Origin of the sequence: Nocardia vermiculata NBRC 100427 (genome assembly GCF_001613265.1) — a bacterium.
Lineage (GTDB): Bacteria > Actinomycetota > Actinomycetes > Mycobacteriales > Mycobacteriaceae > Nocardia > Nocardia vermiculata.
This window is the reverse complement of sequence record NZ_BDCA01000013.1, coordinates 1-112,533: the sequence shown is the minus strand read 5'-3', so window position 1 is coordinate 112,533 and position 112,533 is coordinate 1. Positions and strand designations below refer to the sequence as shown.

The following is a 112,533-nucleotide window of genomic DNA, read 5'->3' as shown; positions in this document are numbered from 1 at the left end:
CTGCATGCCGACGACGAAACCCAGGCCGCGTTCTGCCGCACCCTCGGGGAGCTGGTGCAGTTTCCCCTGTACCCGAATCCGGACGTGATGGAGATCAGCTTCGACCCGGACAACCCGAATGTCGAGTACTTCGCCAGTAACGACTACTGGCATCTGGACGGATTCATGGACGAGACGCCGGCCAAGGCGTCGATCATGAGCGCACACGTCGTCACCGACGAGGGCGGCGAAACGGCCTTTGCCAGCACATATCTCGCCTACGACGAACTGTCCGAGCAGGAGCAGCGGCGATTCGAGGCACTGCGCGTATGGCATAGTTTCGAGCGGATCCAACGGCTGACATACGCGAACCCGACCGCGGAGCAACTCGACGAGTGGGCACGGCGCGGTGGTCGTGAGCATCCGCTGGTCTGGACACACGAATCCGGCCGGAAGTCACTGGTTTTCGGTGCCTCCGCCGATCATGTCGTGGGTATGGACCGCGCGCAGGGGCGGGCGCTGCTGCGAGATCTGCTCGATCGCGCGACGGCACCGGACAAGGTACTCACCCACCGTTGGACGGTGGGTGACATGGTGATCTGGGACAACACCGGTCTCGTGCACCGGGCCTGTCCGTTCGATCGCGCCCAACCGCGCCGGATGCATCGCTCCACGCTGGTCGGACAGGAGTCGATCAAATGAGCGGGCGGGTCGCGGTGGTCACCGGCGGCGCCTCCGGTATCGGCGGGGCGATCGCCGCCCGGCTGGCCTCCGACGGGCATGCCGTTGCGGTATTCGATCTGGACAAGAGGGCCGCGGAACAGGGCGCTGATGCGATCGTGGCATCGGGCGGCACCGCAATCGGTGTCGCGGTGGATGTGTCCGACCGGGCGGCGATCGATGCAGGCGCGGACCGGGTGCGCAGGGAGCTGGGCGCACCATCGATTCTGGTGAACAGCGCCGGAATGACCACCTCCGGACCGTTTCTCGATATTTCCGCCGGCGAGTGGGCGCGGGTGCTGGCAGTGAACCTCACCGGAACCTTCGACTGCTGCCAGGCGATCCTGCCGGATATGGTCGAGCAGGGGTGGGGCCGGATCGTGAACATCTCCTCGTCGAGTATTCACAGCGGTGCCGCGGGCATGGCCGCCTATGTGTCGTCCAAGTCCGGGGTTCTCGGGCTGACGAAGGTGCTGGCACTCGAGTTCGCGCGCCGCGGCATCACCGTCAATACCATCCCGCCGGGCTTCATCGATACGCCGATGATGCGCGCGACCGCGGACCGCGGTTTCATCGACGTGCAGAAGGCCATCGACGCGACCCCGGTCGGGCGGGTCGGATTGCCCGAGGACATAGCCGCGGCCTGCGCATTTCTGGTGAGCGAGGAGGCCGGCTACATCACCGGTCAGGTGATCGGCGTGAACGGTGGACGCAACACCTGACCGGCGTGCCGGGGTCCGCCGATCGGGCCCCGGCCGGCGTCCTCAGCCGCGCTGCGGGAGATAGGGCTCGAGATCGGGTTCGGGTTCCACCCCGAACGAGCGCAGTGCCATCGCGAGCATGTCGTAGGTGCCGACGGTGAAAACAATATCCATCAATGTGTTCTCATCGAATTCGACGGCCAATGTTTTCCAGGTTTCCGGAGCCACACAACCATCGGACAACAATTCGTCGGTGGCTGCCAGCAGCGCCCGCTCTGCCGTGGTCCAACCCGAATAGTCTCCGAGATCGGAAATCTTGGAAATCTGCTCTTCGGACATGCCGGCGATATCTGCAAGAATCGCATGCTGGGCCCATTCGTAATCGCATTCACGCACCGCCGCGACCCGTAGCACGATCAGCTCGCGGGACCGGTCACTCAGCCCGGAGCCGTACAGCAGATGACCGTTGAAGGTGAGAAATGCCTTGGCCAGGGCCGGATAACGCGCCAGGGTACCCAACAGGTTGGCGCCGGCGGGATGAGTGTCCGCCGGAGTGTCACCGAGCACCGAACTCCGGAACGCACCCACGAATTCGGCAAATTCAGGGGCCCATTCCGACTTGTCCGCGGGCGATATTCGAGCCATATCCGACTCCCCTCCGGCCGGATCTTCCACTCCGACCTCGAGCGATGCAGGCGAGCAATCAAACCGCCCCTGCGTAAAACGGTATTCGTTTCGATACCGACCCGGAAATATTATCAAAAACACCATTCACTCGCGACGAACTCCGCACGGGACGAGTCGCGGCCGAGGCCCGCGACGTCGGTGCCGCCGCCGACCGTGCCGCCGCCGCGCCCACCGCCACCGATCGCCGCACACTTCGGTTTCGGCAACCCCGCCGGTGCGCGGCCGGGCGAACCCATTCGAGGTCGCCGGCTCCCCTGCCGCGCCGATCCAGCCGCTGTTCTCCGTGGAGGCGACTCTCACCATGCTCACTGGCACCGGATTCGCCCTCACCGCGGTGCGTGAACCCCGTCCCGTCGCTCATGGGAAACTCGACAGTTCCTGGTGGGCCGAACATTTCACCCGCCCACTGTTCCTACTTCTGGAATGCACGCCACTGCCCCGGTGATCGAGCACGTGAGCGTCTCGCGCACCGACCGCGCCGGCGGATCGAGACGCCGCGCCCGGCGATTACCCGAGTATTGCCGCCCGCCGGGCCGCGTACGAACCACTCGGTAGAACTCGTTGTACTGCAACATGTTCCGCTACTGTGCGAACCCATGCCGAAGCTACGACTGCCGGACGAACCCGCAGCGCGACGCCATCCGACCCGAGTACCGACCCGGCCGAACGGGAGAAGCCTCCGGTGAGCGCGACGGAGCCGGGACCACAGCGCGGCCCCACCGCGCCCCGCTTTCCGGAACCTCCTACCGGAGAGCGCATCTCCCTCGATTCCCCGGAGTTCGCGGCCGATCCACACGGTGTGTACGCACAGATGCGCAGCCGCGGCCGCCTGATTCCGATCGAACTGGATCCCCAGGTCCCGGCCACCCTGGTGATCGGCTACCGGGAGGCGGTGCAGATCCTCAACGACGAGCACCACTTCCCCGCCGATCCGCGCCGATGGGAGCAGCACATCGCGCCGGACTGTCCCATGGTGCCGATGCTCGGTTACCGCCAGAACGCCTTGCGCACCGCCGGACCCGAACACGAGCGCTATCGTCGCACCATCACCGCCGCGCTCGACACCGTCGATCTGCACCAGGTGCACTCCGCGGTCGCTCGCGCCGCGGATACTCTGATCAACGCATTCTGCGAAAGCGGCAACGCGGACTTGCGGATGGATTACGCCTTCCCGCTGACCTTCCGGGTGCTGAGCGAACTGATGGGCTTCCCCGCCGACGCTGCCGCACAGGCGTACGAGGGCATGGCGGCCATGCTCGAGGGACAGAACCCGGAAGCCGGCCAGCAGCGTTTCATCGAGGCGCTCCTGGCCGTCGTCGAGCAGAAGCGGACCGAGCCGGGTACGGATCTCACCTCCCGGTTACTCGGCCATCCCGACGCGCTCGACCCGATGGAGCTGGTGAACCAGGCGGCACTGCTGTTCTCCGCCGGCACCGAACCCACCTGCAATCTGATCCTCAATGCCCTGCTGCTGATGATGACCGACGACCAGTACGGCGGCGAAGTACTCAGCGGCGCCATCTCCACCCGGGACGCCATCGACGAAGTCCTGTTCGCCGACCCCCCGCTGGCGAACTTCTGCATGAGTTATCCCCGTCAGCCGCAACTGGTCCGGGACGTGTGGCTCCCCGCCGACCAGCCGGTCGTCATCAGCCTCGCGGCGTGTAACAACGATCCGGCGGTGACCGGTGGGGATCGGCACGGCAACCGGTCACATCTGGCATGGGGCGCGGGCCCGCATTCGTGCCCCGCCCAGTCCCTGGCGTCGACCATCGCCCGGCAGGCCGTCGATCTGCTCCTCGACGCTCTACCCGATATCACTCCGGGAATTGCTGTGCAGCAACTACGTTGGAGGCCGGGGCCGTTCCATCGCGCACTGGCAGCACTGCCGGTCGTGTTTCCCGCGTGCCCGCCGATGCGTTTGATCTGATGGAGGTTCGAATGTCCGACACGCAGCCGCTGGTGCTCGATCCCGGCGCCACCGATATCCAGGGCGAGCTGGGCCGTATTCGCAGCCTCGGTCCGATCGCCCGGGTCGTGCTGCCCGGTGGCGTGCCTGCGTGGTCGGTCACCGACCTCGAGTTGCTGCGGTCGCTGCTCACCGATCCGCGGGTCTCCAAGGACGCTCACCTGCATTGGCCACGACTGCAAGCGGGTGAGATCGGCCCGGACTGGGTGATGTATCCCTGGGTGGCCGCCACCAATATGCTCACCACCTACGGGGCCGACCATCAGCGTCTGCGTAAGCTGGTGGCACCGGCTTTCACCAACAAGCGCACCCGGGCACTGCGTCCCCGTATCGAGGCGATCGTCGCGGAATTGCTGGCCGGGCTCGCGGCGGCACCCGCCGATGACATCGTCGATCTGCGTGCAGATTTCGCCGACCGGCTACCCATCCGGGTGATCGGGGAATTGATGGGCGTGCCGGCCGACATCGAAGCGCAATTGGGCGTACATGCCGATGGGATCCTCGACACCAGCCTGCCGCCGACCGAGGTCGGGGCCCACTTCGGTGCGTTGTTCGTACTGATGGAACAGCTGCTCCAGCACAAGCGCGACCACCCGGCGGACGACCTGACCACCGTGCTGATGAACACCCACGAGGACGACGGATCACAGCTGAGCCAGGAGGAGCTGCGCGACACCCTGCTCCTCATCATCACCGCCGGACACGAAACCACGGCCAATCTGCTCGATCACAGCATCACGGGCCTGCTCACCCACCCCGAGCAGCGTAAGGCCGCGATTGCGGGCGATGTGTCGTGGCCCGAGGTCGCCGAGGAGGCGCTGCGCTGGAACGCACCACTGGCACATATGCCGCTGCGCTTCGCGGTCGAGGACATCGAGATCGCGGGTGACGGGGAGTTCCCGGGCGTTCGTATCACCCGCGGTGACGTGCTGATCGCCTCGCTCGCGGGGGCGGGCCGGGACCCGAAACTGCACGGCAGCACCGCTTCCGCATTCGATGCCGCCCGCCCCGACAAGGATCATGTCGCATTCGGGTACGGCGTGCACCACTGTCTCGGCGCGCCGCTGGCGCGGCTGGAAGCATCCCTCGCCCTCCCCGCGTTGTTCGCCCGCTTCCCGGACATGGAACTCGCCGTCGCGCCTGCCGAACTGCGCCCGATCCCCAGTATCGTCACCAACGGCCATCGCGAGCTTCCGGTGCGGCGGCGCCCCAGGCCGTAACCGAGGCGCCTCGGACCACCGGCGTCGCATCGCCGGAGCCCGGCTACAACGCGTATCGCAGGATGGCCGCGGCGGCGGCCTCCTCCGGAATGTCGGGCTTGCGGATCGCCAGCACCCGCCCGCCCGACAGCAGCACACGACGGGCGATCTCATCGGCGATTCCCGGTGTGTCGGTGTCGGTTTCGGGCCCGAAGTCGATGGCTCCGGTGTCCGGTGCAATCGTGCCGGGCACCGCGGTGTCGATGTCGACGAGCAGAGTGTGCACGACACCGAAGGTGGCGGCGCGGGCGATATCGGCGAGGTCGGTGGTGGCGCGTCCCTCGCTGCGGCGACTGTCGAACAACTGACGCAGATCGGCGAGCTGGGCGGCATAGTGGCCGTCGAGGATGTGGCGGGCACGGTCGGCCAGTTCCTGATCGGTCAGATGTTCGGGATTACCCGGAATACCGTCGTCCAGGAGCTCACCGTAAGTGGAGACCGAACGGAAGATGGCATCGATCGGCTCGGGGGCGGCGAGGATGAGCGGTGTGTCACGCCCGGAGAGGATGTCACGCAGTGCACGGTCCACTCCGCGGGCGTATTGCCGGACCAGGACCTTCTTCCCCTCACTTCCGGTGAGCCGGCGTTTCGGCGATCGGTCACCGAGGGAGGACTTGTTCGCGAAATCCGCCGCGTCGCTGGGCATATCGGCCACCGGAACATCTTCGGCGGGGCGATCGGGGGTGATCTCCACCAGCCTGGCGGACCCTTCGGCGAGCGCGAGCACGAACGCGGTCTGCGGAAAAGTGGTCGCGCGCAGCAGGGGTTTCAGCAGGAAACGGTCCGACACCGTGACCGCAGCACCCAGCCGATTCGGGATGCGGAAGGTCCACATCCGCTGCGGCGCAACGTGTACGACGAGGGTGTGCGACTGATACCGCCAGAAGTCCTCGTCGTCGAGCAGATCCTCGAGTTGATCGTCGATCTCCGCTCGGCTCGCCGCGTCGGTGATCAGATCGCGTGCCTCGCGCACCTGATTTCCGAACGCGACCCGGTTGGCCTCGGGGTTTGCGGTGACCGCTTCGGTCGGCAGGTAGATCGACACCGACCAGTCGGCGGTCCATTCGGCGAGTGTCTCGATTTCGCGGCGGGTCGGGATATCGGTGTGCAGCACTTCGATCCTCCTTCGTTGTCCGGACGACCGGGACAGCTCACCACCTGTGATCGTGACACCGCCCCTGCGCAACCGGATACGACCGAGCATTTGCCGACTCGTAACCATCCAGACGGTACTGGATAAAACACACCGTGTGTCGACGCACAAGCATCGGATGCCAAACCGTTGCTGTGCATTTCTGTGCATGTCAAGTGACCCCGCAGTCTCACATCCGAAACCACGCTCAGCGGGTCGGTGCCGTGGATCCGGCGGGCGCGGTGCCCGGATCGTAGAGCCGCTCGATGATCTGTTTGGCGATCTCACTCGCGGCCGCGTGCCCGTCGGCGGTGGGTTCCAGATTCGCCCACACCACCACGGTGACCCGGTGAACGGGGTCGGCACCGGCGAAAACGTTGAACCCCGGCAGTTCACCGGTATGCCCGTACAGGGCCCCGAATTTCGCGATGGCAAGACCGTACTGCGGCGCCTCGGGCGGGTTGGCGGGGTCGGTCGGGCGCAGGCTCCGCATCCTGGTCTCCTGCATCTCGGGCCCGAGCACGGCGCCCTGCGCCAGCGCCTCGGCCCACGTCGCCAGATCGGCAACCGTGGAGATACCGGCCCCGGCCGCCCACCCCCACGAGGGATTGTCGGCGGTACGGTCGCCGGGCAGCAGCGTGCCGGCCTGCGCCCGGGCTTGCATATCGGGCGGGAGTGCCGGTGGCGACCCCATGGTCAGCACGTTGTTGCCGTACATGTACCCCTGCGGATGCGGATCGGGTATCGCCGCCGACGAACGCGGCGGAAACGAGGTCCGGGTGAGCCCCAGCGGGCCGAACAACCGGTCCCGGAATATTTCTTCCAGGGGTTTCCCGTCCACCTGCTCGGCGATGAGCCCGAGCAGCACCGTGTTGGTGTTGGAGTAGTGATACCCCTGCCCCGGCGGAAAGTACGGCGGATGCGCGTAGGCGAGGGCGAGTAGCTCGTCGGGCTGCCAGACGCGACCCGGATCGGCGTCCATCGCCTCGGCGAGTTCGCGGGTCTCGCTGTAGTTGTACAACCCGCTGCGCATATCGAGCAGGTCGGCGATCGTGATCGCCGGCCCGCCGGGCACGTCCGGGCGCAGTGCCGACACCGGATCCCCGAGGGCGAGTTTGCCCTCCTGCACCTGTTGCAGGATCACCGTGCCCGTCCAGGTCTTGGTGACCGATCCGACGCGGATGTGGTCGGCCGGGGTCACCGCCGGTCCACCCCCGAAGGTCCTGGTCCCGTATGCGGTCCCCACAGCACCGGAGGGCGTGCGCACCAGTGCGACCACCCCGGGGACCGACCACTGCCGCGCAGCACTCTGCACCAGGGCCTGCAACGACGACTCGTCCAACGGGTGTGGCGCCGTGCGCGGTGCCTGGCCCGGCGCCGGGGTTACGGGCTCCGCGGGCGTGGTCGCCGCACCGCAGCCGCACGCCAGCAGCGCGACGATCCCGAGCAGCGCGACCGCAGCCTGCCGAGTCCGTTCGGGCATTGATACCGCGGGCACTGCACGACCTCCGTGGCGGGGACGGTGGAGCCGGGACCGTGAAACTCTACTGCGCGGCAGGCTCGCGCGGATGCGGTTGGCGAATACTCGGCGAACATCACCCCGCCGGCACACCTCCGTCCTGCCACAGCCCGGCCAACTGCGGGTTTCCCACCGCAGACACAGCCGCGACGAGGTCTGTTTCCCCTCGTGCGGCGACCACCGGCGGTGCCGCGCGAATATTCAGACTTTCAAGATCAGAGAACCATATTTCCGAATGACGGCCCGAGCCGTTGACAACGCCCACCATCGAGGTGCTACCTTAGGCAAGGGTTACCTGCTTAGGCGAGGCTTACCTGCTCCTTCCATATCGTCGTTGTCGTCAGACCAACCGAGGCCGCCGTGTACATCTGCATCTGCAATGCCGTCACCGAAGCAGACGTGCACACCTGTGTCGCCGCCGGTGCGTGCTCCACCCGCCAGGTCAAGAATGCCTGCGGTTGGAAGCCGGGCTGCGGCTCGTGCACAGCACGGCTGGCCGAGTCCATCGGCCGAGCTCGCTTCGAGGGCTCGGCCGAATCGAGTGCTGCCTGACCCGACACACCCCCCGCCCATTCCGCTGATTTGTGATCTGTGCCACGATCACACCATGGAAGGCGACAAGGAAATCATCTCGCTGCTCAACGAGCAGTTGACAGCCGAACTCACGGCGATCAATCAGTACTTCCTGCACGCCAAGATGCAGGAGAACTGGGGATACACCAAGCTGGCCGGGCATACCCGCCACGAATCCATCGATGAGATGAAGCACGCGGAGATCCTCACCGATCGGATCCTGTTCCTCGACGGTCTGCCCAACTACCAGAAGCTCAACGCGCTGCGGATCGGCCAGACCGTGCCCGAGCAGTTGCAGGCCGACCTGCAGATCGAGATGGAGGCGGTGACCCGCCTGCGCGGCGGAATCGAATTGATGCGTTCGCGCGGAGACGTGACCTCCGCGCGGATCTTCGAAACGATCCTCGAGGACGAGGAAAGCCACGTCGACTACCTCGAAACCGAGCTCGGCCTGCTGACGGCACTGGGCGAGCAGCTGTACCTGCAGCGTTTCACCGACACCCCGGAGGACTGACGCACCGGACACACCCGGCCGCGCCGGCCCCGCGGCCGGGTTGTCTGCTGCCCTGATCCGCCTACAGTGACAGCGATTTGGCGATGATCGTCTTCATCACCTCACTGGTTCCGGCGTAGATGCGGGCCACCCGCGCATCGGTGTAGAGCCGGGCGATCGGATACTCCATCATGTAGCCGTACCCGCCGAACAGTTGCAGACAGCGGTCGACCACGCGGGCCTGCATCTCGGTGCAGAACAACTTCACCCGGGCCGCGTCGGCACCCGAGAGCACACCGTCGACAAGGTCTGCGACCGCGCGGTCGAGCATCGTCTGCGCTGCCTCGATCTCCGCCGACATGGCGGCGAGTTCGAATTTCGTGTTCTGGAACGAGGCAACCGGCGTGCCGAAAGCCTTGCGTTCCTTCACATAATCCACGGTGGCGGTGACCGCCGCCCGGGACTGGGCCACCGATCCGACCGCAACGGTCAGCCGCTCCTGGCTCAGGTTGTGCCCCAGATAGCCGAAGGCGACGCCCTCCTCCCCCAGCCGGTTCGCCACAGGAACCCGGACCTCGTCGAAGAACAGCTCCACGGTGTCCTGCACCTTGCAGCCCATCTTCTCCAGCACCCGCCCGCGCCGGAAACCCGGCATGCCGTCCTCGACGACCAGCAGGGTCAGTCCACTTCGCCGGTTGTCCGGATCGGTGGAGGTGCGACACAGCACGATGACCAGGTCGGCCAGCAGCCCGCCGGTGATGAAGGTTTTGGCCCCGCTGAGCACGTAGTGGTCGCCGTCGCGGACCGCGGTGGTGCGCACACCGGCCAGATCCGATCCGGTGCCGGGTTCGGTCATCGCGATCGCGGTCAGCAGCTGTCCCGAGGCCAGGCCGGGGAACCAGCGCTCGCGCTGTGCGGGATCGGCGTATTCGAGGAAGTACGGCAGGATCACATCGAGCTGGGTCCGCACGGTCGACAGCGTCACCATGGCTCGGGCCGCCTCTTCCTGCAGCACCACGTTGTAGCGGTAGTCGCGCTGTCCGGCTCCCCCGTACTGCTCGGGGATCGCGATCCCGAGCAGCCCCAATTCGCCGAGCCGCGTGAAGATCTCGTGCGGCATCTGCCCGGCACGTTCCCAGTCCGGATAGTTCTCGACCACGTACTTGTCGATGAACTCCCGGGCGAGCGCCCGGAAGGATTCGTGGTCGGCGGTGAACAGTTCTCGGCGCATGCCGGGCTCCTTACGATCGGCTCAGCAGTTCGACAACGGTCGCGTTGGCGGTACCGCCGCCCTCGCACATGGTTTGCAGGCCGTAGCGAATACCGTTGTCGCGCATGTGATGAATCATCCGGGTCAGCAGTACCGCACCGGAGGCACCGAGCGGATGTCCGAGCGCGATCGCACCGCCGAGCGGGTTGACCAGTGCCGGATCGGCACCGGTTTCGGCCAGCCAGGCCAGCGGTACCGGCGCGAAGGCTTCGTTCACTTCGAACACGCCGATATCGGAGAGCGCGAGACCGCTGGTGCGCAGCACCTTCTCCGTCGCCGGAATCGGCCCGGTGAGCATCAGTACCGGGTCCGCGCCGGTCACCGCGCCGCCGCGGTAGCGCACCAATGGGGTCAGGCCCAGCTCACGCGCCTTGTCCGCGGTGGTCACGACGACCGCGGCGGCGCCGTCGGAGATCTGAGACGAATTGCCGGCGTGGATTACCCCGTCCGTGCGGAAGGCGGGCTTCAGCCCGGCGAGGGTCTGCACCGTGGTGCCCCGGCGGATCCCCTCGTCCGCGGTGAACACGGTCGATTCGACCGGGACCTCGACGATCTGCTCGGCGAAGGCGCCGCGATCGACCGCCGCGGCGGCCAGCGCGTGTGACCGGGCCGAGTATTCGTCGAGCAGACCGCGCGAGAAGCCCCACTTCTCGGAAATCAGCTCCGCGGAGGTGCCCTGGTTGAACGAGAAATCCGCATAGCGGGCCAGGGCTTTCGGTCCGTAGGGCATGCCGGTCGTGCGGGCCGCGCCCAGCGGCACCCGGCTCATCACCTCGACCCCACCGGCGACGACGACATCCTGCAGTCCCGACCCCACCACCGCGGCAGCGAAGTCGACGGCCTGCTGACTGGATCCGCAGGCGCGGTTCACGGTGGTCCCGGGCACCGATTCCGGCCAACCGGCGGCCAGGACCGCATAGCGGGCGATATTGGACGACTGGTCGCCGACCTGGGACACGCATCCCCAGACCACATCGTCGACCACGGCCGGATCCAGTCCGGTCCGCTGTATCAGCGCGTCCAGAACCAGCGCGGACAGGTCCGCGGGGTGGGTGCCGGCGAGGCTGCCGTTACGTTTGCCGATCGGGGTCCGTATCGCGGCGGCGATCACTACTTCACGCATCTGTTCGACCTTCGTTGTCGGGTTGGTTCGCGGTGCGCAGCGGCGGCCGGATCACCGTCCAACGGCCGGTGAACCGTGGTCGGCGTTTCTCGGCGAAGGCGGCGAACGCTTCCGGCGCATCGGCGGTGGCGAAATTGATGCCCTGGGCCCGCGCCTCGCCGGCGAGCGCTTCGCGCAGAGTGCGATCGGCGCCTTCGTTGAGCAGCGCCTTGGTCTGCGCGAGCGCTACCGGTGGGCCCGCGGCCAGGCGTGCGGCCAGCTCCTCGACGAAGCTGTCGATCTCCGATTCCGCCGACAGCCAGGTGACCAGGTTGAGCTGCTGCGCTTGTTCACCGTCGAGGGTATCGCCCAGCAACGCCAGACGTTTGGCCTGTTGCAGACCCACGATCTTGGGCAGCAGCCACGTTCCCCCCAGATCCGGCGAGAGCCCGCGGCGAGTGAAGATCTGGGAGAATCGCGCCTGTGGGGTAGCGACCACGAAATCGCAGCCCAGTGCCAGGTTCCAGCCGGCGCCGACCGCCGCGCCCCGCACCTTGGCCACAGTCGGCATCGGCAACTCGTGCAGTGCCAAGGCGACCTCGGTCAGCGCCCGCATCCGATAGGTCGGATGCGTATTGTCCGGCACCGAGATATCGGCGCCGGAACAGAAATCACCGCTCGCGCCGGTGACGACCACGGCTCGGACGCTACGGTCGCATGCGGTGTCGCGCAGCACCTCTTGCAACCGGGCCCACAGCTCGGCATCGATCGCGTTCTTGTGATGGGGACGATTCAAGGTCAGCGTCCGCACACCGGCACGGTCGTCACACAGCAGCACGCGATGCTCGGCCGCGACCTCAGCCGACATGAGCATCCCTGACGGCGCTGTACCTGCCCCCGACTACGCCGTCCAGGCGCCACTGAGCGATTTCCGTTTCGGTGCAGCCGATTTCACCGAGAATCGCGTCGGTGTGTTCGCCCAGGCCGGGCACCGCACCCATCGGCGGGTGATAGCCCTCGATCACCGCGGGCGGCAGCAGCGACGGGATCGGGCCGGACGGCGTGTCGATGCCGCGCCACCGGTCCCGCTCGGCCAACTGCGGGTGGGCCAGCACCTCGCTGGGCCGGTTGTAGCGGGCGTTTCCGATCCCTGCGGCGTCGGCGGCAGTCTGGATCGCGGCGAGATCGTGTTGCGCACACCAGGTTCCGATGGCCGCGTCGAGTTCTGCCCGGTGCGCGACGCGGCCCGGGTTGCTGCGGAAGCGCTCGTTGCCGGCCAGATCGGGCCGGTCCAGGATCTCGAGCGCGAGTCGCTGCCATTCCCGGTCGTTGGTGGTGCCGAGCACGACGGTCTGCCCATCGGAGGTCGGGTAGGCCCCGTAGGGTGCGACCGCGGGTGAGCTCATTCCCAGCGGCAGCTGATCCACACCGCTGTGCCGGGCGTAGGTGAGGTGGTACCCCATCATTTCGGCCATGGTGTCGAACAGGCTCACCGCGATCGCCGTGCCGGGTCCCGGGCCGCGGCGCAGCCGTCCGCACAGGGTGGCCACGATCGACAGCGCCGAGTACAGCCCGGTCGTCACATCGGCGACCGGGGGGCCCGGTTTCGCGGGCGCGTCCGCGGTGCCGGTCACCGAGCACACCCCGGATTCGGCCTGGACGAGCAGATCGTAGGCACGCTTGTGCGACAACGGCCCGCCCGCGCCGAAGCCGTCGATGGACAGCGAGATCAGATCCGGATGCTGCCGCCCGAGTTCGGTCGCGGACAGTCCCAGCCGGTCGATCGCTCCCGGTGCCAGATTGGAGACCAGCACGTCGGCGCGATCGAGTAGGCGGTGCAGAAGTTCGGTGCCGGCACCGGTTTTCAGGTTCAGGGTGACCGATTCCTTCCCGCGGTTCACCCAGACGAAATGCGCCGCCTGGCCGTCGACCACATCGTCGTAGTAGCGGGCGAAGTCGCCGCCGTCGGGATTTTCGACCTTGATCACCCGCGCCCCGAAATCGGCGAGGGTGCGGGTGCACATCGGTGCGGATACCGCCTGCTCGAGGGCGACCACCGTCACCCCGGCGAGCGGCCCCGCGGTCCGGGGATCGATGATCATCACATCACCATGCCGCCGTCCACCGGCAGTACCTGACCGGTGACGAACGAGGCCGCATCCGAGGCGAGGAAGACGAACGCCCCCGCCACCTCGTCCGGTTCGGCCCAGCGGCGCAACGGGATCCGGTTGAGCATCTGCGCGGCGAACTTCTCGTCGGTGCGGATCGTGGTCGTCATGGGGGTGGCTGCCAGTGGAGCGAGCGCGTTGACCAGAATGTTCTTGCGCGCCAGCTCCCGCGCCAGCGATTTGGTGACACCGACGATCGCGGCCTTGGCGGCCGAATAGTTCACCTGCCCGAGAGTTCCGGTGAGCCCGGCCGAGGAGGTGACGTTGATGATGCGCCCGGTGCCGTCGGTCGGTAGGTACGACAGTGCCGCCTGGGCGCAATTGAACGTGCCGAGGGTGTGGATGTCGTAGAGGCGGCGCATCGACTCGACGGTGGTCTTGGAGAACATCGCGGGGTCGGTCACGCCGGCGTTGTTCACCACGATGTGCAAGGTGCCATCGGCCAGCGCCGCGGCCTGTGCTGCGGCGGAATCGGCTGCGGCCCGGTCGGATACGTCCAGACCGCAACTTTCCGCCCGACCGCCCGCACCGGCGATCTTGTCCGCGACGGCCTTCGCGGCGCCCGGATCGATATCGGTGACCAGAACCGCGGCGCCGGCGGTGGCCAGTGCCTGCGCGACCGCGGACCCGATACCGCCCGCGGCGCCGGTGACCATGGCCGCGCGGCCGGTCAGATCGAAAAGTGCCTGTTGCGGCATCAGTAGCTCCTCGGCAATCCCAGTGTGTGCGAACCCAGGTAGTTCAAGATCATTTCCTGGCTGACGGGCGCGATGCGCATGACGCGCGATTCACGGAAGTAGCGGGTGACGTGATATTCCTCGGCGTAGCCCATCCCGCCGTGGGTCTGCATGGCACGGTCCGCTGCGGTGAAACCGGCATCCGCGCACAAGTATTTGGCGGTGTTGGCCTCCCGTCCGCACGGCTTGCCGTGGTCGTAGAGCCACGTCGCCTTGCGCAGCACCAACTCGGCGGCGTCCAGATGGGCCAGCGAATCCGCGAGCGGGAACTGGATGCCCTGATTCATGCCGATCGGACGGTCGAACACCACCCGCTCATTGGCATATTTCACCGCCCGGTCCAGTGCCACCCGGCCCAGGCCCAGTGCTTCGGCGGCGATGAGCATCCGCTCGGGGTTCAGTCCGTCGAGCAGGTAGCGAAACCCCTGCCCCTCCTCGCCGACCCGGTCCTGCACCGGGATCCGTAGATCGTCGATGAAGACCTCGTTGGAGGTGACGGCATTGCGTCCCATCTTGGCGATCGGGCGGATATCGATGTGTGCGCGGTCGATATCGGTGAGGAACAGTGTCATCCCATCGGTCTTGCGGGTGACGTCGTCGTAGCTCTGTGTGCGGGTCAGCAGCAGAATCTTCTCCGACTCCAGGGCTTTGGAGATCCACACCTTGCGGCCGTTCACCACGTAGTCGTCACCGTCGCGCCGGGCGAAGGTGCTGATCCGGCTGGTGTCCAGGCCCGCGCCCGGTTCGGTTACTCCGAAGCAGACATGCAGGTCACCGGTGGCCACGCGGGGCAGGGTGCGCTGTTTGAGTTCCTCGGAGCCGTATTTCACCACCGGCTGCATGCCGAAGATCGACAGATGGATGGCGGTCGCGGCGTTCATCCCACCGCCCGAGCGCGCCACTTCTTCGGCGAGGATGGTGGCTTCGGTGAGTCCGAGGCCGTGTCCGCCGTACTGTTCCGGAATGGTGATGCCGAGCCACCCTCCGCCCGCGATCGCGGCATAGAACTCGGCGGGGAATTCGTGGGCCTGATCCTTCTCCATCCAGTAGCGATCGTCGAACTTGCGGCACAGTTCGGCCACCCCGGCGCGGATCAGTTGCTGATCCTCGGTCGGCTCGAACGACATTCCGGCGCTCACACTCACACCTGCTCTCCGCTCGTGGATTCGATTCAGTCCGAGGCCGGCAGCGCTTTGGCGGCCTTGATCGTCATCGGCGTGCCGTCGCAGCTCAGTTCTCCCGAACCGGAACTGGTGCAGAGCAGTTCGACGGTGTCGGCGGCGTCGACGTAACGCTTGCCGATGAGGGTGGCCGGCTCGCCACCGGCGGGGGCGACGGGAGTCGCCGTGGCAGCGGGCACCAGAGGGCTTCCACCGCAGGTCAATACGGGCGTGGCGGCAGCGGGCGCGCGCACCACCACCACCTTGGTTCCACAGACGGTGCTGGCGAGCTGTTCACCGGGACGCAGGGCTGTCATGGTCGGCTCCTCTGTCTGGACTGTGCGCAGTAGAAAACTATCTTCTCATATTTGGAGAATCAACCTTCTGATTCCGGCTCGCGCGCGGTACGCGACCGCGACACTCACCGGCACTGCAGCGGCCGACCACACTCCACCGCGCGCCGGCACCCCGATTCACCACACCGATCCGAGGCGCCTCGACCAGGGGTTTTACATCAGTTGGGCCGGAACGTTGACGAGCACACCCCTCTCGTGAAAATCTATTGACCCGTTGAGGAGAACGTCATTCTCCTGAATGAGAGGAGGAAGCGATGCGCCTGCCGCCACTGCCGGCCGATCAATGGAACGATCGGACCCGCGGCGCCCTGGCCGCGCTGCTGCCACGATGGCGGCGCAATCCCGAGCACGCGGGACCCGCGATGTCGGTTCTGGCCCGGCACCCGGATCTGGCCGAGGCATACCTCGGATTCGGCGTCTATCTGCTTTTCCGCTCCACGCTGCCGCCGCGCGTGCGCGAGATAACCATCCTGCGTATCGCCCACCGCCATCAATGCGCCTACGAATGGGCCCACCACGTGGCGATCACCGACTCCACCGGCCTCGGCGACGCAGGTATCACCGCCGCCGATATCGACGGCATCCGACGCGGTGAACTCACCGGGGACTTCGACCGCCTGCTGCTCGGCGCGGTCGACGAGCTCGACGAGAAGTCGCAGCTGTCCGACTCCACCTGGGAATCTCTCGCCGAATATCTCGACGAGCGTCAGCGTATGGATCTGGTCTTCACCATCGGCGGCTACGCCATGATCGCCAAGGCCTTCAACACTTTCGGCATCCAGCCCGATCACGAGAGGTAAAAACCTTGTCGCACTTCAATAAACCAGCAGCCGGCAGCTGGACCGAACACTACCCCGAATTGGGCACCGGCACCGTCGACTACACCGATTCCACCGATCCGCAGTTCTACGAGGACGAGCGCAACGCCATCTTCCGCACCAGCTGGTTGTGTGTCGGTCGCGACGGCCTGCTGCCGCGCAAGGGCAGCTATTTCACCAAGGAACTGGCGTGCGTCGGCACCTCGCTGATCATCGTCCGCGGTACCGACGACGTGATCCGCGCATTTCACAACATCTGCCGCCACCGCGGCAACAAACTGGTGTGGGACGATTTCCCGCAGGAGGAAACCTCCGGCACCTGCCGCCAATTCACCTGCAAATACCACGCCTGGCGCTACAGCCTCGACGGTGAATGCACCTTCGTGCAGCAGGAGAAGGAATTCTTCGGCCTCGACAAGAGCGAGTACGGCCTCGCCGGGGTGCGGTGCGAGATCTGGGAAGGGTTCATCTTCGTCAATCTCGATCCCGACGCGCAGCCGCTGAACGATTATCTCGGCCCGCTGGTCAAGGGCATGGAAGGCTACCCGTTCGACGAGTTCTCCGAGGTCTACACCTACAAGGCCGAGGTCGGCAGCAACTGGAAACTGTTCATCGACGCCTTCGCCGAGTTCTATCACGCGCCGATTCTGCACATGAAGCAGGCGGTCAAGGACGAGGCGAGCAAACTCGCCGACGTCGGATTCGAAGCCCTGCACTACGAGGTCGACACACCGCATTCGATGGTGTCGTCGTGGGGCGGGATGGCACCGCCGAAGGACCTCAATATGGTCAAGCCGATCGAGCGGGTGCTGCGCAGCGGCCTGTTCGGTCCCTGGGATCGGCCCGATATCGAGGGTCTGGACACCCTGCCGCCCGGCATCAACCCGTCGGGACACAAGGCATGGGGTGTGGACGAATTCGATGTGTTCCCGAATTTCGCGATCCTGATCTGGCAGCCGGGCTGGTACCTCACCTACACCTGGTGGCCGACCTCGGTGCGCACCCACATCTTCGAGGCGAATCTGTATCTGGCGCCTCCGAAAACCGCGCGGGATCGGCTGCGGCACGAGTTGCTGACGGTGACGTTCAAGGAGTACGCGCTGCAGGACGCCAACACCCTCGAAGCAACCCAGACGATGCTCGAAACGGGATTCGTCAAGGAATTCCCCCTCAACGATCAGGAAGTCCTGTTGCGCCACCTGCATCATGTGGCCCAGCACAAAGTCCAGGAGTACCGCAATGCCAACGCCTGATACCCAAGTCAAACAACTGCCGGCCGATTTCGCCGATCTCGCCACGTTTTCCGATTGGATTCTCGCGACCGAGCCGGAACGCTACAGCAAGCGACTCGCTTCCACCATGCCGGAAATGCAGGCCCTCTACGACGCCGCATTCCCCCGGCTCGAGGAAGCGATGACCTACCTCGACAAATTCCCCCTCGACGAGATGCCCGACGATGCCCGTCATCTCACGCACCTGATGCAATCCCTGATCATGGTGTCATTTCCCGTCGAGGTGTGGAAACAGCCGCGGGTGCCGGACTCCGGTGCCGCCTACCTCGATTGCGTCAAGGAAACGGTGGTGTAGACGATGCTGACACTGCGGGCTGCCGGAGTACTCGATGTCGACACCGGTGAGATCGTCCGGCCGGGAGTGGTACGCGTCGACGGGGACACGATCGTCGCCGTCGGCGGCGCGGTCCACGACGAGGACGAGATCGTCGATCTCGGTGATCTGGTGCTGCTGCCCGGCCTGATGGATATGGAGGTCAACCTCCTGATGGGCGGGCGCGGGGAAACCGGGCTGTCCTCCAGTGTCACCGACGATCCGGCGACACGGGTGCTGCGGGCGGTCGGTAATGCCCGCCGCACCCTGCGCGCTGGATTCACCACCGTGCGCAATCTGGGTCTGTTCGTGAAGACCGGCGGATACCTGCTCGACGTGGCGTTGGGTAAGGCGATCGATGCCAACTGGATCGACGGTCCGCGGATCGTGCCGGCCGGACACGCCATCACCCCCACCGGCGGCCATCTCGATCCGACCATGTTCTCCGCCTTCGCCCCCGATGTGCTGAAGCTGACGCTCGAGGAGGGCATCGCGAACGGGGTCGACGAGGTCCGTAAGGCGGTGCGGTACCAGATCAAGCACGGCGCTCAACTGATCAAGATCTGCGTCTCCGGCGGTGTCATGTCACTCACGGGAGCACCGGGCGCACAACATTATTCGGATGAGGAGCTGCGTGCGATCGTCGACGAGGCGCATCGGCGTGGTCTCAAGGTCGCCGCGCACACCCACGGCGCGGAGGCGGTACGCCACGCCATCGACGCCGGGATCGACTGCATCGAACACGGGTTCCTCATCGACGACGAGACCATCGCGAAGATGGTCGAAGCCCGCACCTGGATGGTGCCCACCACCCGCCTCGCCGACGCCATGGACATCTCCAAGGCTGACCCCGCATTGAAAGCCAAAGCGGCCGAGATGTTCCCGAAGGCACGCACCTCGGTGAAGGCGGCCTACGACGCCGGTGTGCGTATCGCGGTCGGCACCGACGCCCCCGCCATTCCGCACGGCCGCAACGCCGATGAACTGGTAGCACTGGTGGAGCGCGGGATCCCCGCGCTGGATGTGCTGCGCGCCGGCACCGTCAACGCGGCCGAGCTCATCGATGCCGACGATCGCGGCCGCATCGCCGAGGGCCTGCTCGCCGACATCATCGGGGTACCGGGCAATCCCGTCGACGACATCACCGTGACCCGGGACGTGCGCTTCGTGATGAAAGGCGGCAAGGTTTATGTCCAGAAATGACGACCTGCTCGATATCCAGCAACTACTGGCCCGTTACGCGGTCACCATCACCCAGGGCGATATCGACGGCCTGGTACAGGTGTTCACCCCCGACGGCACCTACAGCGCCTTCGGCGACACCTACACCCTCGATATCTTCCCGGAACTGGTCGCGGCTGCACCGAAGGGGCTGTTCCTCACCGGCACACCGGTTCTCGACATCGACGGCGATACTGCCACCGGCACCCAGCCGCTGTGTTTCGTCGAGCACAGCACCCACGATATGCGGATCGGCTACTACACCGACACCTATCTGCGCACCGACGACGGCTGGCGGCTGCGCACCCGGAAGATGACCTTCATCCGCCGCAGCGGAGACCACGATTCGGGGATCCCGCACGCCTTCGACCGCCCGGCGGCACGCTAGAACGGCCCAGGGCGCGGACCGAACGGCGGCAACGGATCGCCTGTGGTTCCGCACTCCGAGGAGAGCGGACACCGTCGTTCCGCCCGAGAGACCGCTGGGTTCGCAGGCCGGCGCGCCGTGTCGTCACACCTTCCAGGATGGGAACTGCAGTTATGGATATCGCGACGTTCCGGGACGGGGTGCGCGAGTGGTTCGGCGAGAACGACTTGTCGCCGAACGGCGCTCGCACGCTGGACGAGCAGGTAGCGCAGCTCGGCCGGGTGCGTCGCGCCCTCTACGACGCCGGCTGGATGCGGTACGGGTGGCCAGAAGAGGTCGGCGGCCTGGGCGGCCCGGCAGCGTTGCGGGCCGTGCTGGGTGAAGAAGTCGCCACCCGCGGGCTCGCCGAGCCGGGCATCTACTCGATGGTCGAGGTACTGGCGCCGACCATGATCTCCTATGCCCGCCCGGAGCTGGCCGCCGAGATGGTCCCGGCCCTGCTGTCCGGGCGCGAACAGTGGTGCCAGGGTTTCTCCGAGCCGGGCTCCGGCAGCGATCTGGCTTCGCTGAGCACCAAAGCCGTTGCCGACGGGGATAATTGGGTGATCAGCGGGCAGAAGGTGTGGACGAGCCTGGCCCAGTACTCGCAGCGATGTGTCCTGCTGACCCGCACCGCCCCCGGACACGACGGCATCACCGCGTTCTTCGTCGATATGAACTCCCCCGGCATCACCGTGCGGCCCCTGCGCACCATCCACGGCGTCGACGAATTCGCCGAGGTCTACTTCGACGACGTGGTGGTGCCGGACGCGCGGATGCTGGGCGCAACCGGCGACGGGTGGAGGGTTGCGATGGATCTGCTCCCGCACGAGCGTTCCACCTGCTTCTGGCACCGCATCGCCTATTTGTTCACCCGCCTCGACGCACTGACCGCCGAAACTCCGGTGCACGACGACGCCGCGCTGGGCGCCGCCTACCTCGCATTGCATACGGTGCGCTGCCGATCCCACCGCACCCAGCAGCGCCTTGCCGACGGTGAACGACTCGGCCCGGAGACCTCGATCGACAAGATCCTGCTGGCCACCGCCGAACAGCAATTGTTCGACACCGCACGGGATCTGCTGCCCGGAACCATGGAATTCGACGACGAGGAATGGCGCACCGAGTTCCTGTACTCCCGCGCCGCGACCATCTACGGTGGCACCGCCGAGATCCAGCGCAATATCGTCGCCCGCCGACTACTCGACCTGGGCAAGGAGTGAATGTGCCCGGATCGCCTCCGCACCGTGCCTGCTCAGGGCGGCCCGGCACCACCACCCGAACCCAACGCGCTATTCACCTGCCCGGCACCGGATTCGGAACGGATGACCATGGACGTCGATGAGACAGCTCTGCTGAGCGAAAGCCTGCGCGCCACCATGACAGCGTGCACCGGTACGACGCTGGACACCGCCCTGCGTGAATTCGGCTGGCTCGACCTGCTCACCGAATCGCCGGATCTCGCCGTCCCCCTGGTGTTCCGGCTCCTGGGTGAGACCGGCGCGCACGCACCGATCCTCAACGACGTCGTCGCCCACGCCGCGGGCCGGGAGCTGCCCGCCACGGTGGCCCTGCCCGCTGCGGGCGGGCGGTGGGTGCGCTGGGCACGAGCTGAGGACCTGTCCCCGACGGCTCCCGAAGACCACGACTCGGTGCGCGCGGATCAGCCGTCGTTCGAGGGCCGAACGACCGCGGACGCGCTCGACCCCGAACTGCCCCTGCACACGGTTCCCGCCGGTGAGACGCTCCCCCTTGCCGCAGGCCGACGCGCCCTGTCCTGGTGGCTGGTGGGCAGCAGTCGCACCATGCTCGCCCTGGCCCGCCGCCACGCTCTCGACCGCGTCCAGTTCGGCCGGCCACTCGCCGCCCATCAGGCCGTGCGCCACCGCCTGGCCGAAACGCTGGTGGCCATCGAGGGCGCCGAGGCCACCCTGTCGGTCGCCGACACCGATCTCGGCGCGTTGCTCGCCAAGGCGGCCGCCGGGCAGGCCGCCCGCATCACCGCACGCCACTGCCAGCAGATTCTGGGCGGTATCGGCTTCACCGCCGAACACGACTTCCACCGCCACGCCCGTCGTGTCCTGGTACTCGACGGGTTGCTGGGTAGCACCACCGAGCTCACTCGCGAAGCGGGGACGTGGGTGCGAACACACCACGGCGCGCCGCGCCTGGCCCAGCTCTGAGCCCTTCCAGTCGCGAAGCTGCGGCGTCCGAGCTCCGTCTGCACATGCCGCAGCACCGACCGGTGCGGCTTCGATCAGGATCCACAAACGCCCGGTTCGTCTGCTCATCGGCGAGCGTGCATAATGATTCGAAGTTTTGCTGACTTCCGAGTGGGAGAAGTCCGGTGCAATTCCGGCGCTGACCCGCAACGGTAAGCCGTCGACCGACGGCAAGCCCGATCACCTGCTCGGCTGTTCGCGACTACCCGTGCATCGCCGTGGACTGCGAGACGGAGTCCGGCAAGGCGGTGTGGGCGGTAGCTCCCCGCGGGCGGTCTGCGTGTTGCTCCACCCGAGTAGAACGTCGAGGTCGCCTCATGTCTCGCCGCCACCCCCGCTGCGCCGTCGGCGCGGTCGTCTTCGCCACCGTCGTGGCCGTGCTCGCGGGCTGTTCCCGCGGTGCCACGCTCGAGGATGCCGCCGCCGCAATCCCCTTCGACGCCCCCGTCACGATCACCAACTGCGACCGCACCGCGACCTACGATGCCCCGCCACAGCGCATCGTGTCGATGAACGATCACGTCACCGAGACCCTGATCCAGCTGGGCGCGGGCGATCGGATTGTCGGCATGGGCTACGGAGAGCAGGACGAGGTGCTGCCGGAGGTGGCGGCACAGTTCCGCAAGATCCCGTCACTGGCCGCCGAGTATCCCAGCGCCGAACACATCGTGGACCTGGAACCGGATCTGGTGGTGGGCGGCATGCGCAGCGCGTTCGAGAGCAAGGACGGTCGCAGTCGGGATGCACTCGAGCAGGCCGGCATCCACACCTTCCTGTTCTCCGAGTACTGCGGCGCCGGTTTCTCCGACATCGCAGTACTGGACAACGATTTCGCTCAGCTCGGGCAGATCCTGGGTGTCGAGGACCGAGCGGCCGCTCTCGCCGACCGCATCACCGGCGGACTGGACGCGGTGCGCGCCCGTCTCGCCGAGGCCGCACCGGTGCCGACCTTTTTCTACGACAGTGGGCAAGCGCAGCCGATGACCGTCGGTGGGGTCGGCGTGGGCCACCTGATCGCGCAGTACGCCGGGGCCGAGAACCTCACACCGGAGGGGCGCAAGCCGTACTTCGATACGAGTTGGGAAACGGTGGGCGAGCGTGCGCCGGAAGCGATCGTGGTGCTGGACTACGGCGAGACCAGCGTCGCGGACAAGATCGCGTACCTGAAGCACCAGCCGATCATGGCGACCACGCCGGCGGTGCGCGACAACCGGTTCGTCATCGTCCCGCTCTCCGACTTCTTCGAAAGCTCCCGGATGGTCTCCTCCGCCGAGACGATTGCTCGCGCACTGCATCCGCGCGCGTTCGAGGGATAGCCTCGTGAACGCCGTTGTGGACGAAGGTGCCGCCACTCCCGGCAGCACCGAAGCGGCTTCACGTGGGCGCCGCCCGTTGCTGCTGATCCTGGTGCCGCTGCTGGCTGCGCTGGCGATGGCGGTTGCCGCCGCCGTATCTGTGGGCACGGTATCGATTCCGCTCGGCGACGTCTGGGCGATCGTCGTGCACCGTGTCGTCCCGGAGCTGTTCGCGCCGTGGTGGAGTGAGGCGCGGGAAGCGATCGTCGTCGAGTCACGGTTGCCGCGGGCATTGACCGCCGCGGTGGTGGGAGCGTCACTGGCCGTGGCCGGAGGGGTGGCGCAGGCGGTCACCCGCAACCCGCTCGCCGACCCCTACCTGTTGGGAGTCTCCTCCGGTGCCGGGTTCGGTGTCGTGGTGGTGACGGTGTTCGGTGTAGGCGCCGGAATGTGGGGCGCGTTCACACTTCCGGTCGCGGCGTTCCTCGGTGCGCTGCTCCCGCTGGCGGGCACCATCGTCGTAGCACATCGCGCCCACGATGCAACGGCGGTAGTCCTGGTCGGAGCGGCGATGACCATGGCGTTCTCTGCCCTGGTCACCTTCGTCCTGCTGGTGCTCGGCGACGACCACGAGTTGGGCACGGTGATGCGCTGGCTGGCCGGCGGTTTCGGGGATGCCGGCTGGACCGTGCTGTGGGCACCGACCGTGGTGTTCGCCGGAGTCGGACTTGCCGTACTCGGCTGCCACCGACGCTTGGATCTGTTACTCACCGGCGACGACGGGGCTACCGCACTCGGAATGAACGTCCCCCGGTTTCGCGTGCTGCTGTTGCTCGCGGTCTCACTGCTGACCGCAGGCGCGGTGGCGGTATCGGGCGCGATCGGATTCGTCGGCCTGCTCATCCCGCATCTGGCCGGATATCTGGCCGGGCGCAGCTCCGTGCGGCTGCTGCCTACCTCGGCCGCACTCGGCGCGCTGTCGCTGGTTCTCGCGGATATGCTGGCCCGCTCGGTCAGCCACAGCACGGAGCTGCCGGTCGGGGTGGTTACCGGACTGCTCGGCGGGCCTGTCTTCCTCGTCATGCTCTGGCGCCGTTACGGGATGGTGCGCTGATGGCGAAAGTGACCGCCGCCGCGGTACAGGTGCGGCTCGGTGGCCGACTCGTGCTGCACGGCGCGGACCTGGAAGTAGCGCCCGGACAGGTGCTGGCACTGGTCGGCCCGAACGGCAGCGGTAAGACAACCCTGCTGCGTACCTGCTACCGCGCTCTACCCGCGAGTGCGGGCGTGATCGCACTGGACGGTGCAGATATCACCGGCCTGCGCAGGCGTCACCTGGCCCGCACGATCGGAGTGAGTGTTCAGGAGCCGGTCGCGCTCGCGGGCGTCACCGTCCGCGAATCGGTGCGGCTGGGTCGGACCGCGCGCCGTGGCTGGCTCCAACCGCTGAACTCCGACGACGCCGCCACGGTGGAGCGAGTAATGCGGCAAGTGGGACTCACCGCGCTCGCCGACCGCGACGTCGCGGCCCTGTCCGGCGGGGAGCGCCAGCGGGTCTCACTCGCGCGCGCCCTCGCACAGGAACCCGAGGTGCTGTTGCTCGACGAACCGACCAATCATCTGGATCTGCATCAGCAGTTGTCGATTCTCACCCTGCTGCGCACGTTCGCCGCCGACGGACTCGCCGTCCTGATCACCCTGCACGATCTACGCCTGGCCACCGAATACTGCGATGCCCTGGCCGTACTGCAGGACGGAGCTGTCGTCGCGGTGGGACCGCCCGAGCAAGTACTCGACCCCACGGTGCTGGAACAGATCTTCGGTGTACGTGGCGCAGTCCGGCCGGGCCACGGCACCACCCGTACCCTCGACATCTACGGACTCACCGATGACTGACACACTCACCGCCGCCTACACCGCCGCCGCTGCCGCGCTCGGCGATTTCGCGCCCACCGTCGCCCTGGAATCCACCGACATGCCGGGCGAACTGCTGACCGATCCTGTCTGGCTCGCCGACCGGGTCACCGATACCGGCGGGCGATGGGCATGCGGCGACGCACGCGTCAACGGCACACTGTGGTGGTACTCGGCCAGTTCCACGCTCGTCGCGGGCCCGCTGGCGATGCTGCTCGGATTCGGCCGCGCGCCCGATCCGGCTCCCGGACGGTTGCGAATCGGGCTGCGCGACTACGGGTATCTCGCTGCCGCTCGATCGGATAGGTTGCTGGCAGCAGACGCGGAATTCGCGCCGGCCCTGCGTGACGCCTGCGCGTCGATCATCGATCCGCTCGCGCGAGTCTGCGGCGCCACACCCCGTGCTCTGTGGGCGATCGCCTCGGATTCGATTGCCAACCGTGCGCTGGGTATCGGCCGCGAGCTGGGCCGACTCGAGCAAGGGTGCGCCCTCGCCGCCGCATTGTGCGCACCTCCCCTGCTGCCGCCGCGCTATATCGACGTCACCGGGGCCGCGGGGAGCCGGCGGTTCGTCCGGCGCAGCTCGTGTTGCCTGCTCTACGTCACCGGCAGGAGCAACAAATGCTCGAGTTGCCCCCGCCGCACCCCGGACGACCGGGAAAACGCTCTGCTCCAACATATTCCGGGCTGAATCCAACGGCTCGAGCTCCGCGCGTTCCGTGCCGGATCGGCCGCTGGGAATGCGGCCTGCGGTGCTGCCCGAAGTGCTCGGGGGGTCTCGCGCACCGTACGGCTGGTATTGACGAGCCGGCTCAGTTGCTCGGCTGCACTGGATGCCCGTGGGCCACACCGCTGTCCGGTAGCGGCGCCCGGGCGGCCACCGGGGACAGACCGTCGAGCAGCAGCTCGAGGTAGCGGGTCCAGCGCTCACCGGTGGTGCCCGCGACAGCCACGAGCATGGTGACCAGGCACGGGAGTTCGTCGAGCTGTAGGTCGGCACGCACCGCACCGACCTGCTGTGCGCGCGACAGCACCTCGCCGAACGACCGGAGGTACCGACCCGCGATCTCGCCGGCCCGCGCATTCCTGTTGACCAGTGCGAGGATTCCCGGGTACTCGGCGAATGCGCCGACGGCACTTGCCAGCACGGTTTCCAGCGCCCGCCGGGCATCGGTTTCCGCCTCGGCACGTCGGTGGATCTGCTCCACGTGCTCGGCGAAATAGTCCTCGAGGACCCCGGCGATCAGGTCGTCTTTGGTGGGGAAATGCCGGTAGAGCGTGCGCGCGCTCACCCCGGCGGATTGCGCGATCCGGTCGAGCCAGATCTCACCGTCACCACGAGCCGCCTCGCGCGCAGCGACGAGGATGGCACGACGGTTGTGCTGGGCGTCGGCTCGTGCACTTTCGATTCCGATTTCCGCCACTCCGTCACGCTATCACCCTGTGTGGCGGCATCGTCCAGATAAATGTCAGTCGACTGACATTTAGGTTACGGTGATGGCATGAACATCGGAATCGTCACCTTCCTGACCGATTACGGCATCGCACCGGTACCGCTCGGACAGGCCGTGGAAGAACGTGGCTTCGACGCGCTCTTCCTCACCGAACACACCCACATCCCGGTCAGCCGGCTCACCCCGTTTCCGGTCGGCGCGACCGAACCACTCCCGTTGCCGCGGCACTACTCACACACTCTCGACCCGTTCACCGCGCTGGCTGCGATCGCGACCGGCACGCACCGGATCACACTGGGTACCGCGGTGGCGCTGATCAACCAGCATCATCCGATCAACCTCGCCAAGCAGGCCGCCGGTGTGGACCTGTTGTCCGACGGCAGGTTCGAGCTGGGCGTCGGCCCGGGCTGGAACGCCGAGGAAATGGCCAATCACGGCGTCGACCCGACCCGCCCGCTGGCACGGATGCTCGAACATATCGACGCGGTGCGCACCATCTGGACCGAGGAGGAACCGGAGTTCCATGGCGAGTTCGTCGATTTCGATCCGATCTGGTGCCGGCCCAAGCCCGCCCGGCCACTCCCGATCCTGATCGGCGGGGTGGGACCGAAGGTGCTCGACAGGGTCCTCGACCACGGGGACGGCTGGATCCCCCTGCCGCTGTACCCGATCGACGTGTTGCACTCGCGGATCACGGAACTACGACAGCGTGCCGACCGCCCCGTGCCGGTCACGCTCTACGGCGCGGATCCGCACCAGCTGACCGAATACGAGGCGGCCGGGGTCGACCGGGTGCTGTTCGAGCTCACCGATCACGAGGATCCGGCGGACGTCATGCGACAACTCGACCACCTGGCCGGTTTCCTGCACTGACCCGGTTCAGACCTCGACCACCTGGGTGCCATCGGCGAATCGGTCGTGCCACCCCTGCTTCGTCGGGCTCGAACCGATCGTGACAGCGATCGCGATCGCGGCGATGAGCCAGAGCAAGCCGCCGATCCACGGAATCAGATTCAGCAGCATGTACGCATTCCGCAGCGCGGAGTCCTTGAGGTTCGGCTTATCCGAGTTCCCCGCACCCCGCACGTGCAAGCCGAGGATCTTCTTGCCCGGGGTGGATCCGGTGCTGACCTCGAAGCAGAGGAAGTACAGGAATGCGAATCCGGCGCCGGGCAGCACCGATACCCAATCGGGCGTACTCGCGGGCAACAGCCAGAACAGGATCGCGCCGACGATGCCCGCGATGATCCAGTCGATGAATCGCGCCAAGGCGCGTTTGGCCAGTCCGCCGGGGGCCACGCCCGCTGCCGCCCTGAACTGGGGTTCGTACCCACGTGTGGTCATGACGCTCCTCCTCGTTGGGATGATCACGTGCATTGCCTTGTCTGCCGGGTGTCCGGTTCCACGGTCGCACAAACAGAACACTGTCCGGCATTACTCGGCCGGATTGTGTCCATGCCGGTAGCCGTGGCGTGTGCACACAGAATCTCCACAACTGGCCCCGCTTCTCTCCACACGGGATGGTTAGGCTCCCGGACTATGGAAGACAACGCCCCGGTGGGCGCACCGGCCGCACGCCGGATCCTGGTGGTGGACGACGAGCCCACCATCGCGGACTCGGTGGCGGCACGCCTGCGAGCCGAGGGGTTCACGGTCGCCACCGCCCACGACGGACCGGCCGCGGTCACGGCGGCGGATACGTTCGAACCGGATCTGGTGGTCCTCGACATCATGTTGCCCGGCTTTGACGGGCTGGAGGTGTGCCGGCGGATCCAGGCCGGACAGGCGCTGCCCGTGCTGATGCTCACCGCCCGGACCGACGAAACAGACCAGCTGGTCGGCCTTGGTGTGGGTGCCGACGACTATCTGACGAAACCGTTCTCGATGCGGGTCCTCACCGCCCGCGTGCACGCGTTGCTGCGCCGGGTGGAGCGGGCCGGCGACCGGCACGGCACCGTCACGGTGGTGGGCGACCTGCGCATCGATGCCGATCAGCGCCGGGTGTGGCGCAGCGGGGTCGAAGCGCAGCTCACGCCGCTGGAATTCGATCTGCTGGCGCGGCTGGCCCGGCGTCCGCGGGCCGTACTCGCCCGGGAACGGCTTCTCGAGGAGGTCTGGGACTGGGCGGACGCGTCCGGGACCCGCGCGGTCGACAGTCACATCAAGGCGTTGCGCCGCAAGCTCGGCGCCGACCTGATCCGGACGGTCCACGGTGTGGGCTATGCGCTGGAGACGCGATGAGGACCCCGACCTCCCTGCAGCCCGGCACCGCATCGGGCGAGCACACCGGAATCGACACGGGCAGCCGCCCCGGCAGCAGAATTCCGGCCGCGCTGACGTGGGTGTCGGACCGGCTTCCGCGGCCACTGGACCGGATTCGGTTCATCAAACTCAAACTGGCCGTCCTGATGACCTTCTCGGGTGGTCTCGCCTTCCTCTGGTTCAGCCACCGCATCGGCTGGCTGCCGCCGATGACGACACTGACCGCGATACTGATCGCTCTGGTGTCGTCGCAATTCCTGGCGCACGGCATCACCCGGCCGCTGCGGGAGATGACGGCCGCGGCGACGCGGATGGCGCGCGGTGACTACACCAGCCGGGTCCGCGCCTCCTCCCACGACGAGGTCGGCCAGCTCGCCGAGGCATTCAACCGGATGGCGACCGACCTCGCCGCCGCCGACCGCCAGCGGCGCGAACTGATCGCCAATGTCTCCCACGAGTTGCGTACCCCGATCACCGCCCTGCATGCGGTGCTGGAGAACCTGGTCGACGGCGTGTCGCAGCCCGATCCGAAAACCCTGGAAACCGCACTCGCGCAGACCGAGCGACTCGGGCGCCTCGTCTCCGAACTACTCGAGCTGTCCAGTATCGAGGCCGGGGCGACTCCCTTGGACCGTGAAGAGTTCGATATCGCACCACTTTTCGAGACGGTGGTGGCCGAAGCCGAAGTGACGACAGCATCCCTCGGCCGCGGCATCCGCTTCCACAGCACCGTCGCCCCGGGCACCGCGACCGTGTTCGCCGACCGCGCCCGCCTGCACCAGGTACTGCTGAATCTGCTGGACAACGCCGCCCGGCACGGTCCCGCCGGCGGTGAAGTCCGCCTCCACGCCTGCATCACCGGCAGCGATCTCGTCATCGAGGTCGCCGACGACGGGCCCGGAATACCTCCGGCGCAACGCGAACGCATCTTCGACCGCTTCACCCGCGGCGGCGCCACATCCGGCGGCGGCACCGGCCTCGGACTGGCCATCGCCCGCTGGGTGATCGATCTGCACCGCGGCTCCATCGCGGTCACCGACCCGGGCTCCCGCATCCGCGTCGTTCTTCCCGCCACCGAACCACCCCGGCACTGACATCCCGAACTCGCCCGCCCGGACCACTCGGTCCCGGGCCGATCCCGCACACCCTCAGGAGCGATATCCCATGCCCGAAACAACTCCCCCGGACGACACCGCCGGCCCCTCGACATCGTCGAAATCGGTGGATTCGGCCGGGCGCGCGCTCCCGGCCGACTCGGTACCGGCAACCGCTGCGGTGGAACCCGTGGCGGCCTCGGACCGGGATGAACCCGTCGAGGTGCTGGTCGGTGCCTCGCCCGGTGCCGCACCCGCCGACGGTGCGGCCACGGCTGCGGGCAACGAAGCACCCGCCTCGCCCGGAAGCCGGAGTCCGGTCGGAGTTTCCGGCGCCGGCCGCGCGACCGGCGATCAGCTCTCGGCCGGCAGCGGGACTCCGCCATACGGTCCCGCCGGCCGAGCGCAGCATTTCACCGGACCACTCGCACCGGTTCCGAGCCCGCCGCCACGCTGGCGCCTGGTCGCCTATCCGGCGGGTGCGCTGCCCGCAGCAGGAATCTCCGGTGTGGTCGCCGCGGCGACCGTTCCCGTCGATCGACCCGGAATCGGCTGGCTGCTCGCGGGATTCGCCGTCACGGCTGCGGTCGCCACCGTTCATCGCCGCGCCGTGCGCCGCAACACCTCCGCTCCCGAACGCGCGGTCCACCGCGGTCGCTGGTGGGCGGCCGCCGCACTGGCACTGCTGGCGGTGGGCACCTTCCGGGCAGCGGGCTGGTTGTTCGTCCTCTGCCTGATCGCGGCCGCGGTGTGCGGCTCGCTCGCGGTGGTGAGCCGGCCGTCGGCGCGCGGGATCCTGCACGACGCGATCGCGGTCCCACTGGCGTCGGTCGGTGTCCCGGCCTGGGTGTTCGCGGCGCAGAGCAGAACACGCGGCGGCGCCGGCACACGCCAATGGCGGCTCGCTGTCTCCGTGGCCGCCACACTGGCACTGCTGGCGGTGTTCGTACCGCTGCTGGCCGGTGCCGACGCCACCTTCGCCGCAGTCGTCGACGAGTTGGTGCCGCCGATGGACAGCGGCACGGTGACCGGCTGGATCGTGGTGTTCGCGCTCGTCGGCATCGGAACCCTGGCCACCCTGTACGTTCTGGCGGGACCGCCGGCGCCGGCTGCCGACCGGGACGGCTCCGCGAAGCGCCCACTGGCCCGGCTGGAATGGGCGCTCCCGGTCGGCGCGTTGACATTGCTGTTCGCAGCATTCGTCGGCGCCCAGCTGGTGGCGCTGTTCGGTGGGGACGACTACGTGCAACGCACCGCCGGCCTCACCTACGCCGACTACGCGCGCAGCGGGTTCTGGCAACTGGCCGCGGTCACGCTGCTCACCCTCGCCGTCATCCTCCCCGTATTGCACCGGGCCGCCAGGGATACCGCCGCGGACCGTCTCTGGCTGCGCGTGCTGCTCTGCACGATCAGCGGGCTCACGCTGGTGATCATCGCCTCCGCGCTGGGCCGGATGTGGACCTACCAGCAGGCTTACGGATTCACCGTGCTGCGCCTGCTGGTCGGTACCTGCGAGCTCTGGCTGGGTGTCGTGTATCTGCTGGTGATCGCCGCCGTCCTCCGTCTGGACACAGCGTGGCTGCCGCGCACCACCATCGCCACCGCGGTGGCCGCTCTGCTCACCCTCGCCGCATCGAACCCCGAAGCCCTGGTCGCATCGAAGAACATCGACCGTCTGCAGCACGGCAAGGAACTCGACACCCGTTACCTGGCGGGACTCTCGGCCGACATCATCCCGGTCCTCGACCGGCTTCCGGAACCGATGCGTAGCGACCTCCGGCGGCGGATCGCGCAGGATCTCGACGGCGAAACCTGGAACGGCTGGAACCTGTCCCGGACGCGCGCCGGTGAGTGAGCGACGCTCGAAGGCGCGCGGGCCGCGACGCCGGCGACAGTTGCGGGATAAGCGGCTCGCGGGCTTCTAAGGTGGCGGCATGTCCGGCAGCGAGACCGAAGGGGCGCCCCGTACCGAGGGAACCGATGCCGATGATCGGTGGCGAGCGCGGTGGGATCGGTTCCGGCATTCGCCGTATCTGCCCGCGACGGTGCTGGTATTCATCCTGGCGACGGCAGCGGGCCTGTTCGCCGGTTCGTACACCTACATTCTCGCGAATCCGACGCCCCATCGGATCCCCGTTGCCGTACTCGGTGCAAGCCCGGCGGTGTCCGACACCGATCAGCAGTTCCTCGATCACATGGACGATGCGCTGGGCAGCTCGCTGCACCCGTCCTTCTACGCAACCTCCGATGCCGCGAATCAGGCGCTGCAGGCGCAACGGGCCTACGCAATTCTCGACATGCGCACGGCAGGGCAGGTCCGGGTCGAGGTATCCGGCGCCTCCGGTTCGTCGGTCGCCGAGGTGTTGTCGCGCGCCGCGACGCAGAGCGGGAGTGCGACGACGACACCCACCGTCGTGGCCGATGTCAATCCATTACAACCAGGAGATCCGCGCGGACTCGCGATCTTCTACATCACGCTGGCAGCGGTGATCATCGGTTTCGTGGGCGCGATCCAGCTCAACGTGCACGCGCGCCAACTCGGGCCGATACCGCGAATCGCGTACACCGTCTGCTACTCGCTCTGCGGCGGCTTCGCGATCGCGGCGGTCGTCGACTGGTGGCTGGGGGCGCTGTCGCTGCCGTTTCCGCAGTCCTGGGGCATTCTGGCGCTGACGATGTTCACCTCGGGAATGATCTTTTCCATGTTCGATGCGCTGTTCGGGCGGTGGGCGATGATCCCGACCTGGGGCGTGATGGTGCTGCTGGGGAACCCTTCCTCCGGGGGCGCGGTGTCCTGGCCGTTGTTACCGTCGGTGCTCGGCACGGTCGGCCGCTGGCTCCCACCGGGCGCCTCGGTCAATGCCCAGCACACGGCCGTGTACTTCTCCGGCCACCAGCATATTTTTCCCTATCTGGTACTGATCGCCTGGTCACTCGTCGCCACGGTCGTGTTCTGGCTGCGCAGGTATCCGCCGCACCGCCGAGTATCTTGACGACATGTCCTGCTGCCTCGGAAGGAAGCTGTTCTCTCGCTACTGCGGAGTGCCGCTCGGTTTCGCGACGTGGTAACCGGCAGCGGCACGATGGTTACCATCACCGAAGCCGATGTGCGACTGGTCCAGGAACTCGACCGTGACCCGGTGGCGACCTACGCGACGCTCGCCGAGCGACTGGATGTCGGTGAGCGCACGGTGGCGCGGCGCTACCGGCGGCTGGTGGAGCTCGGTCTCGTCCGCGTCGTGGCCAGGACGCTGCCCGGGTTCGAGGGTGGAGTCGGCTGGTTGATCCGGACGTGGAGCGACACCGGTCATGCGAGCAGACTCAGCCGAGCCCTGGCCCGGCAACCTCGATCGAGGTGGGTGCGGACATCCACGGCAGGCGATCAGGTGGTGTGGGGCCTCGTGGCCTCTCCAGGACCCGGTGACCCGGTTCTCAAAGGTGTCACCGACGACCCGAAGGTCCGCAGTGTCGAGTCGATGCAGTTGCTGAAGGTCTGGACCGTGCACGGGCAGGCCGCCGTGGAATGGCCGAAGTACCGGCTCGACGACCTCGATCGGACCATCATCGCTCAGCTCAGGATCGACGGCCGCCGGTCGAACAGTGTGATCGCCACGGCTGCAGGGGTGGACCCGGGGACGGTGGCACGCCGCACGCGCAGACTCGTCGAGTCCGGAACCCTCTACTACGAGGTGGAGATCGACCCCGCGGTGCAGGGACTCGGCGTGGACACGATGATCTGGATCACCATGGCCCCAGGGCAGTTGGGCCGGCTGGCCGCCAAGCTCAGCCGGCACCCGTACTGCCGGTTCGTCGCAGCGACTTCGGGGCGGTTCAGCCTCGCGCTCAACGTGGTTCTCCCCCGCTATCAGGATGTGGTCACGTTCGTCGACGACGAACTGGCCGGTTGCGGGGTCGTCTCGCAGGAGGTCGTGCCGATGAACCGCGCACTCAAGCGTGGAGCACACTGACTACCGGCACCGCACGATCAGCGACGAGCCGCTGTCTCCACCGACATGCACGCGGATGTGCGCGACCATCGCCTCGGACAGGGGAATGTCCTGCCGGCCGGTGTTGGTGTTGCGCTCGAACGTCGGGAACAGGCTGCCCGCGAGATCGAGCCGCAGCCGGTGGCCTGGCAGCACGGTATGCGCGACCGGGTGCAGCGTGATCCGCAGGTCCGCTGGTTCCCCCGGGATCAGTGCGACCGGTGCAGCACTGCCGCGTCGGTGGCCGGCGCGTAGCACTCCCTCGGTGAGATTGACCGATGTCCCGTCTCGGCCGACATCGGTGAGCACCGCAGTGATATCGGTGTCGACGACATCCGCGGTGATGGTGACGGCAACCTCTACCGGCCCGGCGACGATCCGGGGTTCGTCCGAGGCTTCCATGGTGAACGACACGACGTCGTTCCTGGCTTCGATGATGCGTTGGTCCACCGGCCCCATCGGCGCCTGTGGTTGGTAGCAGCAGCTGTGCCCGCCGTAGGCAGGGACCGGGTCGGCGGGGTCGGAGAGGAAGCTCACCTCCGCCGACACCCCTGGCTGTTCCCCCAGAGCGCCGTCGGCCCGGAGTCGCAGGACTGTGGCGACGGCGTCGGCCGGAGGCCACTGGTTCGTGACATGCCAGGAGTTGTCGCCGCTGGTGAAGTAGCGCACCGGCGACTCGAACCCCCGGAACACGCTGTCCGAACCACCGTCCGCGGCGCCGCGGCGGATACCCAGACAGCGGTCGATCCACGCGATCGCCTCGCCCGGGTAGTCGAATTCGGCCTCGGGACCGAAGTCGGTGCTGTTGAGGGAGCGTCCCCACATATTGTGGCTCCACGGGCCCAGCAACAGGTGCGATTCACGACCGGCGGCAGTGAGCCGCCGGTGGATCTCGGTCGTACCGGAGACGAACATGTCGTACCACCCGCCGATGTTGAGCACCGGCACCTCGATGTCGGCCAGGACCGGCCGCAGCGAGATCTCGTCCCAGTACCGAGTCCGGAGCCGTTGGGGCCCCAGCCAGTCCGCGAAATACGGTGCGACGTCCGCCCGGTCCGGGAACAGCGCCGGAAGTGCGGCCGGTGGGGCGAATCCGAAGGCGCTGTCCATGTCGTCGGTGTAAACGTCGTTCATCACCTGCTGGATCTCGTCTCCGTCCGGCAGCCGCCCGGCGGCGGAATTGGCGATGTTGCGTGTCAGCCAGGTTTCGATGAACGCGAGGGCGAAAGCCCCTCCGGGATAGACCATCTGGTCGTAGTAGTCAGCCGGGGTCTCGGCCGCGACCACGGCGACGAGTGACTCCGGTCGCCGGGCGGCCGCCTGCAGCGCGCAGGTGCCGGCATAGGAGCTGCCGATCATCGCGACCTCGCCGGTGGCCCCGTCGATCCGGGACGCCCACTCGACTGTGGCGGCACCGTCGTCGGCCTCGTGGACGAAGGGCGCCCACTCGCCGGTCGAGGCATTTTGACCACGAACGTCCTGAATGATTCCGATATACCCGGCCGCGGCGATGCGCTCGCCCAGCTCGGTGTGCCAGTCCTTGGTGTAGGGAGTGCGCTGCACTATCACCGGTGCGGGCAACGTGCCGGGGCGGTAGATGTCGGCCCGCAGCGTCTGCCCGTCCGCGGTGGTGAAGGTGGCGTCTCGTTCGATGCGCATAGATCAGGACCGTTCGCCCGGGCCGGGAAACAGCAGAGCCCGCGGATTGAGAATCCCGTCGGGGTCGAACAGGTCCTTGATCCGGCGCTGCAGCGCCACCGCGCCTTCGCCCGCGACGCCGGCCACGGCCTGCCGCTTGTCCGCGCCGACGCCGTACTCGCCGGCGACGGCCCCGCCGAGGGCGGCGACGACCTCGGTCAGCCTGCCCCGGACACCGAAGGCGCGCCCCGCCGACCCCTCGTCGGCGGGGTCGAAGGTGATGATCGGGTGGATCACACCGTCGGCCGGGTAGGCGTAGGTGAGGACCTGTTGTCCGGTCTGCGCAGCCAGCTCGTGCACCGTGGACAGGAACTCACCGAGTGCGGCAGGGGGCAGTACGTAGTCCTCCACGACCATTGCGCAGTGGCCTTCGAGTACCTCGAATACCGCGGTACGCGGACGGCTCACCATTTCCCCTTGGGTCCGGTCGTCGGTGTCGAATACCTCGGTCGCGCCGTGCTCGCGGCACAGTTCGACCATGAGCGCGATCTCTGCCTTCGCGCCGGCCCCGGCGTCGGAGTAGGCGTAGACGACTGCTCCCGTTTCGGAGTCGAGACCCATCTGCAGCAGGCTGTCGGCCACCTCCAGGGCGGGGCGGTCCATCAGGACCAGCTCACTCGGACGCAGCCGGTGGGCGATGGCCGCCGCGGCGGCGAAGGCGGCGTTGTGATCGGTGAAGAAGGCGGCCACCGTGTGGGGAGCCGACGGAGCCGGCAGCAGCCGCACCGTCACCCGGGTGATCACCCCGAGAGTGCCCTCGGAGCCGACGAACAGGCCGGCCAGCGACAATCCGGTGGACGACTTCGGTGCTGCGCCACCGACTTCGACGACAGACCCGTCGGCCAGTACGACCCGCAGACCGAGGACGTAGTCGCGGGTCGAGCCGTACTTGTAGCCGTTGGCGCCGCCGGAATTCGTCGCCACGTTGCCGCCGACCGAACAGAAGTCCGAGGACGTCGGGTCCGGTGGATAGAACAGTCCTTCGGCTGCGGCGGCCGCGCTGACGGCGGCGTTGACCGCGCCCGGCCCGACCACCGCCGCCATGGCGTCGCGGTCGACGCGGATGTCGTCGAGCAGTTCCACGCTGAGAGTGATCGCCCCGTCCACGGCGGTCGACCCACCGACCACACTGCTGCCCGCGCCGCGCGGAACCACCGGAATCCGGTGGCGCGAGGCGAAGCGGAGCACGGCACAAACGTCGTCCTCGGTCCGGGCGCGCACCACCGCCAGCGGGGTGCCCGCGGCCGGGTCCATACTCCAGTCCTGCCGGTAGACCTCGACGATGTCGGCGTCGGTGACGACCGTCCCGCCGGGTAGCAGGTCCGACAGCTCCCGCACGAGTTCGGTGGTGCTGCCGGCCGAATCGTCGGTCGAGGTCTCGATACTCATCGGTGTGTCCTTCCCGCAATGCGGAGAATCCGGTGGTTGTCGTGTAGTTGCCGAGGGGTCAGACCGCGTCGAAGTCGCCGCGCGCATACGCTTCCTGGATCCGGTTGAACTCGCCGGACTCGGACATCTCCCGAAGCTCGTCGGCGCTCTTGGCCGCGATGCCGCGCTCGGTGGCGTTGAGCCTGCGATTGGCTTGTGAGACAGCGGTTGTCACCGGCCGACGCTCGTCTTCGTAGGCGCGCAGGGCGGCGGGGATGTCAGCGGCCGGACCGCCGCCCGCGACGGGAGCCAGATGGCGGGCGAGGCTCATCGCGTCGAGGATGGCCTGCGATCCGCCGTTGGCCCCGATGGGATACATCGGATGCGCGGCGTCACCGAGCAGCGTCACCCGGCCCCGCCCCCACGAGTCCAGTGGCTCCCGGTCGACCATCGGGTATTCGAGCACGTCGTCGGAGGCGGCCACCAGGCCTTCGATATCGAGCCAGGTGAACCCCCAACCGCGGACCAGAGCAACGACATCGGTGGCGGCAGTCGGAATGTTGCGGATACCACTGTCGTCGAGTTCGGTGGCCCCGTGCCCGGGCACCATCGCAACCCAGTTGATCAGCGATCGGCCCTCCGACTCCGCCTCGCGGGAGATCGGGTAGGTCAGGAAACGGGTGGCGTTCGCACCATAGACCAACACCATCGACCGGCCGTCGAGGAACGGCTGCTCGGCATCACAGGTCCCGCGGTACATCGTGGTGCCCTCGGACAGGTACGGATCTGCACCCGGATGTAACTGGGAGCGCAGCGGCGAGTGCACCCCGTCGGCTGCGAGCACCGCGGATGCGACGTATTCGGCCCCATCGGTGGTGCGGACGGCGACGCACTCTCCGGCTTCGCGGGCGGACTCGACCCGAGCACCGGTGACGATCGAGCCCGCCGGCAGACGTGCGGTGGCCGCGGCATACAGCATCATCTGCAGCTGCCCGCGATGGACGGAGAACTGCTGCACCTCACCGCCGAAGCTGCGACGCGCCAACTCGACACCGTCCTGAGTCAGATACAGCGACTGCGAGGTCGGGATCGCGAAGCTCGCCAGGTCAGCGCGCAGGTCGAGCTCGCCGAGAGCATCGGCGGCGGCGGGCTGCAGATTGATACCGACGCCGAGTGGCTGCAGCTGCGCGGCGGCCTCCAGCACCGTGACCCGCAGGCCACGGGCATGTAATGCGAGGGCGGCGGTGAGTCCGGCGATGCCGGCTCCCGCGATGACGACCTCGGCATGTGTTGTGCCGGTCATTGCCGTCTCTCCTTTCGTAGGTGTCGTTCGGGGCTGCGACCTATCGAGCGGGGCGCCCTCGCAGCGCGGAACCGTAGAGCGACTTCGCATTTCCGGAGAGAATTCGCTGTGTCATGTCAGCAGGCAGCCCGGCGTCGCGGATGTAGGTGATCGCGCGGGTGTATTTGTCGTCCTGGAAGTACGGGTAGTCCGATCCCGCCAGGATCTTGTCCGGGTCGAAGACCTCGGTCGACAGCCGCAGGGATCCGCCGGAGAAGTTCGCGGCATCGAACCACATGTGGCGCAACGTATCTGCCGGTGAATGCGGGAAGGCATCCCAATCTTCGTAGTTGTCCTCGATGCGCTGCGACAGGAAAGGCAGATCCCCGCCCAGGTGCGCGATATGGAACCGCAGATCGGGATATCGAGCCGGATAGTCGGCCTGCAGCAGCTGCAGGGTGGCGATCGCATCTTCCACCGGGGCGCCGTTGACCCACGCGAGTCCGTGCTCGGATATCGCCGGAGAATGCGCGCCGGCGCCGGTCGGATGCACGTAGAGGATGCTGCCGCGCCGGTTGAGCTCGTCGAATACCGGGCGATAACGGTCGTCGGTGATCGCCGATCGCGGGTCGTCGAGCAGCGTGTTGATCGCGATACCGACGAAGCCGAGCTCGTCGAGGCAGTACCGGATCTCCTCCAGCGCCTGGTCCGGATGATTCAACGGCACCGCACCGTAGGCGAGGAATCTACCCGGGTGGTCTTCGAGTACCTGCCGATAGATGTCGTTGACCATGCGCGTGGCCTCCGCGGCACCGGCCGCGTCGGCGACCAGCGGCACCTGCGGGGTGGCGGACAGGACCTGGACGTCCACGCCGGCGGTGTCCATCATCTCGATCCGCGCGCTCATTTCGTCCGGCTCGTTGCTCGCACGCATGTTCCGCGCGATCGCAGTGGAGTCCGGGGAAACTCCGATCTCCTCCAGCTTGTCCAGGTACCGGGCCGGATAGATGTGGGCGTGACTGTCGACGACCGGTGTGTCGTTTCCCATATGCTCCTCCTCCACCGTTCCCGAAGCCCCGGAAGGGGCATTGTCCGTACAGGCGGCAACCGCCGCCGTACCAACGGCAGCAGCCACCGCGAAGAAACTCCGTCGAGACGTCGCCATGGCACTCCTTTCGGTCGTGATCTGACAACGCTTCCCGGTGAAGTTGCCGTGCCTCGACCATTCAAGGAGCCGCGCGGCTCCAGCAGCCACTTTTTGCCGGAATCCGTCACTAGCGCTCGTCCGGGCACCGTTAGCGACACGGACTACCGGCAGACGTGCGAGTAACCGCAATCGCGGGATAGAGGCCGAGGGCGTCGAACCCGCCCGGCTGTCGCCACTACACGCGAAACGGCAAGGCGCAATTTCGCATACTGACTCGGCCAGTTCAGAGTGTCGGCCGACCCGGCAACAGGTGGTACCATATATGGCATGAACAAGACGACCGTGTACCTCCCGGATGAACTGGAGGTCCGGCTCGATGCAGAGGCTGCAGCCACGGGTGTAAGCAAAGCCGAACTCATTCGCCGCAGCATCGCAATGCTGCTGGACTCTTCCGATCGTCCACGCAACGACGCACCACTGCCTACCTTCCGCAGTGGACGTTCGCGCACCGTCGACGATATGCGCGACGACATCTACCAACAGGTCAAGCAGCGTTCGGCACGTCGATGATCGTCGTCGCCGACACCTCCGCACTGTTCGCCGCATTCGACGCAGACCAGGACGAGCACGAGCAGGCGCTAACAGTGATGGAACACGAGAGCCTGATCATCTCACCTCTGGTACTTACCGAACTGGATCACCTGACTCGTCGCGACCTCGGCTTCACCGCGGCAATGAGCATCACCGACGCATTGCTGGCTCGAGCGATCGAAGGACGTTACCGGCTCGCCGAGCTCAAGCATGTCGACCTCTCCACAGCACAAGCAGTCCGCGCGAAATACGAAGGGCTGCAGCTGAATCTGGCCGACGCAGTGGGCGTCGCCCTCGCCGACAGGTACAAAACCGACCGTATCTTCACCCTCGACCAGCGTGATTTCCGCGCCATCGAACCACTGACACCGGGCATGCGCTCATTCCGAATTCTGCCCGCCGACAGCTAGATTCCGTCGGCCCCGCACCCCTACCGGTCCCGGCTGGACGAAATCGGTCGACGCCTCGACGGTGGAGTGCGGCGTGGGGCGTAGCCGTGGCGGCCATCATCTGCTTGTTCGTTTTCGTTCCGGCGACGCTCCGGCTTCAGGCCGCGCTGGATGTGCCCGACATCAACCCCACTCCCGCAGCCGTACACGCCCACCCACCCGAGGTCGCCACGGCTTACTGGCTGACATGGGCATTCTCGTTGTCAGCGTTGCTCGCCCCGACATTGATCCTGGCCGTATTCCCGAACTCGCGGCGGGTAGCCGCCGGATACGTGATTACCGCAGCGGTCATCGGAGGGCTGCTGGCAGCGGCCGTCATCAACTTCGAGCTCAACGGTTTCGCGCCCGGCTGATACTGAGCCCACGCCAATAGCCCGCACCGCTCGCGTGCCGCCCGACATCACCCCAGCTGGTGAGCATTCCTACTCGGTAAGCACCCTGGTAGGTGTGTGTACTGACGGATTCAAGCCCACGGATAGGTTGCAGTGCAGCGAATTTCGGCGGCCACGGCGCCAGGTGCCTTGAGCATCGGGACGTGTCCCACGTCCGGCAGCATGCAGATCCTCCGTCGGGGTGAGGGCGTGACCAATTGTGCTCCATAGCGTTCCGGGGGAATCATGCGGTCGCGGGCGCTGAAGACAACGGTTACCGGTGTGGTGATCTCGTCGAGGATTTCCAGGGCGGTGTCGGTGGGCCAGATCGCATTGATATCGCGTGCGGTGCAGTATCCGGCGGATTGGAGAGCGATGGTCGCCAGGTCGGGTCGTACGCGTCCGGGGCGGTGACACATCACCCGCATGACGGTCGTCCTGCCGATGGCTGCCAACGCCGGATTCGCGAAACCTCGTGATAACGGGGCGATGTAGGAGATGGTACGGAATTTGCGCCGCAATCTTTCGGCGTGGCGGCTACCGCGCTGCCACAACCCGGCCGAGGCGATCGCGGTGATGCTGCGCGCCCTGCCGCGCCTGGCGAGCTCGAGCGCCAGACGACCACCCAGCGAGTGACCGGCTATGTGCGCCGTCTCCCAGCCTGCCCGGTTCATCACATCTTCGAGATAGTCCGCCCCTGCCGCAGCTGTCAGCGGCCGGTCACCGACGGGACCTCCCCAATGAAATGGCAGCGTCGGCGCAAGAGTGTCGAAATCTTTCGACAATTCATCGATGACACCGCCCCAGCAATGCCAGGTCAGCGTGAATCCGTGAACCAGCAGCAGTGGTTCACCCACACCGCTGCGACTGAAGTCGACAGGCGCCACCGGAGCAGCCGTTGCAATTTTCATGCTCGCCCTCTCACTCCTGTTCTCTCGCGCAAATCAGTGTCCCGACGAACGGCGCGCACCGAGTCACAAACTGCCCTCGAGCCCTGCCGCATTCGGGACAGGCCCGGATCCGCTGTCAGGCCGGCGCCCCCGGTAGCCCGGTGAGGCGGGCGAGTGCTGCGTAGCCGTCATCGGTTCCGGGCCAATGGGCGCGGACCGCGTCGCTGCCGGCGGTCCGTACGACGCTGCGCAGGACCGCGGTGACGATGATGGCGTCGTCGGCGTACCCGATGACCGGAATGATGTCCGGGATCAGGTCCAGGGGTGAGGCGAGGTAGGCCAGCACCAGCCAGAGCCGGATTCGCACCCCGCGCGGCAGAGAGCTGTCGGCGGCGAGGCGGCGGATCAGGCGCAGGGTGTCGGGCAGTATCCGCATCGACTCGCGGAGCAGGTTGCCGCGCGGACGCACGATGATCAGTGCCGCGACGAGGGCACCCCAGCAGACCACGAGTGCCACGGCGAGCCCGATCAGCAGATCCCACCACCACGACCCGGTCACACCGGACACCCCGGCGGGACGCGAGCCGTCCGGCCTGCAGCGTCGTCACAGCTCACGGAACCTCCGAAGTCCGGATTCTCCAGGGGAACACGCCACACACGCCGTGGGCGGATCGCCTGATTTGTTGCTGGTTGTCGAGGGGATTAACATTCCGCCGCGGCACATACGAGAATAGTGGAGGGTGTTGATGGCGAAGAAGGTCCTCGTCGAGCTCGTGGACGACTACGACGGTACGTCCCCGGCCGACGAGACGGTGCATTTCGGTATCGACGGCGTGACGTATGAAATCGACCTGACGGCGGAGAACGCCGCCAAGCTCCGGGCCCTCTTCGAGGAGTGGACCGCCCCGGCCCGCAAGGTGGGTCGAAAGCGCAAGGGCGCGAGCAAGACAGCTTCTCCCCGCGCGACCCCGGACCGCGAGCAGACCGCCGCCATCCGGCATTGGGCACGTGCGAACGGCTACCAGGTTTCCAGCCGTGGGCGTATCCAGAAGGACATCATCGAGGCGTACCACAAGGCAGGCTGAGCCCCACCCGCACACCCGCCTACCCACACCGCTGTGGCCCAGCCGGCCGCAGGCTCGCGACCGTCTGCGAGCACCGGTGCGGTCGGCAGGGTTCGGGGTGGACGACCTCACTGACGAGCTGCACGTCCAGCCGGTTCCGGCACGGCTGGACTGTCGTCCCCTTCGTATGCCTGGATCGACGCGCCCGCACCGACCCACGCCGGCGATGATGTGCTCGACCGTTGACCGACGCGACGGAGTGTTACCCGCGGAGGGCGGCGAGCCCTCTACGCTGTGGAACTCGTGGAGTCCGAGTCCGATCGCTCTGGGACCGAGGCGCTGTTCGTTCGATATCAAGCAGCGGCACCGAACCGACACGGTCGCCACCCAGGCGTGTTTGCCCTCGTCAACGGATTGGCGTGGCCGGGCACACTCACCGCCCAGCAGCAGCGGTTCCGTCGTCGGGAGAACAACTGGTTCCAGGAAAACCTCGTCGATCCGGGACAACTGGCCCCCTCGCCCTATGACAGCACCCGTTATCCGCGGGCGGAAGCATGGTTCAAATCCTCGGCCGTTCAGTTCCTCTCCCGCGTGCAGAGCTACCTAGCGATTCTGGATGCTCACGGCATCGAATGGATCCGCCTTGCTTCGGACAGGCCGGGCCGCATCGTCTACGACGACCCGTTCCAAATCGTTGTCGACGGCCGAACATAGGGTTGACTCGGTTAATGGATGTCAGAGCGGGGTGGTATCACCGCCCGCGGTCAAGAGTTCCCGACCACGCCTGCAACTGCCCGAGCGACCGCAGTGGAACGGATAGGCCCACCGGTACGGTCGCAGTGGGCGATTGCTGCTGCGCGGCCGTGCACGCAGGCCGTTTTGCTCGGATACTGTGCGGATGTCCTCCGCGTCGCGCCGTCATATCGCTCACCACGACATCGTGCCAGCAAGTAGCTCAATAGTGGCTTCCCACTGTTTGTGGTGGTACTAACGTAGCGGTGGTGTCGATGCCCAGTGATATGCGTGCGTTCAATCGGTCTGTGGTGGAGAATTTCCGCGGCAATCGCGGGCAGATCACTATGGACGGGATGCTCAGGGGTGCGGATCTCGTTCTCCTGACCACCATCGGTGCTCGCAGCAGGCGGCAACGTGTCGTCCCGCTCGGCTACCTCACCGATGGCGAGGATCGGGTTGTGCTGTGGGCGTCCAATATGGCCGCCTCCGATCACCCGGCGTGGTATCGGAACCTCGTTGCGAATCCGCAGGTGCTCATCGAGCAGCCCACTTCCGAGGGCATCGACCGATTCACCGGCACCGCACACACCGCGTCGGGCATGGAACGCACGCGGTTACTCGGCCTGCTGGGTGATCAGTACCCGCATATGGCGGCGCATCAACAGCAGACCGAACGCGAGATCCCTCTGGTCGTGGTGGAGCGGGACAGCAGGGATGGTTGAAGATCGGCTCAGCGGAGCCACTGGTTGATGGCGACGATGCGGACCGTGGCCGGAATCGAACCGCGAGTTTATCGAATCTGATTGCGACAGCACGGTGTTCCTTCAGTTGGCCGATCCCGCATTCGGCGGCGAACGCTGGCGAACGACCACCAGCAGAGCCTTTCTTGCGCCGGTTGGCAGCCTGATCCGCCATGATTGGGATCGTGCCTAGATAGCCGACAGCGGTTGCGCTGGGACTTCGTCACGGTGGTCGAATGCGGTCAGTCGGCCGGGTACGCACCCACACATGCTCGCGGGATCGGCTCGTGGCAACGAGGCGCCGGCGGGCCGGAATTCGGCACGATCGCGGGCACCACCGACCGGGCTCGCGCAGCGGCGTCGTCGGGTTCCCGTCCTGGAAGGCTCCTCGAATTCCACGGCCGCCGTGGGCGAGGGATGTCACAGGGCTTCGATCTGTTCGCGCAGGATGTCCCCGTGCCCGGCATGCCGAGCAAATTCAGCGGTCATGAATACATAGATCCAACGAAGACATAATGGCTCCGGTATGGGGGTGCTCACGGACTTCGTCCAAGGATATCCGCGCTGCGATGGACCTGGCGCGGGCGCTTGCCCGCTCGAACTGTGTGATCACCTCGATCATGGTCTCGTCATCCCCCACCTCGAATCCCCCGTGTGTCCACAGCGGCCCGTCGCAGTCCTTGTCGGTAAGCCGTCAGCCCTGTGACCACAAGGTCAACGTGGAGCGACGTAACACTGTGCCGCAACCTCTTGGCCCGCACCGAATCGATGCCTGACGCCCCCCGATGTTCTTCCAACCGAGCCGCTCATACAAGCGAATAGCAGCACGATCCTTCTCCATGACGTCCAGCACAAGCCGGATGTCTTGCTCTCGTGCGAAATCCGTGGCCGCTCTGGTCAATTGCTCTCCCACGCCGTGCCCCCTGCCCTCAGGGCCAACGAACAGACGGCCCAGCACAACGATTTTCGCAGCCGGCTCCCGTGAGCGCTCGACCCAAAGGTCGACAGCATCATCGCCAGGCTTCGCCCTCGTTACCAGTGCATGTCCAACCACCGATCCGTCGAGCTCCCCAACCCACGCACACACGAGACCGGCAGGCGACAACCATGATTCAGGATCGGCAACGCCTTCGACCGGGTATCCATCCCGCTCATGGACTGCTTGGAGGAGCCGTCCCGTCTCCTCGAGGTCGTCAGTGCTGCGAAGCCGCACGCTTACCGGCATCAATCCTCCACAGGAACGTTGTAATCGAGACCGTTGAAATCCGCGCGCATCACGAAGTGAGTGACCTCGAAGGGGTGTCCGTGCTGATCGATACCTGTGTGCAGCACGTCGATGACCGGGACGCCATCCGGAATATCCAAACCGCTCGACTCTTCGGGCAAAGGCATCCGAGCCGAAATCTCCTCGCGGACGGAGATTCACGGCAAAGCTTGCCGTAGGGTCGGCCCTCGTCATGACCCAAGCATGCACCGACGATATGTCTGGGCAAACACACCGGGCCGCAGCCGTTTACGACCACCACGGCATCACTTTCCACCCCTGCACGCTGGACACGTTCTCCCACTACTTCGACGGGTTGACGCTGGAAGGGCCCGGAGTCGGCCCTCCGCACAGGTGGGCATCGACCACTTGCCTCACCCTGTCGAATTCGATCAGCGACGAGGACATCTCGTGTTGGGAGCAGTTGGCTGGAAAGCGTCGCTGCGTCGGTGAATTGCCACGCGCTTATCCGCATGCCTCGAACGGCTCTCGGAAGCCCGAGAGCGACGTCGGACCAGCGCAGACCGTCTCGAGCGGACCGTGACATCGTCAGGGACTGCTCCAGCGGTGGGCCGTGGCTGAAACCGTCTGTACAGGCGGAACTCACGCCGGTCAGTCCCGCAGTGGGGCTCGAATACCGTCGATGATCCGAGTCCAACCATCCGAGCCACCCCCATCGGCGATCGCCCGGTGGTAAAGCTCCTGTACGGCGCGGGGCAAGGCAGTGCCTATCCCCACGGTCTTGCTGGTCTCGTGAATATGGTCTGCGGTGGCACCCATCATTGTGACGTTGCTTCCTTCGCCGGGGTGGTCGCCGGCGTCGATGCGTGCCCCGAGGGCGCGGATCCCGTCGGGGGCGATCATGGCCGGGATCGCGTGAAACAGTGGCAGCACCTCGGGCAGAAACTCTGCTGCTGTGATCCCGGCCGAACCGACCAGTGCTGTGGCGTGGGCGAATCCGGCCAGCGTGGTGAGGAAGAGGTCGAGATTGGCTTGATACATCAGTTGGGCGCGTCCCGGATCACTGCCCAGGAACCGCGGTTCGCCGATGCGAGCCAGTATTGCCTCGTGCGTGACAAACGCTTCCTCGTCTCCGCTGTAGTAGACGTAGGAGTGGTCCGTTCCGAGCATGGGGGCGGGAACCATCACGCCGCCGGCGAGGAACGATGCTCCGTGCTTCTGGGCCCATAGTGCGGCTTCTCGTGTTGCGGTTGGCGTGTCGGAGCTGAGGTTGGCCAGAGTCCGCCCGGACAGTGATGCTGTCACCCCGTCCAGGATGTCGTACATCGCCTGATAGTGGGTCAGGCTCAGGACGATCAGCTCGCCGGCTTCCACTGCTGCACGCGGTGAGACGGCCAGTTGTGCACCGGTAGCGACGATCTCGTCGGCGCGGCTCGGTGTGCGGTTCCAGACGGTCACCGCGTGACCCGCATCCAGCAGGATCTTGGACATCGCCCGGCCCATCGGACCAAGGCCGATCACGGTGACAGGTACGCGGCTCATCGGACGCCACCGGCCGTCATCTCGGAGGCACGAAAGCTCTCGTAGAGTCGTGAGAACCCTTCGGAGCCATAGCCCGCAGCGATCTGCCGGCTGATCAGCGCCTGGACCGCGGCGAGGGTTGCCGAGTTCACGCCCTTCTGCTCTCCGGCACGCACGATGTGGGACAGGTCGGAGAAGTCGAGGCTCTGCTGACCGGAGACGGTGTAGTCGCCACCATCGATGACCTGCGCGAAGCCGGCGAAACCTCCGGTCATTGCGCTGATGAACGGTATTGCGCGGGAAGCGAAGTCGGTCGCGGTCATGCCTTCCGAGCCGACCATCGCAGCGCCGTGGAGGAAGCCCGCGAACATGTGGTACATCCCGGACAGCATGGCCAAGTCGATCAGCGAGGCCTTGCCCGCGTCCGGGCCATCGAATGTGCTTGTGGCCCAGGTGTCGAGGATCGAGCGGTACCGGTCGAAGGCGGCCCGCGAGCCGCTGTAGAACACCTGCGCCTCAGGTGATCCGATCATGGCGGGCACGGCCAGGATCGCACCGTCGACATAGTCGATCCCGTGCTCGGCAGCCCAGACTGCCATCTCGCGCGCTTCGTTCGGGGTGGTCGTGGTGAGGTTGACCAAGGTCTTGCCCGCCAGCTCGCTCACGACCGGGTCGAGGGTTCGGTGCACCGAGGGGTGTCGCAGCAAGCAGGCGACGATCAGCGGCTGTGCGATCACGGCGTCGGCGACGGTCGCGCGACTGTGTGCGCCACGGTCGACCAGATCCGCGTCACGACCAGGGGTCCGGTTCCATACGGTCACCGGGTGGCCGGAGTCGAGGAGCCGGCCGGCGAGGGCACTGCCCATCGCCCCCAGCCCGAGCATAGTGACGCCGGATCGAGTGTCTGGGGTTGTGATCGGTGAAGTCATAGGTCCATGCTGGACATCCACGCGGGTAGCGGGAAGTACCCACTATTAACTGCGGTACTTACCAAATTGTAAGTAAGGAGACGTCTCGATGGCGAAGAGCCCACGCTCCGGCCCCTATATCTGCGGAATCGACGCCGCACTCGATGTCGTCAGCGGCAAGTGGAAGGGACTCGTCCTGTGGGAGCTCCACGCCCACGGAACCCGTCGGTTCGCCGAACTCCGCCGAGCACTCCCGGGCGTCAGCGAAAAGATGCTCACCCAACACCTGCGCCAGATGGAGGAAGACGGTCTGATCCATCGCAAGGTCTATGCAGAAGTGCCGCCGAAGGTCGAATACACCCTCACCGACGCCGGCTCCTCCCTGAACGAGGCCCTTCGCCCACTCGGCGAGTGGGGACGCGCCCGAGTCAGCAGGGAATGCCTGGAGGTCACGACGCATCCGCGCTGACGAGCCCGGAAGCAGCAGTGACCACCACTCCCCGCCGAACGACCGTTCGCTACAAGACTTTCAGCGAGTTCCCGTCGAGACGATGAGCGTTTCAGCGGGCTTGGAGCCGACGCTGCGAACGCTGTGTGCGGCGTGAGACGGGAAATGCACAGCGTCACCCGCTTCCAGGCGGGTCGTCGTGGCGTCTACCGAGACTTCGATCGATCCGGCCAGAACGTAGAGCCACTCCTCGCCCTGATGTCGAGCCCGCGGCGCTTCGGCAGCGACCGGAATCGTCAGGTGGACCGCAGCCAAGCCCGGGTAATTGCCGCTCAACGGTGCAAGTACCCCATTGGCGGTGTCGTGTGAACTGCGCTCACCGGCCCGCACCAGGTGGAATTGGTCCACCCGGTTCTCGGCAACCAGTTCACTCAGGGTCACCCCGAACGCCCGGGCAAGCTCGATCAGCGTGCCCACGGACGGCTGCCGAGCGCCCGATTCGATCCTGGACAGTTGTGTGCTGGACAGTCCGACCTCGTTTCCGAGCATCGCCAGCGTCCAGCCACGGTCGCGGCGCAGCTGCGCCGCGCGACGGCCGATCCAACTGACGTCTTCCTGCTTATCGGGCACGGGGACACCTTATCGGTTACCGAGAATGAGCCCACCTCTGAGGCAATGGGAATTGCCTCCGAGGTCACATAGATGGGAGTCTCGTCGCTGTCGCCTCCGAGCGACGAACACGGCTATGCCACCGGTTTCCGACCGAACCGACTGGGATGAGGAACTGCGCGATGACCGATCGACCCACGGTGGATCCAGGATGTGCGGACGCACACCGCGACGACCGGTTCGCGCCACCACCGACAGTCGGTGCAGGTCTGGCGGTACTCGCCGTCGTACTCCTCGGACTAGACCTGAGACTGGTTTTCGGCAGTGCATCGGCGTTGATCTCCGAGATTCGCCGCGACTACGATCTCGGAGCCGCAAGCGTCGTCTTGCTGACCACCGGTCCGGTCGTGTGCCTCGGCCTGTTCGGCGCGCTGGCCGCCCGCACCGTCCGTCGATGGACTGTTCCCACGGTTCTCACCGGTTGCATGCTCGTCGTGACCGCGGGTACCGCACTGCGTGGCATCCCGGCGTGGTCGGCGCTCCTGCTCGGGACGTTGCTCGCGGGGATCGGCATCGCCGTGGCCAATGTGCTCGGGCCGGTACTGATCCGGTTGTTGTTCCCTCACCGAATAGGGATCATGACCGGCCTCCTGACCGCGCTGGTGAGTGCCAGTGCCGGAATCGCCTCCGGGGCAACGATTCCGCTGAAACTGCACGTGACCCACGGTTGGCACATCACACTGTCGATCTGGGCTGTTCCCGCTGCCGGCGCGGCAGCCGTGCTGGGTATTGCCGCCTCCCGGTTTCGCCGGTCCCGCAGCCGGTCCGAGGACACCATGCACCATGCACCGCATTGGCGCCCCGAGGTATTGCGCTCGCCCACCGCCTGGGCGATCACCGGATTCATGGGAATCCAATCACTGCTGGCGTACTCGATGATCGCCTGGCTGCCCACCATCTACCGCGACCGACATCTGAGCGCTGAACAGGCCGGGCTGCTTTTGACAGCATTGAGCCTCGCAAGCATCCTTACCGCGCTGCTCGGCCCCATGGTCGCCACCCGGTTGCAGAACCAGAGCATTCTCGCCTGCGCAATGGTCGCGCTCTCGGTCGCCGGCCTGCTCGGGGTGCTGTCGAACACCGGTGAGCCCCTGATCTGGGCGATCCTGTTGGGCTTGGGGCAGGGTGGACAACTGTCGCTCGCCCTCACGCTGGTCAACGTGCGAGCGGCATCGGCCCCGATCGCCACCAGCCTGTCGACAATGGCCCAATCCATCGGTTACCTGATCGCCGCCGCCGGCCCCATCCTGACCGGAGCCCTCCACAGCGCCACCGGGTCCTGGACCGCCGCGCTGGCAACACTGTTGGGCCTGATGGGCCCACTCGCCGTCTGCGGGTGGATTGCAGGCCTCAACACGGACGCGGGCACAGACCGGTTCAGGTCTTCGGCACAGGAGTGTTGTGACGGGCGGCCACCCACCAGCGGTTGTTCTCCTTGACCAGCACGTAGAGGGCGACCATCGCAGGATCGGTGTCGATCAGTTCCCCCTCCGCGGTGGTCGCGCGAGCGACCTTGTGGGCGATCGCGACATCCGCACGCAGGAAGCCGATGTCGGTCGTGTCATAGCGCACGTACTCGTCCTTCAGGAATCCCTCGAGACCTCGCGTCGCCGCGGCGAGTAGCGAGTCGTATCCGGTGATCACCGTGCCCACTGCATTGCCCGCTGACGCGTTCGCGGTGAATCCGCTGACCATCAGGGCCGCATCGTTGCGGTTGTAGCCGGCCTCGACATCGGCTATCAACTGTTCGATCGCGGCGATGTCGGCGGCGTGATCGGTGGTGGTGTCTGCGACGACCGGTCGCCCGGATGTTGTTGCGGTCATGGTCACAGCCTGCAACCTGAACAACACTCGAGGTCAAGTTCCGGATCCCAGGCAACCGCTCGCTCGTGATCCCCCGCTCGCCGAGGCCTCGACTCGGGATGCGTCCGTCGGAATCATTCACCTGCTCCGATAGCCCCGAGCTTCCGCAGTAGCATCGCAATCACCAGCGCCAGCACAAGATTCACACCGTTGGCCCAAGCCAGCGCCGTGACCGGCGAATGACTTTCCGCGCACGCGTAGTACACCGCACCGATGACCGCCACACCGACCGCTCCCCCGATCTGTTGCCCGGTCGCCAGCACCCCGGAGGCCATTCCGGCGTCGTCCGCCGCGACCCGGGACAGAACCGCATGCAGCAGCGACGGGACCAGCAGGCCACTACCGACGCCGACGACGGTCAGCGGCGCGGCCAGTGCCCATCCGCTGGTCCGGTCGCCGAACATCGCGACCTCGGCGATGATGCCGGCGTATCCGAAGCCGCCCAGCAGCGCGCCGGCGAGCAATATCGCGTCCGTCGCGGATCGCAGGCGGCCCGCCACGATACTCGTGGCGAAGAATGCAGCACCGAACGGCAGATAGACAGTCGCGGTACCCAGAGCAGTCATACCCAGGCCCTGCTGCGTCGTCACCGACAACACGAGGAAGAACGAATTGATGCCCGAATAGGCGAGCAGAATCAACGCCATCCCGATAGCGAAGGGGCGCACAGCGAACAAACTGATGCGGACGAGCGGATCACTGCCGCGACGAACCATCGCGCGCTCGAACCGGGCAAAGACCGCCATCCCTGCTATTCCCGCCGCCATGCTGATCCACGTCACCAACGGCCACCCCGACTGCCGGCCCTGGATCAGCGGCACCACCAGCAGGCACAGCGATGTCGCGAGTATCGCAGCGCCGACCGGATCCACTCCCCGGGCCTCGGCGGCGCGGGTGCGTGGCACGAAGGCGACAGCGGCAGCGACAGCGAGGACGCCGACGGGGACGTTGATCCAGAAGATCGAGCGCCAAGAGCTGTCGAAAAGGTTCGCCTGCACCAGCACTCCGCCGATCAGTTGGCCGGCGACTCCAGACAGGCCGATCACCGCACCCAGGGCACCGAACGCCTTCGCCCGACTTTCCGGCGGCACGACGACAGTGATGGTCGCCAGCACCTGCGGGAACAGTGCCGCCGCACCCAGCCCCTGAACGAAGCGGGCGACGATCAGCGACACCGGGGCCGGTGCGAGTGCACAGGCCGCCGACGACGCTGTGAACACCAGCAGGCCCGCCAGGAACAAGGTCTTACGCCCGACGAGATCCCCCAGCCGCGCACAAGTGATCAACGCGGCCGCGTAGGCGAGCTGATACGCGGCGAACACCAACTGCACTTCGGCATCGGAGGCGGCCAGGTCCTGCTGGATCGCCGGGGCAGCGACGAGCACGATGAAGGTATCGAGCACGGCCATGAAAACCCCGACCAGCAGTACGGTTACCGCTGCCCACGGATGCTGCGTCCGGGCCGGCGCGAATACCGGCTCGGCGATCTCTGTTCGATTCATAATGCGCAGTCTTGCGAGCAGGACCCAGCACATGGGAGCAACTGTTTATGCTGGTATCGCAACTACCACCCACCGAACGTTGTCCGAGAAGCAGATGTCGATGTTGGTACCGTCCCGCCGCCGCGCTCTCGGCGACTTCCTTCGATCCCGCCGGAACCGCCTCACCCCGGCGCAGGTCGGAATCGCACCGGGAGGCAGACGCCGGGCGCCCGGATTGCGGCGGGAGGAGATCGCGCAACTCGCCGGAGTGAGCGTCACCTGGTACACCTGGCTCGAACAGGGGCGAGATATCACGGCGAGCCATCAGGTTCTGGAGAGCCTGGCGCGCGAATTGCAGCTGAGCGCGGCCGAACGCCGGCACCTGTTCTCCCTCGCCGGGACGAGCGCCGACGCCCCGTCCGGCCACCAGGGGCCGCCGACGCCCGCATTACATGCCATGATCGAATCGCTGGACCCGAACCCGGCCTACCTCCTCGACGCCGAGTGGAACCTGGTGGCGTGGAACCGCGCCGAAGCCGGATTGATCGGTGATCCCGCGAAATATCCGGTGCCGGAACGCAACCTGTTACGCTTGGTCTTCACCGAGCCTCGTATGCGCACACTGCTGCGCGACTGGTCCGGTCAGGCCCGCAACCTGCTCGCGCAATACCGCGCCGATATCGCCACCCGCATCGGCGATCCGGTAGTGGCCGAATTCGTCGCCGCGCTGCGCCGCGACAGCACCGACTTCACGATGTGGTGGGAGGACCAGCCGGTCGCCGAATTCACCTCCAACCGGCGGGTTTTCGATCACCCCGAGGTCGGCGAACTGACCTTCGACTACGTGAAACTGGCCGCGATGGACCAGCGCGGGCACAAACTGTTCGTCTGCATGCCGGCCGACGCCGCCACGGCGGCGAAACTACCCACACTGGTATCGAACTGCTGAACGGGCCTACCCTGCCGGCCGGTTCCGCCCCGGCGATCCCAGGCGACCGCCGAACCCGGAATGGCCGGCCCCCGGTATGCCTGCCACCACGCCGAGCCACGCACCGGTGGAACCACCTCGCACCGTCGATGCCGAGACATCGCCCCACGCCGGAATCACCCCCAAGGCGGTATTCGTCCCGAACGGGAGGGCGTCAGCCTCACACTGTCGGGCGGAGGTTACCGGCGCATGTGCGAGCGAGGTCCGCGACGAACTCGACCAGGCGGTCCCCGGCCGTGGCCAGGGGGCCGTCGTTGACGATCTCGAGGTCCGCATCGAAATCCGGGACCGGATCCGGGCGTACCACCCTGGCTTCCACCGCCTGCTGCTGTTCGCGGCCGCGCCGGGCCAGCCGCTCGCGGCGGATCGACTCGGACGCACTCACCCGCACCACGTCGGACCGGGTAAACCGTTGTGCCAGTTGGGGAAGTACGCTTCGTGACACGTTGACCACGGCGACCTTCCCGGACCCGACCTGCTCGACAACCTCCGCGAGGACCCCGTACCGGAGCCCGTGCGCATTCCACGCGAGGGCGAACTCCCCCAGGGAATCGAGTTCGGCGAACCGTGCCGGCGTCACCGACAGATTGTCCTCGTCGGGACCTGCGGGGCGGGTGATGACCCGTTGTGGGAAGACGATGCGGGGGTCGGCGGCGAATCGTTCGCGGGCGAACCCGATCACCGAGTCCTTGCCAGCACCACTGGGCCCGACGACCGCTACCAGCGTGCCGCTCATGCGACGCGCCGTCCCTCGCGCCACACGCCGCGAACGACCGGCATCCGCTGCACGGCACCGGATTCCTCGCTGGTGCCGGTCGCGTGCATCCGGACCCGGACCAGATCGGCGCGCTTGCCCGGGGCGATGACACCACGGTCGTCGAGTCCGACGGCACGTGCCGGGTTCGAGGCGACCAGGGCGATGCCTTCGGGCAGGGTGAGCTGTGCGCGGTCGACGAGGCCGAACACGGCCTGCAGGGGGCTGGCGGGAACGTAATCGCTGGACAGGATGTCGAGCACGCCGTCCGCCAGCAGGTCGGCGGCGGCGACATTGCCCGAATGTGAGCCGCCTCGAACGATATTCGGCGCACCCATGACCACGAGCTGGCCCGCGTCGCGAGCGCAGCGGGCGGCTTCCCGGGTGGTCGGGAATTCGGAGATCCGAACCCCTAGGGCCGACGACTCGTCGACGTGTTCGGAGGTGGCGTCGTCGTGCGCTGCGAGGGTCAGGCCCTTTTCCTTTGCCCGCTTGGACAATTCGATCCGATTGGCGTCGGAGTACAGCGCGGAGTGGGAGTGCAGCTCGGCCACATGGGTGTCGAAATCCTCGGGCGCGAGGCGCTGCTTGCCGACCATGTACGTGCGGTAGGCCTCGACGTCCGCGTACTGCCGCTGGCCCGGCGTGTGGTCCATCAACGACACCAGCCGGAGCCGGTCGTGTGCGCCCAATGTTTCGAAGACGTCCACGACGTCGGCGGTCGACACCTCACAGCGGAGGTGGATGAAATGGTCGGCGCGCAGCATTCCCTCCGACTGGGCGGTGCCCACCGCGTCCACCAGGATCTCGGCGACCCGGCTGATCGCCGTGTCCCCGGGGCCGTTGCCGATGCGCATGGCATCGAGGACGGTGGTCACCCCCGACGCCGCCATCTGGGCGTCGTGCGCGACGACCGCCGGTACCGGCGCCCAATATCGCTGTGGCCGGGGCTGATAGTGCGTTTCGATCTGGTCGGTGTGCAGTTCGACGGCGCCCGGGATCAGGAAGTCGCCGTCCAGATCGGTACCCGGTCCACCGGGTGTGGTGGTGCCCGTCGCGGAGATATCGGCGATCACCCCGTCGCGGACGTGGACCGAGCCGTGGACGATCTCGTCGGCGAGCACGATCCGGGCATTGTGGAATGTGTTCTCAGCAGTGGTCATCGATGCTTCTCACAGGGTCGGCGTCGCGATGGTGGACCGCAACGGCTGGACGTGCAGTGGGTGGAAATCGGCTCCCGGTTCCGGTTCGGCGCAGACGGTCAGTGCGGTGATCGCCACATCGGCACCGGTGACGGCGGCGAAATGCGCGGCGATCGCGGAATCCACTTCGGGGATTCGGGTGCCGCGCAGCGCATTCGTCAGGGTCAGGTGAACCGCGAATTCCGCCATGACGTAGGGGTAACCCCACCGGTCGAGCAGGCCGGCTTGCGTCGCGGACAACAGTTCCGGGCGGCGTCGGGTGCGCTCGGCCGCGGTCATCGGTGCCCGCAAGTGGTCCAGCTCGCGCACCGTGGCGGCGGCGAGGGCGTCGACGCCGTCTGTCCGCCCGTGGGGCACGAGGGCGCGAAACTCGCCGAGGGCGGCCGGGCGCAGATCCCGCAGGGTGACCGGATCGTGGGTGCGGGCGAACGCCGCCACCGCGTCGATCACCGTCTCCTGCGTGATTCCGGATGCCGGACGGAACGGCGCCTTCAGCGTCGCGTGGAATCCGTAGCGGCGCGGCTCGGTGGTGATATCCCGCATATCGGCGCGGGCGAACCAGGATGCTGCGGTATCGCGCAGTGCGGTGGCGGAATTCGCACTGTTGTCGCCGATGCCGGGGACGGCGTATACGGCGTACCTCATGAGGCGATCGCCGCCGGTGCGCCGTGTTCGGCACCGGATGCTTCGGGTGCGAAACGCCGCACGTCGACGATCTCGTCGGCCAACCGGTCGCGGACTTCGGTGTCGTGGAAGATCGCGAGCATCCCGACGCCCCGCGCGAGCCGCTCCCGGATCAATTCGATGACCACCGCGCGATTGCGGGCATCGAGAGAGGCGGTCGGCTCGTCCAGGAGCAACAGCGGATGTTCGGCGATGAGACCGCGGGCGATGTTGACTCGTTGCTGCTCCCCACCGGAGAAGGTGGCGGGCGGCAGCTGCCACAGCCGGGTGGGAATCGAGAGCCGTTCCAGGAGTTCACCTGCCGCGGCCCGGGCCCGGTCCCGCTCGGTGCCGCGTTCGATCAGCGGTTCTGCGACGACGTCGACGGCCGCTACCCGGGGAACGGCCCGCAGGAATTGGCTGACATAACTCATGGTGTGACGGCGTGCGGACAGGATCTGGCGCGGTTCGGCGGTGACCAGATCCAGCACGCCGCCCCGGTGCGGCAGCAGGATCCGGCCGTGTGCCGCGTAACTGCCGTAGACCATTTTCAGGATGGTGCTCTTGCCGGCGCCGGAGTCGCCGCCGAGCACGACGCACCGTCCGCGGGGTACGTCGATATCGACGCCCCGCACGACCGGAAGATGCTGGCCGCCTTGCAGATGGAGGGTAAAGGTCTTGTGCACTCCGATGATCGAGAGTGCGAGATTGCTGTCGATCATGTGTTGGTCCGTTCAGCCCTGCAGAATCGAGGAAACGAGTAGTTGGGTGTACGGGCTCTGGGGGTCGTCGAGGACGCGGTCGGTGAGCCCGTGCTCGATGATCCGGCCGTCCTTCATCACCAGGGTGCGGTGCGAGATCAGGCGTGCAACAGCGAGGTCGTGGGTGACGACGACCGCCGCCAATCCCAGGTCGGCCACCAGCGACCGGATCAGATCGAGCAGCCGCGCCTGGACCGACACGTCGAGGCCGCTGGTGGGTTCGTCCATGAACACCAGACGCGGATCGAAGACGAGGTTGCGGGCGATCTGCACGCGCTGACGCATGCCGCCGGAGAAGGTCACCGGTGCTTCGTCCATCCGTGCTGCCGGAATCTCCACCCGCTCGAGCCATTGCGCGGCGCGCGTGCGGATCCGCCCGTAGTGGCGCCACCCGTTGGCCATCAGCGGTTCGCCGACATTGCCGCCGGCGCTGACATGCATGCGCAGGCCGTCGGCGGCGTCCTGGTGGACGAATCCCCATTCGGTGCGCCGCAGCCGGCGGATCTCGCGTTCGGAAAGCTCGGACAGATCCTGCAGGACGTCGCCGTAGCGGTAACGCACACTGCCCACGTCGGTGGACAGCCGCTGCGCCAGCATGCGCAGCAGGGTGGATTTTCCCGACCCCGACTCACCGACCACGGCGAGCACTTCCCCCGGCCACAGGTCGAAACTCACCCCGTGGCAACCGAATGCGTTCCCGTAACGATGGCCGGCGTCGGTGACGCTGAGCAGCGGCATCTCGGCATTCATTGCTCTACCTCCGTTTCCTGCTGCATGGCAGCGGTTTTCGCGGTGGTGACACGTTCACAGTGGTCGGTGTCCGAACACACGTACACAGCGGTGCCGTGGTCGTCGAGGATCACCTCGTCGAGGTACACATCCCGCGACCCGCACAGCGCGCAGGGTGCGTCGAAGTGTTGCGGTTCGAAGGGGTAGTCCTCGAATCCGAGGCTTTCCACATCCGTGTACGGCGGAATCGCGTAGATGCGTTTCTCCCGTCCGGCGCCGAAGAGTTGCAGTGCCGGGCTCTGGTGCATCTTCGGGTTGTCGAAGCTGGGAATGGGCGACGGCGCGGTCACATAGCGGCCGTCGACCAGCACCGGGTAGTCGTAGGTCCTCGCGATCCGGCCGTAACGGGCGATGTCCTCGTAGAGCCGGACGAACATCAGGCCGTACTCCTGCAGGGCATGCAGGCGGCGAGTTTCGGTCTCGCGCGGCTCGATCCGGAACAGCGGTTCGGGCATCGGAACCTGATAGACGATGATCTGTCCCGCGGTCAGCGGCGTTTCCGGAATCCGGTGGCGGGTCTGGATGACGGTCGCCTCGTCGGTGCGGGTCGTGGTACGCACGCCCGCCACCTTCTCGAAGAACTGCCGGATCGACACGGCGTTGGTCGTGTCGTCGGCACCCTGATCGATCACCTTCAGGGTGTCGTCCGAACCGATGACCGAGGCCGTGACCTGCACTCCCCCGGTGCCCCAGCCACGCGGCATCGGCACCTCCCGGGAGGCGAAGGGCACCTGGAACCCGGGGATCGCGAGGGCCTTCAGCAGGGACCGGCGCACCACGCGTTTGGTGTGTTCGTCCAGATATCCCACGTTGTAGGTGATTGCCGGCGCGCTCATGCCCCAACCTCCATGTCGTTGCCGGTGTGTTCGGACGTCGGCAGGTGGTCGGCACTCGCGGCCGGATCGTCGAATTCGTGGCGCAGACCGCGCAGCATCATGAGCTCGGCCTGGAAGTCGACATAGTGCGGCAGCTTGAGATGTTCGACGAACCCCGTTGCCAGCACGTTGTCGGCGTGGCTGATCACGAACTCCTCGTCCTGCGCCGGGGAGACGGCCCGTTCGGCGAACTCGTCGGCGCGCAATGCGCGGTCGACCAGGGCCATCGACATCGCCTTGCGTTCCGAGCGGCCGAAGACCAGACCGTAGCCTCGGGTGAACTGCGGCTCCCGGCCGCCACCACCGACGAACTGGTTGATCATCTGACATTCGGTGAGTTCGATCCGTCCGATCGGCACCGGGTGCCCGATCTCCGGCGCATCGAATTCCACCTCGACCTCGCCGACCCTGATCTCGCCCGCGAAGGGATGAGTGTTGCCGTAGCCGCGCTGGGTCGAATACCCCAGTGCGAGCAGGAATCCCTCATCGCCGCGGGAGAGCGCTTGCAGACGTTCGGCACGTGTCATCGGGAAGACGGTCGGTTCCCGGGTGAGGTCGCCCGGATCGGGATCACCGTCGTCCGCATCGCCGTCCGGTTCGATCAGGGCGGAGGCGCCCAGCACGTCGGTGACGCGCGGCATCGGTTCCGACGGGGCGGCGTCGTCGCCGTCCGGCGGCACCGGCTGCGGTGCACTGCCGGACAGCAGGCGGTGGGTGTAGTCGAAGGTGGCACCCAGCCGCTGTCCACCGGGAATGTCCTTGAACGCGGCCGAAATACGGCGATCGGCGGCCGGCAGGGCACTGGTGTCCAGCGCCTCGCTGGTGCCGAAACGGGGCAGCGTCGTGCGATAGGAACGCAGCAGGGTGATCGCCTCGAGTACGTCACCCTGTGCCTGCAACACCGCCATCGCGGCCAGATCCGGGTCGTACAGCGATCCCTCGGTCATGACCCGCGCGATCAGCACCCCCAACTGGTCGCGCACCTGATCGTGCCGGATTCGCGGTGTGTCGGCGGGTCCGCGACCACGAGCGGCGAGCAACCGGTGGGCATTGGCGATCGCCTTCTCCCCACCTTTCACGGCGACGTACATCAGAGGCCCCTTCCTGCGTCGACGAGCGAGGTCAGCTCGGTGGTGCGCGGCAGTGCGAACACGGTGTCGCGAGCGGCGAAGATCAGGTCGATCCCGCACGGCAGAGCCGACCTTCGTCCACGCCATTCCTCGACGAATTCCGCCGGCACGTCCCGCGCGTTCCAGCGCGCGGTGCCGTCGATGCCGGGCCCGCTCACCAGGATCGGAGTTTCCCGGCCGTCGGCGGCACCCGCGGCCGTATCGACGATGACCGTTGCCGAGGTGTGCGGTTCGATATCGGTGCCCTGATTCAACGCACCGAGCGCCGGGGCTGCCGCGAGTGAGGAGACGACGGCGAAGGCCGCCTGGTCCGGCGTGTCGACGATGGCGGCGCCGGTGTGAAACCGAATCCACTGCGCCAGAGCTGTTTCCGAACCGAGCGTGGCATCCAGCCAAATCGGTGTGTACTCATCGCAGAGGGTGAGCACGATCGCGGCCGCACCGGACCCCAGACCGCCGGGCGCGGTGAGATCCACGTCGACGGGGAAGGTGGTTGTCGGCCGGGCCATGGCCTCGAGCACGCTCCGGAAGACTCGCTGCGCGTCGTCGACCGGTGCGCCGAAACCCGGAACGGTCGAAGCGTTCGACGGAACGGTCATTCGTCCTCCTCCTCGTCGCCACCCGAGTTCTCCCGAGCAGCGGTGAAGAATTCCACGACGGTGCTGCGCGCCTGCGCATCTCGCACCTCGTCGGCCTGAGCCCGGCGGTTCTCCAACGGTGTGATCACTGCCCGTAGGACGTCTTCGCGCATCGGCGACAGCAGCATCGCCTCGAAGATCGCCGCGAGTTCGGCATGTTCGGGGTCGTTCCCGAGGACGTAGGCCGTGCCCGTGAATTCGCCCTCGGCACAACGGATGACGACGGTTGCGCGCGATACCGACGCTTCGCCGAGGTTGAAACGCGCGCCCCGCCCGCCGATCCGCCCCTGCACCATGACCAGTCCGGCCTCCGGTGCGCGGGCGTGTTCGACGGCCGGCGGGTCCGGCCAGGCGCGCCACAGTTCGGCGAGTTCGGCATGATCTGCCTGCGAGAGCACGCGCGCCGACCTGCGCCGCTGCTCCGCATCGATCTGTGTGGTGTTCATGGTTTTCACCGTCCTCTCCTGGTGTGCACCGATCCCGTCGTGGTGGTTGACGCCCGATGAAGCTGTAGGTAAACGCCCGGTTACCTGTCGAACAGCTGAAAGCGCGGACCTGTTCACGACACGGCGCGCCGGATCCACGCCGAGATCGCCTCCAGCGCGAGGATCACCACGAGGATCATCGCCACGATGAAGGTGACGGTCTGAAACTGCAGTACCCGGTTGGCGTTCAGCAGGTAGTAGCCGATACCACCGGCGCCGACGATGCCCAGCAGTGTCGCTGCCCGGATGTTCACGTCGAGTTGATAGAGCACGTGCGCCACCAGGGCGGGCAGGGCCTGCCGGAACGTCGCGGCGGCATAGACCTGTAGCCGGGTGGATCCGTTCGCGCGCAGGGCATCCTGCACCCGTACGTCGGTCTCCTCGAGTGAGTCGGCGACCAGTTTCCCGAGCAGACCGACCGAACCGACCGCCAGTGCCAGCGCGCCCGGTACCGGACCGAGTCCCATCATCACGATGAGCACGATGGCGAGAATCAGCTCCGGGGTGGCGCGGGTGACGACGATCAGCGACCGGAAGCAGGTCGCGACGCGCGCACCGGGTGCGACATTGCGGGCCGCGAGGGATCCGATCGGCACCGCGAGCACGACCCCGATCAGTGTCGCGGCCAGGCCGATCTGCACGGTGACGAGCATGCCGTCGCGCAGCGTCTCCCATTCGCCGGCGGCGCTCGGCGGCCAGAACAGTGGGGCGGTGTCGCCGATGTTGCCCAGCCCCGCGGCGAAACGTGCCGGGTCGATCTCGGCTCCGAAGAAGGCGAGCGCCAGGACAACCGCGGTGAGCGTGACCACGACGGTGCGTCGAACACGTTCCCCGTCGTAGGGGGCCGACACTCGAATCTTCCCGCTCCGCAGGCGTTCCGGCTCGTGTGCCGCGGCGGGATGGCGCACCCGGCTGTCGGCGAGCCGGTCGATGATCCCCCACGATCCGCGCCGATGCCCTTCGCTGCGACCGAGCAGGGCGGTGCGCGCGGCGGAGGAGATCAACTCGACCACCATGCAGAGGACCAGGACGATCAGGGCCAGCGCCATGCCACGCTGATAGTCCATCGTCGTGAGCGCGTCCGCCATGGCCATACCCAGGCCGCCGACCCCCACGAAGCCCAGCACCACCGATCCCCGGAGGTTGATGTCGAATCGGTGCAGCGCGGTCCCGACGATCTGCGGCAACAGCAACGGCAGGATGCCGGCGACGATCTGCTGGCGCCGGCTCGCGCCCGCGGTGCGCAACGCCTCCATCGGCCCGTGATCCAGCTGTTCGATCGCATCGGCGTACAACTTGCCGACCATCCCGATCGAATGCAGTCCCATGGCCAGGATTCCGGGCAATGCCCCGAGCCCGAACAGACGGAAGAAGATGACCGCCAGCACGAGATCGGGTACGGCACGCATCAGCACCACGAAGGTGCGGGCCGTCCACGCGCTGCCGCGGCGGCGCGAGGTGGTGGACGCGACCGCGATAGCGAGGGGTAGTCCGAGAGCCACCGACAACACGGTCGCGAGGGTGACGATGGACAGCGTCTGCCCGGTCAGCGACAGCAGTTCACCGACCGGCGGGAAGTCCAGCGGGAACATCCGCGACACGAACGAGGCCGCGTTGTCCACGCCCTCGGCGAGGGTGGTGAAGGAGATGCCGAGTTCGGTGCACGACCAGATTCCGCCGACCAGAAGTGCTGCGAGCGCCGCGTACGCACCGACGGTGGTGGTGCGAGGTCGTGGCCGGCGCGGGACGGACGGCGCCGTCGGCTCGACGAGAAGAACCGAGTTCACGACGGGCTCAGGCACTACGGCCGAGGACGTTGCGGGCGGCGGCGGGCCGGTGATAGATCGGGAGGACCTGGTCACGAGACAGTGCGGCCACGGGCCGGTTCAGCACGACCTGCCCGTCTCGCAGCCCGGTGATGTGATCGCCGTACTCGAGCGCGAACTCGACCTGGTGCAGACTGCAGATCACGGTCAATCCGAGATCACCCGAGATCTCGCGAAGCAGTTCCATGATGCCGACGGCCGAGACCGGGTCCAGCGAGGCGACCGGCTCGTCGGCCAACAACACCACCGGGTCCTGGATCAGCGCTCGCGCGATGGCAACGCGCTGCTGCTGGCCACCGGAGAGCGTGTCGGCCCGCTGAAACGCCTTGTCGGCCAGTCCGACCCGGGCCAGGTGCGCCATGGCGGCCTCCTTCGTCCCGCGCGGATAGCCGACCAGCCCCAGGCGCGGTCCACGCAACGCCCCCAGCCGCCCGGAACACACGTTCTCCAGCACGGACATGGGTCCGACCAGATGAAAATGCTGGAAGATCATCCCGACCCGAGAGCGCAGCCGGCGTAGCTGTTTCGGTTTCGCCGAGTGCACCGGGACGCCCAGAGTGTGGATCTGTCCGCGGGTGGGCAGTTGCAGACCGTTGATCGAGCGCAGCAACGTCGATTTCCCCGACCCGGAAAGCCCGAGGAGCGCGGTGATTTTTCCGGCGGTGAAATCGACCGTGACATCGTCGAGGGCGGTGATCCGGCCGAAGGTTCTGCTCACCGCCTGCAGGCGCACGACCTGTCCTTCCGGTGTCGCGGTCGGATGCTCGGCTTTCGACGGGCGAGGGAAGTCGACGGTGGTCATGCTGGTCCTGCTTTCTGGTGCGGCGCGGGTGGTCCGGCGGGTTCGTGGTGGGCGTCGTCAGGCGACGCAGGACTTCGACTCGGTGACCGCACAGACTTTCCGGATGCCGTCGTACTTCGCATCGTCGACCGGGACGAATCCGTATTTCACGTCCTCGGGGAGTGTGCAATCGGCCTCGTCGGAACAGATCCCGAGTTTCACCAGGCCCGGACGGTTGACGTCCTGCTGGAATACCCGAGTGATCTTGTCCTGCAGCTCCTGCGGAAGTTTGGTGCTGACCACCGTGGGCGATTTGGGGATGTCCTCGGACTTCCAGATCACGCGGAGCGCGCCCTCGGCGAGTTGTCCCGACTTCGGCAGTTGTTCGTCGACCATCGTGTCGAAGGCGAATCCGGCGTCGCACTGCCCGCCCGCCACTGCGAGCGCCGACGCGTCGTGCCCTCCGGCGAAGATCGGTGTGACTCCCTTCTCCGGGTCGATACCGGCCTGCATCAGGCCCGCCGACGGGAACAGGTAACCGGAGGTCGATGTCGGATCGACGAAACAGATCTTCTTGCCGGCCATATCCGCGAGCGAGTTGATACCGCTACCGGGTTTGGTGATCGCATACGAGCGGTAGGTGGGCGAGGCGTCGGGGGCATCGGCGGGGACACCGACCGGGGCGACACCCGCTTTACCGTCGGCGGCAACCACGTACGAGAACGGCCCCAGGGAGGCGATGTCGACCTGGCCGGCACGCAATGCCTCGATGACGGCGGCGTAGCTGGTGGCCTCCTGCAACTTCACCTTCACGCCCAGCTGCTTTTCCAGCGCGGAGATGATGTCGGCGTTCTGCGTCGCGATGCTCGTCGAGTCCTCCTGTGGGATCTGCGCGAAGGTCAATGTCTCGGTGTCGGCCGCGCTGCCCCCGCAGCCCGCGGCCGCGGCGGTCAGGCCGAGGATTGCGAATGCGGTGAGTACGCCTCGCGGAATTCGTCGAGCAAACATGAATCATCCGTCCTGGGAAGTCGGAGCGCCGGTGCGGCGCAGCAGATACCGGCTCCACGGTCACGGCCGATATCGGCGGAGCACCAACGGTGCCGCTAATCTCCGCGAGAGTTGTTGTGAACACTGTCGGAAGTTGCGCAACAAGTTCCCCGATCGACGGTCGCATTCTCGTATTCGACCGAAATGGTGACGCGATCCTGTCGCATCCAACCGTGACTGAACATCAGCGGCTCCCCCGTATCGCCGTCGTCGACGTAGGATTCCATTCGCCAGGCCGGCACCGGATTGTCGATCGGCAGGTGCTCGAGCATGGCCGTCGGTGTCAGGTCGGGGACCACCCTGGTCCAGCGGCGGACCGGAGCCGCGCCGCCGGCCCGCAGCAGCTCCGTCAGCGATTCGTAGGCGCGCAGCCGCACATCGCCTTCCGGCAGGACTTTCGGCGACACCCACACATCGCTGTAGTTGACCAGCTCGTCGTCGAGATAACCCAGTCGGATCAACCGCAGATTGTGGGTTCCCACCACCGGCGCCATCCGGTGCGCGACATCGGCGGGGACCGGCTGGGTGGAGGCATCGAGCACGAACGTCCGCATCACACCGCCCACCCGGGCGAAGGTCTCGTGCAAAGACGGCGCGACCCGCGACGACAGCACATAGTCGAATCTGCCGTTGACGAAGGTCCCCGAACCCTTCACGCGGCGGACGATGAATTGGGCCTCGAGTTGCCCCAACGCTTTCCGAACCGCATGACGGGTCGCACCGAACCGAGCCATTAGCTCGGATTCACTCGGTAATTTCGTATCGGCCTCGAGCCTCGGAATCTCACTTTCGAGTGCCTCGACAATTGTCCGAGTATGGTCCTCCATGAGATCGAAACGCTAGGCCGTCACAATGAACGGCTCGCGGCAGCGCCCTGGATTTCACGTTAACCCGGAGCAACACCCACCGCCGCCCGCAGGCGCACATCGAACCAGGCGCATACCGCGACGGACGATTCCCCCCGTTTCTTCGGTCAGGAACCGTCCTGCAGCGCCTCGAGCACTCGATCCGCCAGTTCGGGTCGGCAGATGAGCAGATCGGGGAGATAAGGGTCGGGGCGGTTGTAGACCAGCGGTGAGCCGTCGAGGCGCGAGGTGTGCAGTCCGGCTGCGGCGGCAACCGCGACGGGTGCGCAGGAATCCCATTCGTACTGGCCGCCGGAGTGGGCGTAGATATCGGCCTCGCCGCGAACCACTGCCATGGCCTTGGCGCCTGCGGATCCCATGGGGACCGCTTCGGCACCGAGGGTGCGGACCAGGTGGTCGACACAGGCGGGCGGGCGGCTGCGGGAGACCGCGATGCGGATCGGCCGGTCGGTGGCGGGCGGAAGGAGGGGAGGAGTCCCCGTCCCGAGCACCAGCCCGGGGACCGGCAGCGCGACCGCCCCGATCTCGGCCCGCCCGTCCACGGCCAGGGCCACGTGCACCGCCCAGTCGGGGCGCGGGGGCTGACCGTATTCGCGGGTGCCGTCGAGCGGGTCGATGATCCAGACCCGGCTGCGGGACAGACGTACCGGATTGTCGGTGCTCTCCTCCGACAGCACCGCATCGTCGGGTCGCAGTTCGGCCAGGCGGGTGAGCAGCAGTTCGTTGGAGCGCTTGTCCCCAACCGCGCCACCTTGGTCACGAATCTCGAGCAGCAGCTCGCCGGCTTCCCGGGCGAGCTCGGCGGCCACCGCGTGGTCGTCCATCTTCGGTCTCACTCTCCCGCCGGACGGCGACCGGGCCGACCGCGCGCACATTCACACCGGCCGCGGTGGCCGGCGTCCATAGTGTCCCGACTGTTCGGCGGGACCTATGCAGTGTGCCAGCCATCGTGACCGCTGCGGCGTACGCCCGCGGGGCAGGTCCCGTTCAGCGGGTGAGCGAGGGGCCGATCAGCAGGCGGGGGACGTGCCGCCCTGCAGCTTCAACAGCGAGCAGAACGTGGAGGCGGCGACCTTCCACTGTCCGTTCTCCTGCACGGCTTGCCCGGACTGGTCCGGCAGCACCGGATTGCCGTTCATCAGCAGCGTGTAGGTGACATCGGCGTGAGTCGGGTCGACGGTGGCGACCTTCGACACGGTCGCGGAGGTGCCCTGCGCCTGGGGGTTGTTCGCCTGCGCCGCCAGCACGGGGCCGAACACATCGCCCTTCTCGACCGCGGCGGAGCGCTGATCGGCCGGCGTCTTCGCGTCGAAGAACAGCACGAAGGCGTCGGTGACGGCCGTGGTGGTCTCCGGATCCGCGGCGGCCGCCGACGACCCCGACGCCTCGGCAGCGGTGGTCGCTGCCGCGGTGGCACTGGTGGTGGCCGTGCTGTTGTCGGAGCTGTCGTTGCTGCAGCCGGTGAGGGCGGCGACGGCGAGCACCGCGATACCGCACAGACCGACCGCGCCGCGAATCAACGTGTTGCGCATGGGGGCTTCCTTCATTCGATTTTCTCTTTCATATCGTCCAGATTCACCAGGATCGGGAACCCGTTGACGCTCAGCGCATTACCGTGCCCGGTCTGATGCACGTCGAACACCGATTGGACAGCCGCGTAGAAGCCCTGGACATCGAGGGTCTGGTTCACCGCACGTTTGGCCTGACGTAGTCCGAAGGACGGCATGGACGCGATCCTCTCGGCCAGCGCCCGGGACCGGGCGTCGAGCTCGTCGCGCGGGACGACGGCGTTGACCATACCGACCTGTTCGGCCTCGCGGGCGGTAATCGGACGACCTGTGAAAAGGATTTCTTTCGCTTTCCTGGGGCCCAGTTCCCAGGTGTGGCCGTGGTATTCGACACCACCGATCCCCATCATCACCACCGGATCGGAGAACTGGGCGTCCTCGGCGGCGACGATCAGATCACACGGCCAGCACAGCAGCAGACCACCCGCGATACAGCGCCCCTGCACCGCGGCGATCGACGGTTTCGGCGTATTGCGCCAGCGCAGCGAATACTCCAGATAGCGCCGAGCCTCGTTGCGGTAGATCCGTTCGAGTGTCACCGTCGACATGTCGACCCCCGACCCGCCCTTGAGATCGTGCCCGGCCGAGAAGTGCTTGCCGTTCGCGCGCAGCACGATCACCGCGACCTCGTCGTCGTCGGCAGCGCGGGTCCATGCGGCATCGAGTTCGTCGAGCAGTTCACCGTTCTGCGCATTCGCCGCTTCGGGCCGGTTCAGGGTGATGGTCGCGATCTTGTCGGCGGCCTCGTAGTCGATGTACACGCGAGCTCCTCAACCTCGGGGCAGACCGAGCACGCGCTCGGCGATGATGTTGCGCTGAATTTCCGACGTGCCGCCGGCGATGGTGCCGGCGAAACTGCGGATATAGCGCTCGAACCAGCCGGCGCTGAACGCATCCAGATTCAGCGGGTTGAACCGGGCCGAGCGTGCCGGATGCAACAGACCGTCGACACCTTGGGCCGCCAGCGCGTGCGAGGACGCGCTCTGCACCGCTTCGGATCCGAACACCTTGAGTACCGACAGTGCCGCCACATCCTGCTCACCACGCGACGCGCGGGCCAGTGCCGCCGATCCCTGTAGCCGCAGGGCGTAGCTGTCCATGATCAGCCTGGCGTAGTGGTCGCGCTCCAGCACCGTGTGCGGAGTGAAGTCGGCGACCAACTCCCCCAGCCGGTCGGCATACGACATCCACAGCAGGGTCCGTTCGTGGCCCAGCGAGCCGTTCGCGACACCCCAGCCGCCGTGCAGCGGGCCGACCAGATTCTCCGCCGGCACCCGCGCGCCTTCGAAGAACACCTCGTTGAAGTCCACGTCGTGCGGATCGGTGGCCGAGGCGAAGGGACGACGCGTCACGCCGGGAGTGTCGGTGGGAATCAGCAACACGCTGATTCCCTTGTGTTTGGGCGCATCCGGATCGGTCCGGACGAAGGTGAGCAGCACGTCGGCGTCGTGGGCGCCCGAGGTCCACACCTTCTGCCCGTCCACGACGAACTCGTCACCGTCGCGCACCGCGCGGGTGCGCAGGCCCGCCAGATCCGAACCGGCACCGGGCTCACTCATTCCCAGCGACGCGGTGATCTCGGCACGCAGAATTCGCCGGGCCCACTTCGTCTTCTGCTCCTCGGTGCCGAACGACAGCAGCGAGGCAGCGACGATACCGACGCCCTGCGGATTGAAGCTGTGGTAGATCTGCCGCCGGGACAGTTCCTCGAGATGCACGTACTGCTGCAGGATGGTGGCGTTGCGGCCGCCGAATTCGGGTGGGTTGCCCGGTAGCAACCAGCCGTGATCGAACTGCAGTCGCTGCCACTCGCGCGCCCATTCGGGAACATCGGAACTCGAGTGGGCACGAGTGCGGCTCGCGGTGGCCTCATCGGGCAGATGTTCGTCCAGGAAGGCCGCGAATTCGGCGCGGAACTCCTCGACCTCGGTATCAAATCGCAGTTGCACGGCACTCCTCGACGATCAGCGCCCGGTGTTCGGCCGCACCGCCGAGCATCAGCTCGCCGGCCCGGGCTCGCTTGAGCGCGAACTGCAGGTCGTTCTCCCAGGTGAATCCCATCGCGCCGAACAGCTGTAATCCGTTGCGGAACACCATGTCCTGACACTCGCCGGCCGCGGCCTTGGCCATGGACGCGGCCAGGGCGCGGCGCGGGTCGTTCTCGGCGATGGTCAACGCGGCGAAATAGGCCAGCGCCCATGCTCGTTCGATCGCGACATGCATATCGGCGGCCTTGTGTTTGACCGCCTGCATGGAGCCGATCGGCACCCCGAACTGATGGCGGGTGCGCACATGGTCGAGAACCATGTCCAGAATTCGCCGGCAGGCACCGACGGTCGTCACCGCCATCCCGGCGCAGGCGAATTGACGAGCCCGGGCCACGTCGACGGTGCGGCGGGCGTCGTGCCCCACCCGCACTCCCTCGAAACGCACCTCGGCGACGTGCAGCACCGGGTCGAAGACCGCGGTGCGGCTGGTCTGCACCGCGGATCCGGGTACCACGAACACACCCGCACCGGTCACCACGGCGAGTTGTTCGGCACGGTCACCGTCCAGCACGTATCGGGCGGTGCCGCTGAGTATCCAGCCGTCGGCGTCGAGTACGGCGTGCACACCGTCGTAGACGGCTGCGCCGGCCAGGTTCGGTTGCATGAATTCCGGTGCCAGCGGTGCGAATTGAGTCATCGTCGCCAGGTACGGGGTGGGATCGGTGGCGCGCCCCAGTTCCTCCAGCACGATCGCCAGCTCCACCGCCGCGGCATCCCCGGTCAGCTCCGTCCAGCCCTGGTCGATATAGCTGCGCCACAACGGAGTCGGGTCACCGTCCTTGTCGGCCACCTCCCGGATCAATGTCGCGGGGCACTGTTTGCCGACCGCGTCACGCACGGTGTCGCGCCACAGTCTCTGTTCGGAGTCGAACTCCAAAAGCATCCCGGACCGCCTCTCTGGCCACTAGACTGCCTATCGTTGCGAGAATAACATTCTCCACAACAGAAAGTAACAGTCTCTTGTTTCGTTTCTGGACACACGACCTCGATACCCGGGAACATGACATTCTCCGGTACAGTGCATTCATGTTCTGCACACATAACCAAGGACCGAGCCGAACGTGAGCAGCCCCAGCGAAGAGCCCGCCTGGAAGCAACGCGCCGTCGAGCGCTCGATCAGGACCGCGAAACTGCGTGCCGAACAGCGCGTGCAGCGCTTCCTCGATGCGGCCCAAGCCATCATCACCGAGAAGGGCACCACCGACTTCACCGTGCAGGAAGTGGTGGACCGCTCCAAGCAGTCACTGCGCAGCTTCTACCTGCAGTTCGACGGCAAACACGAACTGCTGCTGGCCCTGTTCGAGGATGCGCTCGGCCGGACCGCGGAGCAATTGCGCGCCGCGGCCGACGGCCAGGACGATCCCCTGGAGCAGCTGCGGGTGACCATCGAATTGCTGTTCGAGCTGAGCCGCCCCGACCCGGCCGCGCAGCGCCCGCTGTTCACCGATTTCGCGCCACAACTGCTGGTTTCCCATCCGGCCCAGGTCAAGGTGGCACACGCGCCGGTACTGAGCCTCATCACCGAACTGATGGAGAAGGCCGCGGCACAAGGACGGTTGCGCGCCGACATCAACCCGCGCCGAACCGCAGCCATGGTGATGCAGACGGTCATGTTCACCGCGCAGTCCAACGGCGCCACCGACGAGGAGACCTCGCACCCGATCACCGCGGAAGAGGTCTGGAACTTCTGCGCACTCGGCTTCACGCAACCGTGAGAATTTCATTCTCCTAGAAGAGAAGGTCGCTTACACTCGGTCGTATGCCCGATCTGTGGAGCGACCTTCTCGCCTGTCTCGACCTACGCCCGATTCCCACGGACGACGACCGCGACACCGTGGTGTTCACCGGCCCGAATCAGAGCCTCGGCTACTACCGGATCTTCGGTGGCCAGCTCCTGGGCCAGTTCGTCCGCGCCGCGCAGCTCGCCTGCCCGGACAAGACCGTCAAATCGGTCCACGCACTGTTCCCACGAGAAGGAAAACCGGAGGAGGAACTGCGCTACCGGGTGCAGATTCACCGGCAGGGCCGGACCTTCGCCGCGCTCGGTGTCGTCGCCGAACAGGCCTCCGGCCCCGTCGCCACCGCATCGATCTCGATGCATGCCCCCGATTCCGGACCCGAGCAGCAGGCCACGGCGCCCGTCGGTGCGTTGCTGTCCGCCGAATACAAGGCCGGCTTCGACATCATCCCATGGGAGACCCGCACCGATGTCGACCTGGACGATACCGGTTCGGCACCAGCGGAATTCGAGTTCTGGATGCGTTCCCCGGCCGCCGGCGAACAGCTCGCCCCGGCTCTGACCGCCTACGCCACCGACCTCACCCTCATCGGCACCGCACTGCGGCCACTCGAGGGCGTATGCCAACGCGGGAACGGGACCGCGTTCCATTCCGCGGTCACCAGTCACACCCTGTGGTTCCACCGGCCCTTCCGTACCGACGACTGGCTGCTGCTGCGCCAGCACAGCCCCGCCATGGCGCAGGGACGCTGCTTCGGACGCGGCGATGTGTTCACCGAGAGTGGTGAACTGGTCGCCTCCTTCGCCCAGGAAGCCACGGTTCGGTTCCCGGAACACTGAAACCCGCCGGGAAACGGCCGCTCGGCGGTAGCGCTCGCTCGCGGTGTCACCGCCCGGCGTGCGGGCGGCTCGGCACCCTCACCACCGGATCGCGGGCGCGGGGACCGCGGCTGCGCGCGGCACCAGCATCTCCGCGGCGGTATAGGCGTCCAGTTCACCCTGTGCCACCTGTTCGGCCAACCGGGCCAGATCCGGGTGGGCGCGGACCCGAGTGTGCACCAATGACATGATCTGCACCCGAGCACGGGCCGCCCGGCGTTGCGGGCTGTCGTTGCGCTGGTGAGCGGCAACGGTTTTCGCCAGCTCGGCTATGCCCGTTCCGTCGGAGGCGATCGCAGTGAGGATCGGAGCCTTCGATTCACCGCGCAATTCCCGCACGGTCTGCTCCGCACCGGGGCGATCGGCCTTGTTGACGACCAGGATGTCGGCGACCTCCAGCAGCCCGGCCTTGGCCGCCTGAACGGCGTCTCCCGCACCGGGATTGAGTATCACGACAGTCGGATCGGCAATCGCGGCGATTTCGATCTCCGACTGCCCCACACCGACCGTCTCCACCACGATCCGGTCGTATCCCAGTGCGTCGAGCAGCCGGATCGCCGCCGGCACCACCGCGGCCAGGCCGCCGATGTGTCCGCGGGTGGCCACCGACCTGATCAGCACGTCCGGGTCACCGATATGGGCGGCCATCCGGATCCGGTCACCGAGCAGCGCCCCACCACTGTAGGGCGAGGACGGGTCCACGGCCAGCACCGCCACCCGCGCGCCCTGCTCGCGGTAGGTGCCGACCAGCGCCGCGACGGTGGTCGACTTGCCCGCGCCCGGCGGTCCGGTCACTCCCAGGACGGCCGGCGCGGGTCCCGGCTCCAGCAGGTCGAGAACCTCGTCGCGGCTACCGTTCTCGACCATGCTCAACAACCGCCCGGTGGCTCGCAGCGAGCCGTCCCGGGCGGCTGCGAGCAGCCGCTTGGCCTCACGTCCGGCGGTGGTCATCGGATGCGGTCCCACCCGTCGGCCCACTGCGATGCGGCACTCATGGTGCCGCCACCTCGACGACGGTCGCCGAGCCCATCCCCCCGCCCGCACACAGGGCGGCGATGCCGATGCCGCCGCCGCGCCGCCGCAGTTCGTGTACCAGTGTGACGATCATGCGGGCTCCGGTCGCCGCCACCGGATGCCCGAGCGAGCAACCGCTGCCGCTGAAGTTCACCCGGTCGGTATCCAGATCAAGCGCCTTCACCGCCGCCAGCGGCACCGATGCGAAGGCTTCGTTGATCTCGATCAACTTCACCTGGGACAACGACACTCCTGCCCGTGCCGTGGCTTTGGTGATCGCCTCGATCGGCGCGAGTCCGGTGTCGGCGGGGTCGACCCCTACCGAGGCCCAGCCGCGGATCACCCCCAGCGCCGGCAAGCCCAGTTGGTCGGAGGCGATCGCCAGCGCGGCGGCCCCGTCGTTGGAGCCGGATGCGTTCCCCGCGGTGATCGAGAAGCCGTCGATCTCGGGATGCAGTACCTTCAGCCCGCCGAGCCGTTCCATGCTGGTGTCGCGCCGCGGATGCTCGTCGACCGCGAATTCCCCGTGCGGGGTTCCGATCGGCACGATCTCCTCTTTGAACCGGCCCTCGTCGATGGCAGCGATGGCATTGCGATGCGAGCGCAGCGCCCACGCGTCCATCTCGTCCCGCGAGATCCCCGCTTTTACCGCGGTATTCCAGCCGACCGTGATGGACATGTCGAGATTCGGGGCATCGGGACGGTTCGGATGCGACGGGGAAACCCACGGATCCTGCCACTCGTCCTCGCCCACCCGGAACCGCACCCGCGGACCGGTGGAATCGGAGTTCACGCCACCGGCGATGATCAGATCGTCCATGCCCGCGCGGATCCCGGCGGCCGCGCTCTGCACGGCCGCCATGCCCGCGGCGCAGTGCCGGTTGTTGGCCAGGCCGGGCACGGTGGTGAGGCCGGCGGTGACCGCGGCGTGCCGGGCGAGCACCCCGCCGCCGTACCGCCCCTCCCCCAGAATCACGTCGTCGACCGGGTGCGGTCCCAGGTCCTGTGCCACCGCGGACACCACGTGATGTGCCAGGTCGAAGGCGTTGGTGTCACGCAGAGTGCCCTTGCGCGCGGTGCCGATGGGGGTGCGCAGGGCGGAGACGATGACGGCTTCAGGCATGGGTGCTCTCCAGTTCGGCGACAAGGTTGCGGCGCAACAGTTTTCCGGTCTCGGTCTTGGGCAGTTCGGCACGGAACACGATCGCGTCCGGGGTTTTCGACGAGCGCAGGCGCGCCCGCACCCACGCTCTGATCTGCTCGGGCTCGCCGGCGCCGACCACCACCGCGACCAGCCGCTGCCCCCATTCCGGATCGGGGACGCCGATGACGGCGACCTCGGTGATTCCGGGATACTCGAGCAGAACATCCTCGATCTCGGCGGGCGCGATGTTCTCGCCGCCGCGAATGATGGTGTCGTCGTCGCGCCCCTCGATGAACAGGTAGCCCTCGGCATCGAGGTGGCCCAGATCGCGGGTGCCGAACCAGCCGTCGGCGTCCAGCGCGGTCCGTGCCCCGTATTCCCCGGAAATCTGCTCACCGCGCACGAAGATCAGTCCGGATTCTCCTGCGGGAACCGGTTCGCCTGCCGCGCTGCGGATCTCGAATTCGATCCCCGGCAGTGGGCGTCCCACCGAGCCGAGCCGATCGCGAACGATGGGATCGTCGGAGCTGTGGGCGGTGCGGTGATCGTCGGGGCCGAGAACCGCCACCGAGGACGCGGTTTCGGTGAGGCCGTAGGCATTGACGAATCCGGTGGCCGGGAACAGCTCGAGCGCACGTTCCAGCACCGGCCGCGGCATCCGTGCCCCACCGTAGGCCAAACTGTCCAGTGTGGGCGTGCCCGCGTCGGCACCGGATACCGCAGCGACGATGCGGGCCAGCATGGTCGGCACCAGCATCGCGTGGCTGATCCGTTCGTCGCGTACGGTTTCCAGCCACACCTGCGGATCGAACGCCGACAGATACACGATCCGGCGGCCGCTGTAGAGGTTCGACAGCAGGTTGGTGAGTCCGGCGATGTGGTACGGCGGCACCGACACCAGTGCGGCGGCGGATTCCTCGGCGGCACCGAATTCCATGGTGTTGAGCAGATAGGCCATCAGATGCCGATGTCGTAGCAACGCCGCCTTCGGTTCGGAGGTGGTGCCGCTGGTGTAGATGATCGCGGCGACCGCCTCCCCGTCCCACGGGGCCGGCTGCGGTTCCGGTTCCGGTTGTCCCGCATCGTCTTCCACCAGCGCATCGAGATCCTGCGGGTGTAGCACGCGGGCCCCGGGGTGACGATCGATCAGGGCGGCCAATTGCTGGTCACCGAGCCGGTAGTTCAACGGTACGAACGGGATCGCGGACAGGACCGAGCCGAACAGCGCCACCGGATACGCCAGGTGGTTGGCGCCCAGGTACAGCACCGCCGAGTCGCCGGCGAATTCGGCGGCGGCCCGCCGGGCCAGCCGCAACAGCTGCGCGGCGGTCAGCGACCGGCCGTCGACGGTGATCACCGGTCGGTTTCCGGCCGAGGCCGCCATCTCCAAGATCATGCTAATGTTCATGAGAACATTATTCTCTCAGTTTGAGAGTGCGGATTTCAAGAGAGGAATGTGTCATGGAAATCAGCGGTAGCTCCGCCATCGTCGTGGGCGGCACCGGAGGCCTCGGTGAGGCGACGGTGCGCCGGCTCCATGCGGCGGGCGCGAAGGTCGTGGTGGCCGATGTCGCCGACGACAAGGGCAAAGAGCTCGCCGACGAACTCGGCATCCGCTATGTGCACACCGACGCGACCAGCGAGGAATCGGTGCAGGCCGCCATCACCGAAGCACAAGCGCTGGGCCCGCTGCGCATTTCGGTCGACGCGCACGGTGGCCCCGCCAGCGGCGGTCGCCTGGTCGGCAAGGACGGCAGCCCGCTCGCACTCGACGGGTTCCGCACCACGATCGAGTTCTATCTCACTGCCGTTTTCAACGTGCTGCGTCTGTCGGCCGCGGCGATCGCGCAATCCGAACCCGGCGAGGAGGGCCGGCGCGGCGTCATCGTCAATACCGCCTCGATCGCCGCCTACGAGGGCCAGATCGGGCAGCTGCCGTATTCCGCCGCCAAGGGCGGTGTGGTCGGTATGACGCTGGTCGCGGCCCGCGATCTGTCGCCGCTGGGGGTCCGGGTGGTCACCATCGCACCGGGCACCTTCAACACGCCTGCCTACGGTAAGGCCGCCGACAAGCTGGAGGAGTACTGGGGCAAGCAGGTCCCCCATCCCAAGCGGATGGGCCGCTCCCCCGAGTACGCACAGCTGGTGCAGTCGATCGTCGAGAACGACTACCTCAACGGTGAGGTGATCCGGCTCGACGGAGCTCTGCGCTTCCCCCCGAAGTGACTGCGCGAAATGGACTCTCTCGCAGGTAAGGTCGCGTTCGTCGCCGGTGCCAGCCGTGGGATCGGCGCAGCGATCGCGCAGGGGCTGGCGGCGGCCGGGGCGCAGGTCGCGGTCGCGGCCCGCTCCACCGAACCGGGCCGGTTGCCCGGCACGATCGGTTCGGTGGCCGAGAAAATCGCGGCTGCCGGCGGGCGGGCGTTGCCGGTGGTCTGCGATGTGACCAGCACGGAATCGGTCGAGACGGCCCTTGCGGCGACCGTCGCCGAATTCGGTGGCCTCGACATCGTGATCGCGAATGCCGGTGTGCTGTGGCTCGGGCCGATCGAATCGACGCCGGACAAGCGCTGGCAGCGTTGTCTGGACGTGAACCTGACCGGCGTGTTCCATGTGACCCGCGCCGCGATACCGCACCTGCGCGCCCGTGGCGGCGGGTCGATGATCGCGATCACGACGACCGGGGTCGCGATGCTGGAGCGCGGCGCGAACGCGTACTGGGTATCCAAGGCCGCGGTGGAGCGGCTGTACCTGGGACTGGCCGCCGATCTGCGCGACGACGGGATCGCGGTGAACTGCCTGTGCCCGTCGCGCGTGGTACTCACCGAGGGCTGGCAGGCCGGTGGTGCGGGACAACGGATTCCCGACGATATGGTGGAGCCACCGGAAACCATGGCGCGGGCAGCGGTGCTGCTGGCCGGTCAGGACGCGAGCGGAACAACCGGCACCGTGCAGCAGTCGGAAACCCTGCTCGCGCAGCAATAAGTGGCCGCCCAGCGCACGGAACCGGCTGCGCTCGCACCGCTTCCCGTGCCGTCGCATCGCTGGAGGCTCTGGTGTCGCCTCATCCTGTTCTCGACGCGCCCCGGCCCGCCGCTGCCGGCGCGGAGCCCGATCCCGTCGATCCGACTCGCGACCTTCCCGAGGGCCGCAATCCTCCGCATCACGCCGAGGCGCGGGCACCGATCACTGTCTCGCCGAACTCCGCGATCGTCGCAGGATCGGCGAAGTCGGTGAACCACACGTAGAACCGTTCGACGCCTTGGTCGCTCAGCTCCGCGAAGTGCGCGGTCAGTTCCGCCGCGTTTCCACACACCAGGCCGTCGGCCAGATATCCGAATCGGCGACTACTGGTCTCCTCGATTGTGCCGCGGTCGGCCTGGCGGCCGACGAAACCGACCATCTGCTGGGTCGACACCCGTGCCCTCCCCGCCGCACCACGCAGGCGTGGCAATCGGTCCAGGTGGTTCACCGGCAGATTCCACCAGTCCGCATAGCGGCGGACCAGTTCCATCGTGGCCGGGCCCGATCCACCGATCACGACCGGAATATGCGGCTGCGGCGCTGGCGCCAGCGCGAGCTCCCCCTGCCCCGCCCAGTACTGCGGCAGCAGGGTCAGTGTCTGTTCCAGTCGGGCCCGCCGCGCCGCCCCGTCCTCGTCGGTGATATCGAAGCGGGTCAACTCCTGCGGCACCGACCCCGATCCCAGACCCAATTCGAAACGTCCGGCGGACGCCTGCTGCAGGGTCACCGCCTGTTTGGCCAGCACCGCCGGATGGCGCAGCGCATCACACAGCACCAGATGCCCGATGCGCAGTCGCTGCGTGCGGGCGGCGACCCAGGCCGCTACCGTCATCGCCTCCCACAGCGTCTGATGGTGCGCGCCGGGCGCCTGCAGATGGTCGATGAACGCGATGCCGTCGAAACCGCTGGCCTCGGCCACCCGCGCGCGTTCGACGATCGCGTCCATATCGAACCGGATCTGCGGCAGGAACAGATACCACTGCGCCACGGCTACACCTTCGACGACGCCGACTGCGAAGCAGTCTTCGACGACCCGGACTTCGACGACTCCGACTTCGAGGCACCGTTCTTCGGTGCCGTCAGCCTGGCCAGATTGGCGCGCAGATCCTCGGACTGGAAGGTGAGGTCCTCGGCGGTGAGGGCGAAGTCCAGCGTGGCCAGTACCGCGTGCTCCAATTGCAGGTTCAGCAGCCGCTTGGTGGATTCCACTGCCTGCCTGGGCAATTGCAGGATCCGCCCGGCGCAGGCACGGGCCTCGGCCACCGGATCCTCGACCACATGGTTGACCAGGCCCATCTCCCGCGCCCGTTCGGCGGGGATGCGCGCACCGGTCAGCGCGTACTCCTTGGCCAGCAGCAGGCTGGTGTGCAGCGGCCAGGTCAGCGGGCCACCGTCGGCGGCGACGAGCCCGACCTGCACGTGCGGGTCGGCGAGATAGGCCTGCTCGGCGATGTAGACGATATCGCTGAGCGCGACCAGACTGCAGCCCAATCCGACGGCGGGACCGTTGACCGCGGTCACCACCGGAACCCGGCAGCGCGCCATGCCGAGCACGATATCGCGGCCGTGCGCAATGGTTTTCGCGCGCAGATCCGCATCGCGGCTCAGCTCGCCGAGATAGTCGAAGTCGCCGCCGGCGGAGAAGGCGCGACCGGCGCCGGTCAGCACCGCGACCCGGGCTTCGCGATCCTCGCTCAGTCGCGGCCACAGTCGGGCCAGACCGGTGTGCAGATTGTCGTCGACGGCGTTGAGCGCATCGGGCCGGTTCAAGGTGATGATCCGCACCGAACCTTCGGCGCGGACGTCGACTTCGTCGGGCAGGTCGTACATATCAAGCTCCCAATCCGAGAATGCGGCCGGCGATGATGTTCTTCTGAATCTGTGAGGTGCCGCCCATGACGCTCTGTGCGCGGCTGTAGAGGTAGCTGCCGAACATATGGGTGTCATCGGTGCCGGCGACGGTGAGCGCGGCATGTCCGACGGCCTGGTCGACCCAGGTCATCAACAGTTTGTCGAGTGATCCGTCCGGGCCGTGCGACACCCCGTCGAGCTGTTCTGACAGCCGGCGGCGCACATGCAGCCGCAGCATCTCCGATTGCACCGCCGCCCAGGCCAATTCCTCGGGTGGGTCTCCCGCCACGCGTTCGGACAGCAGCCGCACGGTCGTGGCGTAGCGCGCGGAGTAGCCGAGGGTGGAGGGTTCACGCTCGTGCCCGACCACGGTCATCGCGAGCTTCCATCCCTCCCCCGGCTGCCCGACCATGCGGTCGGCGGGCACAGTGGCACCGTCGAAGCTCACCTGACCGAATTCGGTGGTGATTCCGCTGATCATCCGCAACGGCCGCTGCTGGACGCCGGGCTGTTTCATCTCGACGATGAACGCCGAAATCCCTTTGTGCCGCGGCGCTCGAGGATCGGTGCGGGCCAGCAGCAGGCACCAGTCGGCAACATCGGAGTAGCTGGTCCAGATCTTGTGACCGTGGACGACATAGTGGTCACCGTCGCGGGTCGCGGTGGTGGTCAGTGCGGCGAGATCCGATCCGGCCCCGGGTTCGGAGAAGCCCTGGCACCAGCGTTCGGTGCCGTTGATCATGCCGGGCAGGAACCGCTGCTGGAGTTCCCTGCTGCCGTGGCGGCCCAGTCCCTGGATCAGATACCCCAGACTCGGCCGCGGCGGAGCACCGGCGCGGGCCAGTTCCTCGTCGACGATCACGTCGTAGACCGGCGGCAGCTCGTGGCCGCCGAATTCCGCGGGCCAGGACGCCCCGAAGAACCCCGCCTCGTACAGGGCCCGATGCCATTCGCCCTGGCGGGCCCAGTACTCGTCACCCGAGGTGGGGAACTGCCCGGCGACCTCGTTCAGCCAGGTGCGCAGCCGGTCCCGGAATTGCGCTTCGGCGGGCGAATCACGAAAGTCCACAGTCGATCTCCTCCAGGCGGACGGGAAACAGTTCGGTCGAAACGAGTGCCCGGCGCAGATAGACGTGCGCCAGACACTCCCAGGTATTGCCGATGCCGCCGTGCACCTGGATCGCGGTCTCACAGACGGTGCGGGCGGCGCGGGCGCAGTAGATCTTGGCGATCCGGGCGGCACGCACGGCCTGCTCGGGCTCGAGTTCGTCGACACCCCACGCGGCGTAACGCAGCACACTGATCGACCCCTCGATCAGGGCCTGGGCCTCGGCGAGCAGATGCGCCACGGCCTGATACGACCCGATCGTCTTCCCGTACTGCTCACGTACTTTCGCATAGTCGACGGCGAGCGCCTGCGCACCGCGGGCTGCGCCCAGCAGATCGGCCGTGGTGCCGACGAGCGCCAGCGCGAACCACTGCCGTGACTGCTCGTGCGACAGCTCCCCGATATGTTCGAGCCGGCCGGCGAGCTCGGCGACCGCACGGGTCGGGTCGGCGCGCGTGACCGCGGTTTCCAGCCGGCCGGCCAGTACCTGGCCGTCGTCCAGTACCACCGCCCGGTCGCACCCGGCAGCGTCGATCGCGCGCCCGCCCACGGCCAAGGTCCACCGCCCCTCGCCACCGCTGGGATGCCCGCGCAGATCGTCGGCGAGCACCGGCCCCAGATAGGCGACATCGACCAGGCCGCGGGCGAATTCCTCGGCCACCAGCGCCACCTCGACACCACTGGCGCCGTCCGAGCGCAGCGACCGCCAGCCGGTCGATTCCACCGTTTTGTCGAGCCGCGCGATCCGATCCGGCTCCCCCAGCTCCGATACCGAATCCGGACCCTGATCATCGGCCAATTTCGCTGCGGCATCGCGCAATTGGCGCTGTTCACTCGTCAGACGGACGTCCATAGCGCTCCTCGAGAACTCGGCGCAGCACCTTGCCGGACGGCAGGCGCGGAATATCGGGTACGAACACCACCCGGCGCAGCCGCTTGTAGCCGGCCAGACGCTCGGCGACCAGGGCGGACAACTCTGCGGCGGTGACGGGGGCCGCGGTGGCGACCGCGGCGACGATCGCCTCACCGTCTGCCGCGTCGGCCACCCCGAACACCGCGCAGTCCGATACCGCGGGGTGCCCGTGCAGCACGGCTTCGATTTCGGCGGGTGCGACCTGGAAGCCACGGACCTTGATCATCTCCTTGACCCGGTCGGTGATACGGATCCAGCCGTCGGCGTCGATCCAGCCGACATCACCGGTGCGGTACCAGCCGCCGGCGACCGAGCCGTGCTCCTCGGCGGGTAGGTAGCCCGCCATCAGCGCCGCGGAGCGTGCCTGCAGTTCACCGATCTCGCCGGGTGGCAACGGCTTTCCGTCGTCGAGCGACACCGTGCGCAGTTCGACGCTGGGCGCGGCACGCCCGACCGAGTCCAGCCGGGCGCCTTCGATCGGGTTGCAGGCCAGCACCGGCAGTTCGGTGGCGCCGTAGGCGGGTAGCCACCGCACCCCGGTGCGGCGGGTGACAGTTTCGGCGACGCTCACCGTGACCGGGGTGGCACCCCACATGATGTAGCGCAGCGAGGAGAGGTCGAACGATTCCAGGTCCGGATGGGAGGCGATCGCGAGCGCGATCGGGGCCACCGCCATCTCGACGGTGATGCGGTCGCTTTCGATACTGCGCAACATCGTGTCCAGATCGAAACGGCGGTGCAGCCGCATCCAGGCGCCCACCCGCAACGCGGTGACGATGTTGAGCAGGCCGAGGATGTGCGAGGGCGGGGTGAGGATCTGGATGCGGTCGCCGGGCCGGAGTTCCAGCACCTGCTCCCAGTCGCGCACGGCGGCGGCGAAGGAGGCGTGGGTGTGGCGCACCGCCTTGGGCAGGCCGGTGGTGCCGGAGCTGAAGACCAGCACCGCGTCCGTCGCTGGATCCGGTGCGGGGAATTCGGCGCGCTGGGGCGTGATGGGTTCGTCGAGGTCGAGCATCGGCATCAGCTCGGCCAGCACCGGGTGGTCGCCGACCGCGAGATCGGGCTCGGTGATCTGCAGGGCGTGTTCGACCTCGGCACGCCGCCAGGCCGGGCTCAGCAGCACCACGGCCGCGCCCAGCTTCCAGGCCGCCAGCACGGCGACCACGAATTCGGGCCGGTTGGACGACATCAGCGCGATGCGAGCGCCCGGGCCGGCTCCCTGCTCACGCAGCGTGCTCGCCAGCCCTCCGGCCAGGTCGTCGAGCTGCGACAGGCTGTAGCACCGATCGTCGAAGACGATCGCTGTCGGCTCGGTCATGAGAAAATCCCATCTCGTTCAGGAGAACGCTATTCTCTTTGTATAAGAATCTTAATACCAGGAGAGGCGTTCCATGGCGAGTCCCCCGATGTTCCGGCCCGCGACCGTGACCCGGATCGTGAAGGAATGCGCCGATGCGCGCACCTTCGTGCTGAACCCGCACGACGGTCCGCTCACCTACCGCGCCGGACAGTTCTGCACCTTCCGAGTCCGGGTGAACGGCGCTGACCTGTACCGGTCCTATTCCATGTCCAGCGCGCCGGAGACCGACGCCGAACTGATGACCACGGTCAAGCGGGTTCCGGGCGGCAAGGTGTCGAATTGGCTGCTCGACAACGTGTCCGAAGGCGACCGGCTCGATATGGGCCGTCCCGCCGGGCGTTTCTGCCTGCGCGAGACGGAGGTACCGCTGCTGGGCTTCAGCGGAGGCAGCGGTATCACGCCGGTGCTGTCGCTGGCCAAGAGTGCACTCGCCACCACCGGACGCAGCGTGCGACTGCTGTGCGCCGACCGCGACGAGGACTCGGTGATCTTCGGCCCCGCACTACAGGAGCTGATGCGGCGCTATCCGGGCCGCCTGGAGGTGATCCGGCACCTGGACAGCGATCGCGGGGTGCTCGACCGCGAATCGGTACTCGAGTTCGTCGGCGCGCACGGGCACGCGGACGCCTATATCTGCGGTCCGGAAAAGTTCATGGAGATGGTCGAGACCGCGCTGCCCGGGCCCGGGGCGATCTTCAGTGAGCGATTCGGCGCGCCGGTGCCGGATCTCGGCGGCAATGCGGGCGCGGCAGCGAATTCGCCCGCCGAATCGAGGTCGGCGGGAGCACCGGAAGGCATTGCCGGGGCGAGCTCGGATGCCGAACCATCTACAGCAGCCGCGGGCCTGCCAACGGCGGCGGGTGTAGCAGCGGCCGACAGCGGCGGACCGGACGGCGATTCCCCGCGCGGGACGATCACCATCCATCTCGGCCGCAAGAAGGCGAGCGTGGCGCGCCACGACGGAGAAACCCTGCTCGAGAGCGCCCGCCGAGCAGGTCTCACTCCCCCCTTCTCCTGCGAATCCGGCAACTGCGCGACCTGCATGGCCCGGCTCAGCGAGGGCAGCGCGACCATGCGGGTCAACGATGCCCTCGCCGACGACGAGGTCGAGGACGGTTACGTGCTCACCTGCCAGGCGATCCCGGACACCGACACCGTGGTCGTGCACTACGAATGAGGCTGCGACACCGGCCGCCGCGACACGCCCGGGCGGGGCGGCGCCGGGCAGCCGCTGAACGCGCCCGCCGGTGCGCCGGTTCCACCAGCGGCGGCTACGTGATCGTCGGCCACATCACAGGCCCGGCTACCGATGCGAAAAAAACCCGGGGTCACCGGCCACAGGCAGCACTGCCGGTCACTCAGGCGGTGCGCCGGTCTTCGCCGAGATTGTGGTGGTCGTGTTCACCCAGGCGCGGCGGCGGACCGTATCGCGGGGTGTATCCGTCGATGCGCACCGGCGAGCCCACCAGACGGTAGGACCCGGCGTCGACCACCACCTCGGGAGTGCCGTCCAGCGCCTCGGGCAGAGTGCGCACCGCGGCGGCGGGAATGCCCAGCGGACGCAACCGCGCTTCCCAGCCCAGTGCGTTGTCCCGCCCCAATGCCTCGGTCACCGCGACGAGCACCTCGTCGCGGTGGGCCACTCGTTCGGCCATGGTCTCGAACCCGGACAACCCCGCCTCGGCGGCGAAGACCTTCCAGAAGCGATCGTGGGTGATGAACAGCGCCAGATAACCGTCGGCCGTCGGAAACAACTGCGCCGGGACGTAGTAGGAGTGCGCACCGAAGGGCCGGCGCTGCGGAACGCGCCCCTCGTTCAGGTAGGCGCTCGCGTGATAGTTCAACTGCGACAACATCACATCGCGCAGGCACACGTCGACCTGCCCGCCCCGGCCGGACACGATCTGGGCGAGCAGCCCCAGCGCCGCGGTCAGGCCGGTGGAATTGTCGGCAGAGGAGTATCCGGGCAATGTGGGCGGTCCGGCGGGATCACCGGTGAGCGCGGCGACACCGGTAGCGGCCTGCACGATGTAGTCGAAGGCCGGATCGTCGCCGCCGTAGAGGCCGAATCCGGTGATCGCCACGCACACGATCGAAGGATTGAATTCGCGCAGTGCGGCGTAGGTCAGACCCAGCCGGTGGATGGCCGACGGCTTCAGATTCACCAACAGCGCATGCGAATCCGCAACCAGCTCACCGAGGCGGGCCCGCCCGGCCGCACTGCCCGGATCGAGGCGAATACTGCGCTTGCCGCGATTGAGGCTCGCGAAATAACTGTCGCCGACCTGACGGGAGATATCGCCGCTCGCGGGCTCCAATTTGGTCACCTGAGCGCCGAGATCGGCAAGCATCATCGTCGCATACGGGCCGGCCAGCATGGTGCCGACCTCGAGGATGCGGATACCGGCCAGCGGCCCGTCGGCCGGTCCCGGTCCCGGTTGCGCCCGCCCGGAGCCGGACTCGGGCGCACGGCCACTGAAATCGTTGTCGCTCATCGTAATTCCCGCGCCAGTTCCGCGATCATCTCGCGCGTGCGCCGCTTGGAGGCGACCAACTCCTCCCGGTTGTCGCCGATCGGCAGCAACCGGACGGACAGATCCGTGGCACCCGCGTTCGCGTACCGGCGCAGTCCCGCCGCGATCTGCCGCTCGTCGCCCGCGATACAGATATCGCCGACATCGCGCGCGTCGCCCTGCTCGAGCAGCCGCTGATAGTTCGGCGACACCTCGGCCTCACCGAGGATGCGGTTGGCGCGCGCCTTCGCCTCGGCCGCCTCGCCGGGACGGCACAAACACACCGGCAGCCCTGCGACGATGCGCGGCGCGGCGCGACCGGCCTCCGCGGCGGCCTTGGTGATCTTCGGAACCACATGATCGGCGACGGCACGCTCATCGGCCATCCACAGGATCGTCCCGTCGGCTCGTTCGCCGGCGATTCGCAGCATCACCGGACCGAGCGCGGCCACCAGCACCGGCACCGGCGCAACCGGGCCCAGATCCAGCGGATTGTGCACGGTGAAGGTGTCGTTGCCGACCTCGACCGTCCCCGGCCCGGTCAGCCCGGCGTGCAGTACCTCGAGATAGTCACGGGTGTATCCGGCGGGACGCTCGTAGGGCAGCCCCAGCATGTCGCGCACGATCCAGTGGTGCGACGGGCCCACCCCCAGCGCCAGCCGTCCCCCCGCCGCGGCCTGCGCCGACAGCGCCTGGCGCGCGAGCGCGATCGGATGCTGTGCCTGCAGGGGCACGACCGCGGTCCCCAGTTCGATGCGCCGGGTCTGCAGACCCATGGCGGCGATCGTGATCAGTGCATCGAAATCGGTGGGAATCTGTGGAATCCACGCGGTATCCATCCCGGCCTCCTCGGCCCAGGCGATGTCGTCGAGCATGCGGCTCAACTTCCGCGCGGAGTCCCCCTTCTCCGGTCCGATCATCACTCCGACACGCACGAAGACCTCCACTCAGCGACCCGGTCGCGCTCGTGTTTCCGTTTTGTGAATACGTTACTTGCGAAAAAAGAGAATGCCAATACCAGCGGTAGTCGTCCGGTCAGTGGAAACCCACCGTCACGAGGGCGGTGCAACAAGCAGACTTGTCCTCGTCGAACTTCTGCCTGTTCACCCGCATCCGGCGCATCGGCGCCGCAGAGAGGAAGCCACGCGATGAGCGATATCCGTTCGCTGGGTTACGTCGAACTCGAGGTCACCGACCCCGGCGCCTGGCGTCGCTTCGCCTTCGACACCATCGGTTTCGCACCCGGCAGCGGCCCGGACCCGGATGCGGTGTACCTGCGTATTGACGAGCACGGCCACCGGCTGGCGCTGATCCCGGGAGCAGTGGACCAGGTGCGTGCGGTGGGCTGGCAGGCACGTGACGGTGCGGCACTGGCCCGGATCTCCGATGCGGTCACCGCGGCCGGGATCCCGGTGCGGGCGCTGTCGCAGGCCGAGGCGGATGCACGCGGTGTCGAGGCGGCGATCACGTTCGACGACCCGTGCGGCACGCCGCTGGAAATCTTCCACGGGCCGAAGCTCGAGCACAGCCCGGTGGTCTCACCGCACGGGCACCGCTTCGTCACCGGCGCGCTGGGCCTAGGCCATATCGTCATCCCGGTCGGCGACATCGACGCCGCGAACACCTTCTACACCGAGGTGCTGGGATTCTCCTCGCGTGGCGCCTTCCGGATGCAGGCGCCGCCGGAAGCGGGACCGATGCGTATCCGGTTCCTCAGCAGCAACGCCCGGCACCACACACTGGCCCTGATGCCGTTGCCCGACCCGAAGGCACCCCGCCTGATCCACATCATGGTCGAGGTCGACGAGCTCGACGACGTGGGCCGCGCGCTCGACCGGGTCACTGCCGGCGGATACCATCTGTCCTCCACGCTCGGTCGGCACACCAACGACAAGATGGTCTCGTTCTACGTCCGCACCCCCGGCGGCTGGGATCTCGAATTCGGCACCGGCGGCATGCTCGTCGACAACGCCACCTATTCCGCAGAGGAGATCACCGCCGACAGCTACTGGGGCCACGAATGGTCGTGGGCGAAGAAGTGATCCCGTCGCCCCGAGCAGCGGTCCGCGCTCCCGGGGTCCCACCCAGCGAAACCCTCGGCAAATGCCGGGATAGACGGTGTTACAACGGTTTACGTCGTGGGAGCGGTCCGCGACCGCGCGGACGAACAGCCCCCTTGCTTCCACACCTGATCCTTGGAGGACGGTCGAGATGACTACGGTGAACGACGAGGTCCGCACAATCGAAGCCCAGGACGCACCGAAACGGTTCGCCCGAGGCTGGCACTGTCTGGGCCTGGTCCGTGATTTCGCCGACGGGAAGCCACATTCGATCCAGGCTTTCGGCACCAAGCTCGTGGTTTTCCGCGGCGAAGACGGCACGCTGAACGTGCTCGACGCCTACTGCCGTCACATGGGCGGCGACCTGTCCGACGGTGAGGTCAAGGGCAACGAGGTCGCGTGCCCGTTCCACGACTGGCGTTGGGGTGGCGACGGCAAGTGCAAGCAGATCCCCTATGCCCGCCGCGTTCCCCCGCTGGCCCGCACCCGCGCCTGGACCACCCTGGAACAGGACGGCATGCTGTTCATCTGGAACGACCCGCAGGGTAAGAAGCCCCCCGCCGATGTCACCATTCCGCGCATCGAGGGTGTCGGTAGCGACTCGTGGACCGATTGGCACTGGTACACCACGGTGGTCGACATCAACTGCCGGGAGATCATCGACAACGTCGTGGATATGGCGCACTTCTTCTACATCCACGGTTCGATGCCGACCTATTTCAAGAACGTCTTCGAAGGCCATGTCGCCACCCAGTACTTCAACGGTGGCTCCCGCGACGACCTGCGGGTGCCGGCCGGACAGCCGCGCGTACTGGGTACCACCTCGGTCGCCTCGTACTACGGGCCCTCGTTCATGATCGACGACGTGGTCTATCACTACGAGGACGGCGACCACAAGACCGTCCTGCTCAACTGCCACTACCCCATCGACGAGAACTCGTTCGTGCTGCAGTACGGGATCATGGTCGAGAAGTCCGACCGCCTCTCCGGCGACGAAGCGATGGCGACCGCTGTCGCACTGGGTGAATCGGTGAAGCGCGGCTTCGAGCAGGACGTGGCGATCTGGAAGCGCAAGGCGCGCATCGACAACCCGCTGCTGTGCGAGGAAGACGGCCCGGTGTATCAGCTGCGCCGCTGGTACCAGCAGTTCTATGTCGATGTCGACGACATCGCGCCCGAGATGGTGGACCGGTTCGAATTCGAACTCGACACCACGCGGCCCGTGGAGGCCTGGCAGCAGGAGGTCGAAAACATCATCGCCCGCCGCGCCGAGAAGGCGAAAGCGAAGGCGGCAGCGAAGGCGGAGGCATGACGTTCCCGGTCGACGAGCGGTTGCGTTCGACGCCGATGGTGCCGGTGCGGTGCCGGGGGTGCGCGGCGCAGGTGCTGGTTCGCAAGAGCAGTTGGGCGCAAACGAGCATCCAGTGGAACGCCGCCGCGACCGCGGCGTGCACCGAACGGAATTCGGCGCCTACCGCAGCCGGCGCGTCGCTGCCGCAGTGCTCGCAGTTGTACGAATCCATCGCGGATGCGGTGCGTTCCGGCGATCTGCCGGTACTTGACGAGGACACCGCACGGTAGAGAGTCGGATGCTGCGACCTCCCGGACACGGGTGAGGTCTCCGGTGGGAGACCTCACCCCCCGGCGCCGCGCGGGCAGGCTGTCCGCGTCACTCTGCTGCCGGTTCGACACGAACCGACCGGAGGAACCGAACACTAGAGTCGATCGCGGCCACGGAAGCATCGTGATCAGGGTAGATCAACGGCCACGTGTGTCCTTGTCGCGCAGCCACTTCCAGTGTGCAGGTGACGTTCGCGGCGGCCAGTGACCCGGCCAGACCGAGGGCGTCGCCGACCAGTGCCTCGTCGCCGCCGACTTGGATCAGCGTGGGTGGGAAGCCGGCATGGTCGGCCAGCAACGGCGAGGCCAACGGGTGGCTCGCGGGGTAGCCCTGCAGGTAGTCGTCCCGCGCCGACTTCGCGGTCGCCGAGGGAAAGAAGAGGTCGGTTGCGGTCTCGTAGAACGACGACGAGCAGTGCAGGTCGAGCCACGGCGACAGCAGCATCAGCCCGTCCGGCGCTCGAACATCGCTGGTGGTCGTCGCGACGACGACCGCAGCGGCGAGCCCGGCGCCCGCCGAATCGCCGCCGACCACGATCGGCCCGTCCGGCACAGCCGCGAGTTCTTCGTACACCGCCAGGGCATCGCGCACTCCGGCCGGGAACGGGTGCTCCGGTGCGAGCCGATAGTGCGGCACCACGACCGTGACCGAGGCACCCGCTGCCAGTGCCGCGGCATAGGCGTCGTATGCCTCCGGGCTCCCCATCCGATATCCGCCCCCGTGCAGGTAGAGGAGCGTGGCCCGCCCTCCACCGCGGATGATCCGGCACGGTACGCCCGCGACATCCGTATCGGCCGCCGTGACTCCGAGGTCGGGGCTGATCTCGGTCGAAGCGAATTTCGCGCGGCGCTCCAGTAACTCCGGACCGGCCGGGGTTCCCGCGCGCTCGGCCGGCAGCGGCTCGGACACCGTCGTCACCATGGCAGCTCCCGAAGGTGTTCTGCGAGAGATTCTCACGAATGCACCGCCTCGACCAGTCTGTCCGGATGCCGTTGTGCGACCGTCCGCCGAATGCCCTCGCGCCAGTCGACCGTACACGGACCGGTGATGGATGCCCGCCGGCGCGTATCCGCGATCGATCCGCGCAACGTGCCCGCGACAGGAGCCACATCGACGGTCGCAGCGATACCCATCAGCTCACCGGCATAGGCCGCCCACTCCTGGACACCGACGGCTTCATCGCCGCCCCAGTTGACGATGAGGGCCGGTGTGGATGCCGCGTCGAGCAATGCCGCGACCTGGCTGTTGATGTCGTCCTCGTAGATCGGGCTGTACATGCACGGGTCCCACCGGGTGGTGATCGACCGGCCTTCGGCGAGGGCATCGATATGCATGGCCGGTAGTCCGCCGTTCGGACCGTACGAGGCGTTCATTCGAGCGATCGTGACCGGGACGCCGAAGGCACGCGCGGCGAGCCGTGCCGTGGCCTCCTGGCTGATCTTCGACATCGAGTAGGTCGGCGCATGGGTACTGTTGCACTCCCCCAGCGGCGACTCCTCGGTGAACAGGTACATGGGGTCGTCCTGTGGCCTATAAACCGAATGGGTCGACATCACGAGGGCGCCCTTGGCCGACCGGCAGTGCTGCAGGAGCAGCCCGGTGCCCTCCGCATTGGCGCGAATCGCTGCGTCGTAATCCCATCCCGGAGCTTGATTCGCCGCCAGATGCACCACGTAGGTGAAGTCGGTCGGGACCTCGTCGAAGTCGCCGTCACCGATGTTGCAGGGCAGCGGAGTGATCCCCGCTTCGCTCACGCGTTGCCGATCACCGGGTTTGCCGAACCGTGCCAGCCCCCACACGTCGTTCTCGGCCGCCAGCATGCGCGCGATCGGGAAAGCGATCTGCCCGGACACCCCCGTCACCAGGATCTTCTCACCGTTCAACACCGGCGTCACCACAGCTCGTCTGTGTATTTGTCCGTACCGACCACCGTCGGAATGAACGGCGAGGCGAAGGTGACCCGTCCGGCGCCCGAGGCCTCGATGTTCGCGGCGTAGTCGACGATGTGCTGCCAGCTCGCGACCGGATCATCCTCGAGGAAGCACATCTGCAGGATGCGCTGGGGACTTCCGCCGTCGTTGCCCATCTTCATCGGCACGTTGTGATCGGCCGGCCACGGCTTCATCCCCCAACTGCTGACCAGGTCGACCGCACCGGTGGCTAGCAAGGTCTTGACCGGTCCGCCGTTGACGGTCTCGAGTGCGGCGCTGCGATCCATGCCGTCGGCGGGCTCGATCATCACGGTGACGAGGCCACCGTAGTGATGGTCGTGGGCCAGTTCCAGCGGCACACCGTCCTCCTGCGCCGAGACCGTCGAGTCGGGCAGGTACTGCCCCGTGTGCACGTGCTCGCGCTCGGCGAATCCGCGTCCGGCCGCGTACAGCTCGCCGACCTGCTGCTGCGCCCAGGCATCAGCGACCTCGGCGTCGGGCTCGTGCACCCAGTAGATCGCCAGGTAGGAACCGTCGTCGGTGTTGGTGGCGACCGGTCCGGTCTTCGGGAAGCGCAGATCCTTGAGGGCCTTGGTGGCCACCCAGCGGCTGCCGGTGAACCAGCCGGGCCCGACCATGCAGCCCGAGTACCGGTGATCGCGTTCGTACCAGCGGTTGTAGTCGACCTCGTGACCACGGGCCGGATCGACGAGGGTGAACAGCGAATAGCCGAGTTTCACCGGGGTCAACGTCATGACTTTCTCCTTCGTCTCTGGAACGGACTCGCCGGTACTCAGCGAGTCACGGCGATGCCGTCGAACGTGTCGTCTTCCCGCCACTTACGCAGCAGGTCGAAGTACTCGTAGCCGGGTCCGTACAGGCCGCCGACGAGCGTGCTGCGCTTGTCGTCGACCCGGCCCTCGTTGTTGTACTGCCCCGGCGTGCAAGTCGTGTTCCAATCCCGCCGCATCTCGGCGTGCTCGAGAATGGTCTCGTTCCAGCCGGCTTCGGCCTCCGGGGTCGGCTCGATGGCGCGCATGCCCTCGTCGACGGCCTTGCTGATCATGTAGGTCATGTGCCGGGCCTGGTGGTCGATCAGGTTGGCGATGTTCGAGACCTGGGTCGACTGGACGAAGCCCAGGAAGAACAGGTTCGGGAAGTCCCTGCTGAGGAAGCCGTGGAAGGTACTCACGCCCTCGGCGAACTTCTTCGACAGCCGGTTGCCGTTACGGCCCAGGACGTCGTAGCCGGCCTTGTCGGTCCAGGTGCGTCCCTGCTGGAAACCGGTCGCGTACACGATGAGATCGACCTCGTACTCGCGGTCGCCGACGACGATGCCGGTCTCGGTGATCCGGTCGATCGGCGTCTCCGAGGTGTCGACGATATCGACCGACTCCTTGTTGAACGCCGGCAGGAAATCGTCGCTGAAGCCCGGCCGCTTGCACATGGTGCGGTAGTAGGACTTCAGCTTCTCGGCCTTGTCCGGATCGGTCACGATCGCGTCGACGCGATCGCGCAGCATCTCGTTCCACTCGTAGTCCGAACGCTCCATCGCGTCCATGAACTGTTCGAGCGTCGGCTCCGTGCCACCCGCTTCGTAGATCGCGTTCATCTGGAACTTGGCGAACTTGATCCACCCGTCGTCGACCTCGCAGTCGGCCGTGGCGCGGTCCATCGCACACTTGTCGAAGGTCGCGCGGCGCTCCCGGTGCCAGCCCTCGGGCAGGTTCCGGAACCACTCGGTATCGGTTGCAGCGTTCTCCCGCGGCGCGATCTGCGACGGCGTGCGCTGGAACACGACGACCGACTTCGCGTACTCGGCGAGCTGCGGGATCGCTTGAACGCCGGTGGCACCGGTGCCGATCACCGCGACGCGCTTGTCCCGCAGCTTGTGCAGGCCGCCGGTGATGTCGCCGCCGGTGTAGTCGTAGTCCCACCGGCTGGTGTGGAAGCCGGCGCCACGGAACTTCTCGATCCCGGGGATGCCGGGCAGTTGGGGCCGGCTGAATTGACCACTCTGGGTGGAGACGAAGCGTGCGAGGAAGACGTCACCGGCGTCGGTGCGGACCGTCCACCGTGCGGTGTCCTGGTCCCATTCCATTCCGGTGACGCGGGTCTGGAACAGGGCGCGGTCGTACAGGTCGAATTGGTCGGCGATCTGCCGGCAGTACGCGAAGATCTCGCTGCCGCGAACGTACCGTTCCGTCGGCATGTAGCCGGTCTCCTCCAGGAACGGAAGGTAGACGTAGGACTCGACGTCGCAGCGCACGCCCGGGTACCGGTTCCAGTACCAGGTGCCGCCGAAATCCGAGGCGACATCGAGGATCTTGTAGTTCGAGACGCCCCGCTTGTCGAGTTCGATCCCTGCGCTCATGCCCATGAACCCGGCGCCGATGATCAGCACGTCGAGTTCTTCGGTCATAGGTGCCTGAGCGCGAGGCCCGGCGGCGTGCGGGTCGGAGTCGAAGGAGGCGAACTTACCTTCGAAGTCGACCGCCTGGAAGGTGGCGGTGCCGGTGTTCGGCAGCCGCTTGTCACGCTCGGCGGCATACTTTTCCCGGAACCATTCCAGGTCTTCCACCTTGCGCTGTGGTACCCAGAGGTGCGGATCGCGCTCGGTCTTTTCTGGGGCGGTCATGAATGTCCTTCGCTTGCTTACTGACTCGGTCGGCACCAGGTCCGCTCACCACGGGGTGCCGGCGGGGATGTGCATGACCTCGACGCGATTGCCGTCGGGGTCGGCTACGAACATGATCTGCGGCGCGGTCGGGTCGTCTGCACCCGCGCGGGTTCCGGCGACCAGCTCCCCGCCGTACTCGCACAGCGCCTCGGCTGCAGCGTCGACATTGTCGGCGAAGAACGACAGGTGGGTCATTCCCAGCTGATTGCGCCGGCTGGGCGGAGTGCCGATCACGCCGGGCTGCCGGTAGGTGAGCAGCTCGATGCGCAAACCGTCCTTCTCCAGGAACGTCGAGGTGAAGCTGCACGGTGCATCGACCTCGGGGATCTGCTCGTCGATGTCGTATTCCATGATCTTGACGAAACCGAGTCCGTCGCAGTAGAAACGAAGACTTTTGGCGAGGTCGGAGACGCAGAGCCCGACATGGGAGGTGCGGTAGGTGTGCGCGGCCACTGGGGTGTTCTCAGTCATGCGGTGTCCCTTGGTATTCGAGGTGGATATGGTCAGCCGATGGCCACGGGTGTGACCGGGCTCGCCGTGCCACCGGTGACCTTCAGCGCGCCGATACTCAGCAGGAACTCGTAGCAGCGGTCGGCCGCCAGCTCGGCCAGGTTCATGTTCTCGACCAGGTGGATGCCGTTGTCGACGAGCAGGATGATGTGTCCGCCCAGGTACACGTTCCGATCGAACGGGATGGTCTCGATCGCAGTATTGTCCGAGCCGACCAGCGCAACGTCCTGCTCGGCGAGGAAGGTGGCCGCCTCGAGACCGATGCCCGGTTGCGGCATCATCTCGCCCTGATTGGCCATGTAGTCCTCGAGCCACCCGGTGCGAATGAGTACGAGGTCGCCTGTCCGCAGTTCGACGCCTTGATCGTCGAGCGCCTGGCGGAGGTCGGCTGCGGTGACCACGTAGCCGGGATCCAGCAAGTCGACGCCCTTCGACCTCGCGACATCGATGAGAACGCCGCGGCCGACGATGGCACCGACCTTGTCGATACTGCATTTCGCCGCACCCGAGTACGGCGTGACCTGATCGGCCGGATACCCGTTGTAGATCTTGTCGTCGGCGTACACGTGACACAACGCGTCCATATGCGTCGAGGTGTGCGACGGCATGATCAGCTGATCTTCGTTGGCGCCGACACCGGGCGCGCCGCCGTTGGCGCGGGCCATCGCCTCGTCCTCGTGATTGATCATCGTCAGCCGCTGCGGAATTCCGCGGTAGTCGAGGTTCGGCACACCCGACCGCTGGATCGGAATGGCGAGGCTGTAGGCCTTCCCGGACGTCGGCAGACGGAGCGCGGCGAGCACCCGTTCCGGCGTCAGCAGATTGAGCGCCCCCAGTTCATCCGACTCACCCCAGCGGCCCCAATTCGACTTACGCGTGCTCAACAGGTGACTCCTCAAAATCATGTCCTCGCTGGAGGATTCGGATTACGTCGGCGCTGAAGGTGCCGAATACCGAATGCGAACAAATCCATCGGGGGCGACTACCCCGAGGTTCGATTTGTGACTGGACTCACTGTAGCCAACGGCTACGGTTGCGTCAACAGACGGTGACGAAAGCGCTTTCCTCTAATGGTCGAAATATCGACCGCTCCGGTAAGGTGATCCGGGTCACCGTAAGTGCTGTGGCAGGATCGGTCAATGGTTGATTCCCGAGAAACGGTGGGATCCGTGGCGCGCGAGGCGGCTTCACCCCCCACCGCGCGTGTGGTGCAGGTCCTCGACTTTCTGGTGCACCACCAGGGGCAACGCTTCGGCCTGTCCGAGTTGGCCAGGCGCTGCCGGATCACGAAACCGACCTGCCTGGGCATCGTGACGGAGTTGACCGCGAGCGGGTATCTCATCCGCGATCCCCGTACGAAGTCCTACGGGCTCGGCCCCGCACTGGTGGCCGCGGGCAGGGCGGCTCAGCGAGATTTCGCGCTCGGTTCGCTCGTCCGCGACCGCCTCGAGGGGCTCAGCAAGCAGTTCGACGCTACCTGCACCGCGTCGGCGGTGGTCCGCGACGAGGTCATGGTGCTGGAGACCATCACCCCGCCCGGAGCCGCCGCCCCCGCCACCGTCGGGCAGGTGTACCCCTTCACGCCGCCGGTCGGGCTGATGTTCGCGATCTGGGAGCCGGACGAGGAACTCGACCGATGGCTACGGCGTGGGCCGGCGCTGTCGGCAGAACTGGATGTCGAGCATGTCCGCCGGATCGCCGCGGAATGCCGGCAGTCCGGCTACGTGATCGAGAGTCTGACGCCGACGGTGCGGCGGCTGCACCGGCTGATGGCCGGAGTTGCAGCCCAGGACATGTCGCCCGAGCTGCGGGAACTGGTCACAGAGCTGGTCTCGAGCGTCGGCGAACCGATGTTCCTACGGGGAACACCGGGTGATTCGGACCGGACGCACGAGGTCAGCGTCCTCGCCGCCCCTACCTTCGACGCGGACGGCCGGCAATCGATGGTGCTGGCGGTCTACGTCGGCGGCGCGATCTCGAATCACGAGATCACACAGCGAGCAGCCGCGTTGAAGGCGGTAGCGGCAGCGGTGACCGCCGACATCGGCGGGCGAAACCCCTTCGAACGGTAGAAATGGTGGACGTCCGAGGCAGCGAGCCACTTTCGGAGGGCCCCGGACGCCCACGTCATCGAAGATGACGAATTACCGCCCGTCGGTGAACTCGAAGTGCGATTCGTCGGGGCGAGCACAGAGTTCGTAGAACTTCTCGCCGCTCCACGGCGCGTTCGTCTGCAGCCGGCCGAACTCGTTGACGTAGTAGTTCTTCTGTATCGCCGAACTCGGCATCAGGTAGACGAGCTTCTTGGCCTCTTCGTGCAGCTGGTCGTTGTAGTCGTCGAACGTGTCCTGGCGAATGACCATCGACGAACGACCGTTTTCGAGCATGCCGACGATGCATTGCGCGATGTAGCTGGTCCAGATCTCGAACCACGTGGGCAGTCCCGCGCCGCTCGCCACGGGCTGAGAGTTGGGCCCGTAGAGCATGAACATGTTCGGGAACCCGGGGACGGTCATCCCGAGATGTGCTTGCGCTCCTCGGGCAGTCCAGACCTCCTCCAGCGTCACACCGCCGATGCCGTAGTACTGGGTCGGCCAGATGTACTTCTCCGTCTGGAAGCCGACCGCGGCGATCACCAGATCCGCGTTCCGGGCCTCACCATCGGCGGTGACGATCGCGGTATCGGTCATCCGATCGATCGGCGTCGTGACCAGCTCTACATTGTTCCTGGTCAACGAGGCATACCAGTTGTTGTCGACGACGGGTCGCCGCGTCATCGGCGGATAATCCGGAACGAGCCGATCGATGAGATCCTGCCGGCCGTCGACCTGGCTCGAGATGTAGCCGACCAAGGACTCACGCAGCATATCGTTGCGCTCGCTGACCTTGCCGCCCTTCGCGATCCACTCCTCGTCCGGCATGAGCACGTTGCGCAGATCGATCGTGCTCAGGCCGGCGACATACTTGTTCCAGTTCCAGTAGAACGGCATCTGCTGCATCAGCCACTGGAGCTCGTCCGCGATCGGGACACCGTAGTTGGCGCGCGGCGAAATCCATTGCGGTGTCCGCTGATACACCGCCACCGAGGCAGCCTTCTCGGCCACCTTCGACAGCAGTTGCACTCCGGTCGATCCGTTGCCGATGATGGCGACGTTCTTCCCGGCGTACTCGACGTCGTCGCGCCACTGGGCGGTGTGCACGATCTGCCCGGTGAATCCGGAGACACCCGTCACGGGCAGGTCCCGCGGAGTCGCGAACACACCGCTGGCCGCGATCACCACATTCGCCTCGAGGTCGGTGACGGCGTCGTCGCTGCATACGGTCAGCGTCCAGCGCTGCGTCTTCTCGTCGAAGCGAGCACCTTGTACATCGGAGCAGAACCGAATGTGCTCGTGCACGCCGTACTTGCGTGCGACGTGTTCGAGGTAGCCACGGACCTCCGACTGCCGGGCGAAGTATTCGGTCCAGGGATACTTCTTCTCGAACGCGTACTCGTAGGTGGAGCTCAACGTGTCGACGCGGACGTCGGGGTAGGTGTTGATACTCCACACCCCGCCGACTTCAGCGCGACGCTCGTAGACCGTGAACGGGATGCCGAGCTGAGCCAGCTGCACACCCATGGCGATGCCGGCGAAGCCCGCGCCGACGATCGCGACGTGGTACCCCTCCGGGACGACTTTCTCTGCGGCCCACTGCGCCTGAAAAGGCATGTCCGCGAAGGCCGGGATGTGATGGCGCATGATCAGATCATCGGGCCCCAGCGTGCGGGCTTCGGCCATCTCGAGCAGTTCGACGATCTCGTCACGTGACGGGATCGGCAGCGCGGCCTCGTCAGGTTCGGTGAGCAGGTACTCGACGGCTTTCGCCCGGATGAGCGCGATATCGTCGGCGGAGAACACCACTGTGTCCGTCACCGGACCGAAGACGCGCTCGGGGGTGATCGCGGCGATCTCCGCATCACGGGTTGCCTGGTACAGCGCCATCCGTAATGCGTTCGGATCGGCGTACTCGACGGCACGCTCTACGTAGCCACGTCCTGGCATAGGAAACTTCCAATTCTCGAATCTGAGGGTGGACTCGGAGCACTCGTCATTCGGCGGCTGCGCCGGGCCCCACACTCTGAGCGATGACCGTCTGTCGAAGGCTCTGCTTGCGGATCTTCATGGTCGGCGTTTTCGGCATCTCCGAGACCACCACGACTGTTTCGGGGAACTTCGCCGGCGAGATACCGGCTGTGCGACAGTAGTCCCGGATCTCGTCGACCCCGACATCGGTGGCGCCGTCGCGCAGCTGGAGCACGGCACAGATACGCTCGCCCGACCGTTCATCCGGCAGACCGATGACGGCGACGTCGCTGACCGCCGGGTGCTTCGCCAGCACCTCTTCGATCTCGATCGGACTGATCGACTCGCCCTTACGGATGATCAGATCCTTTTCCCTGCCGACCAGGACCAGATGCCCGCCGGCTTCGAGTTTCCCGGTGTCACCGGTGAACATCCAGCCGTCGGCGTCGAAGGGGCGCACGATCTCGCGGCCGGCGCGGTACTCCTTGAACAACATCGGGCCGCGCAGCCACACCCTGCCGACCTCACCGGAGGACAGCACGTCGCCCTTCTCGGAGCGGATCTGCACTTCACAGCCCAGGACAGGACGCCCCGAGGTGGTGGCCAGCTGTTCGATACCGTCGCTGCTTCGGGCCGAGGTGATCATCGGGCACTCGGTCATGCCGTATCCGTGCAGAATCGGGATACCGACCTCGGCGAGCACGTCCCGGAACAGCTGCTCCGGCATCGGCGCTCCCCCACCGGTCATCATGCGCAGTGTCGGTACCACCGGGGTGCCGGGATTCTTCCGCTGCTCCTCGAGCAACAGTGCGTAATGCGGGGTCGATCCGCCAGTCATGGTGACACCTGTGCGGCGCATCAGCTCGACCGCGGCGACCGGCTCGTAGATCTCCATGACCACCAGTGACATACCACTGGTCAGCGATGCGATCAGCTGATCGGGTCCACCGATGTGGGCGTAGGGAAACAGAATGGTGCCGACATCGTCGGGGCCGGCGCCGATCGCATCCGCGAGCGCCACACCGCCGGCGATGAGCGTGCCGTCGGTGTGGCAGACCCCTTTGGGGGCCGAGGTGGTGCCCGAGGTGGTGTAGATCCAGCGCACCTCGCCACGTCCGAGCGGCACGGCGGGCAGGGTGGCCGGATCCCCCTCGGGCAGTCGATCGGAGACGATGAGCAGTTCGAGACTGTCACCGCTCCCCGCACGCACCTGCTCGGCCATCGCCGCATGGTCGAAACCGCGGAACTCGGGCACGGTGATCAACCAATCCGATGCGCACTGCTCGATCATCGCCGTGACCTCGCGTGCCCGGTACAGCGGAATGATCGGGTTCTGGGTCACGCCCAGACGCGACAGCGCCAAGCTGAGCACGATGGTGTCGATACGGGTGGGCAGCTGCCAGCTCACCGTGGCGCCGGGCTCGATACCACGCGCCAGCAGCCCCGCGGCGACGCGCTCCGCCGCGGCGGCGACCTCGGCGAAGGTCAGGCGCCGATCGAATTCGTCGATGACTGCGACGGCCCCGCCGGTGGCTTCGGTCCGCAACCTCAGCAGACTCCACAGCGACGCCGAGTCGTTCGGCGCCATCTCCGAGGTCACGAGTTCCCTTCCTTCTTCCGTGCCTCCGACGGAAGCGGGTCAGGTGTCAAGAGCGGGTAACCGGTGCGGAGCAGCGCGTTGGCATGTCCGTGCCAGTGGATGTCGAATGCCGACTGCATCGCGGCCTGCTGGCCCATGATGTCGAGGGTCTGGTTGACGGCGCGCTTGGCGGTCGCCAGGCCCCACGGATCCATTTGCGAGATCTCGTGCGCCAGTTCCATTGTCTGCGTGTCGAGTTCGTCGAGCGGGACCACCCGGTTCACCATGCCGGCGTCGAACGCTTCGGCCGCGGTGAGCTTGCGAGCCGTGAACAGCATCTCCTTGGCACGGCGGGCACCGAGCTCCCAGGTATGTGCGTGGTACTCGACGCCGCCGACACCGAACTTCACCACCGGGTCACTGAAGTAGGCGTTGTCGGCGGCGAGGATCAGGTCGCACGGCCAGATCACGTTGAGCGCACCGGCGACGCAGGCCCCCTGGACCGCCGCGATCGACGGCTTCGGCACATCGCGCCACTTACGGGAGAAGCCGAGGTAATGCTCGGTCTCCCAACCGTAGGCACTCTCCAGGGTGGTCTTGCCCTCCCTGAGGTAACCCGGTGCCGGAGTCTTCAGGTCGTGGCCGGCGGAGAAGTGGTCGCCGTTGGCACGCACCACGATCACCTTGACCGCGTCGTCGCCGGCGGCCTGCTGCCAGCAGGCGTCGAGGTCGCGCAGCAGGGACTCGTCCTGGGCGTTGTGCTTGTCCGGCCGGTTCAGGGTGATCACGGCGACGGCGCCGTCCACCCGGTAGTCGATATAGCTCATGGTCGTACTCCTGTGTAGATCCGGTCGAGGGCCGCTACGATCTCGGCGTCGTTGCGCGCCGCCGAGCCGAAGTCGTACTGCCAGCGCTTGGCGGCATCGGTGAACAGGTGCACGTTCGACTCGACCATGTACCCGATGCCCGCATGAACCTCGTGGGCCGAGTGCACGATCTGCAGCGCGGCTTTCGCGGCCTGCTTACGCATCAGGCCGATATGTGGCTGCGGATCGACCCCGGCATCGATGGCCGCTGCGGCCGACCGCGTGTGCACCGAGGTGAGGTGCGCGGCGATCGCGATATCGGTGCACAGGTACTGCACCGCCTGAAAACGGCCGATCGCTCCGCCGAACTGATGACGCTGCTGCGCATACCGCACGGTCGTGTCTAGCAGTCGCAGCCCTGCGCCGTAGACCTGCGCGGCGCGCAGCACCGCGCCACGCGCCTGCGCGACCTCGACGGCGCGGTCGGCGTCGCTGCCCCGCGCGAGCACGGCGGCGTCTGCCACCGGCACCTGGTCGAAGGTCACCGCGAATATCGGGTGCCCGCCCATGTTCGGCATCGCTTCGATGCCGATGGACGAGTTCGAATCCACCATGGCCACAATGCTTTCGCCGGCGCCGCTGTGCACGAGGAAGCTGTCGGCTCGGTCGGCGTAGCCCACGGCCGGCGCGACTCCGTTCAGCACGCCGTTCGCACAGGACACCGGCGGGCCCCAGTCGGCGGACGGGAACACCGGAATCACCACGGCCGCACCGTTGCCGATCCGTTCGGCGACGGCCGTCGACGTCTCCGTACCGATCAACCGGACCACGTCGCGGGCCATCGTCAGGTCCAGCAGCGGCGTGGCGGCCAATGCACGACCCATTTCGACGAAGATGGCGGCGATCGTCGCGAGCGACGGACTCTCGGCGTCGGCAGCGGCCGGATCACCGAGCTGCAGCCAGCCGAGCTCGGCGAACTGCGCAACCTGTTCCGCGAACGGGACGTGGTTGGACCGGTCCTCCAGCGGCGAGTAGCGCGTGAAGACCGATTTGCTTACCTCTGCGAGGGCGGCGAAGTCCTCGCCCCATGCCAATTCCATCATCTGCTCCTATCGCGGCAGGCCGAGGCCCCGCGTCGCGAGCACCATCCGCTTGAGTTGGGACGTTCCTCCGGCGTGGTTGGCGAACGACTGGCGGTACCACGCCTCGGGTTTTCCGTTGAGGGGCGCGTACGGCGATCCGGGCCGCAACTGACTGGCCGGGCCGAGTACCCGGTCGTAGACCTGAGCGAACAGCGGCTCGTATTCCTTGGCTGCGACCTGCTGGACGCCGCCGCCCCACGGGGTCTGCCGACCGTTGGCGTTGTCGCCGATGATCTCGTAGGCCAGCAGCCGCTGCGTCTGGACGATCTGCGCCAGTTCGGCCAGGTCGGCCTGCACGTGCGGATCGTCGAGTTTGCCGGGGACGGTTCTGCAGTGCGCGATCAGCTCGCGCAGCCGAGCTTCCTGCATGGCGTAGATCGGCTCGACGGTCCCCGACGCGTAGAAGGCGCGCATGATGTACTGCCAGCCTTTACCCTGTTCACCGATCAGCGAGGTCGTCGGCACCCGAACATGGTCGAGGTAGGTGCTGGACTGGACACCGCCGCCGTAGTTTCGCATCGGATGGAGGGTCACGCCGGGACTCTGCAGATCCACCACGAAGATGCTGATCGCATCGCGCGAGGCGGTGTCGGTCGCCGTGCGGGCGGCCACATACAGGACGTCGGACATCGGCCCCCACGAGGTGAATGCCTTCTGACCGGTGATGACCCACTCGTCACCCTCGCGCACGGCCTTCGTCTGCAGCGAGCCGAGGTCGGAGCCCGCCTCCGGCTCGGTGAGACCTTCGGCCCAGAGGGTTCGCATATTCGCGATATCGGGGAGCAGTCGCTTCTTCTGCTCTTCGGTGCCACCCACCAGAATGGTGCCCGCGGCGAGGAAGATCCCGACCGAGTTGATCATCGGCGCGTCGGCCGCGTACAGCTCTTCGAGCAGGATCTGGTTCTCGATCGGCGACAATCCCTTGCCACCGTATTCTTTCGGCCAGGTCAGTCCGATCCATCCCTTGGCCGCGACCTTCTTGCTGAACTCGACGGCGATCGCCCACCGATCGGGGGCATCGTCGAATTCCGGGTTGAAGGCGTTCTCCTTCGGCAGTTCGGCATCGAGGAACTCCCGGATCTCGGCCCGCCACTTCTCCTGCTCCGGCGCCAATTCCATTCTCATTACGCGTTTTCCACCTGTAGCCCGTCGGTGCCTGCGGTCTGCTCGGCGGCGCCGTGCCCGAGGTGTCCCTCGCGGTAGAAGCGACGCGCCCACTTACGGATGTCGCGGAAGCCCGCGGCTTCGGCGGTCGCCAGGCCGGGCGGCTCGGTGTAGCGCTGATGCTCCCAGATGGCGATGTCGGCCTTGACCTGTCCGATCGCACTGCGCAGCCGTTTGGCCACTCGCGCGTCGTCCTCGCCGTTCTCCTTGCTTGCCCACGCCGAGAACCGCAGGATCGAGCGCTCGTCGTCGACAGGGGTCACCGCCGTCAGTGCGCAGATGGCGCCGACGCCGTCGGCGTACGAGTAGCCCAGTCCCAGGCCGAGAAGCGACGCCTTGGTGCGTCCCTCGACGGTCTCGAACTCACCGTCGGGGCCGCGGCGTTTGAAATTCAGAGCCAACTCGGTGTTGAAGTCGTATTCGCCGAATTCGCGGTGCACGACGGTCGGGATCTCGTCGGCGCGGTGCACGTATTTGAAGTGCGCGAAGTCGACGCCGTTCTCGGCGGCGTACTGCGGATGGATCGGCAGCTCGGCAGTCTCGAGGCGGCCGGCTTCTTCCAGCTCGTGGTAGTCACTCGCCGATCCGGACCCGGGAAAGAGGTCGAAGATGCTGGGCACCTCGTAGTGCGGGGCGCCGCCGTCGGCGTCGTGCCAGAGGTACATGATCCCGTCGCGCTCGGCGGTGGGCCAGGTACCGATCCGGCGCACCCGGTTCGTCGCCTTCTGATACGGGATGCAGGTGTTGCGGCCTTCCGGACTCCACCGCCAGCCGTGAAACGGGCACTGGATGTCGTCACCCGCTACCGAGCCACCATGCCCCAGGTGGGCACCGAGGTGCTCGCAGTATGCGTTCAACACCACCAGGCGGCCGTCCTCAGTGCGGTATGCGACCAGGTCATGACCGAAGTAGCGGAGCGGTGTGACGTCGCCGGCTTCGAGATCAGCAGACCAACCGAGCTGGAACCACCCCGTCGGCCTCATCGATAACGCCATAGGTGACACTTCATCCTCCTGAACTGCTCTAGCAGCGACACTGTCGGCAACCACACGGAAGCTGCTCTACGACAAGGGCTTTCACGGATCTCAACCGCGGGATATGCGCCCACACGACACTCCCCCGGAGCCCGGCCGAACGACCCTCGATCGCGTCCGGCGAAGCAGTGACAGAGCTACGTGACTACCATCACTGTAGCCATTGGCTACGGCTGCGTCAATCCATCGGGAAATGCTTGACGCCGGAACTATCCGGCCCATAGCATCACCATCGTTCAGACGAAAGCCACAGTGCTGGCCGAATTTTCCTCATCGCCCCCTTCATTTCCCACCGCAACGGGCCGCGCTTTCGCGTGTTATGCGGGTGGATTCTCCATAGAACAGCGAGGTCAGAGGTTGAAAGCAATTGTCTTCGACGGCACCGACAACAAGCTGGTCGACGGCGTCACCGTCCGGGATCCCGGCCCCGGTGAGGTCCAGGTCCGCATCGTCGCGAGCGGGCTGTGCCAAAGCGACCTCAGCGTGGTGAACGGCAAGATCCCGTTCCCGACCCCGGTGATTCTCGGCCACGAGGGCGCGGGCATCGTGGAGGCCGTCGGAGCGGGCGTCACCCAGCCCGCGGTCGGCGACCATGTGGTGCTGTCAACCTTGGCGACGTGTGGCCAGTGCCCTTCGTGCACGTCCGGACATCCGACCATGTGCCGTGAATCGTTCGGAAAGACGGCAACCCCCTTCGAGCTCGACGGCACACCGATCCACAACTACGCGGCACTCTCGACCTTCAGCGAGCGAATCGTGGTCCGAGCCGTGCAGGCTGTGTCGATCCCGAAAGACATTCCGCTGTCGACCGCATGCCTGATCGGCTGCGCCGTACTGACCGGCGCCGGAGCGGTACTGAACCGTGCCCGTGTGGCCCCCGGCGACTCGGTGGTGGTCATCGGCGCCGGGGGCATCGGCCTCAATGTCGTTCAGGCCGCGCGAGTCGCCGGTGCGGCAACGATTGTCGCCATCGACACGAATACCGGCAAGGAATCACAGACGCGCCTGTTCGGCGCCACTCATTTCATCGATGCCGCCGCGGGCGACACCGTCGCTGCGGTGCGCGACCTCACCGCCGGCGGCGCCGACCACGTCTTCGACTGCGTGGGCGGTGAGGCGATCACCAGCCAGGCGATGGAAATGCTCGATTGGGGCGGGCAGTTGATCATGCTCGGGGTGGCCGGACCCGACGCCAGGCTGTCGGTCCCGGCCACTACTTTCTACATGGATCGGTCGGTGCTGGGCTGCCGCTACGGCTCGTCCCGACCGGGCGCAGACATTCCGAAGTATCTCGATCTGTACCGGTCCGGGCGGCTACTCCTCGACGAACTCGTCACCAAGACCTACGAACTCGAAGACTTCGCATCCCTCATGTACGACGCCCGCAACGGAAAACTCGATCGCGGTGTGCTGCTGATGCCGTCCTGATGTCGACCGGAGAACACGCGAGCAAGCCCCCCTTCCCGGGCCTTCCGCGTGTTCCCGCGTACCCGCCCCGAGGCCGGCGCCTACCTGTTCGGCCGGGTCGCGTAGACGAGCACCTTCAGCATGTCGGTGACTTCCTGACGGACGTCTTCTCGGCTGCGATCCGGGTTGTCGGCAAGCTCGCTGAGATACGGTTCGTACAGATCCCAGACCGAACCGACCAGGGCGATCAGGGATGCGAGCACTTTCGAATCGAACTCGGGCCGCACCTGTGGCTCGACCGGGTTGTCCCACAACGCATCGATCTGGGATTGATACCCGCGTGAACGCACACCGCCGAGCAGACGATCCGGTCGAGTTCCCTCGAAGATCGACCATGCCAGCATCCGACCGAACTGACCTGCGTCCACGTCCGCGCCGAACGAGTTCTCGATCGCGGCGTAGGCGTCTTCTTCACCGGACAGACGCTCGCCACCATAGGTGACGAGCAACTGCATCACCGCCAGCAACAGGTTTTCTTTCGTTCGATAGAAGCGGTAGATCAAACCGTACGAGACACCGGCTTCCGCGGCGATCTCCCGCAACGACACTTTCGCCGGACCCTTGCGCGAGAAGAGATCTGCGGCAGCGAGAAGAATGGCGTGTTGCGGACCGGTCGATCCCGCACGAGCCGGCGTCCATTCGGCGACCTCTTTACTCGCGCGCTTCCCGCCGGGGCCGATATCCGGCGTGGGCTCCGCTTCGACCGAACCGGGCACGTAGGCGCCGGCCAAGCGCAGCGCATCCTCTTTGGTGTCCGGTGACAGCAACAATTCGACCGGCGTCCGATCGAAATCGTCTGTTTTCGTAATCGACCAGCGGGCAATGGCTTGCGGTTCGACATCCTCATCGAATACCGCGAGAAACTCGGGGACTTCCGGACGGATTCCGCGATTCTCCACATCGAATTGCCATACCGGAAACAATGTCACCCCGGAGCCCGGATAGCCGAGCAGTTTCCTGTTCTGGACGCGCTTATTGATCGCCTGACGACTGATGTCCAGAAATTTCGCCGCCTGCGGCGTTGTCCAGACGTCGTCAACGGATACAGCGAATTCGCCGAGGGTTCCCATTGACACAAACCTATCACGATCGGCGACAGCTCGATTCACGCGTAGCACTCGAGCGCGCTCCGGTGTTGACGTGCACGTAGCCATTGGCTACTGTGATGCCAGTCACCACCCCTCGCTCGTGGTGACTCGTGGACATGATCGCGGAGCGTTCCGTACGTGAGCTCCAGCGGAGTGCCGAGCCGACGCCTACCCACCGCTGCGATCCGTACATCTATGCCGTAGAGCAACTTCCGCGCAGTTGCCGAACAGGATCAATATGAACTCACCCGAGATCACGCCTTCCCGCAGCCTGGTCCGCAGGGCCTCGCTGGCCGGCTTCTTCGGAACTGCCGTCGAAGCGTACGACTTCATGGTTTTCACTTTCCTCATCGCCTATCTGTCGCCACAGTTCTTCCCCGGCGACAACCCCGCGGCCGGCGTTCTGAGCTCACTTGCGGTCCTCGGCACCGGATTCCTTGCGCGTCCGATCGGAGGTATCGCCTTCGGCCGAATCGGGGACCGCTACGGCCGCCGGTTCGCACTGATCCTCACCATCTCCGGCATGGGGGGCGCCACAATTGCGATGGGACTGCTGCCGACCCACACCGCGGTAGGGATCCTGGCCCCGATCCTGCTCGTTCTCACCCGCCTGCTCCAAGGCTTCTTCGCGGGCGGGGAGCAGATGGGATCGGCGACGTTCGTCACCGAGCACGCGTCGGCCGCGAATTACGGCATCCTGAGCGCAATGACCCCGGTCGGCTTCGCGTTCGGCAGTATGCTGGCCCCGCTGGTCGTCGCCGTCACCACCTCCCTGTCATCGGAAGCCGCGATGGCCGAGTGGGGCTGGCGCATACCTCTGCTCATGTCGCTGCCGATGATGCTGTACGTCCTCTACCTGCGTAGCCGACTGGAGGAATCCCCCGATTTCCGCAGACTCGCCGGAAAGCACGAGGTGCAGTCGTCCCCGCTGCGGGCGGTGATCACGCGGTACCCGATGACATTGCTTCGCGTCATCGCGCTCAGCACATCGGTTCTCGCCATCGGCTACACGGTCCCGGCATACATACCGTTGTTCCTGCAGCAGGAAGTCGACATGACCCCCGGCGCCACCGCATGGCTGGCGACCGCAGCATCGACCTTCGCCATCGCCGTCGGATTCGGCTCCGGATTCATGATCGACAGAAAAGGCCGCAGAACCACCATGACCCTGGAGCTGGGCGGTGTCCTGGTGGCGATGTTCCCGGTCATGTACCTCATGAAGGCGACCGACGGGAATCCGGTCCTCACCACGCTGGGACACATGCTTCTCGTCGGATTGGCCGGAGCGTCCGCTGTCCCCGTCTACGCCACGCTCACCTCCGCGTTCCCGGTCGCCGTTCGCTATACCGGGGCCGCGATCGGCTTCGGTCTCGGTTCGGCGATCGGCGGCGGCGCCGGCCCCTACCTGGCGGGAAAGCTGACCGAGGCGACAGGAAACGCTTATGCCGCTTCGGTGGTCGTCGGCGCCGCAGCGCTTTTGGGCATTGTGGTGATCGCGACCATGCCCGGCAGCAACGGTAACGCCGCATCCGAAGCGACGCTCACTCCCGGCGACGTCACCCCCGCCTCGGCGTCGGCGGATATCCATCGGTTGACGAAAGAGTAGCCACTGGCTACAGTCAGTGTCACCGTGACTGCGGTCACTTCACGTCGCATCGGTCGCGATCGACCGGCGGCATTCACGCCTATCGCGAGGAGGAATCGATGTCGGTCGCCGTCGATCCGGAGTACCTGCCGATGATGGGAGCCCTCCCGCGCCTCGATCTCTCCGAGCCCGAGGCGACCCGAGCGCTCATCCGCTCGATGGGCGCCGCGGATCCGATGACAGCGGTGCCGGTGGGCGTATCGGTGGAGCGACGGATGATCGCGGCAGCCGACGGATCGGCCATCGAACTCGTGGTGTTCCGGCCGGACGGCTCGAGTGCCCGGCCACTCCCCGCCATCGCCTATTTCCACGGTGGCAGATTCGTTTTCGGCGACGCGGGCACCGACGTCCGGGTTCCGTCGGCCCTGGCTGCCGACCTCGGCGCGATCGTGGTGTCGGTCAACTATCGTCTCGCTCCCGAGCACCCGTTTCCGACGCCGTTCGATGACTGCTTCACCGCCGTGAACTGGCTGGCCGGCGACAACGACCTCGGGACCGATTCGTCCGGAATCGTGGTCGCCGGAATCAGCGCCGGCGCCGGGATGGCGGCAGCAGTCGCCCTGAAGGCGCGCGAAACGGGCAGCGCTGCAATACGTTTCCAGGCACTGGATTCGCCCGTCCTCGACGACCGCCTACACACCACTTCCGCGACCGAGTTCACCGATTCCCCGTTGTGGAACCGGCAGAATGCCATCGACAGTTGGCGTCACTACCTGGGGACCGATGCCGACCGGGATCGGACATCGGAATATGCCGCGCCCGCGCGGGCACAGGATCTGTCCGGTTTACCCCCTGCCTACATCGCGGTCTCCTCGTTCGATCCCCTCCGCGACGAAGGGATCTGCTACGCACAGCGATTGACACAGGCCGGGGTGTACACCGAATTGCAGCTCTACCCCGGAACCTTCCACGGATCGTCGGGAGTGTTTCCGCAGACCGCGATCTCGCGGCGAATCAACGCCGACTTCACAGCTGCCATCCGGCGAGCGCTGCACAGCTGAACCTCGATCATCGACCGAAATAGGAGAATCATGCCGAATCGCTTCGAAGGGCGGGTCGCGATCGTCACCGGCGGCTCCCGTGGGCAGGGCGAACAGATCGTTCGAACCCTGGCGCGAGAAGGCTGCTCGGTCGTGATCGGCGACGTACTCGACGACCAGGGCAAGCAGGTCGCCGACGATCTCGGCACCGCTGTCGTCTACACCCGACTCGATGTCACGAACCCGGCCGACTGGGCAGCAGCGGTGGCGTCGGCGACATCGACCTTCGGTGGGCTCGACATCCTGGTCAACAATGCCGCAATCTATCGTCGGCAACTGCTGGAGGACGAGACCGTCGCCGAGCTCGACAGAGTGCTCGACGTCAACCTGCACGGACCGTTCCTCGGCATCCAGGCGGCCGCCCCCGCCATGCGTGCCCGGGGCGGCGGCTCGATCGTGAACGTATCCTCGCTCGCCGGCACCACGTCCTACCCGGCGCACGGCGCGTACAGCATGTCCAAGTGGGCCCTGCGCGGCCTGACCAGGACCGCAGCGATCGAGCTTGCTCCGTCGAACATCCGCGTCAACGCCGTGCTTCCCGGCAACATCCGGACCGACATGTCGCCGACGACCGCATCCGGCGACACCCCGACCGGCCTGAAACGTCAGGCCGACCCGCAGGAGACCGCACACGCCGTGGTCTTTCTCGCTTCCGACGATGCATCGTTCGTCAACGGCACCGACATCGTCGCCGACGGGGGCTCCCTGCTCGGGTAGTAGCCCCTCCCCACACAGTCCCAGGCCGCACCGTGCACCGCTGGTGCGGATCCGATCTTTGGAGGATCATGTCCGCCTCTCCCCCGGAAACCGACCGCACCGCCCGACACTTCGACGTCGTCGTGATCGGCGCCGGTTTCAGCGGAATGTATGCCCTGCACCGTCTTCGCCAGCAGTGGCGACGGGTCGTCTGTCTGGAAGCGGGCGACGGCGTCGGCGGCACCTGGTATTGGAACCGCTACCCCGGCGCCCGCGTCGACATCGAGAGCATGCAGTATTCGTATTCCTTCGACGAGAAACTCCAGCAGGAGTGGTCCTGGTCGGAGCACTTCTCGCCGCAGCGGGATCTGGAGGCATACGCCAACCACGTCGCCGACCGCTTCGACCTGCGGGCCGACATCCGGTTCCGGACTCGTGTCGACGAGCTGACCTTCGACGAGGCCACCGACGAATGGCACATCGGCACCGCATCCGGCGAGCGTTTCGTCGCCACGTACGTGATCGCGGCCACCGGCAGCCTGGACGTCTCCAACGTCCCGGACTGGCCGGGCCTGAACAGTTTCCGGGGCGCGGCGTATCACACGTCGCGATGGCCGAAGGACGGCGTCGATCTCGCCGGCAAGCGTGTCGGTCTGATCGGCACCGGTTCCACGGGCATCCAGGCGACTCCCGAGGTCGCCGCGGTCGCCGAACACCTCACCGTTTTCCAGCGGACCCCGAACTTCAGCCTCCCGTCGTTCAACCGAACGTTGGATCCGGAATACGAGCGGGACTGGAAGACCCACTACCCCGAACGGCGCCGGGAAGTGCTGAGCACGCACGGCGCCGTGCTGATGAACAATGTCGCCGAGCAACGCTCCATCTTCGATTACACCGATGACGAGCGCGACGAGGTGATGGAGCGCGCCTGGAATTCCCGCAACGGTCTCGAGTTCATCCGTACCTTCACCGACACCTCCTCGGATCCGGAAGCGAACGCAATTCTCGCCGAGTTCGTGCGAAACAAGATCCGGGCCATGGTCGACGACCCGGAGACCGCCGAACTGCTCTGCCCGAAGACCTATCCGATCGGCGGCAAACGGATCTGCGTGGACTCCGGCTACTACCAGACCTTCAATCGCGACAACGTCACTCTGGTCGACGTGCGCTCGCACCCCATCGAAGAGATCACCGAGACCGGCCTTCGCACAAGCCGTTCCGAGTACGACCTCGATGTGATCATCTTCGCCACCGGCTTCGATGCGATGACCGGGTCGATGTTGGCGATGAACGTGACGGGACTCGACGGAGTACGACTCACCGACAGCTGGGCCGATGGCCCGAAGACCGCCCTCGGGCTCATGACCGCCGGATTCCCGAATCTGTTCATGGTGCACGGTCCGGGTAGCCCGTCCGTATTGGCGCAGATGATCACCACGGGTGAGTGGCAGGTCGACTGGATCCTGCAAGCGATCGAATATCTCGACGACAATCAGACTTCTCGCTTCGAGGCCACCGCCGCGCAGGAGGACGACTGGGCCGCGGAGATGAACACTGTCGCCGCGCGCACCATGCACGCGAGAACCGACTCCTGGTACACCGGCGCGAACATTCCGGGTAAACCGCGCGCATTGTTGATGTACGTAGGCGGATTCCAGCGGTACACCAACTGGTGCAACGACGCTGCGGAACGGGGGTACGCCGGATTCGAGAAGACGCAGCGGGTGCCGCTTTCCTAGGGTCGGCTCGGGTTTTTCCAGGAAAGAGAGCGTAGGCGACTGAACGTGAGCACCTCGCAAACCATGAACATCGGGCACGAACTGACCGTTACCGAAGTCATCGAAGAAACCGAAGATTCGAAGTCGATCGTGCTGCGGAAGCCGGACGGTGCTGCTGGACTTTTCAACTATCGGCCGGGCCAGTTCTTGACTATCCGTATACCGAGTGATCGCACAGGACACGTCGCACGGTCGTATTCGTTGTCGAGTGCGCCTGATATCGACGATGATCTGAAGGTAACCGTCAAGCGCACAAACGGCGGATACGGATCGAACTGGTTGTGCGACAACGTGATACCGGGCAGCTCTATCACCGCTCTACCGCCGTCGGGCCGGTTCACTCCGACGAACTTCGGCGACGACTTGTTGCTGTTCGCGGCGGGCAGTGGCATCACACCGATGATCTCCATCCTGAAGACCGCCTTGCTCCGAGCCGAATGCTCGGTGACGCTGTTCTATGCAAACCGCGACAGCGGATCGGTAATTTTCCGTCGTGAGCTCGACGAATATGCTCTCGAGTTCGAGGAGCGACTCGAAGTGCATTACTGGCTCGACGACAAACAAGGCTTCCCTCCATGGGAGAAATTTGCGGCGCTGGCGGCGGAGAACCCGTCCTGCGAAGTCTTCGTCTGCGGCCCGGCGCCGTTCATGAACACGGTGAGCGCGGGACTTCGATCGGCAGGTGTACCGAAGGAACGTCATCACCAGGAAGTATTCGTGTCGGTTTCCGGAGACCCGTTCGAGGCTCCCCGGTCCATCAGGGACGATTCCTCGGGCCCCACGGTCGAGACCGTGGTCCACGTTGCCGGTGACACTCACAGGTTCGGCTGGTCCGCCGGCCGAAGCCTGGTAGACGCGTTGTTGGATCGTGGCGTCGACGTTCCGTTTTCCTGCAGATCGGGTGAGTGCGGTTCATGTGCATGCACCGTGCTGTCGGGAAAGGTCGTGATGGAGAAGTCGAACATCCTAGATCCCGACGATATAGCCGAAGGTTATGTGCTGGGGTGCCAGTCGCGCCCCGATTCAGGACCGATCGAAATCGAGTTCTGATCCTCTACCGCTCACGTACCTCGACTATCCGAGGTTCGCCGCGGCAATCGCGTGACCCTGTTTCCATTCCCACGTCCGACGACGCGAGCTGCTGGATAAGAACGACGCGTCTCTCACTACTGGAGGTCGAATGTCCGAACTGTCCGTACAGAATTATGACCCGGCCACACTTGTTCGATCCATAACGGTGGAAATCGAAGCACCTGCGAGTACCGTGTGGCAGGTTCTCACCGACCTCGAAAATTATCCGAACTGGAACCCCTTCTGTCGCTCGGCGAAATCGTCGCTGACACTCGGCGCGCCCGTCGATATGACGCTGACGGACTACTCGGGCGAGACGGAGACCTTCCCGTGGACCGAGTACGTCTGCGCCGTGGTGCCCGAGCGTCTGCTGTCGTGGGAGCTGCGGGCTACCGAGGACTCACCGCAGGCCGCCCGACGTGATCAAGTCATCGAGTACATCACCGACAACCGTTGTCTCTACTACTCGACCGACGCATTCCTGGGCGAGGCTGCGCACGAAACCATGGCCGAGAGCGGAGCGTGGGTGAAGCGTGCGTTCGACGACACTGCCATGGCATTGAAAATATGGTGCGAAGCCCTCTACGCCGAGCACCGCCGAAACAATCCGACCGCGTGATCCGGCACATACACCCTAGTT

115 protein-coding genes, 2 pseudogenes and 1 riboswitch (1 of these 118 only partly in view) are annotated in these 112,533 nt (G+C 66.6%); of the genes and pseudogenes, 50 read left to right on the top strand and 67 right to left on the bottom strand.

Annotated elements, in window-relative coordinates; translation table 11 throughout:
• Together NV2_RS15180 and NV2_RS15175 are read left to right on the top strand one after the other, a co-directional pair.
• On the top strand, nt 1-681 hold the 3' portion of the coding sequence (locus NV2_RS15180; RefSeq protein ID WP_067873765.1) for a TauD/TfdA dioxygenase family protein. Its footprint begins 147 nt before the window's first position; only the last 681 of its 828 coding nucleotides appear in the window; its start codon lies beyond the left edge, outside the window; it ends in the stop codon at nt 679-681.
• The gene (locus NV2_RS15175; RefSeq protein ID WP_067873762.1) at nt 678-1,421 is read left to right on the top strand and encodes an SDR family NAD(P)-dependent oxidoreductase; all 744 of its coding nucleotides are present in this window, start codon (nt 678-680) and stop codon (nt 1,419-1,421) included. Before NV2_RS15180 ends, NV2_RS15175 begins: the two co-directional genes overlap by 4 nt.
• Nucleotides 1,422-1,463: 42 nt before the next feature.
• Here the strand turns inward: NV2_RS15175 and NV2_RS15170 are convergent, their stop codons facing one another.
• Nucleotides 1,464-2,045 (bottom strand): carboxymuconolactone decarboxylase family protein, encoded by a 582-nt coding sequence (locus NV2_RS15170; RefSeq protein ID WP_067874008.1) that lies wholly within the window; start codon nt 2,043-2,045, stop codon nt 1,464-1,466.
• A gap of 343 nt (nt 2,046-2,388) precedes the next feature.
• Here NV2_RS15170 and NV2_RS31430 point away from each other — a divergent pair, with 343 nt between their 5' ends.
• From NV2_RS31430 to NV2_RS15155, 3 genes are all read left to right on the top strand, one after another.
• Complete coding sequence (locus NV2_RS31430; protein WP_157102915.1) at nt 2,389-2,532, top strand: hypothetical protein; 144 nt, start codon at nt 2,389-2,391, stop codon at nt 2,530-2,532.
• Nucleotides 2,533-2,769: 237 nt separating this feature from the next.
• Nucleotides 2,770-4,017 (top strand): cytochrome P450 family protein, encoded by a 1,248-nt coding sequence (locus NV2_RS15160; RefSeq protein ID WP_067873759.1) that lies wholly within the window; start codon nt 2,770-2,772, stop codon nt 4,015-4,017.
• Nucleotides 4,018-4,028: 11 nt separating this feature from the next.
• A complete protein-coding gene (locus tag NV2_RS15155) occupies nt 4,029-5,276 on the top strand; it encodes a cytochrome P450 family protein (protein ID WP_067874005.1) in 1,248 nt (415 codons plus the stop codon).
• A 43-nt stretch (nt 5,277-5,319) separates the two neighbouring features.
• On the opposite strand, the gene NV2_RS15150 is transcribed toward NV2_RS15155, so the two are convergent.
• Nucleotides 5,320-6,429 carry a baeRF11 domain-containing protein gene (locus tag NV2_RS15150; protein ID WP_067873758.1) on the bottom strand — a complete coding sequence of 370 codons (1,110 nt, stop codon included), beginning with the start codon at nt 6,427-6,429 and terminating at the stop codon, nt 5,320-5,322.
• 226 nt (nt 6,430-6,655) lie between these two features.
• Nucleotides 6,656-7,945, bottom strand: a complete 1,290-nt coding sequence (locus NV2_RS15145; RefSeq protein WP_245662612.1) for a serine hydrolase domain-containing protein — start codon at nt 7,943-7,945, stop codon at nt 6,656-6,658.
• Between the two features lie 381 nt (nt 7,946-8,326).
• On the opposite strand from NV2_RS15145, the gene NV2_RS30850 reads away from it, so the two are divergent.
• The gene (locus tag NV2_RS30850) at nt 8,327-8,518 is read left to right on the top strand and encodes a (2Fe-2S)-binding protein (RefSeq protein WP_084474748.1); all 192 of its coding nucleotides are present in this window, start codon (nt 8,327-8,329) and stop codon (nt 8,516-8,518) included.
• Nucleotides 8,519-8,573: 55 nt separating this feature from the next.
• On the top strand, nt 8,574-9,053 hold the full coding sequence (gene bfr / locus NV2_RS15135) for a bacterioferritin (protein ID WP_067873753.1): 480 nt from the start codon (nt 8,574-8,576) through the stop codon (nt 9,051-9,053).
• A 61-nt stretch (nt 9,054-9,114) separates the two neighbouring features.
• On the opposite strand, the gene NV2_RS15130 is transcribed toward bfr, so the two are convergent.
• Genes NV2_RS15130 through NV2_RS15100 form a run of 7 tightly spaced genes read right to left on the bottom strand, consistent with a single transcriptional unit; the run spans nt 9,115 to nt 15,786 of the window.
• A complete protein-coding gene (locus NV2_RS15130) occupies nt 9,115-10,263 on the bottom strand; it encodes an acyl-CoA dehydrogenase family protein (RefSeq protein WP_067873751.1) in 1,149 nt (382 codons plus the stop codon).
• Nucleotides 10,264-10,273: 10 nt separating this feature from the next.
• Complete coding sequence (locus tag NV2_RS15125) at nt 10,274-11,425, bottom strand: thiolase family protein (protein WP_067873748.1); 1,152 nt, start codon at nt 11,423-11,425, stop codon at nt 10,274-10,276.
• Nucleotides 11,418-12,272 (bottom strand): enoyl-CoA hydratase/isomerase family protein, encoded by an 855-nt coding sequence (locus tag NV2_RS15120; protein WP_067874002.1) that lies wholly within the window; start codon nt 12,270-12,272, stop codon nt 11,418-11,420. Before NV2_RS15120 ends, NV2_RS15125 begins: the two co-directional genes overlap by 8 nt.
• Complete coding sequence (locus tag NV2_RS15115) at nt 12,262-13,506, bottom strand: CaiB/BaiF CoA transferase family protein (protein ID WP_067873999.1); 1,245 nt, start codon at nt 13,504-13,506, stop codon at nt 12,262-12,264. Before NV2_RS15115 ends, NV2_RS15120 begins: the two co-directional genes overlap by 11 nt.
• Nucleotides 13,506-14,270 carry an SDR family NAD(P)-dependent oxidoreductase gene (locus tag NV2_RS15110; RefSeq protein WP_067873745.1) on the bottom strand — a complete coding sequence of 255 codons (765 nt, stop codon included), beginning with the start codon at nt 14,268-14,270 and terminating at the stop codon, nt 13,506-13,508. The genes NV2_RS15115 and NV2_RS15110 overlap by 1 nt, the downstream gene beginning before the upstream one ends.
• Complete coding sequence (locus NV2_RS15105) at nt 14,270-15,436, bottom strand: acyl-CoA dehydrogenase family protein (RefSeq protein ID WP_067873995.1); 1,167 nt, start codon at nt 15,434-15,436, stop codon at nt 14,270-14,272. Before NV2_RS15105 ends, NV2_RS15110 begins: the two co-directional genes overlap by 1 nt.
• A 44-nt stretch (nt 15,437-15,480) precedes the next feature.
• Complete coding sequence (locus NV2_RS15100; protein WP_067873742.1) at nt 15,481-15,786, bottom strand: hypothetical protein; 306 nt, start codon at nt 15,784-15,786, stop codon at nt 15,481-15,483.
• 293 nt (nt 15,787-16,079) lie between these two features.
• On the opposite strand from NV2_RS15100, the gene NV2_RS15095 reads away from it, so the two are divergent.
• From NV2_RS15095 to NV2_RS15045, 11 genes are all read left to right on the top strand, one after another.
• Nucleotides 16,080-16,625 (top strand): carboxymuconolactone decarboxylase family protein, encoded by a 546-nt coding sequence (locus NV2_RS15095; protein WP_067873739.1) that lies wholly within the window; start codon nt 16,080-16,082, stop codon nt 16,623-16,625.
• A 5-nt stretch (nt 16,626-16,630) separates the two neighbouring features.
• Nucleotides 16,631-17,896 carry an aromatic ring-hydroxylating oxygenase subunit alpha gene (locus NV2_RS15090; RefSeq protein ID WP_067873737.1) on the top strand — a complete coding sequence of 422 codons (1,266 nt, stop codon included), beginning with the start codon at nt 16,631-16,633 and terminating at the stop codon, nt 17,894-17,896.
• Nucleotides 17,883-18,230, top strand: a complete 348-nt coding sequence (locus NV2_RS15085) for a hypothetical protein (protein ID WP_067873734.1) — start codon at nt 17,883-17,885, stop codon at nt 18,228-18,230. Before NV2_RS15090 ends, NV2_RS15085 begins: the two co-directional genes overlap by 14 nt.
• Before the next feature lie 3 nt (nt 18,231-18,233).
• Nucleotides 18,234-19,451 carry a metal-dependent hydrolase family protein gene (locus tag NV2_RS15080; protein ID WP_067873731.1) on the top strand — a complete coding sequence of 406 codons (1,218 nt, stop codon included), beginning with the start codon at nt 18,234-18,236 and terminating at the stop codon, nt 19,449-19,451.
• Nucleotides 19,438-19,857 carry a nuclear transport factor 2 family protein gene (locus NV2_RS15075; RefSeq protein ID WP_067873729.1) on the top strand — a complete coding sequence of 140 codons (420 nt, stop codon included), beginning with the start codon at nt 19,438-19,440 and terminating at the stop codon, nt 19,855-19,857. Before NV2_RS15080 ends, NV2_RS15075 begins: the two co-directional genes overlap by 14 nt.
• Before the next feature lie 152 nt (nt 19,858-20,009).
• Nucleotides 20,010-21,098: an acyl-CoA dehydrogenase family protein gene (locus NV2_RS15070; RefSeq protein WP_067873726.1), complete on the top strand. Its 1,089-nt coding sequence runs from the start codon at nt 20,010-20,012 to the stop codon at nt 21,096-21,098.
• A gap of 102 nt (nt 21,099-21,200) precedes the next feature.
• Nucleotides 21,201-22,058 carry an acyl-CoA dehydrogenase family protein gene (locus NV2_RS15065; RefSeq protein WP_210749193.1) on the top strand — a complete coding sequence of 286 codons (858 nt, stop codon included), beginning with the start codon at nt 21,201-21,203 and terminating at the stop codon, nt 22,056-22,058.
• 131 nt (nt 22,059-22,189) lie between these two features.
• Nucleotides 22,190-22,303: riboswitch (cobalamin riboswitch) on the top strand.
• A gap of 111 nt (nt 22,304-22,414) precedes the next feature.
• Nucleotides 22,415-23,413, top strand: coding sequence for an ABC transporter substrate-binding protein (locus NV2_RS15060; protein ID WP_067873724.1), 999 nt, complete (start codon nt 22,415-22,417; stop codon nt 23,411-23,413).
• Between the two features lie 4 nt (nt 23,414-23,417).
• The gene (locus NV2_RS15055) at nt 23,418-24,506 is read left to right on the top strand and encodes a FecCD family ABC transporter permease (protein ID WP_373863567.1); all 1,089 of its coding nucleotides are present in this window, start codon (nt 23,418-23,420) and stop codon (nt 24,504-24,506) included.
• Nucleotides 24,506-25,288, top strand: a complete 783-nt coding sequence (locus NV2_RS15050) for an ABC transporter ATP-binding protein (RefSeq protein ID WP_067873718.1) — start codon at nt 24,506-24,508, stop codon at nt 25,286-25,288. The genes NV2_RS15055 and NV2_RS15050 overlap by 1 nt, the downstream gene beginning before the upstream one ends.
• The gene (locus NV2_RS15045) at nt 25,281-25,997 is read left to right on the top strand and encodes a hypothetical protein (protein WP_210749194.1); all 717 of its coding nucleotides are present in this window, start codon (nt 25,281-25,283) and stop codon (nt 25,995-25,997) included. Before NV2_RS15050 ends, NV2_RS15045 begins: the two co-directional genes overlap by 8 nt.
• Before the next feature lie 121 nt (nt 25,998-26,118).
• Here the strand turns inward: NV2_RS15045 and NV2_RS15040 are convergent, their stop codons facing one another.
• On the bottom strand, nt 26,119-26,730 hold the full coding sequence (locus NV2_RS15040; protein ID WP_067873714.1) for a TetR/AcrR family transcriptional regulator: 612 nt from the start codon (nt 26,728-26,730) through the stop codon (nt 26,119-26,121).
• A 78-nt stretch (nt 26,731-26,808) separates the two neighbouring features.
• Here NV2_RS15040 and NV2_RS15035 point away from each other — a divergent pair, with 78 nt between their 5' ends.
• Nucleotides 26,809-27,633, top strand: a complete 825-nt coding sequence (locus tag NV2_RS15035) for an LLM class F420-dependent oxidoreductase (protein WP_067873711.1) — start codon at nt 26,809-26,811, stop codon at nt 27,631-27,633.
• 6 nt (nt 27,634-27,639) lie between these two features.
• On the opposite strand, the gene NV2_RS15030 is transcribed toward NV2_RS15035, so the two are convergent.
• Entirely contained in the window at nt 27,640-28,104 is a 465-nt protein-coding gene (locus NV2_RS15030) for an RDD family protein (RefSeq protein ID WP_084474745.1), read from the bottom strand.
• A gap of 195 nt (nt 28,105-28,299) precedes the next feature.
• Here NV2_RS15030 and NV2_RS15025 point away from each other — a divergent pair, with 195 nt between their 5' ends.
• From NV2_RS15025 to NV2_RS15005, 5 genes are all read left to right on the top strand, one after another.
• Complete coding sequence (locus NV2_RS15025; RefSeq protein ID WP_067873705.1) at nt 28,300-29,001, top strand: response regulator transcription factor; 702 nt, start codon at nt 28,300-28,302, stop codon at nt 28,999-29,001.
• A gap of 92 nt (nt 29,002-29,093) precedes the next feature.
• Complete coding sequence (locus NV2_RS15020; protein WP_210749228.1) at nt 29,094-30,116, top strand: HAMP domain-containing sensor histidine kinase; 1,023 nt, start codon at nt 29,094-29,096, stop codon at nt 30,114-30,116.
• Between the two features lie 70 nt (nt 30,117-30,186).
• Nucleotides 30,187-31,971, top strand: a complete 1,785-nt coding sequence (locus NV2_RS15015) for a DUF4153 domain-containing protein (RefSeq protein ID WP_084474739.1) — start codon at nt 30,187-30,189, stop codon at nt 31,969-31,971.
• 79 nt (nt 31,972-32,050) lie between these two features.
• On the top strand, nt 32,051-33,109 hold the full coding sequence (locus NV2_RS15010) for a hypothetical protein (protein ID WP_067873702.1): 1,059 nt from the start codon (nt 32,051-32,053) through the stop codon (nt 33,107-33,109).
• Nucleotides 33,110-33,199: 90 nt separating this feature from the next.
• Entirely contained in the window at nt 33,200-34,084 is an 885-nt protein-coding gene (locus NV2_RS15005) for an AsnC family transcriptional regulator (protein WP_067873699.1), read from the top strand.
• Here the strand turns inward: NV2_RS15005 and NV2_RS15000 are convergent, their stop codons facing one another.
• The 4 genes from NV2_RS15000 to NV2_RS14985 are packed head-to-tail and all read right to left on the bottom strand — an operon-like array spanning nt 34,085 to nt 39,498.
• Nucleotides 34,085-35,761: a CocE/NonD family hydrolase gene (locus NV2_RS15000; RefSeq protein ID WP_067873696.1), complete on the bottom strand. Its 1,677-nt coding sequence runs from the start codon at nt 35,759-35,761 to the stop codon at nt 34,085-34,087.
• A 3-nt stretch (nt 35,762-35,764) separates the two neighbouring features.
• Nucleotides 35,765-37,189, bottom strand: a complete 1,425-nt coding sequence (locus NV2_RS14995) for an FAD-binding oxidoreductase (RefSeq protein ID WP_067873693.1) — start codon at nt 37,187-37,189, stop codon at nt 35,765-35,767.
• A 58-nt stretch (nt 37,190-37,247) separates the two neighbouring features.
• Nucleotides 37,248-38,471, bottom strand: a complete 1,224-nt coding sequence (locus NV2_RS14990; protein WP_067873690.1) for an FAD-dependent oxidoreductase — start codon at nt 38,469-38,471, stop codon at nt 37,248-37,250.
• A 40-nt stretch (nt 38,472-38,511) separates the two neighbouring features.
• Nucleotides 38,512-39,498 carry an amidohydrolase family protein gene (locus NV2_RS14985; RefSeq protein WP_067873687.1) on the bottom strand — a complete coding sequence of 329 codons (987 nt, stop codon included), beginning with the start codon at nt 39,496-39,498 and terminating at the stop codon, nt 38,512-38,514.
• A gap of 426 nt (nt 39,499-39,924) precedes the next feature.
• Here NV2_RS14985 and NV2_RS14980 point away from each other — a divergent pair, with 426 nt between their 5' ends.
• The 3 genes from NV2_RS14980 (at nt 39,925) to NV2_RS14970 (ending at nt 40,990) form a co-directional block, all read left to right on the top strand.
• The gene (locus NV2_RS14980; protein ID WP_067873684.1) at nt 39,925-40,167 is read left to right on the top strand and encodes a ribbon-helix-helix protein, CopG family; all 243 of its coding nucleotides are present in this window, start codon (nt 39,925-39,927) and stop codon (nt 40,165-40,167) included.
• Nucleotides 40,164-40,598, top strand: a complete 435-nt coding sequence (locus tag NV2_RS14975) for a type II toxin-antitoxin system VapC family toxin (protein WP_067873681.1) — start codon at nt 40,164-40,166, stop codon at nt 40,596-40,598. The genes NV2_RS14980 and NV2_RS14975 overlap by 4 nt, the downstream gene beginning before the upstream one ends.
• Before the next feature lie 86 nt (nt 40,599-40,684).
• Nucleotides 40,685-40,990: a hypothetical protein gene (locus NV2_RS14970; RefSeq protein WP_067873678.1), complete on the top strand. Its 306-nt coding sequence runs from the start codon at nt 40,685-40,687 to the stop codon at nt 40,988-40,990.
• 110 nt (nt 40,991-41,100) lie between these two features.
• Here NV2_RS14970 and NV2_RS14965 read toward each other — a convergent pair whose 3' ends face one another.
• Complete coding sequence (locus tag NV2_RS14965; RefSeq protein ID WP_084474726.1) at nt 41,101-41,919, bottom strand: alpha/beta fold hydrolase; 819 nt, start codon at nt 41,917-41,919, stop codon at nt 41,101-41,103.
• 115 nt (nt 41,920-42,034) lie between these two features.
• On the bottom strand, nt 42,035-42,457 hold the full coding sequence (locus tag NV2_RS14960; protein WP_067873982.1) for a YkvA family protein: 423 nt from the start codon (nt 42,455-42,457) through the stop codon (nt 42,035-42,037).
• Between the two features lie 187 nt (nt 42,458-42,644).
• Between NV2_RS14960 and NV2_RS14955 the strand changes: the two genes are divergently transcribed.
• From NV2_RS14955 to NV2_RS14945, 3 genes are all read left to right on the top strand, one after another.
• Nucleotides 42,645-42,983, top strand: a complete 339-nt coding sequence (locus NV2_RS14955; RefSeq protein ID WP_067873673.1) for a histone-like nucleoid-structuring protein Lsr2 — start codon at nt 42,645-42,647, stop codon at nt 42,981-42,983.
• A 282-nt stretch (nt 42,984-43,265) separates the two neighbouring features.
• Nucleotides 43,266-43,676: a hypothetical protein gene (locus NV2_RS14950; RefSeq protein ID WP_210749195.1), complete on the top strand. Its 411-nt coding sequence runs from the start codon at nt 43,266-43,268 to the stop codon at nt 43,674-43,676.
• A gap of 293 nt (nt 43,677-43,969) precedes the next feature.
• Complete coding sequence (locus tag NV2_RS14945; protein WP_245662615.1) at nt 43,970-44,419, top strand: nitroreductase/quinone reductase family protein; 450 nt, start codon at nt 43,970-43,972, stop codon at nt 44,417-44,419.
• 438 nt (nt 44,420-44,857) lie between these two features.
• On the opposite strand, the gene NV2_RS32815 is transcribed toward NV2_RS14945, so the two are convergent.
• The 3 genes from NV2_RS32815 to NV2_RS30835 form a co-directional block, all read right to left on the bottom strand.
• Nucleotides 44,858-44,926: a mycothiol transferase gene (locus tag NV2_RS32815; protein ID WP_307613565.1), complete on the bottom strand. Its 69-nt coding sequence runs from the start codon at nt 44,924-44,926 to the stop codon at nt 44,858-44,860.
• A 205-nt stretch (nt 44,927-45,131) separates the two neighbouring features.
• Nucleotides 45,132-45,662: a GNAT family N-acetyltransferase gene (locus tag NV2_RS32965; RefSeq protein ID WP_210749196.1), complete on the bottom strand. Its 531-nt coding sequence runs from the start codon at nt 45,660-45,662 to the stop codon at nt 45,132-45,134.
• Nucleotides 45,662-45,841, bottom strand: coding sequence for a UTRA domain-containing protein (locus tag NV2_RS30835; RefSeq protein ID WP_281198541.1), 180 nt, complete (start codon nt 45,839-45,841; stop codon nt 45,662-45,664). Before NV2_RS30835 ends, NV2_RS32965 begins: the two co-directional genes overlap by 1 nt.
• A gap of 23 nt (nt 45,842-45,864) precedes the next feature.
• On the opposite strand from NV2_RS30835, the pseudogene NV2_RS32960 reads away from it, so the two are divergent.
• Nucleotides 45,865-46,245: pseudogene (locus NV2_RS32960) on the top strand (SAM-dependent methyltransferase); the annotation flags it as partial.
• A 68-nt stretch (nt 46,246-46,313) separates the two neighbouring features.
• Here the strand turns inward: NV2_RS32960 and NV2_RS14935 are convergent.
• Both NV2_RS14935 and NV2_RS14930 read right to left on the bottom strand, forming a co-directional pair.
• On the bottom strand, nt 46,314-47,204 hold the full coding sequence (locus tag NV2_RS14935; RefSeq protein ID WP_067873670.1) for an NAD(P)-dependent oxidoreductase: 891 nt from the start codon (nt 47,202-47,204) through the stop codon (nt 46,314-46,316).
• A complete protein-coding gene (locus tag NV2_RS14930) occupies nt 47,201-48,112 on the bottom strand; it encodes an NAD(P)-dependent oxidoreductase (RefSeq protein WP_067873667.1) in 912 nt (303 codons plus the stop codon). The genes NV2_RS14935 and NV2_RS14930 overlap by 4 nt, the downstream gene beginning before the upstream one ends.
• A gap of 88 nt (nt 48,113-48,200) precedes the next feature.
• Between NV2_RS14930 and NV2_RS14925 the strand changes: the two genes are divergently transcribed.
• Nucleotides 48,201-48,560: a winged helix-turn-helix transcriptional regulator gene (locus NV2_RS14925; protein WP_067873664.1), complete on the top strand. Its 360-nt coding sequence runs from the start codon at nt 48,201-48,203 to the stop codon at nt 48,558-48,560.
• Between the two features lie 60 nt (nt 48,561-48,620).
• Here NV2_RS14925 and NV2_RS14920 read toward each other — a convergent pair whose 3' ends face one another.
• The gene (locus NV2_RS14920) at nt 48,621-49,169 is read right to left on the bottom strand and encodes a helix-turn-helix domain-containing protein (protein WP_067873661.1); all 549 of its coding nucleotides are present in this window, start codon (nt 49,167-49,169) and stop codon (nt 48,621-48,623) included.
• Between the two features lie 161 nt (nt 49,170-49,330).
• Between NV2_RS14920 and NV2_RS14915 the strand changes: the two genes are divergently transcribed.
• Nucleotides 49,331-50,647 (top strand): MFS transporter, encoded by a 1,317-nt coding sequence (locus NV2_RS14915; protein ID WP_067873658.1) that lies wholly within the window; start codon nt 49,331-49,333, stop codon nt 50,645-50,647.
• Here NV2_RS14915 and NV2_RS14910 read toward each other — a convergent pair.
• Both NV2_RS14910 and NV2_RS14905 read right to left on the bottom strand, forming a co-directional pair.
• Nucleotides 50,586-51,032 (bottom strand): SgcJ/EcaC family oxidoreductase, encoded by a 447-nt coding sequence (locus NV2_RS14910; protein ID WP_067873974.1) that lies wholly within the window; start codon nt 51,030-51,032, stop codon nt 50,586-50,588. The genes NV2_RS14915 and NV2_RS14910 overlap by 62 nt on opposite strands.
• A gap of 113 nt (nt 51,033-51,145) precedes the next feature.
• Nucleotides 51,146-52,573 carry an MFS transporter gene (locus NV2_RS14905; protein WP_210749197.1) on the bottom strand — a complete coding sequence of 476 codons (1,428 nt, stop codon included), beginning with the start codon at nt 52,571-52,573 and terminating at the stop codon, nt 51,146-51,148.
• 100 nt (nt 52,574-52,673) lie between these two features.
• On the opposite strand from NV2_RS14905, the gene NV2_RS14900 reads away from it, so the two are divergent.
• A complete protein-coding gene (locus tag NV2_RS14900) occupies nt 52,674-53,501 on the top strand; it encodes a helix-turn-helix transcriptional regulator (RefSeq protein ID WP_067873968.1) in 828 nt (275 codons plus the stop codon).
• A 199-nt stretch (nt 53,502-53,700) separates the two neighbouring features.
• Here the strand turns inward: NV2_RS14900 and phnN are convergent, their stop codons facing one another.
• The 18 genes from phnN to NV2_RS14810 form a co-directional block, all read right to left on the bottom strand.
• Entirely contained in the window at nt 53,701-54,276 is a 576-nt protein-coding gene (phnN, locus tag NV2_RS14895) for a phosphonate metabolism protein/1,5-bisphosphokinase (PRPP-forming) PhnN (RefSeq protein WP_067873656.1), read from the bottom strand.
• Entirely contained in the window at nt 54,273-55,457 is a 1,185-nt protein-coding gene (locus NV2_RS14890; RefSeq protein WP_067873653.1) for an alpha-D-ribose 1-methylphosphonate 5-triphosphate diphosphatase, read from the bottom strand. Before NV2_RS14890 ends, phnN begins: the two co-directional genes overlap by 4 nt.
• A 9-nt stretch (nt 55,458-55,466) precedes the next feature.
• Complete coding sequence (locus NV2_RS14885; RefSeq protein ID WP_067873650.1) at nt 55,467-56,141, bottom strand: DUF1045 domain-containing protein; 675 nt, start codon at nt 56,139-56,141, stop codon at nt 55,467-55,469.
• Nucleotides 56,138-56,881: a phosphonate C-P lyase system protein PhnL gene (gene phnL / locus NV2_RS14880; RefSeq protein WP_067873647.1), complete on the bottom strand. Its 744-nt coding sequence runs from the start codon at nt 56,879-56,881 to the stop codon at nt 56,138-56,140. The genes NV2_RS14885 and phnL overlap by 4 nt, the downstream gene beginning before the upstream one ends.
• A 12-nt stretch (nt 56,882-56,893) precedes the next feature.
• Nucleotides 56,894-57,670: a phosphonate C-P lyase system protein PhnK gene (phnK, locus tag NV2_RS14875; protein ID WP_067873644.1), complete on the bottom strand. Its 777-nt coding sequence runs from the start codon at nt 57,668-57,670 to the stop codon at nt 56,894-56,896.
• Nucleotides 57,667-58,545: an alpha-D-ribose 1-methylphosphonate 5-phosphate C-P-lyase PhnJ gene (locus NV2_RS14870; protein ID WP_067873641.1), complete on the bottom strand. Its 879-nt coding sequence runs from the start codon at nt 58,543-58,545 to the stop codon at nt 57,667-57,669. The genes phnK and NV2_RS14870 overlap by 4 nt, the downstream gene beginning before the upstream one ends.
• Nucleotides 58,542-59,675 carry a carbon-phosphorus lyase complex subunit gene (locus NV2_RS14865; protein ID WP_067873638.1) on the bottom strand — a complete coding sequence of 378 codons (1,134 nt, stop codon included), beginning with the start codon at nt 59,673-59,675 and terminating at the stop codon, nt 58,542-58,544. The genes NV2_RS14870 and NV2_RS14865 overlap by 4 nt, the downstream gene beginning before the upstream one ends.
• Nucleotides 59,675-60,313 carry a phosphonate C-P lyase system protein PhnH gene (gene phnH / locus NV2_RS14860; RefSeq protein WP_067873635.1) on the bottom strand — a complete coding sequence of 213 codons (639 nt, stop codon included), beginning with the start codon at nt 60,311-60,313 and terminating at the stop codon, nt 59,675-59,677. Before phnH ends, NV2_RS14865 begins: the two co-directional genes overlap by 1 nt.
• Complete coding sequence (gene phnG, locus NV2_RS14855; RefSeq protein WP_067873632.1) at nt 60,310-60,798, bottom strand: phosphonate C-P lyase system protein PhnG; 489 nt, start codon at nt 60,796-60,798, stop codon at nt 60,310-60,312. The genes phnH and phnG overlap by 4 nt, the downstream gene beginning before the upstream one ends.
• 113 nt (nt 60,799-60,911) lie before the next feature.
• The gene (phnE, locus tag NV2_RS14850) at nt 60,912-62,624 is read right to left on the bottom strand and encodes a phosphonate ABC transporter, permease protein PhnE (protein ID WP_067873965.1); all 1,713 of its coding nucleotides are present in this window, start codon (nt 62,622-62,624) and stop codon (nt 60,912-60,914) included.
• A gap of 7 nt (nt 62,625-62,631) precedes the next feature.
• Nucleotides 62,632-63,465, bottom strand: a complete 834-nt coding sequence (phnC, locus tag NV2_RS14845; RefSeq protein WP_084474715.1) for a phosphonate ABC transporter ATP-binding protein — start codon at nt 63,463-63,465, stop codon at nt 62,632-62,634.
• A gap of 57 nt (nt 63,466-63,522) precedes the next feature.
• On the bottom strand, nt 63,523-64,452 hold the full coding sequence (locus tag NV2_RS14840) for a phosphate/phosphite/phosphonate ABC transporter substrate-binding protein (RefSeq protein WP_067873628.1): 930 nt from the start codon (nt 64,450-64,452) through the stop codon (nt 63,523-63,525).
• A 95-nt stretch (nt 64,453-64,547) separates the two neighbouring features.
• Nucleotides 64,548-65,318, bottom strand: a complete 771-nt coding sequence (locus NV2_RS14835) for a GntR family transcriptional regulator (protein ID WP_067873625.1) — start codon at nt 65,316-65,318, stop codon at nt 64,548-64,550.
• A 146-nt stretch (nt 65,319-65,464) separates the two neighbouring features.
• Nucleotides 65,465-66,181, bottom strand: a complete 717-nt coding sequence (locus tag NV2_RS14830) for a 3'(2'),5'-bisphosphate nucleotidase CysQ (RefSeq protein WP_067873623.1) — start codon at nt 66,179-66,181, stop codon at nt 65,465-65,467.
• Between the two features lie 186 nt (nt 66,182-66,367).
• Entirely contained in the window at nt 66,368-66,889 is a 522-nt protein-coding gene (locus NV2_RS14825; RefSeq protein WP_067873619.1) for an MTB12 C-terminal domain-containing protein, read from the bottom strand.
• Nucleotides 66,890-66,900: 11 nt separating this feature from the next.
• Nucleotides 66,901-67,686 carry an enoyl-CoA hydratase gene (locus tag NV2_RS14820; RefSeq protein WP_067873616.1) on the bottom strand — a complete coding sequence of 262 codons (786 nt, stop codon included), beginning with the start codon at nt 67,684-67,686 and terminating at the stop codon, nt 66,901-66,903.
• A 9-nt stretch (nt 67,687-67,695) separates the two neighbouring features.
• A complete protein-coding gene (locus NV2_RS14815; protein ID WP_067873614.1) occupies nt 67,696-68,874 on the bottom strand; it encodes an acyl-CoA dehydrogenase family protein in 1,179 nt (392 codons plus the stop codon).
• Nucleotides 68,858-69,856, bottom strand: a complete 999-nt coding sequence (locus NV2_RS14810; RefSeq protein WP_067873611.1) for an acyl-CoA dehydrogenase family protein — start codon at nt 69,854-69,856, stop codon at nt 68,858-68,860. The genes NV2_RS14815 and NV2_RS14810 overlap by 17 nt, the downstream gene beginning before the upstream one ends.
• A gap of 178 nt (nt 69,857-70,034) precedes the next feature.
• On the opposite strand from NV2_RS14810, the gene NV2_RS14805 reads away from it, so the two are divergent.
• Together NV2_RS14805 and NV2_RS14800 are read left to right on the top strand one after the other, a co-directional pair.
• Nucleotides 70,035-70,688 (top strand): TetR/AcrR family transcriptional regulator, encoded by a 654-nt coding sequence (locus NV2_RS14805; RefSeq protein ID WP_067873608.1) that lies wholly within the window; start codon nt 70,035-70,037, stop codon nt 70,686-70,688.
• 44 nt (nt 70,689-70,732) lie between these two features.
• On the top strand, nt 70,733-71,551 hold the full coding sequence (locus NV2_RS14800; protein WP_067873605.1) for an acyl-CoA thioesterase: 819 nt from the start codon (nt 70,733-70,735) through the stop codon (nt 71,549-71,551).
• 78 nt (nt 71,552-71,629) lie between these two features.
• Here NV2_RS14800 and meaB read toward each other — a convergent pair whose 3' ends face one another.
• The 3 genes from meaB to NV2_RS14785 are packed head-to-tail and all read right to left on the bottom strand — an operon-like array spanning nt 71,630 to nt 75,156.
• Entirely contained in the window at nt 71,630-72,541 is a 912-nt protein-coding gene (gene meaB / locus NV2_RS14795; RefSeq protein WP_067873959.1) for a methylmalonyl Co-A mutase-associated GTPase MeaB, read from the bottom strand.
• Between the two features lie 40 nt (nt 72,542-72,581).
• Nucleotides 72,582-73,727, bottom strand: coding sequence for a thiolase family protein (locus NV2_RS14790; RefSeq protein ID WP_067873602.1), 1,146 nt, complete (start codon nt 73,725-73,727; stop codon nt 72,582-72,584).
• Nucleotides 73,720-75,156, bottom strand: coding sequence for a class I adenylate-forming enzyme family protein (locus NV2_RS14785; RefSeq protein WP_067873599.1), 1,437 nt, complete (start codon nt 75,154-75,156; stop codon nt 73,720-73,722). Before NV2_RS14785 ends, NV2_RS14790 begins: the two co-directional genes overlap by 8 nt.
• Nucleotides 75,157-75,209: 53 nt before the next feature.
• Between NV2_RS14785 and NV2_RS14780 the strand changes: the two genes are divergently transcribed.
• Both NV2_RS14780 and NV2_RS14775 read left to right on the top strand, forming a co-directional pair.
• Entirely contained in the window at nt 75,210-75,974 is a 765-nt protein-coding gene (locus tag NV2_RS14780; RefSeq protein ID WP_067873596.1) for an SDR family NAD(P)-dependent oxidoreductase, read from the top strand.
• A gap of 9 nt (nt 75,975-75,983) precedes the next feature.
• Entirely contained in the window at nt 75,984-76,733 is a 750-nt protein-coding gene (locus NV2_RS14775; protein WP_067873593.1) for an SDR family NAD(P)-dependent oxidoreductase, read from the top strand.
• 178 nt (nt 76,734-76,911) lie between these two features.
• On the opposite strand, the gene NV2_RS14770 is transcribed toward NV2_RS14775, so the two are convergent.
• The 5 genes and pseudogenes from NV2_RS14770 to NV2_RS14750 all read right to left on the bottom strand — a co-directional run bounded on the left by NV2_RS14770 (nt 76,912) and on the right by NV2_RS14750 (nt 81,962).
• Complete coding sequence (locus tag NV2_RS14770) at nt 76,912-77,760, bottom strand: LLM class flavin-dependent oxidoreductase (RefSeq protein ID WP_067873592.1); 849 nt, start codon at nt 77,758-77,760, stop codon at nt 76,912-76,914.
• 77 nt (nt 77,761-77,837) lie between these two features.
• Nucleotides 77,838-78,602, bottom strand: a pseudogene (locus NV2_RS14765) (enoyl-CoA hydratase/isomerase family protein); the annotation flags it as partial.
• A gap of 1 nt (nt 78,603) precedes the next feature.
• Entirely contained in the window at nt 78,604-79,692 is a 1,089-nt protein-coding gene (locus NV2_RS14760) for an acyl-CoA dehydrogenase family protein (protein ID WP_067873589.1), read from the bottom strand.
• On the bottom strand, nt 79,679-80,584 hold the full coding sequence (locus NV2_RS14755) for an acyl-CoA dehydrogenase family protein (protein ID WP_067873586.1): 906 nt from the start codon (nt 80,582-80,584) through the stop codon (nt 79,679-79,681). The genes NV2_RS14760 and NV2_RS14755 overlap by 14 nt, the downstream gene beginning before the upstream one ends.
• On the bottom strand, nt 80,562-81,962 hold the full coding sequence (locus NV2_RS14750) for a class I adenylate-forming enzyme family protein (protein ID WP_067873584.1): 1,401 nt from the start codon (nt 81,960-81,962) through the stop codon (nt 80,562-80,564). The genes NV2_RS14755 and NV2_RS14750 overlap by 23 nt, the downstream gene beginning before the upstream one ends.
• Nucleotides 81,963-82,035: 73 nt before the next feature.
• Here NV2_RS14750 and NV2_RS14745 point away from each other — a divergent pair, with 73 nt between their 5' ends.
• A complete protein-coding gene (locus NV2_RS14745) occupies nt 82,036-83,181 on the top strand; it encodes a ferredoxin--NADP reductase (protein WP_067873581.1) in 1,146 nt (381 codons plus the stop codon).
• Nucleotides 83,182-83,362: 181 nt separating this feature from the next.
• Here the strand turns inward: NV2_RS14745 and NV2_RS14740 are convergent, their stop codons facing one another.
• Both NV2_RS14740 and NV2_RS14735 read right to left on the bottom strand, forming a co-directional pair.
• Nucleotides 83,363-84,499, bottom strand: a complete 1,137-nt coding sequence (locus NV2_RS14740) for a CaiB/BaiF CoA transferase family protein (RefSeq protein ID WP_067873578.1) — start codon at nt 84,497-84,499, stop codon at nt 83,363-83,365.
• The gene (locus tag NV2_RS14735) at nt 84,496-85,452 is read right to left on the bottom strand and encodes a TIGR03564 family F420-dependent LLM class oxidoreductase (protein WP_067873955.1); all 957 of its coding nucleotides are present in this window, start codon (nt 85,450-85,452) and stop codon (nt 84,496-84,498) included. Before NV2_RS14735 ends, NV2_RS14740 begins: the two co-directional genes overlap by 4 nt.
• 213 nt (nt 85,453-85,665) lie before the next feature.
• On the opposite strand from NV2_RS14735, the gene NV2_RS14730 reads away from it, so the two are divergent.
• From NV2_RS14730 to NV2_RS14720, 3 genes are all read left to right on the top strand, one after another.
• Nucleotides 85,666-86,559: a VOC family protein gene (locus NV2_RS14730; protein ID WP_067873576.1), complete on the top strand. Its 894-nt coding sequence runs from the start codon at nt 85,666-85,668 to the stop codon at nt 86,557-86,559.
• A 169-nt stretch (nt 86,560-86,728) separates the two neighbouring features.
• Nucleotides 86,729-87,889, top strand: a complete 1,161-nt coding sequence (locus tag NV2_RS14725; protein WP_067873573.1) for a 3-ketosteroid-9-alpha-monooxygenase, oxygenase component — start codon at nt 86,729-86,731, stop codon at nt 87,887-87,889.
• The gene (locus tag NV2_RS14720; RefSeq protein WP_067873571.1) at nt 87,886-88,158 is read left to right on the top strand and encodes a hypothetical protein; all 273 of its coding nucleotides are present in this window, start codon (nt 87,886-87,888) and stop codon (nt 88,156-88,158) included. Before NV2_RS14725 ends, NV2_RS14720 begins: the two co-directional genes overlap by 4 nt.
• Nucleotides 88,159-88,246: 88 nt before the next feature.
• Here NV2_RS14720 and NV2_RS14715 read toward each other — a convergent pair whose 3' ends face one another.
• The 6 genes from NV2_RS14715 to NV2_RS14690 are packed head-to-tail and all read right to left on the bottom strand — an operon-like array spanning nt 88,247 to nt 94,203.
• Complete coding sequence (locus NV2_RS14715) at nt 88,247-89,119, bottom strand: alpha/beta hydrolase fold domain-containing protein (protein WP_067873567.1); 873 nt, start codon at nt 89,117-89,119, stop codon at nt 88,247-88,249.
• Between the two features lie 32 nt (nt 89,120-89,151).
• The gene (locus tag NV2_RS14710) at nt 89,152-90,093 is read right to left on the bottom strand and encodes an NAD-dependent epimerase/dehydratase family protein (RefSeq protein ID WP_245662610.1); all 942 of its coding nucleotides are present in this window, start codon (nt 90,091-90,093) and stop codon (nt 89,152-89,154) included.
• Nucleotides 90,090-90,884, bottom strand: coding sequence for a hypothetical protein (locus tag NV2_RS14705; RefSeq protein ID WP_067873565.1), 795 nt, complete (start codon nt 90,882-90,884; stop codon nt 90,090-90,092). The genes NV2_RS14710 and NV2_RS14705 overlap by 4 nt, the downstream gene beginning before the upstream one ends.
• A 38-nt stretch (nt 90,885-90,922) precedes the next feature.
• Complete coding sequence (locus NV2_RS14700) at nt 90,923-92,767, bottom strand: flavin-containing monooxygenase (protein WP_084474709.1); 1,845 nt, start codon at nt 92,765-92,767, stop codon at nt 90,923-90,925.
• Nucleotides 92,768-92,812: 45 nt separating this feature from the next.
• The gene (locus tag NV2_RS14695; RefSeq protein ID WP_084474706.1) at nt 92,813-93,280 is read right to left on the bottom strand and encodes a VOC family protein; all 468 of its coding nucleotides are present in this window, start codon (nt 93,278-93,280) and stop codon (nt 92,813-92,815) included.
• Nucleotides 93,281-93,312: 32 nt separating this feature from the next.
• Nucleotides 93,313-94,203, bottom strand: coding sequence for a cyclase family protein (locus tag NV2_RS14690; RefSeq protein WP_245662609.1), 891 nt, complete (start codon nt 94,201-94,203; stop codon nt 93,313-93,315).
• A 255-nt stretch (nt 94,204-94,458) separates the two neighbouring features.
• On the opposite strand from NV2_RS14690, the gene NV2_RS14685 reads away from it, so the two are divergent.
• The gene (locus NV2_RS14685; protein ID WP_067873942.1) at nt 94,459-95,391 is read left to right on the top strand and encodes a helix-turn-helix domain-containing protein; all 933 of its coding nucleotides are present in this window, start codon (nt 94,459-94,461) and stop codon (nt 95,389-95,391) included.
• A 72-nt stretch (nt 95,392-95,463) separates the two neighbouring features.
• On the opposite strand, the gene NV2_RS14680 is transcribed toward NV2_RS14685, so the two are convergent.
• From NV2_RS14680 to NV2_RS14655, 6 genes are read right to left on the bottom strand one after another with little or no spacing between them, the layout of a single operon-like run.
• Complete coding sequence (locus tag NV2_RS14680; RefSeq protein ID WP_157102912.1) at nt 95,464-97,362, bottom strand: flavin-containing monooxygenase; 1,899 nt, start codon at nt 97,360-97,362, stop codon at nt 95,464-95,466.
• Between the two features lie 46 nt (nt 97,363-97,408).
• Complete coding sequence (locus NV2_RS14675; RefSeq protein ID WP_067873557.1) at nt 97,409-98,983, bottom strand: class I adenylate-forming enzyme family protein; 1,575 nt, start codon at nt 98,981-98,983, stop codon at nt 97,409-97,411.
• The gene (locus NV2_RS14670) at nt 98,980-99,789 is read right to left on the bottom strand and encodes an enoyl-CoA hydratase (RefSeq protein WP_067873554.1); all 810 of its coding nucleotides are present in this window, start codon (nt 99,787-99,789) and stop codon (nt 98,980-98,982) included. Before NV2_RS14670 ends, NV2_RS14675 begins: the two co-directional genes overlap by 4 nt.
• On the bottom strand, nt 99,786-100,871 hold the full coding sequence (locus NV2_RS14665; RefSeq protein WP_067873552.1) for an acyl-CoA dehydrogenase family protein: 1,086 nt from the start codon (nt 100,869-100,871) through the stop codon (nt 99,786-99,788). Before NV2_RS14665 ends, NV2_RS14670 begins: the two co-directional genes overlap by 4 nt.
• A 6-nt stretch (nt 100,872-100,877) precedes the next feature.
• Nucleotides 100,878-102,035 carry an acyl-CoA dehydrogenase family protein gene (locus NV2_RS14660; protein ID WP_084474703.1) on the bottom strand — a complete coding sequence of 386 codons (1,158 nt, stop codon included), beginning with the start codon at nt 102,033-102,035 and terminating at the stop codon, nt 100,878-100,880.
• A complete protein-coding gene (locus NV2_RS14655; RefSeq protein WP_168436113.1) occupies nt 102,035-103,057 on the bottom strand; it encodes a Rieske 2Fe-2S domain-containing protein in 1,023 nt (340 codons plus the stop codon). Before NV2_RS14655 ends, NV2_RS14660 begins: the two co-directional genes overlap by 1 nt.
• Before the next feature lie 408 nt (nt 103,058-103,465).
• Between NV2_RS14655 and NV2_RS14650 the strand changes: the two genes are divergently transcribed.
• Nucleotides 103,466-104,536 (top strand): Zn-dependent alcohol dehydrogenase, encoded by a 1,071-nt coding sequence (locus NV2_RS14650; RefSeq protein ID WP_067873543.1) that lies wholly within the window; start codon nt 103,466-103,468, stop codon nt 104,534-104,536.
• A gap of 80 nt (nt 104,537-104,616) precedes the next feature.
• Here NV2_RS14650 and NV2_RS14645 read toward each other — a convergent pair whose 3' ends face one another.
• Entirely contained in the window at nt 104,617-105,645 is a 1,029-nt protein-coding gene (locus NV2_RS14645; protein WP_067873540.1) for a TetR/AcrR family transcriptional regulator, read from the bottom strand.
• 256 nt (nt 105,646-105,901) lie between these two features.
• Here NV2_RS14645 and NV2_RS14640 point away from each other — a divergent pair, with 256 nt between their 5' ends.
• The 6 genes from NV2_RS14640 (at nt 105,902) to NV2_RS14615 (ending at nt 112,512) form a co-directional block, all read left to right on the top strand.
• Nucleotides 105,902-107,269 carry an MFS transporter gene (locus NV2_RS14640; RefSeq protein WP_067873537.1) on the top strand — a complete coding sequence of 456 codons (1,368 nt, stop codon included), beginning with the start codon at nt 105,902-105,904 and terminating at the stop codon, nt 107,267-107,269.
• Between the two features lie 98 nt (nt 107,270-107,367).
• Nucleotides 107,368-108,309, top strand: coding sequence for an alpha/beta hydrolase (locus tag NV2_RS14635; RefSeq protein ID WP_067873534.1), 942 nt, complete (start codon nt 107,368-107,370; stop codon nt 108,307-108,309).
• A 30-nt stretch (nt 108,310-108,339) separates the two neighbouring features.
• The gene (locus NV2_RS14630; protein ID WP_067873531.1) at nt 108,340-109,065 is read left to right on the top strand and encodes an SDR family NAD(P)-dependent oxidoreductase; all 726 of its coding nucleotides are present in this window, start codon (nt 108,340-108,342) and stop codon (nt 109,063-109,065) included.
• Nucleotides 109,066-109,133: 68 nt separating this feature from the next.
• On the top strand, nt 109,134-110,783 hold the full coding sequence (locus tag NV2_RS14625; protein WP_067873527.1) for a flavin-containing monooxygenase: 1,650 nt from the start codon (nt 109,134-109,136) through the stop codon (nt 110,781-110,783).
• Between the two features lie 63 nt (nt 110,784-110,846).
• Nucleotides 110,847-111,872, top strand: coding sequence for a ferredoxin--NADP reductase (locus NV2_RS14620; protein WP_067873525.1), 1,026 nt, complete (start codon nt 110,847-110,849; stop codon nt 111,870-111,872).
• A 187-nt stretch (nt 111,873-112,059) separates the two neighbouring features.
• Nucleotides 112,060-112,512: an SRPBCC domain-containing protein gene (locus NV2_RS14615; protein WP_245662608.1), complete on the top strand. Its 453-nt coding sequence runs from the start codon at nt 112,060-112,062 to the stop codon at nt 112,510-112,512.
• The last annotated feature ends 21 nt before the right edge of the window (nt 112,513-112,533 follow it).

Coding starts and splice junctions, on each gene's coding strand:
- NV2_RS14730 (WP_067873576.1), top strand. CDS start 85,666: ATGAGCGATATCCGTTCGCTGGGTTACGTCGAACTCGAGGTCACCGAC.
- NV2_RS14685 (WP_067873942.1), top strand. CDS start 94,459: ATGGTTGATTCCCGAGAAACGGTGGGATCCGTGGCGCGCGAGGCGGCT.
- NV2_RS14640 (WP_067873537.1), top strand. CDS start 105,902: ATGAACTCACCCGAGATCACGCCTTCCCGCAGCCTGGTCCGCAGGGCC.
- NV2_RS14990 (WP_067873690.1), bottom strand. CDS start 38,471: ATGACCGGCACAACACATGCCGAGGTCGTCATCGCGGGAGCCGGCATC.
- NV2_RS14680 (WP_157102912.1), bottom strand. CDS start 97,362: ATGCCAGGACGTGGCTACGTAGAGCGTGCCGTCGAGTACGCCGATCCG.
- NV2_RS14885 (WP_067873650.1), bottom strand. CDS start 56,141: ATGAGGTACGCCGTATACGCCGTCCCCGGCATCGGCGACAACAGTGCG.
- NV2_RS15065 (WP_210749193.1), top strand. CDS start 21,201: ATGACCATGGACGTCGATGAGACAGCTCTGCTGAGCGAAAGCCTGCGC.
- NV2_RS14660 (WP_084474703.1), bottom strand. CDS start 102,035: ATGAGAATGGAATTGGCGCCGGAGCAGGAGAAGTGGCGGGCCGAGATC.
- NV2_RS15125 (WP_067873748.1), bottom strand. CDS start 11,425: ATGCGTGAAGTAGTGATCGCCGCCGCGATACGGACCCCGATCGGCAAA.
- NV2_RS14720 (WP_067873571.1), top strand. CDS start 87,886: ATGACGTTCCCGGTCGACGAGCGGTTGCGTTCGACGCCGATGGTGCCG.
- phnK (WP_067873644.1), bottom strand. CDS start 57,670: ATGAATGCCGAGATGCCGCTGCTCAGCGTCACCGACGCCGGCCATCGT.
- NV2_RS14905 (WP_210749197.1), bottom strand. CDS start 52,573: ATGAATCGAACAGAGATCGCCGAGCCGGTATTCGCGCCGGCCCGGACG.
- NV2_RS14740 (WP_067873578.1), bottom strand. CDS start 84,499: ATGAGCGACAACGATTTCAGTGGCCGTGCGCCCGAGTCCGGCTCCGGG.
- NV2_RS15170 (WP_067874008.1), bottom strand. CDS start 2,045: ATGGCTCGAATATCGCCCGCGGACAAGTCGGAATGGGCCCCTGAATTT.
- NV2_RS15050 (WP_067873718.1), top strand. CDS start 24,506: ATGGCGAAAGTGACCGCCGCCGCGGTACAGGTGCGGCTCGGTGGCCGA.
- NV2_RS15130 (WP_067873751.1), bottom strand. CDS start 10,263: ATGCGCCGAGAACTGTTCACCGCCGACCACGAATCCTTCCGGGCGCTC.
- NV2_RS15085 (WP_067873734.1), top strand. CDS start 17,883: ATGCCAACGCCTGATACCCAAGTCAAACAACTGCCGGCCGATTTCGCC.
- NV2_RS14620 (WP_067873525.1), top strand. CDS start 110,847: ATGAACATCGGGCACGAACTGACCGTTACCGAAGTCATCGAAGAAACC.
- NV2_RS14945 (WP_245662615.1), top strand. CDS start 43,970: ATGCCCAGTGATATGCGTGCGTTCAATCGGTCTGTGGTGGAGAATTTC.
- NV2_RS15105 (WP_067873995.1), bottom strand. CDS start 15,436: ATGTCGTTCGAGCCGACCGAGGATCAGCAACTGATCCGCGCCGGGGTG.
- NV2_RS14830 (WP_067873623.1), bottom strand. CDS start 66,181: ATGGACGACCACGCGGTGGCCGCCGAGCTCGCCCGGGAAGCCGGCGAG.
- NV2_RS14925 (WP_067873664.1), top strand. CDS start 48,201: ATGGCGAAGAGCCCACGCTCCGGCCCCTATATCTGCGGAATCGACGCC.
- NV2_RS14790 (WP_067873602.1), bottom strand. CDS start 73,727: ATGCCTGAAGCCGTCATCGTCTCCGCCCTGCGCACCCCCATCGGCACC.
- NV2_RS32965 (WP_210749196.1), bottom strand. CDS start 45,662: ATGCCGGTAAGCGTGCGGCTTCGCAGCACTGACGACCTCGAGGAGACG.
- NV2_RS14665 (WP_067873552.1), bottom strand. CDS start 100,871: ATGATGGAATTGGCATGGGGCGAGGACTTCGCCGCCCTCGCAGAGGTA.
- NV2_RS14700 (WP_084474709.1), bottom strand. CDS start 92,767: ATGACCGCCCCAGAAAAGACCGAGCGCGATCCGCACCTCTGGGTACCA.
- NV2_RS14825 (WP_067873619.1), bottom strand. CDS start 66,889: ATGCGCAACACGTTGATTCGCGGCGCGGTCGGTCTGTGCGGTATCGCG.
- NV2_RS14635 (WP_067873534.1), top strand. CDS start 107,368: ATGTCGGTCGCCGTCGATCCGGAGTACCTGCCGATGATGGGAGCCCTC.
- NV2_RS14835 (WP_067873625.1), bottom strand. CDS start 65,318: ATGGAGGACCATACTCGGACAATTGTCGAGGCACTCGAAAGTGAGATT.
- NV2_RS14715 (WP_067873567.1), bottom strand. CDS start 89,119: ATGGTGACGACGGTGTCCGAGCCGCTGCCGGCCGAGCGCGCGGGAACC.
- NV2_RS14755 (WP_067873586.1), bottom strand. CDS start 80,584: ATGGACGTCCGTCTGACGAGTGAACAGCGCCAATTGCGCGATGCCGCA.
- phnN (WP_067873656.1), bottom strand. CDS start 54,276: ATGAGCGGCACGCTGGTAGCGGTCGTCGGGCCCAGTGGTGCTGGCAAG.
- NV2_RS14900 (WP_067873968.1), top strand. CDS start 52,674: ATGTTGGTACCGTCCCGCCGCCGCGCTCTCGGCGACTTCCTTCGATCC.
- NV2_RS15115 (WP_067873999.1), bottom strand. CDS start 13,506: ATGATCATCGATCCCCGGACCGCGGGGCCGCTCGCCGGGGTGACGGTG.
- NV2_RS14985 (WP_067873687.1), bottom strand. CDS start 39,498: ATGGGAAACGACACACCGGTCGTCGACAGTCACGCCCACATCTATCCG.
- NV2_RS15000 (WP_067873696.1), bottom strand. CDS start 35,761: ATGCGCATCGAACGAGACGCCACCTTCACCACCGCGGACGGGCAGACG.
- NV2_RS15175 (WP_067873762.1), top strand. CDS start 678: ATGAGCGGGCGGGTCGCGGTGGTCACCGGCGGCGCCTCCGGTATCGGC.
- NV2_RS15060 (WP_067873724.1), top strand. CDS start 22,415: ATGTCTCGCCGCCACCCCCGCTGCGCCGTCGGCGCGGTCGTCTTCGCC.
- bfr (WP_067873753.1), top strand. CDS start 8,574: ATGGAAGGCGACAAGGAAATCATCTCGCTGCTCAACGAGCAGTTGACA.
- NV2_RS15075 (WP_067873729.1), top strand. CDS start 19,438: ATGTCCAGAAATGACGACCTGCTCGATATCCAGCAACTACTGGCCCGT.
- NV2_RS15010 (WP_067873702.1), top strand. CDS start 32,051: ATGTCCGGCAGCGAGACCGAAGGGGCGCCCCGTACCGAGGGAACCGAT.
- NV2_RS14775 (WP_067873593.1), top strand. CDS start 75,984: ATGGACTCTCTCGCAGGTAAGGTCGCGTTCGTCGCCGGTGCCAGCCGT.
- phnG (WP_067873632.1), bottom strand. CDS start 60,798: ATGAACACCACACAGATCGATGCGGAGCAGCGGCGCAGGTCGGCGCGC.
- NV2_RS15030 (WP_084474745.1), bottom strand. CDS start 28,104: ATGACCACACGTGGGTACGAACCCCAGTTCAGGGCGGCAGCGGGCGTG.
- NV2_RS15080 (WP_067873731.1), top strand. CDS start 18,234: ATGCTGACACTGCGGGCTGCCGGAGTACTCGATGTCGACACCGGTGAG.
- NV2_RS14655 (WP_168436113.1), bottom strand. CDS start 103,057: ATGAGGCCGACGGGGTGGTTCCAGCTCGGTTGGTCTGCTGATCTCGAA.
- NV2_RS15015 (WP_084474739.1), top strand. CDS start 30,187: ATGCCCGAAACAACTCCCCCGGACGACACCGCCGGCCCCTCGACATCG.
- NV2_RS15045 (WP_210749194.1), top strand. CDS start 25,281: ATGACTGACACACTCACCGCCGCCTACACCGCCGCCGCTGCCGCGCTC.
- NV2_RS14785 (WP_067873599.1), bottom strand. CDS start 75,156: ATGAACATTAGCATGATCTTGGAGATGGCGGCCTCGGCCGGAAACCGA.
- NV2_RS14645 (WP_067873540.1), bottom strand. CDS start 105,645: ATGGGAACCCTCGGCGAATTCGCTGTATCCGTTGACGACGTCTGGACA.
- NV2_RS15155 (WP_067874005.1), top strand. CDS start 4,029: ATGTCCGACACGCAGCCGCTGGTGCTCGATCCCGGCGCCACCGATATC.
- NV2_RS15070 (WP_067873726.1), top strand. CDS start 20,010: ATGGATATCGCGACGTTCCGGGACGGGGTGCGCGAGTGGTTCGGCGAG.
- NV2_RS14965 (WP_084474726.1), bottom strand. CDS start 41,919: ATGAAAATTGCAACGGCTGCTCCGGTGGCGCCTGTCGACTTCAGTCGC.
- NV2_RS14995 (WP_067873693.1), bottom strand. CDS start 37,189: ATGAGTATCGAGACCTCGACCGACGATTCGGCCGGCAGCACCACCGAA.
- NV2_RS15095 (WP_067873739.1), top strand. CDS start 16,080: ATGCGCCTGCCGCCACTGCCGGCCGATCAATGGAACGATCGGACCCGC.
- NV2_RS31430 (WP_157102915.1), top strand. CDS start 2,389: ATGCTCACTGGCACCGGATTCGCCCTCACCGCGGTGCGTGAACCCCGT.
- phnH (WP_067873635.1), bottom strand. CDS start 60,313: ATGACCGTTCCGTCGAACGCTTCGACCGTTCCGGGTTTCGGCGCACCG.
- NV2_RS15035 (WP_067873711.1), top strand. CDS start 26,809: ATGAACATCGGAATCGTCACCTTCCTGACCGATTACGGCATCGCACCG.
- NV2_RS14915 (WP_067873658.1), top strand. CDS start 49,331: ATGACCGATCGACCCACGGTGGATCCAGGATGTGCGGACGCACACCGC.
- NV2_RS15005 (WP_067873699.1), top strand. CDS start 33,200: ATGGTTACCATCACCGAAGCCGATGTGCGACTGGTCCAGGAACTCGAC.
- NV2_RS14695 (WP_084474706.1), bottom strand. CDS start 93,280: ATGACTGAGAACACCCCAGTGGCCGCGCACACCTACCGCACCTCCCAT.
- NV2_RS14840 (WP_067873628.1), bottom strand. CDS start 64,452: ATGTTTGCTCGACGAATTCCGCGAGGCGTACTCACCGCATTCGCAATC.
- NV2_RS14935 (WP_067873670.1), bottom strand. CDS start 47,204: ATGAGCCGCGTACCTGTCACCGTGATCGGCCTTGGTCCGATGGGCCGG.
- NV2_RS14630 (WP_067873531.1), top strand. CDS start 108,340: ATGCCGAATCGCTTCGAAGGGCGGGTCGCGATCGTCACCGGCGGCTCC.
- NV2_RS14810 (WP_067873611.1), bottom strand. CDS start 69,856: ATGCTTTTGGAGTTCGACTCCGAACAGAGACTGTGGCGCGACACCGTG.
- NV2_RS14910 (WP_067873974.1), bottom strand. CDS start 51,032: ATGACCGCAACAACATCCGGGCGACCGGTCGTCGCAGACACCACCACC.
- NV2_RS15110 (WP_067873745.1), bottom strand. CDS start 14,270: ATGCCGCAACAGGCACTTTTCGATCTGACCGGCCGCGCGGCCATGGTC.
- NV2_RS14865 (WP_067873638.1), bottom strand. CDS start 59,675: ATGTACGTCGCCGTGAAAGGTGGGGAGAAGGCGATCGCCAATGCCCAC.
- NV2_RS14670 (WP_067873554.1), bottom strand. CDS start 99,789: ATGAGCTATATCGACTACCGGGTGGACGGCGCCGTCGCCGTGATCACC.
- NV2_RS14975 (WP_067873681.1), top strand. CDS start 40,164: ATGATCGTCGTCGCCGACACCTCCGCACTGTTCGCCGCATTCGACGCA.
- NV2_RS14930 (WP_067873667.1), bottom strand. CDS start 48,112: ATGACTTCACCGATCACAACCCCAGACACTCGATCCGGCGTCACTATG.
- NV2_RS15025 (WP_067873705.1), top strand. CDS start 28,300: ATGGAAGACAACGCCCCGGTGGGCGCACCGGCCGCACGCCGGATCCTG.
- NV2_RS14625 (WP_067873527.1), top strand. CDS start 109,134: ATGTCCGCCTCTCCCCCGGAAACCGACCGCACCGCCCGACACTTCGAC.
- NV2_RS14890 (WP_067873653.1), bottom strand. CDS start 55,457: ATGACCACTGCTGAGAACACATTCCACAATGCCCGGATCGTGCTCGCC.
- NV2_RS14870 (WP_067873641.1), bottom strand. CDS start 58,545: ATGAGCGCGCCGGCAATCACCTACAACGTGGGATATCTGGACGAACAC.
- phnL (WP_067873647.1), bottom strand. CDS start 56,881: ATGATCGACAGCAATCTCGCACTCTCGATCATCGGAGTGCACAAGACC.
- phnC (WP_084474715.1), bottom strand. CDS start 63,465: ATGACCACCGTCGACTTCCCTCGCCCGTCGAAAGCCGAGCATCCGACC.
- NV2_RS14980 (WP_067873684.1), top strand. CDS start 39,925: ATGAACAAGACGACCGTGTACCTCCCGGATGAACTGGAGGTCCGGCTC.
- NV2_RS14750 (WP_067873584.1), bottom strand. CDS start 81,962: ATGACCGAGCCGACAGCGATCGTCTTCGACGATCGGTGCTACAGCCTG.
- NV2_RS14800 (WP_067873605.1), top strand. CDS start 70,733: ATGCCCGATCTGTGGAGCGACCTTCTCGCCTGTCTCGACCTACGCCCG.
- NV2_RS14955 (WP_067873673.1), top strand. CDS start 42,645: ATGGCGAAGAAGGTCCTCGTCGAGCTCGTGGACGACTACGACGGTACG.
- meaB (WP_067873959.1), bottom strand. CDS start 72,541: ATGACCACCGCCGGACGTGAGGCCAAGCGGCTGCTCGCAGCCGCCCGG.
- NV2_RS15100 (WP_067873742.1), bottom strand. CDS start 15,786: ATGACAGCCCTGCGTCCCGGTGAACAGCTCGCCAGCACCGTCTGTGGA.
- NV2_RS15120 (WP_067874002.1), bottom strand. CDS start 12,272: ATGTCGGCTGAGGTCGCGGCCGAGCATCGCGTGCTGCTGTGTGACGAC.
- NV2_RS14745 (WP_067873581.1), top strand. CDS start 82,036: ATGGCGAGTCCCCCGATGTTCCGGCCCGCGACCGTGACCCGGATCGTG.
- NV2_RS14780 (WP_067873596.1), top strand. CDS start 75,210: ATGGAAATCAGCGGTAGCTCCGCCATCGTCGTGGGCGGCACCGGAGGC.
- NV2_RS14725 (WP_067873573.1), top strand. CDS start 86,729: ATGACTACGGTGAACGACGAGGTCCGCACAATCGAAGCCCAGGACGCA.
- NV2_RS14705 (WP_067873565.1), bottom strand. CDS start 90,884: ATGACGTTGACCCCGGTGAAACTCGGCTATTCGCTGTTCACCCTCGTC.